Genomic DNA, 112,511 nt, shown 5'->3' on the forward strand with positions numbered 1-112,511 from the left:
GGGCCCGCGCCGATCTCCGCCGCGACTGCCCGGCTCGGCCTCAGCGGCGGGCGCCAGCTCGACGACGTGCCGGATGCCGTCACCGTCCACCGCGATCACCAGATCGGCGCCCGGCGTCCATCGCCGCTCCGCGATCCCGTCCAGCGCTCCGGTGACCGGTTGCGGGCAGCGCAGATCCGCGATCACGTCGGTGCTGCGATGACGGTGCACCCCGGCACGTCCGTGCGCGTCGACCGCGAGGCGCACCCGGGTACGCCACCCACCGCCCGCGTCGCCGGGCCCGATGGGCTCCACCAGTACGTCCCGCTCGATCCCGGCCAGCCGCCGCAACTGCTCGGCCACCACCGTGGCCTTCAGCGCGCGCTGGGCCACCGGCGTGGCGAAGGAGAAATCGCAGCAACCCGCGCCACCGGGACCGGACACCGGACAGGTGGCAGGCACCCGATCCGCGGACGCCTCGAGCACCTCGACCGCGTCGGCGCGGAAGAACGAGCCGCCGCGGTCCTCGGTGACCCGCACCCGCACCAGCTCACCCGGCAGGCCGTGCCGGACGAACACCACACGTCCCTCGTGCCGCGCGACACAGAACCCGCCGTGACCCGGCGGCCCGAGCCGCACCTCGAACGTGCCGGCACGCCGATCGCTCATCCCGAATGCTCCGCGGCCGTCATGTCCGATCCTCGTAGCCGCGACGCACCGCGCCGGGAGCGTTCACCACGCCCGGGGTGCGCGCCCGCGCGGACGAACTCAGCTGCCACGGCACGCTCGTCACCATCACGCCCGGCTCGAACAGCAGCCTGCCCTTCAACCGCAGGGCGCTCTGATTGTGCAGCACCTGTTCCCACCAGTGGCCCACCACGTACTCGGGGATGAACACGGTCACCACGTCGCGCGGGGCGTCCTTGCGCACGCGCTTCACATAGTCGAGCACCGGCTTGGTGATCTCCCGATACGGCGACTCGATCACCTTGAGCGGCACCGTGATGTCGCTGTTCTCCCACTCCCGCACCAGCGCCCTGGTGTCGGCCTCGTCGACGTTCACCGTGACCGCCTCCAGCGTGTCTGGGCGGCTGGCGCGCGCGTAGGCGAGGGCGCGGCGGGTCGGCAGATGCAGCCGGGAGACCAGCACGATGGAGTGCGAGCGGCTGGGCAGCACGCCGTCCCACTCGTGCTCGTCCAGCTCGCGGGAGACCGAATCGTAGTGCCTGCGAATCAGCTTCATCACGACGAAGATCGCCACCATGGTGAAGATGGCGATGTAGGCGCCCGCGAAGAACTTGGTGATCAGCACGATCACCAGCACCGCTCCGGTCGCGCTCAGACCGACCGCGTTGATCACCCGCGAGCGCTTCATCCGCGCGCGCTGCGCCGGGTCGGTCTCGGTGCGCAGCAAGCGGGTCCAGTGCCGCAGCATGCCGGTCTGGCTGAGCACGAACGAGACGAACACGCCGACGATGTACAGCTGGATCAGCTTGGTCACCTCGGCGCCGAACAGCACCACGAACGCGATCGCCGCGCCGGAGAGGAACAGGATGCCGTTACTGAAGGCCAGCCGGTCGCCTCTGGTGTGCAGCTGGCGCGGCAGGTAGCGGTCCTGCGCCAGGATCGAGCCGAGCACGGGGAATCCGTTGAACGCGGTGTTCGCGGCGAGCACGAGGATCAGCGCGGTCACCGTCGTGATGAAGAAGAAGCCGAGCGGGAAACCTTCGAACACGGTCTCGGCCAGCTGCGCGATCAGCGTCTTCTGGTGGTAGTCCGACGGTGCGCCGGTCAGGTCGGCGACGTCGTGCGCGTACACCACCCCGACCTTCTGGGCGAGGATGATGATGCCCATCAGCAAGACGATCGCGATGGTGCCGAGCATCAGCAAGGTGGTGGCGGCATTGCGCGACTTGGGTTTGCGGAACGCGGGAACGCCGTTGCTGATCGCCTCCACACCGGTCAGCGCGGCGCAGCCGGAAGAGAACGAGCGCGCGATGAGGAAGGCGAACGCCAGCCCGTAGAGGTGCTCGTGCTCGGCGATCAGGCCGAAGCCCGCCGATTCGGCCCGCAGGTCCTCCCCGAGCACGAAGATCCGGAACAGGCCCCAGCCCAGCATGAGGAACATGCCGATGATGAACGCGTAGGTCGGAATCGCGAACGCCGTGCCCGACTCCCGCACACCGCGCAGATTCATCGCGGTCAACAGGGCGATGGCGACGACGGCGAACAGCACCTTGTGCGTCGCGACGAACGGGATGGCAGAGCCGATGTTGGACGCGGCCGAGGAGATCGACACCGCGACGGTGAGCACGTAGTCGACCAGCAGCGCGCTGCCGACGGTCAAGCCCGCGTTGGGTCCCAGGTTGGTGGTGGCCACCTCGTAGTCGCCGCCGCCGGACGGGTAGGCGTGGACGTTCTGCCGGTAACTGGCCACCACGACAGCCATGACGAACGCGACGGCCAATCCGACCCAGGGCGCGTACAGGTAGGCCGCGACCCCGGCGGCCGAAAGCACGAGGAAGATCTCTTCGGGGGCGTAGGCGACCGATGACATGGCATCGGATGCGAACACCGGGAGCGCGATTCGCTTCGGCAGCAGCGTGTGGCCCAGCGAGTCGCTACGGAAAGGCCTGCCCAGCAGCACTCGCTTCGCTGCCGTCGTCAACTTGGACACTGGAGCGAGCATAGGCCCCCGCACGAGGGATCGCGCGCGTGGCTCGCAGGTTTGCTCGCCGGCTGGAGGGGGAACGTGGCCGGTGTAATCATTCGACGGGTAGCGTTCGACCGAACGATGAACCAGACCGAACACCACGGTTCCAGGAACGAGGTTGCACGGTGTACGTAGTGATCATGGGGTGCGGGCGCGTCGGCTCGTCGCTGGCCCACGCCCTGGTCCGCGTGGGTCACGAAGTCACCGTGATCGACCGGGACCCCAGTTCCTTTCTACGCCTCGGATCCGATTTTCCCGGCGAGCGCGTGACCGGTGTCGGATTCGATCGAGATGTGCTGATCAAGGCCGGGATCGAGCGGGCGGACGCGTTCGCGGCGGTCTCCTCCGGCGACAACTCGAACATCATCTCCGCCCGGGTCGCCAGGGAGATGTTCGGCGTCGAGCGCGTGGTGGCCCGCATCTACGACGCCAAGCGGGCCGCGGTCTACGAACGCCTCGGCATCCCGACCATCGCCACGGTCCCGTGGACCACCGACCGCTTCCTGCGCGCGCTTGTCGGCGACACCGGCACCACCACCTGGCGCGACCCCACCGGAACGGTTGCCGTGACCCAGCTCACCCTGCACGAAGAGTGGTACGGCCGCACCGTGCGGGATCTGGAGCAGACCGTCGCGGCCAGGGTCGCGTTCATCATCCGGTTCGGCCAAGCGCTGCTTCCCGACAGCAAGACCATCGTCCAGGCCGACGACATCGTGTATGTGGCCGCGGCTTCCGGCGCCGTGGGCGAGACCGTCGCCTTGGCCGGAAAGCCCCCAGCGAGCGAGGACTGAATATGAAAGTGGCCATCGCCGGTGCAGGCGCCGTCGGCCGATCCATCGCCAGGGAGCTCCTGCGCGGCGGGCATCGGGTCATGCTGCTCGAGCGTGCGCTCGAGCACATCGACGCCGACGCGATTCCCGACGCGGTCTGGGTGCACGCCGACGCGTGCGAACTCGCGCTGTTGGAGCAGGCCGGTCTGGAGACCTACGAGGTGGTCATCGCGGCCACCGGTGACGACAAGGCGAACCTGGTGCACAGCCTGCTGGCCAAGACCGAGTTCGGGGTGCGCCGGGTGGTGGCGCGCGTGAACGATCCGCGCAACGAATGGCTTTTCGACGGTTCCTGGGGTGTCGACGTCGCGGTGTCCACACCCCGGCTGCTCGCCTCCCTGGTCGAGGAGGCGGTGTCGGTCGGAGATCTGGTGCGGCTGATGACGCTGCGTCAGGGTCAGGCGAATCTGGTCGAGATGACGCTGCCCGCCGACACCGCGCTGGCCGGCAAACCGGTGCGCACGCTCACGCTGCCGCGCGACGCCGCGCTGGTGACCATCCTGCGCGGCGGCCGCGTGATCGTGCCGCAGCCGGACGACGCGCTGGAGGGCGACGACGAGCTGCTGTTCGTGACTTCGGTGGAGGCCGAGGAGGACCTCCGGCTGGAACTCGCCAACCACGGCATCAGACCGTAACTCCCCGTGACACGGCCGGACGCGCGTTCTCGGCGCAGCGCTGCCGGAAACCCTACGCGGCCACCTTCAGCTGCGCGCGCAGCTTGTTCAGCGCGCGGTGCTGCATCACCCGGACCACGCCGGGACTGGTGCCGATGGCCTCCGCGGTCTGCGCCGCCGACCAGCCCAGCATGATGCGCATCACCAGCACCTCCCGATGCGCGGGGGCCAGTACCTGCATGAGTTCTCTTGTGGCATCGCGCCGTTCGGAGGCCAGCGCCCATTCCTCCGGCCCCGCGGCGGAGGAGGCGTAGTCCGGGACGTCGGCTACCGGGTAGGCGGGGTGCTGCTGCGAGCGGCGGAACGCGTCGGCGACCTTGTTGGCCGCGATGCCGTAGACGAAGGCCAGGAACGACTTGCCCTGGTCGCGGTAGCGCGGGACGGCGTTGACGGTGGCCAGGAGGACCTCCTGCACCACGTCGTCGGCGGTGACCTGCAGATGGGCCGTGTTGCCGAGCCGGGCGCCGCAGTAGCGCCGGACCAGCGGATGGACGATCCGGATGATCTCCGCGACCGCCTGGCGATCGCCCTCGGCCGCCGGACCGATCAGCTTGTCCAGCTCGGCCGAGATCCGCCTGCTCTCCGAGAGCGCGGAGTTGTGGGCGACGGGCAGCGCCGCGGTGTTGTGCTCGGTAGTCACGTCCGAGTCCTTTCTCGCCGATCAGTGCGTGTTTTCCTACGCATAGATCGTCTGATGAACTCGGAAGGGCGACCAGTCACCCCAGGGTGGGGAAGCACCCACCTCGGCGGTGGGGATCTCACCACCCCAGTGGTTTTCGCCGGAGGGCGGCGGAGGGTTAACGCTCAGGCCGGTTCGGTCGCGCGCGCCGACTTGGTGGGCAGGTGACCGGCCCGGCGCACGGCCCAGATCGTGACGGCCAGCGCCACCGCGGTCAGCGGCCAGCCCATCGCGATGCGGGCGAAGGCGAGCCAGCCGGTGCGGTCGGTGTCGTAGAGTTCCGACTGCACCAGATAGCGTGCCCCGAACACCAGAATCCACGTGGTGGTGGCGAGGTCGTAGAGACGCACCGAGCGCGGATCGGACCGCCAATCGGAGCCATGGCCGTTGAGCACACCCCAGATCACGCCGACCAGCGGCCTGCGGACCAGGATGGACGCGAGGAACACCCCGGCGTAGACGAGGCTGGTGTAGATCCCGAAGAGGAAGAAGCCTTTCGCCTCGCCCATCCGGTAGGCGATGAAGGCGCAGATGCCGACGCCGAAGAACCCCGAGACGGCGGGCTGAATGGGATCGCGCCGCACCAGACGCCACACGAGGATGGCGGCGGCCACCCCGAGGGCCGACCAGATCGCGGTGGCCAGCCCGGCGACGCTGTTGACGGGAACGAACACGACAACGGGGAGCGTCGAGTAGATCAGGCCGCTGAAGCCGCCCAGTTGTTCGAGGAGGGTCTGCTCGGCACGTTCCTCGTCACGGTCGGGCGAGTCGAGCCCGGTGCGGTCGTCCGATCCTGCGTTGTCGTTGCTCGAAGGCATACGTCAGCTGTTCCCGCGCAATTCGTAGTAGGGGTTGAAGATCACTTTGCGGCCGTCGCGGTCACCGACCCGGCCACGGACGAGGATGCGCCTGCCCGGCTCGATGCCGGGAATGCGCCTGCGCCCGATCCAGACCAGCGTGATCGCGTCGGTGCCGTCGAAGAATTCGGCCTGGACGCTGGCGCCCGCCGACTTGGGACACGCTTCGACACTGCGGAGCCTACCGAGCATGGTGGCCTCGTCACCGCGCCGACACTCCGACGCGCGGCATGCTCCCGAGGCCTCGGATGTCTCGGCCAGCTCTTCGGCATCCAGCTGATCGATGTCTTCGGTCAGCCTGCGGCCCAGACGTCGAAAATACCCTGAGGCTGCGGATGACATTGTGCACGCTCTCCTGCATAGAGCAGATGGCGTGGGTCGCACACCATCGTGAGGGATCCGATCCGCACGGCCTGCTGCGGCCGTACAACGCCACTGTAGATGGGCAGGGCCACCCCCGCTACGCTCGGACCGATGTTCGCCTCCCCACACCCCGCTCGCGTCGTGGCGCTGCCCGGCACCGGGTCCGACGCCGATTTCGCCAGGCGTGCCTTCCGGCCCGCCAGCGTCGCGCGCGGCCTGGATTTCGTCGCGGTGGAACCCGACCCGCGCCGGGTGGTCGCGAGCTGCCGAGCAGCGCTGGAGGAGGCGGCGGACGCGGGTCCGGTGCTGGTGGCCGGCATTTCGCTCGGCGCGGCGATCGCACTGGAGTGGGCCGCCGAGCACCAGGGGCGGGTCGCCGGAGTCGTGGCGGCGCTGCCCGCCTGGACCGGGCCCGACACCGCCGCCTGCCCTGCCGCGCTGAGCGCGGCTGCCACCGCGGCGCAACTGCGCGCCGACGGTCTCGCCGCGGTGATCGACCGGATGCGGGCGAGCAGCCCGCGCTGGCTGGCGGACGCGCTGACCCAGTCCTGGCGGGCGCAGTGGCCGGATCTGCCACGGGCGCTGGAGGAGGCCGCGGACTACAAATGGCCCGATGCCGAGCTGCTGTCGGCTTTCCGGCCGCCGCTGGTGGTGGTCACCGCGGTCGACGACCCGGTGCACCCGCGTGCGGTCGCCGAGGAGTGGGCGGCGCTGGCCCCTCGCTCGCACCTGCACCGCATCACCCTGGACGAATTGGGCGCCGATCCCGCGATCCTGGGACACGCGGGTATCGGCGCCTTCGACTGAGATCGCCTGCTCAGTTCAGGCCGAGTTGCTGCATGGCCGATCCGTCCGCGCCCCGGCGCGGCCCCTGCGGCAGCCGCGGCACCACCGGTTGCGCACCGGTCTGCGCCGCCACCTGCGCGGCCATCGCCTGCTGCTGGGCTTCCACCTGCTGCTGATGGGCCGCGGCGAGTTGCTCGGCCAGCTGCTGCGGCAACACCACCGGCAGCGGATCCCGCACCGGCAGTGGGTCCTCGCCCCGCCGCACCACCGTCTCGCTGAGGATCGCCCGCGCCGCCTTCACCAGCGGGCTGCCGTCGTTGGCCGCACCCGATGGGCCCGCCGCGACCAGCCGCACCATCCAGCGATAACCGTCCACGCCGATGAAACGCAGGTCCGCGCCTTCGGTCAGGGCCAGCAACTCCCGGCCCCACGGCCCGTTCTCGACCGATACCCTGGCGCCGTCCTTGCGCAGCGAGTCGGCGAGATCCGCGGCGACCAGCCGCCACTGCCCCGACGTCTTGGGCGCGGCGTAGGCCGCGACGGTGATCCGGCCGTGCTCGGTGGCCAGGTGCACCGCCTGCGGCTGGCCCTCCGGGGTCATCTCGACCTGCAGCTGACCGCCCGGCGGGACCGGCAGCAGCACCGATCCGAGATCCAGCCGCTGCTCGGACACCGCATCCAGCAGGTCGGCGACCTCGTCGTAGTCGTACGGGCCCGGCTTGCCGTGCGGCCGGTCGACGCCCAGATCCACGCCATCGTACGAGCGCTCGTCGGTGGGAGCGTCGTCGTAGAAATCGTCGTCGTACGCGCCCGCGTAGGCGGGCTCGTAGTCGGCGTAGTCGTCCGTCTCGTCGTACCGGTCGTCCGCGGCCCGGCTCGACTTCTTTCGCTTTCCGAACATTCCCGTCATGCCTCCTCGCCGGTAGCCCGGCCCGCCCCGTTCGTCCACGCGGTCAGGCTCGCGTGACCGCCGCTGGAGCCGTAGCCGCCCGCACCCCTCGTCGTCTCGTCGAGCGAGTCGACCTCGGTGAAATCCACCAGCTCCACCCGCTGCACCAGCAGTTGCGCGATCCGGTCACCGCGCCGCAACTCGATCGGCGTGCGCGGGTCGTGGTTGATCAGGCATACCTTGATCTCGCCCCGGTACCCCGCGTCGACCGTGCCGGGGGTGTTCACCACCGACAGCCCGGTCTTCGCGGCAAGACCCGAGCGCGGATGGATCAGGCCGACGGTGCCGACCGGTAGCGCTACGGCGACGCCGGTGCCGACCAGCGCCCGCTCCCCCGGCTCCAGGACGACGTCCTGCGTGGTGCACAGATCCACGCCCGCGTCGCCCGCATGGGCGCGCGTTGGCACGGGTATGCCGGGGTCGAGCCGCAGCAAGGGTATGGGTGAAAGTGCGCTCACGTTGGACGAGCCTACGCGTAGGCTGTTCGCCCTCGTGACTTAGTGTTGACTCGTGTCGGACCAGCCCAACCCCATGCCCGCGGACGAGAAAGCGCAGCAAGCGCGGCGATACCGGGAGCGCCTGTGGGTGCCGCTGTGGTGGTGGCCGGTGGCGTTCGCCGTCACCGGATTGCTCGCGGCGGAGATCCACATGGGCGCGCCGGGATTGCGTGCGTGGCTGCCCTATGTTCTGTTGTTCCCGGTGCCGGTCTGGGTCCTGCTGTGGCTGAGCCGCCACCGCGTCGAAGTGGCGCCGGACGCGAACGGCACACCGGAGCTGCGCGCGGATCGCGCACATCTGCCGGTGAATTTCGTCGCCCGCGCGGCCGCTGTCGCCCCCACCGCGAAGAGCGCGGCGCTGGGCCGCCAGCTCGACCCCGCCGCCTATGTCCAGCATCGACCCTGGGTCGGGCCGATGGTTTTGCTCGTGCTCGACGACCCGGACGATCCGACGCCGTACTGGCTGGTCAGTACGCGGCGGCCCGAACGGGTCCTCGCCGCGCTCGGTCTACCGAGCGCGGGCTGACACTCTGTTCGATCTCGTCGAGATCAGGCGGCGCAATCCATGCAGATCATCTGGCCGCCCTTCTCACTGGCCAGCCTGCTCCGGTGATGAACCAGGAAACAGCTGGAACAGGTGAACTCGTCGGCCTGCTTCGGGATCACCCGAACCGTCAGCACTTCCTCGGACAGGTCGGCGCCGGGAAGCTCGAACGACTCCGCGGTATCGGATTCGTCGATATCCACGACGGCGGACTGTGCCTCGTTACGACGAGCCTTCAGCTCCTCCAGCGAATCCTCCGACACATCGTCGGATTCGGTGCGCCTCGGTGCGTCATAGTCGGTTGCCATGTCGTCTTCCCCTCGTCCTAACTCCGTATATCCCGGACCGGTCCGCTCACACCCGATTCCTGCCGGAACCGCCGCGACCGCTACCGCCCCGCCGGTGGTGCACGTCACACGTACACCGGTCGCCTATCAGGGCGGATCATGCCGATCCACTCCCGATAGCGCTGGGTAAACGCAGGACATGCCCTTCTTGTTCCCGCGACCGACCACTGATTTCCGCACCGGTGATTCGATCTGGGCCGCCAGACAATAGCGGACGCCGGAGCGAAAGTCGCAATCAAAACCCAGAAGAGTCGAAAAAGAGGGGCAATCGACACCATCTGGGGAACGCACCGAGACCTTGCGCCGCGGCCCCGCCACATTTTCGTAGAGTGTGCTGGTGGTTTCACTGATCACCGAAGGCACCCCGACGGATTCGCAAGGTCGGCCGTTCGTGCGCCGCCGACCCCAGCCCTGGCTCATCATGCTCGGCGTTCTCGCTCTGATCTGCGGGATCGTCTGGATCAAAGCCCTCACCACGCACGACACCGATCACACCGCGATGGCGTGCAACTCGCCGAGCCCGGCCTCGGATCCCGGTGCGCCGCAACCGACTCCGCTCGGTCAGCGGGTCGGCGCAGGCCGCCTGCAGGACGTGGAACCCGCACCGCTGGCCGCCAGCAAGGTGCGTGTGCTGAACGCGAACAACCAACGCGGGCAGGCCGCGCACGTCGCCGCCCAGCTCGGCGACCTCGGCTTCGCGAGCGCTCCTGGAACGCAATACGGCAACGATTCGGTATACGTCAACGGCGACCTGGAATGCACCGGGCAGATCCGCTTCGGCGTCAACGGCCGCCCGGCCGCCGCCTCCGTGCAGCTGGTCGCGCCGTGCGCCGAGCTGATCGAGGATCAGCGCGGCGACGACACCGTGGATCTGGTGCTCGGCTCGCTGTTCCGGGACATCCGCCCCAGCAACGACGCCGAGGAAGTGCTGCGTTCGCTCAAGAACCCGGCGCCGGGCAACTCCACATCCATCGATATCAAGCTGCTCGACGCCGCACGGAAAGCACGCTGCTGATCAGCGGTCCGGAATCGGCTCGGTAGCGCCGACCCGGGCCAGCAACTCGCACAGTTCGTCGGCGATGCCGGGCGCGGCGGCCACCACCAGGTCGCCGTCGGCGCCCGGCGCCGTCGCGGGCGGCAGCGTCAGCCGCGCGCCCGCCTCGGCGGCGATCAGCGCGCCGGCGCCCCAGTCCCAGGCGTTCAGGCCGTGCTCGTAGTAGGCGTCGACACGGCCGGCGGCGACATGACACAGATCCAGCGCCGCCGCACCGAAACGGCGGATGTCGCGCACGTGCGGCAGCACCTGCGCGACCAGTTCCGCCTGCCTGCTCCTGCGGTGCCTGCCGTAGGCGAATCCGGTGGCGACCAGAGACATCGCCACCGACTCGACGGGCGTGCAGCGCAAATGCTCCACCGCGCCGTCGGCGTCGACACGCAGCGCGCCGAGACCGAGCCCGGCACTGTAGGTGGCCGCCCGCGCGACGTCCACCACGGCGCCCGCCACCGGCCTGCCGCCGCGCAGCGCGGCCACCGACACGGCATAGCCGGGGACGCCGTAGAGGAAGTTGACGGTGCCGTCGATCGGATCCACCACCCACTGGACGGTGTCGGCGCTGGCGTCGTCGATGCTGCCGCCGCCCTCCTCGCCGAGAATCGGGTCGCCGGGGCGCTGTTCGGCGAGCAGTTTCCGGATGAGTTCTTCGGTCTCGGTGTCCACGATGGTCACCGGGTCGGTCTCGTGGCTCTTGGACTGCACCGCTCCTTCGGCGTGCACGCCCGCGGGTCCGAACACTTCGGGACGGCGGGCGCGGACATGGGCGGCGGCCGTCTCGGCGATGTCGACCGCGACGCGGCGCAGGTCGGCCTCGTCGCCACGCGCGACGATCGAGACGAACGAGTCGGGGGTGTAGTCGGACACTGGCGATGAGGTTTCCGGCACGCCCTTTATCGCATCACACATCCTCGCCGAACGCCCAGCCTCGTGGTCCGATTACTCTTGTCGTGCACGACACAGCGCCGTCGTCGGGCATCCCGTCGCAACGCCCGCCGTGGCGTCCACGGGCCCCGTGCAGCGCTGTCATCACACCGGCCAGCACAGGGAGACGAGGGGTTAGTCATGTCCGCTCGGGGGCACGCATTCGGCATCGACATCGGTGGCAGCGGCGTCAAAGGCGCCACGGTCGATCTGGACACCGGCGAGTTGGTCCACGAGCGCATCAAGATCGCGACGCCGCATCCGGCCACACCGTTCGCCGTGGCCGAGGCGGTGGCCGAACTGGTCGAGAAAGCGCAGTGGACCGGGCCGGTCGGCATCACCCTGCCCGCGGTCGTGCTCGGCGGTGTGGCCCGTACCGCGGCGAACATCGACAAGTCCTGGATCGGCACCGACGCGCGAGCGCTGTTCTCGGCCGCGCTCGGCGGCCGTCCGGTCACCGTGCTCAACGACGCGGACGCCGCGGGCATGGCCGAGGACCACTTCGGCGCGGCGCGCAATTTCGCGGGCCTGGTCATGCTGCTGACCTTCGGCACCGGCATCGGCTCCGCGTTGCTCTACCACGGCACGCTGGTGCCCAACACCGAACTGGGCCACCTGGAGGTCAAGGGCATGGAGAGCGAGCACCGCGCGGCGGCCTCGATCAAGGAACGCGACGACCTGAGTTACGAGCAATGGGCCGCGCAGGTCAGCCTGGTGCTGACGACGCTGGAGAATCTGTTCTTCCCTGTGGTCTTCGTCGCGGGCGGTGGCATCAGCAGGGACTCCGAGAAGTGGATTCCGCTGCTCACCAACCGGACGCCGGTCATACCGGCCCGCCTGCGCAACACGGCAGGCATCGTCGGCGCCGCCATGGCCATCGCGGGCGGCGTCGCACCGTGAGGCGCGCGGGTACCGCGAGGATGCCGTTCCAGGCATCGTGCCGTAGGTACCCTGGTTGGATCGTTACAATGGAACGTGCCCGGCGCAGCCGGAGAAACCCCGACCGGCCCTCCGCCGGTGAAACCCGACAGATCGCTCCGCCGGAACACCACTCTGGCGTGACGCCGCACGAGACCGTCACGAAAGGGCGTACGTGGTAGCCACGAATACCCGTCAGACCGCCGAATCGGCCGATGCCGACTCCGCAGACGTAACCGCAGCACGGCCGGTCCGTAAGGCTGCCGCGAAGAAGGCTCCGGCGAAGAAGGCCGCCGCCAAGAAGGCGCCTGCCAAGAAGGCCGCCAAGGCTGCCAAGGCTCCCGCGAAGAAGGCCGCCACCAAGAAGGTCGGCCCGGACGGCGAGCCCGGCGCCGACGAGGCGCTGGAGGACGAGTCACTCGATCTGGACGATCTCGGCGATCTGGAGGTCTCCGAGGAGGACCTCGCCGACGGCGACGAACTGGTCGACGTCGCCGAGGACGCCGAGACCGAGGAAGCCGAGGGCGAGGAGTCCGACGAGCCGACCGCGGCCGACAAGGCCTCCGGCGATTTCGTCTGGGACGAGGAGGAGTCCGAGGCGCTGCGCCAGGCCCGCAAGGACGCCGAGCTCACCGCGTCGGCCGACTCGGTCCGCGCCTACCTCAAGCAGATCGGCAAGGTCGCCCTGCTCAACGCGGAGGAGGAGGTCGAACTCGCCAAGCGGATCGAGGCGGGCCTCTACGCCGCGGAGAAGGTGCGCGAGTTCGCCGAGCAGGGCGAGAAGCTGCCGGTCGCGATGCGCCGCGACTACAACTGGATCGTCCGCGACGGCAACCGGGCCAAGAACCATCTGCTCGAGGCCAACCTGCGCCTGGTCGTCTCGCTGGCCAAGCGCTACACCGGCCGCGGCATGGCGTTCCTGGACCTGATCCAGGAGGGCAACCTGGGTCTGATCCGCGCGGTGGAGAAGTTCGACTACACCAAGGGCTACAAGTTCTCCACGTACGCCACCTGGTGGATCCGGCAGGCCATCACCCGCGCCATGGCCGACCAGGCCCGCACCATCCGCATCCCGGTGCACATGGTGGAGGTCATCAACAAGCTCGGCCGCATCCAGCGCGAGCTGCTCCAGGATCTCGGCCGCGAGCCGACGCCGGAGGAGCTGGCCAAGGAAATGGACATCACGCCGGAGAAGGTGCTGGAGATCCAGCAGTACGCGCGTGAGCCCATCTCGCTGGACCAGACCATCGGCGACGAGGGCGACAGCCAGCTCGGCGACTTCATCGAGGACTCCGAGGCCGTGGTCGCGGTGGACGCGGTGAGCTTCACGCTGCTGCAGGATCAGCTGCAGTCGGTGCTGGAGACGCTGTCGGAGCGGGAGGCGGGCGTGGTCCGGCTTCGCTTCGGTCTCACCGACGGCCAGCCGCGCACCCTCGACGAGATCGGCCAGGTCTACGGGGTCACCCGGGAACGCATCCGCCAGATCGAGTCCAAGACCATGAGCAAGCTGCGCCATCCCAGCCGCTCCCAGGTCCTGCGCGACTACCTCGACTAGGTCGCATCGCCTCGACGCCCGCATTCGTCGTCCGCTCGATTCGTCCAGCGGCCGGTGAATGCGGGCGTCGCGCTTTCGGCATGTCGCCGCCGGGCGTGATCGCAACGTGTCGATTCGCGTTGCTCCGCAGTGTGTTTCGCTCGCGCCCGGCACTTCGCGAGGATCGCCGCCGACCCGCCGGGCGCGGTAGTTCCGGCTCAGGTCTCAGTGATGACCATTGCCGTGCAGACGTTCCGGCGCGGTCCGCCGAGGCAGTTTCGCCGACGCACCCGCGCAAGGGTGACGGCGGCGGTGTGCCGCCCCGCCCGGTGTGCCACCCACCCGGTGTGGGGTTCCCTGAGATCGCGGCTGTGTGGTGCGCCGGGACCGAATGCCGTAAGGCATGAAGCGACGTCATCGTCGCGCAGACGGCCCGTGACACAGCGCACACCGGGGCCTGTCGCCGCGCCTGCGCCCCGCCCGGCAGACTTGCGGGGTGGTTGCCTCGACCTCGACTCCGAGCTGGCTGCGGTCACCGTGGACGCGGACGGTCGACCTGCGCGCCGAGTTGCGCGACGGGTCGGCCTGGCTGCGGCGTCCCGGGCTGCCGCGGCGGCTCCTGCCCGCCATCCGCGCGCATCTGGGGGCAGCGCCCGCCAGCACCGCCTACGCGTTCACCCTGTTCGTCACCTGGTGGACGCTGCGTGGGGTCGGTGGCTCGGTGGAACGCCGATTGATCTTCTCGGCGTCGACCAACCTGTACAACATGCGGCACAACCCGGTGCAGGTGCTGGTCGCTTCGGCGTTCTGGACCGACGGCGGGTTTCCCTGGACGACCATCGCAGGCTTCGTGCTCGTCATGGCGTATGCCGAACGCTGGCTGGGCACCGGACGCTGGATCCTGCTGTTCGCGACCGGGCACATCGGGGCGACGTTGCTGACGGTCACCGGCATCTCCCACGCCATCGACCGTGGCCTCATTCCGCTGCGGGTGGCGGTCGCCGCGGACGTCGGCACCAGCTACGGTTTCTCGGCCGTCCTGGCAGCGCTGGCCTTCCGGTTCCGCGGCAAGGTGCGGTGGGTGTGGGCCGGCGCGCTGCTGGCGACGCTCGGCGTGGCGCTGTGGGTCGAGCCGACGTTCACCGACTACGGCCATCTCTGTGCCGCCGTGATCGGGCTTGCGGTCGGCGCCATCGCGAGCCTGTTCTGGCACCGGTTGCAACGGACCGCCGACCGTAGAGCCGGCGCCGATCACTACTGATCAGGAGACTTGGGGCGCGCGGCGGCCGCGGTTCTGCATCATCCCGACCACCGGCTCGACCACCCGCGCCGCGATCGGACCCAGCACCGCCATCAGCAGCACGTAGGTGGAGGTGAGCGCGGTGAGCTGACCGTCCATCGCACCCGCGCTCACGGCGAGTCCCGCGATGACGATGGAGAATTCGCCCCGTGCGACCAGCGCGGCGCCCGTCCGGGCCCGGCCCATCCGCCGGATGCCCTCGCGTGCGGCGGCCCACCAGCCGGTCGCCACCTTCGTCACGACCGACACCGCCGCCAGCGCGATCGCCCAGCCGAGCACCGGCGGGATCGCACGCAGGTCGGTGTTCAACCCGAAGGCCACGAAGAAGATGGCCGCGAACAGGTCGCGCAGCGGTTCGAGCATCTTCGCCGCCGCGTGCGCGGTCGAGCCGGAGATCGCGATGCCGAGCAGGAACGCTCCGACCGCCGCCGACACGCTCAGCGCCGAGGAGACGCCCGCCACCAGCAGCGCCGCGCCGAGCAGCGTGAGCAGGAAGACCTCACGGTCGGCACTGGCCACGATCGCCGAGACGTACCGCCCGTAGCGCAGCGCGACCAGCAGCACCAGCGTGATGGTGATCAGCGCCACCGTCAGGGCGCGCAACCCGCTGATCCAGCTGAGCCCGGCCAGCACCGTGGTGAGGATCGGCAGGTAGACCGCCATCGCCAAGTCCTCGAAGACGAGGATGGACAGGATCACCGGTGTCTCCCGGTTGCCCAGGCGCCCGAGGTCGTCGAGGACTTTCGCCACGATCCCCGAGGAGGAGATGTAGGTGACGCCCGCCATCGTGATCGCGCCGTCGAGGCCCCAGCCGAGCATCAGCGCGACCACCGCCCCGGGTGACGCGTTGACCACGATGTCCACCAGACCGGCCGCCCACGAGCGGCGCAGGCCGGTCACCAGCTCCGCCGCCGTGTATTCCAAGCCGAGCAGCAACAGCAGCAGCACCACGCCGATCTCGCCGGCGATATGGCCGAAGTCGTGGGCGGCCCGCAGCTCGATGAGCCCGCCCTGGCCGAAGGCGACACCGCCGAGCAGGTACAGCGGGATCGGCGACATGCCGATCCGGCCCGCGACACGCCCCAGCATGCCGAGAACGAAGAGAACCGCTCCGAGCTCGATCAGGGCGAGCGCGGTGTCCGTCACGGCTCAGCCGTGCGTCAATATCTTCGCGGCGGCATCCAAGCCCTCCGGGGTGCCGACGACCACGAGCAGGTCACCCGCGGTGAAGGTGAAATCGGGGCCGGGCGAGGGATGCAACTGCCCGGCCCGCATGACGGCCACGATGGAGGCCTTGGTGCGCGTGCGCATCTCGGTCTCACCGAGGGTGCGTCCGTCGTAGGGCGAGTCGTCCCCGATGGGGAGCTGGCGCGTGGTGATCCCGGGCATGTCGCGGTGGTCGTCGTTGAGCTTGGCGACCAATTGCGGCGCGCCGAGGAGGTTGGCCAGCACCGCCGCCTCATCGGTGGTCAGGGGGATCTGCGCGGCACAGGCGTCGGGATCGTCGAGCTTGGAGACGATCAGGTCGATATCACCGTCGCGGTGGGCGACCACGCCGATTCGGCGACCGGAACGCACTTCGAAGTCCTTCCGGACACCGATGCCGGGTAGTGCGGTGACGTCGACGTTCACGCCCTCCAGATTAACCGGATCACCCCGTCCGCGAACGGATCGGTCATCACTTCGGCGGATGGCGCGTCGCGGGCGCTGTGCTGTGATGGAGGGCGTGCGGCGGTGGGCGGATGTGCCGGAGCGGATGCGGGACGCGCTGGGCGCGGTGATCGCGTTCGCCGGCGGGGCGGCACTGTATCTCGCCGGCCTGTCCACCATGACGGAGCGGGGCGAGCACGTGTCGCTGTGGGTGCGGTGCGGTGTGCTGGCCGCATTGTGCGTGGCGACCTTCTGCCGGCGCCGGACGCCGGTCGCGGCCATGGTGGCCGGCCTGGTCCCGCTGGCCGTCGACATCCGGCTGGGCGCCACGGTGCCGGTGTGGATCGTCTACGCCGACTTGATCTACGCCGCCGTGCTGTACGCGCGGCGCAGGGCGTCGCGGATCACGGCGCTGGCCTGGTCGGCGCTCTCCGCTGTCGTGGTGGCGCTGACCCTGGCTCTGACCGGCGACCTGCGCGCGGTCGCGGTGGCGCTGGTGGCTGTGTTCAGTTTCGTCGCGACACCGATCTGGTGGGCGAACTCGGTGCGCACCCACAAGGACGTCGCGCACGCCGAGCGCACCCGCGCCGAGGCGCTGACCCTGGTCGCCGAACTCGACCGCCGCGCGGCCGTGGCCGACGAGCGCACCACGATGGCGCGTGACCTGCACGACGTGATCGCCGGGCACCTGTCGGCCATCGCCCTGCATTCCGAGGCGGCGCTCGGCGTGCAGGCCCGCGCGGACGCCGACCCGGCGGTGGCCGGGATCATCCGCGCCATCCGCGCCAACAGCGTCAGCGCACTGGAGGAGATGCGCACCATGATCGGACTGCTGCGCAGCGACGACGACGGCGCGGAGGCGGCCGCGCCGCGCACCCTCGCGCAGTTGCCGATCCTGGTGGACGCCGCGCGTGCGGCGGGGATCTCGGTCCGGGTGCGCGAATCACTGGACGCCACCACGCTGCCCAGCGCGGTCGACCAGGCCGCGTATCGCATCGTCCAGGAGGCTTTGACCAACGCCATGAAACATGCCCCTGGACAAGAGGTTTCCATCGACGTGCGCACCGAGGAGCAGATGCTGACCATATCCGTCCGCAACCGGACCGCGCCCGCACGGCCGCCCCGATCGGTGGCCGTAGCCGGGCGCCGCGGCTTGGTGAACATGCGCGAGCGGGCCGCGGCGCTCGGCGGAAGTCTGCGCGCCGGAACCGATTCCGGCCACTGGGAAGTGCTGGCCACCCTGCCGCTCGGAAGCGCGGGCCGCGCATGACGATTCGGGTGGTGATCGCCGACGACCACGCCGCGATCCGTGCGGGCCTGCGCATGATCCTGGACGTCGAGCACGATATCGAGGTGGTCGGCGAGGCCGCCGACGGCGATGTCGCGGTGGCGCAGGCCAAAGCGCTGCGGCCGCGGGTGGTGCTGATGGACGTGCGCATGCCGGGAGTGGACGGGATCACCGCCACCGAGCGGATCACCGCGGACGGCCTGGCGCAGGTGCTCATCCTGACCACGTTCGACCTGGACGAGTACGTCTTTCGCGCACTGCGGGCGGGCGCATCGGGCTTCGTGCTGAAATCCACGTCGGGCCGGGCGCTGGTCGAGGCGGTGCGCGCGGTCGCGGCGGGCGACGGCGTGCTGGCTCCCGAGGTGACGCGCGCGGTGATCTCGGCGTTCGCCGCCTCGAATCAGGCTGCCGGCCAATCGGCTCCCGCGGGGCTCGGCGAACTCACCGAACGGGAACGCGAAGTGCTCGATTGCCTCGGCGACGGGCTGTCCAACGCGCAGATCGCGGGTCGGCTGTTCATCGGCGAAACGACCGTCAAGACGCACGTATCCCGGGTGCTGGCGAAACTCGGTGTGCGGTCGCGGGTTCAGGCCGCCATCGTGGCGCGTGAGATCCGCGACCGATAGTCACCCCGGGAGCGGGGCGAATGTCCCGTCCGCCGCGGGCAGGTACTCCGCCACTCCGGTGACCGCGCCCACCGGCAAAGGGCCGTACAGATGCGGGAAGAGCATCGACTCCGGATCGGTCGGGACGCCGGGCTCCCATTTGATCGGCGACCCGACGCGGCCGGGGTCGATGCGCAGCAACACCAGATCGCGCCGCCCCGCGAACAAGCGATTCGCGGGCAGGTGCACCTGCCGCGGCGCGGAGAGATGGATGAACCCCGCTTCGGCCAGAGAGGGCGCACGGTACTCCCCCGTTTGCCGAGCGGAAAGCGATTCGTCCAAAGTGCATAGGTGAACCAGGGTGTGAGTGTCATAGGTCACGGGTAATCTCCCGGTAGACAACTTAATCGGCCGATCGAGGTTGTGACGCAGCGCACATCGCCGACAGGACCTGAGGCGTTCGCCCGTAGCGAAATCCCTGGTCGTGTTATCGAAAACACACTGCTTCGTCCGCGGGAACAAAGTCCCCCGTCCCGAACGTCTGACAGAGTAGTCAATACCCCTGCTGGGAAGTAGCGGTAGCGAGCTCGTGGTGAGTGACCACGGGCCCCACACCAGGTGAACGGTCGTCGGGACCGGGAGCCAGGACGGAGGAGTCATGCCAGGAACCCTGACAAGCACCCCACTGACCGCGGTCGATCGTTGCGACCGCTGCGGGGCGGCGGCCCGAGTGCGCGCCGTATTGCCCGCGGGTGGAGAGTTGCTCTTCTGCCAGCACCACGCGAACGAACACATGGATCGACTGCGTGAGCTGGACGCCGTGATCGACACGGAGTCCGCTCCCGCGCTCTGATCTGCTCCTCGCGTCCTGACACAACAGCATCGGACAACAGAACACCGTTTCCACCGGCAGCGGGCGACCCACAGGTCGCCCGCTGCTCGTGTGTCCGGCGGCGGTCAGTCCGCGCCGAGGATGCCGTCCAGCAGCCTGGCCAGGCCGTATTCGAACGCGCCGTCCGGGTCGGCCGGCGCCTGGTACAGCTCACCCACCGCCGCCCCGACGCGTGCGGCGAGCGGGAACCGGCTCGGCGGCATCACCTCGGCCAGCAGCGGTCCGTGCACTTCCCACCACCGCGCGTCGCTCATGCGCGCGGTCTCCCGAGCGGCCGCCACGGCCATGCGCGCGTTGCCGGTGGCGAATTCCGACAGCACGGCGATGACCCGGTCCATCACCACGTCGGGCAGGCCGAGTCCGTCTATCGCGGCCAGCTGCCGCTCGTACCGACGCATCCGTCCCGGGCCGAGCACGAGCCGCCAGGGGGACACCTCGAGCAGCCAGGGATGCGTGAGCAGCTCCGCGCGGATCCGGCGGGCCACGGCGGCGAGGCGCTCCCGCGGCGGCAGATCGGCGGGAATGGGGGCGTCCTCCTCTGCCACCGCGTCGACCATGAGCGCCGTCAGCGCCTCCTTGCTCGGCACGTAGGTGTAGAGACTCATCGGCCGCAGCCCCAGCTCGGCGGCGACCGTGCGGATGGAGACCTTCTCGTAGCCCTGCCGGTCGGCGAGCGCGACCGCCGTCGCGACCACCGCGTCCACGCTGACCGCCTGTTTCGGTCCACGTGCCGCCGGACGCGGCGGAAGTTCGTGCCGCCACAGCAAGCTCATCAGCCGCTGGGCCTCGTCGGAGGTGACGTCGTCGCTCACTGGCTCCTCGGAACCGATCCGGTACCGTGTACGTTGTCCCATTACTCCGTACACCATACGTTGATTTGAGGGGTGCGCCCTGCTCAGCACACAGGTCACTTATCTACCGGATCGGCACATGTTCGCGCTCTGGACCTGGCTCGGACACGCCCCCGGTCCCGCCCCCGCAGGCACAGGTGACCGCGAGACCATCGCGCTGGCCGTCCCCGTCGGCGCGGACGGGGGCCTCGAGATCGTCGACGTGGACGCCGCACTGGTCGATCCCGAGACCTTCGCCGACTCGCGCCTCGAGCACCCGGGAGAGTCGGTCCTGGCCTGGCAACGGGTGGTGCGTACCGTGCTGGCCGACCCTGCCGGGGAGCCGCAGGCACCCGACGCCGAGGCCATGCCCATCGCGGCGCACGCCGTGCCCGACGCGTCCGGCACGGCCGTCGTCTCCGCACAACGGGCGCTGGGTGTGCTGCGCGACACCGAGGCGGTCGCCGCGGACCTGCGCGCCACGCTGAAGGCCCGGCTGCGGCCCTATCAGGCGCGCGGTGTCGGCTGGCTGCGCGAAACGGTGGCCGCGCACGGTGGGGCGGTGCTCGCCGACGAGATGGGGCTCGGCAAGACCGTGCAGACCATCGGGTTCCTGCTCGACCGGGCCGAGGCCGGTCCGCAGCTGGTGGTGTGCCCGACCTCACTGGTCGGCAACTGGGCCCACGAGATCGGCCGGTTCGCGCCGGGGCTGCGCGTGGTCGTGTGGCGCGGCGGCGCCGTCGACGCCGAGGCCGCGACGATCGTCATCGCCGGTTACCCGACGCTGCGTCTGCACGGGCAGCTGCTGTCCCAGCGGAGCTGGGCGACGGCCGTGTTCGACGAGGCGCAGGCGCTGAAGAACCCCCGCACCCAGGTCGCGAAGGCGGCGCGCGCGCTCGACGCGGCCGCGACAGTCGCGCTGACCGGCACGCCGGTGGAGAACCACCTCGACGAGCTGTGGGCCCTGCTGCACCTGGTGGCGCCGCGGCTGTTCGGGCACCGGACGCAGTTCCGGCGGCGCTTCGTCCGGCCGATCCACGAGGGTTCGGCCGCCGCCGCGGCACGGTTGCGCGACACCGTCGAACCGGTGGTGCTCGCCCGCACGAAGCGTCAGGTCGCCGCCGCGCTGCCCGCGAAGATCCACAGCGACCTGCTCTGCGACCTCACCGCCGAACAGGAACTGCTCTACGACCACCTGCTCGACAAGGCCATCGATGACGGATTCGGCGCGGGCATCGAGCGCCACGGCCGGGTACTGGCCGCGCTGACGGCCCTCAAGCAGGTGTGCAACCACCCCGGGCTGATCACCGGCGAACTCGACGAGCTGGCGGGCCGGTCCGGGAAACTCGACCTGTGCACCGACATCATCGCCGCCAATCTCGAAACCGCCAGCCCGACATTGATTTTCACGCAGTACCGGCAGACCGGTGAGCTGCTGGTGCGGCATCTCGCCGAGCGGTTCGGTGTGCGCGCGCCGTTCTTCCACGGCGGCCTCTCGCAGGCCGAGCGCGCCGAGATCGTCACCGGCTTCCAGGCCGAGGACGGGCCGCCGGTGCTGGTGCTCAGCCTGCGCGCGGCGGGCACCGGGCTCACGCTGACCCGGGCCGCCGACGTCGTCCATTTCGATCGCTGGTGGAACCCGGCGGTGGAGGCGCAGGCCTCCGACCGGGTGCACCGGATCGGCCAGACCCGCACGGTCACCGTCACCACGCTCACCTCGACCACCACCGTGGAGGAGCACATCGCGGGCATGCACGGCCGCAAGGCCGCGCTGCGCGACCTCGGCGACGCGGCGGGCATCGCGGCGCTGGCCGCGCTGGACGACGCCCAGCTGATCGAGATCCTGCGCCGCAAGAGGGAGAACTGATGGCGGACAACGAGTTCGGCTACACGCCATGGGGCATGGACTGGGTGCGGCTGGCCGAGCCGCTGCACCAGACCCGGCCGGACCCGCTGTTGCCCCGCGCCCGCAGCATCGCGCGCAACAACGGCGTCCAAGCCACCGTCGAGGGAGGCGAGGTGCGGGCCACCATCCACCGGGGCGGTCAGGCGTCGGTGACGCGGGTGGAGGTGGCCCCGCTGTCCCGGCAGACCATCACCGCGATCGCCGCGGTCGCGCCGGAACCGGCCATGCCCACCGACGACATGCATCGCGCGATCAGCGCGGCCGGGATCGCGCTCGCGCCTGTCCTCGCGGGGACCGACTGTTCGTGCACGGCACGCAAGACGCGGTGCGTGCACGTCCTGGCCGTCTTCTACGAGATGGCGCGGCGAGTCGACGAGGATCCCCGCCTCGGCTTGGCGATCCAGGGCTATTTCGCCGCGGCGCCGCGGGATTCGGACGAGCAGGCACCGGCGACGCGGTGGACGCCGATCAGCGCGCTCGACCCTCGGCGCTTCTTCACGACGACGCCGCGCTGAACCGCGCGACGACATCGGAGCCCGCGGGCCACCCGGCTCACTCCGGTTCCTGGCCCGGAAGCGGAAACTGCGCACGCCGGTGTCGATCTCGACGTCGGTGAAGCCGATGCGGCGCAGCCGGTCGCTCGGGTCGCGGGCCGGGTCGGGTACGCGACGCCCAGCGCGTACGTCGCGGCTTTCCGGCGGGCGATCGGCGTCCCGCCGGGGCGGTATTTCGCCGGATGATCAGGCGTTGGTGCCGCTGTCCACGGTGAGGAACGCGCCGGTCACGCTGCGGCCGGACGGCCCGGCGAGAAAGGCGACGGCGGCAGCGACATCGTCGGCGGCGCCGAAGCGGCCCAGCGCGGTGCGGTCGCGCTGCCGCTCCGCGTGCGCGCCGTCGCCCGGGTTCATGTCGGTGTCGGTGGAGCCAGGCTGCACGAGGTTGACGGTGATCGCACGCGGGCCCAGTTCGCGCGCCAGCGCCTTGGTGAAGCCGTTGAGGGCGGACTTGCTGAGGTTGTAGAGCGTCACCCCGTCGAATGGGGCGTGATCGGTCAGGTTGGTCCCGATGCTGATGATCCGCCCGCCGTCGGTCATGTGCGCGACCGCGGCCTGCGCACCGACGAACGCGGCACGAGCGTGCACGTCGAGCGCGTTGTCGATCTCCTCGACGGTGAATTCCCCGAATGGCTTCGCCGGGAAGATCCCCGCGTTGTTGACCAGGATGTCCAGCCCGCCGAGTGCGGACGCCGCGCGGTCGACCGCTGTGCGCACGGCGGTGGCGTCGGCGCTGTCGGCCCGGATTGCGACGGCTCGGCGTCCGAGCGCCTCCACCTCGCCGACCACCGTCTTCGCCTGCTCTTCGGCGTGCTGGTAGGTCAGCGCCACGTCCGCGCCCGCGGCCGCGAGGCGGCGCACGATCGCCGCCCCTATCCCCCGGCTACCCCCGGTGACCAGCGCGACCTTGCCCGTCAACTCCGGCATCGGTACTCCTTCAATTTTGTGTCGATCAGTACATAAATAGCCAAGCGCATTCGCCGCCACGGTGTCAAGGGGTATATTTAACGATCGACACAGAAAGGTCCGGCATGGCTGAACGGGGACGACCGCGCGCCTTCGATCGCGCCGAGGCGTTGCGCCGCGCCATGGAGGTGTTCTGGGAGCACGGCTACGAGGGCGCGTCGATGAGCGACCTCACCGCCGCGATGGGGATCAACTCCCCCAGCCTGTACGCCGCGTTCGGCGGCAAGGAGGCGCTGTTCCGCGCGGCCGTCGAGCTCTACGGGCACACCGACGGCGGCTACACCGCCCGCGCGCTGCGCGAGCAACCCACCGCGCGAGCGGCCGTCGAGGCGATGCTGCGGGACAACGCGGCGGCCTACACCGAAGCGAACAAGCCGCACGGGTGCATGGTGGTGCTCGCGGGTTCCACCTACACCACCCGCAACACCGGCGTTCGTGACTTTCTGATCGACAAGCGCCGCGCGACCACCGAAGACATCCGGCGACGGCTCGAGCGCGGCGTCGCCGAGGGCGATCTGCCGCCGGGCACCGACACCGCGGCGCTCGCCGGTTTCTACACCACGGTCCTCTACGGCCTGTCCATCCAGGCGCGAGACGGCGCGTCGCCGGCGGAACTCACCGCGTCGATCGACTGCGCCATGGCCGCCTGGCCCGCCCCCGCCCGCTGACGACTACTTGCGGCGCAGCGCGGCGATGCGCTCACCGAGTTGCTCCGCGGTGGCCAATGCGGTCGGCGGCCCGCCGCACTCGCGGCGCAACTCGCCGTGGATCACGCCGTGCGGCTTCCCGGTGCGATGGTGGTGCATCGCCACCAGGCTGTTGAGTTCGCGCCGCAGCTCACCCAGCCGATCGGCGGTGGCGACCCGCTCGGCGGCGCCCGCCACTTGCGGGCCGGGATCGGGGACGGGCGCGCTGCGCTCGGCGACCTGTTTGGCCTGCCGCTCACGCAACAGCGCACGCATCTGCTCGGCGTCGAGCAGTCCGGGAATGCCCAGGTAGTCGGCTTCCTCGTCGCTTCCGGCGAACGTCGCGGTGCCGAAGGAAGATCCGTCGTAGATCACCTGGTCGAGTTCGGCGTCGGCGGCCAGCGCGACGAAGGACTTCTCCTGCTCGCCCGGCTCGTCCTGCTGCTTGTTCGCATCGATCAGCAGTTCATCGTCCAGGCCGTTCTTCTCCCGGTGCGGCTTGCCGATGACGTGGTCGCGCTGCAATTCCAGTTGCGCGGCCAGGTCCAGCAGCACCGGCACCGAGGGCAGGAACACGGTCGCGGTCTCGCCGGGCTTACGGGCGCGCACGAAACGCCCGATCGCCTGTGCGAAATACAACGGCGTCGAGGCGCTGGTCGCGTACACGCCGACGGCGAGGCGCGGCACGTCGACGCCCTCGGACACCATGCGGACCGCGACCATCCAGGGCTGGGTGCTGTTGCTGAATTCGGCGATGCGGTGGGAGGAAGCCGGGTCGTCGGACAGCACCAGCGCCGGCCTCTCGCCCGAGATGTGTTCCAGCAGTTCGGCGTAGTCGCGGGCACGGTCCTGGTCGGTGGCGATCACCAGACCGCCCGCGTCGGGCATGCCGGAGGCGCGCTTCTGGCGCAGCCTGATGTCGGCCGCGCGCAGCACCGCGGAGATCCAGTCGCCGGCCGGGTCGAGCGCGGTCCGCCAGGCGCGTGCGGTCTGCTCGGCGTTCAGCGGCTCGCCGAGGCGGGCGGAATACTCCTCGCCCGCGCTGTCGCGCCAGTGCGCTTCGCCGGAGTAGGCCAGGAAGACCACCGGCCGCACCACGCCGTCGGCGAGCGCCTCGGCGTAGCCGTAGGTGTGATCGGCGCGGGACTTCGGGAAGCCGGACTCGTCGGGTTCGTAGACGACGAACGGAATCTGGCTGTCGTCGCTGCGGAACGGCGTACCGGTCAGGGCGAGGCGGCGGGTGGCGTCGCCGAACGCCTCCGCGGTCGCGTCGCCCCAGCTCTTGGCGTCACCCGCGTGATGGATCTCGTCGAGGATGACCAGCGTCCTGCGATTCTCGGTGCGCACACGGTGGCGCGACGGATGCGCGGCGACCTGCGCGTAGGTGACCACGACACCGTGATAGTCACCCGAGGTGCCACCGGTGGAGTTGGAGAACCGCGAGTCGAGCGCGAGCCCGGCACGCGCCGCCGACTGTGCCCACTGGTGCTTGAGATGTTCGGTGGGCGCCACCACGGTGATCTGGTCGACGGTGCGGTCGGCCAGCAGTTCGGCGGCCACGCGCAGCGCGAAGGTGGTCTTACCCGCCCCCGGCGTCGCCACGGCGAGGAAGTCCCGTGGTTTGGTGGCCAGATACTTCGTCAGCGCACGTCGCTGCCAGGCGCGCAGGGAGCCACCGGAGGTGGTGGTCACCGCTTCGGAATCGCCCGGCGTCTCTGTCTCTCCCGCCACAGCGGCGCCACCCGACCCAGTCACGCAGACGACCCTAGCGGCCCGCCACGGTGTGTCGCCAAACCGACGCGGCGGGCGCGACGGGCATCACACGGCCACCAGCCGGGACGCTGCGAGTTCACCGGACGCCCACCGACACATCGCGCACACCCCATGCCGATCGCCGAAGTGCGCGATGCTGTAAGCACGATGACCGAGCACCACGCCGTCCCGGGCGATCCGCCGCGGAGAGACGCACCGCCGACCCGCGCCGACCCCGCGCGCCCACATACCTGGGCCGACCGCGCGAGCGCGCGGACCGCGGCGATGAGCAGGCGGGCCGCGGCGCTGAGCATGCGGGTGGCGGAGAAGGCCTGGGCCGACTCCATCTTCGCCAAGTCGGCCGCGGCGGCGTTCTGGCAGACGCTCTCGCTGGCGCCGCTGTTGCTCGGCCTGCTCGGCAGCCTCGGTTACGTCGGCGGCTGGTTCGGCCCGGACACGGTGCAGATCGTCGAGTCCAAGATCATCGCGTTCAGCCGGGATCTGTTCAGCGCCAACGTGGTGACCGACCTCATCGAGCCCACGGTGCAGGACGTCCTCGGGCGCGGGCGCGGCGCGGTGGTGTCGGTGGGCTTCGTGCTGTCGCTGTGGGCCGGATCGTCGGCGATGGCGACCTTCGTCGACTCGATCGTGGAGGCCCACGATCAACAGGACGCGCGGCACCCGGTGTGGCAGCGCATCTTCGCCCTGTTGCTGTACGTGCTGTTCCTGGCGGCGTCGGTGTTCATCCTGCCGCTGGTGGCGCTCGGGCCGACGCTGATCGGGCGGGTGCTGCCGACCGCATGGCGGGCGACCGGCCTGCAACTGCTGGACTTCTTCTACTACCCGGGCGTCGGCCTGCTGCTGATCGTCGGGCTCACGACCCTGTACAAGCTGGCCCTGCACACCTCGTTGCCCTGGCACCGCCTCTTCGGCGGGGCACTGGTGGCCGGCGTGTTCTTCATGGCGGCCAGCGAGGTGCTGCGCCGCTACCTGTCCTGGGTCAGCCGCACCGGCGTCACCTACGGCGCGCTGGCGACCCCGATCGCCTTCCTGCTGTTCACGTTCTTCCTCGGCTTCGCGGTGATCCTTGGCGCGGAGTTCAACGCGGCGGTACAGGAGTTCTGGCCCGCCCGCGCGACGCGCATGGAGCAGGTCAAGGAATGGATCGCCAATCAGGTGCGGGGAGAGAGCGGAACCGACGAGGACACGGCGAAACAGGACGAGGCCGCTCCGGACCCCGGCGACACGGGCTCCGACGGCCGCGGCGCCGTGCTCGACTTGCGCGCGGCGCGGTCCTCGTCCGGCGAGTAGCGCTTCGCCTCAGTCGCCCTTGCGTAGACCGTCGTAGACCTTCTTGCACTCCGGGCACACCGGAGAGCCCGGCTTGGGCGAACGGGTCACCGGGAAGACCTCTCCGCACAGCGCGACCACGTGGGTGCCGAGCACGGCGCTCTCGGCGATCTTGTCCTTCTTCACGTAGTGGAAGAACTTCGGGGTGTCGTCGCCCGTCGTCTCGTCGGTCGTCGTATCCGGGCGAACCATGGTGTCGGTGCTCACGCACTCCATGATGCCGCATCCCGCGACAGCCCCGCTGACCACGGTGTCACCCGCGATTCCGGGCCGTGAGCCGACCTTGGGCGACACCGCCGAGAAGCGGGAAACGGCCGCGGTGCCGCATCGAGCGACACCATCGAGAAACGGAAACCGACCTCGGCATGTGCGCGGGCGGACCGCGAGTGGAAGACTCGGGGTATGCAGCAGAACGGCGATTCCCCATCCGCCGACGGCCGCGACCGCGAAGAGCACCCCGACGTGACGATGCCGACGCAGCCCCGCCGTTCCGCCGGATACTTCCCAGGCAGTGACGACAAGCACCCCGCGTTGATCACCGAGGCGGCGCCCTCGCTGGACGACCAGCACCGGGCCCGGGTGCGCCGGTACACGATCATCATGGCGTTCCGCATACCGTGCCTGGTCCTGGCCGCGATCGCCTACAGCGCGTTCGGCAACCCGCTGCTGTCCATCCTGATCATCGTCGCCTCGATCCCGCTGCCCTGGATCGCGGTGCTGATCGCCAACGACCGTCCCCCGCGCCGCAAGGACGAGCCGAGCCGGTGGGACCGTCCGCGCACGGCCATCGAATCGCGTCCGCACAACGCCATCGACGGCTGAACCCACCGGGGCCTGCTCGCCGCGAGCGGATCACCCCGCCGTGGCCGGCGCCCTGCGGATGACCGCCGACATCACGGCGGCCGCGCCGCACAGACCGCCCGCCAGATACCAGGCGAGGTCGTAGCTGCCCTGCGCGTCGCGGATGACGCCCGCCGTGGTGGCCGCCACCGCCGCGCCGATCTGGTGCGAGGCGAACACCCACCCGAAGGCGACCGGGCCGTCGGCGCCGAACAGTTCACGGCACAGCACGACCGTCGGCGGCACCGTGGCCACCCAGTCCAGGCCGTAGAAGACGATGAACATCCACAGGCTCGGTTGCGTGCCCGGCCCCAGCAGCGCGGGCAGGATCAGCAGCGACAGGCCGCGCAACGTGTAGTAGCCGATCAGCAGGTAACGCGGATCGATCCGGTCGGTCAGCCAACCCGAGGCGATGGTGCCCGCCACGTCGAAGATGCCGACGACGGCCAGCAGGCTCGCCGCGGTGGTCGGCGGCATGCCGTGATCGTGCGCGGCACTGACGAAATGGGTACCGACCAGCCCGTTGGTGGACGCGCCGCACACCGCGAACCCGCCGGCGAGCAACCAGAAACCGGGACGGCGCGCGATCGCGGCGAGCACCGTGAGCGCCCGCGACGCGCCAACGGCGGCGGGCACGCGCAGCCCCGCGGTGCTGTCCGGTGCGGCGCCGTACGCGCGCACGCCGAGGTCGCTGGGATAGTCCCGGATGAACAGCAGCACCAACGGCGCCACGGCCAGCGCCGCTCCCGCGACGATCAGCGAAGGCACCCGCCAGCCGTGGGCGTGCGCCAGCGCGGACACCAGCGGCAGGAAGACCAGTTGCCCGGTCGCGCCCGCGGCGGTGAGCACACCGGTGACCAGACCGCGCTGGCGCACGAACCACCGGCCGGTGATCGTGGCGACGAACGGCATCGACATCGACCCGACGCCGATGCCGACCAACAGGCCCCAGGTCAGCACGAGATGCCACGGCCGGGACATGAACACCGTCAGCCCGCTGCCCGCGGCGACCAGCAGCAGCGCGCACGTCACCACCCTGCGAATGCCGAAGCGGTCCATCAGGGCGGCGGCGAACGGCGAGATCAGGCCGTACAGCAGCAGATTCAGCGAGACGGCCGTCCCGATGGTTCCGTGCGACCAGCCGAACTCCTCGTGCAACGGGTCCATCAGCACGCTCGGCACGGACCGGAACCCGGCCGCGCCGAGCAGGGCGACGAAGCCGACGGCCGCGACCAGCCACGCGGGATGCAAGCGCCGGCGCGGCGGGGAATCGACGGAAACGGGCGGTGGCGTCTGCAGTTCGGTCACCCGATGAGACTGCCGGAAGTATGCGGCCGCAACGAGTGGCTGAAATGCCACTTAGCATCAAATTCGAGCCAAAATCTGCGGCGCGGGTATTTTCTCGACAAGCCGGGCACGTGTACCTAGGGTCGCATGCAGCCTCGCTCACCATGATCACCGGACACGCGGGCGACGAGACAGGAGTGCACATGATTCGGTGGATCTGGGTCTTCCTGGACCGCCCTGCGCAGCGTTTCGACGACTGCGCGAAGTTCTGGTCGACGGTCACCGGCACCGAGCTGTCCCCTCGGCGCGGCGCGAACGACGAGTTCCTCACCTTGTTGCCGGACCCCGCGCTGTTCGCCGCGGCGAGTGTCAAGATGCAAGCGGTGACCGGGCTCGGCGGTGTGCACCTGGACCTGGACGTCGACGACATCCCGTCCGCCGTGCGCGCCGCGCTCGACCTGGGAGCGGAGCTGGTCGCCAACCATCCCGACTACGCCGTGCTGCGCTCCCCCGGCGGCCAGACGTTCTGCCTGACGCCCAGCGGCCGCGCGACGAGCACGCCCGCGCCGGCCGTGCGGGCTCCGGACGGCACGCTGTCGCGCCTGGATCAGGTGTGCCTCGACATCGGTCCCGACGACCACGAGGTCGAGACCCGCTTCTGGAAGTTGCTGACCGGGTGGTCCTACCAACCCGGCAGGCGGCCGGAGTTCGCGCGCCTGCGCTGCGCGGAACGCCAGTTGCCCGCGCAGCTGCTGTTGCAGCGGCTCGGTGAGAACCGGCCGACCAGCGCGCATGTCGATCTGGCTGCCGAGGATGTCGAAGCCACCGCCGCGTGGCACGAGTCGCTCGGCGCGACCGTGGTGGAACGCCACGAGCACTGGATCGTCCTGAGCGACCCCGGCGACGCGCTGTACTGCGTGACCGGACGCGACCCCAGCGGCGTCTGACCAGCCTCCCCGCGTCCCCGGGAGGCACCGCGGCGCCGTGCCACAGCGGGCGTCCGGCCCGCGGCCGGTGGCCGCGGTGGCAGAGTACCGGTGTGCCTACGAACCGATCGATGACCACCGGATCGCTGCTCACCGCCCTGTGCCCGCAGCTGCGGACCGCGCTCACCAGGGTGGGCTACGACGCCGACACGCTGCTCGCGGTGCTCGGTGACGCACACGCGGCACTGGGCCGATCGGAGCCGGTGCCGGTGCGCCGGGCGGCCCGCGCGGCCGGCGAGCTCGGCACCCTCATCCGCCTGTTGCTGCTCGGCGACGCGCTGCCCGAGCGCGAGGTGGCCGTCGCGCTTGCTCCCGTGGACATCGACCGCGCGGTCGCGGCGGGCCTGCTCGACCGCGACGGCGACGAAGTGCGGGCGGCGCTGGACCTGCGGCCGCTGGACGCGGGCGCGGGCACGCGGTGGGTCCTGTCCGACCTCGACGACTCGATGCGGCGGCGCACGCTGACCGAGGATCACGTCCTCGGCGTCGGCCATGCTTCCCTCTCGCTGCTGCGCGCCACACCCACCCAGCCGGTGGGCACGGTCCTCGACCTGGGCACCGGGTGCGGCGTGCAGGCGGTGCACGCCGCCTCCTATGCGCGGCGGGTGACCGCCACCGACGTCAATCCCCGCGCGTTGTGGCTGGCCGAGGCCACCGCTGCGCTCAACGAGCTGGACATCGAGCTGGTGGAGGGCTCGTGGTTCGAACCGGTGCGGGGCAGGCGTTTCGACCAAGTGGTGGCGAATCCGCCGTTCGTGGTGGGCCCGGGACGGGTGGAGCACACCTATCGCGATTCCGGTCTCGCGCTCGACGGCGCGAGCGAACTGGTCATCTCGCAGGCCGCCGACCTGCTCGCCCCTGGCGGCACCGCCGCGATGCTCGCCGCGTGGGTCCATGCCGACGGTGAGGATTGGCGCGGGCGCGTCTCGTCCTGGTTGCCCGCGCACGGTGTCGACGCCTGGGTGGTGCAACGTGACGTGGCCGACCCGGCCCTGTACGTGGGCACCTGGCTGCGCGACGCGGGCGCCGACCCGCGCGATCCCGCCGCGCAGGCCCGCGCGGAGCGCTGGCTGGACGCCTTCGAGGCCGCCGACGTGGCGGGCATCGGATTCGGGTTCGTCTATCTGCGCGCCATCGACGGGCCGACCGAACTGCTCGCCGAGGACCTCACCCACGGATTCGACGATCCGCTCGGCACGGAGGCCGTGCGGTATTTCGAGCGCTCGGCCTGGTTGCGAGCCGTCGCCCGGGACGAGAATCTCGCCTGGTCTTCGCGTTTCGTCGTGGACAGGGCGACCGCGCTGGAGCGGGTGTACCTGCACGGCGAGGAGGGATGGGCGCAGGAGGTGGCGCGGCTGCATCGCGGCGACGGCCCCCGCTGGCAACACGAAGTGGATGAGACCACGATCTCGCTGCTGGCGGGAATGCGCGCCGACGGCCTGCCGTTGTACGAGCTGATCGAACTGCTGGCGCTCGCCCACGGATCCGACGAGGTGGGCGCCGAGTTCGCCGCCGACGCGTTGTCCGTGGTCACCGGGCTGGTACGGCACGGATTGATCAAGCCCGTGTGAGGCAACGGCAACCGCGCGCCGGCTGGTGCAGGTCCCGGCCGGGGATCGTCCCCGCGCTGCGGCGCTTCTCAGGAACTTCTCAGACGAGAGGGGCGAAAACCGCTGCTCAGAGCGGTTTATGCCAGCCGTAACGGGGAACTTTCTCCCTGTCGGGTCCGTTTATCGGAGTGAGACACCACCGACAGGAGGCAAGTCATGACAAGCCCCGCCACCACTCGTGTGCGCACCAGCGATTCGGACCTCGACGCTCAGAGCCCTGCCGCCGACCTGGTACGTGTGTACCTGAACGGGATCGGCCGCACCGCACTGCTCACCGCTGCCGACGAGGTCGAGCTGGCCAAGCGCATCGAGGCGGGCCTCTACGCGCAGTACCTGCTGGAGACCGGCAAGCGACTGTCCGCGTCCCGCAAGCGTGATCTCGCGATGATCGTGCGCGACGGTCAGGCCGCCCGGTCGCATCTGCTCGAAGCCAACCTGCGCCTTGTTGTCTCGCTCGCCAAGCGGTACACCGGCCGCGGCATGCCGCTGCTCGATCTGATCCAGGAGGGCAACCTCGGGTTGATCCGCGCCATGGAGAAGTTCGACTACGCCAAGGGCTTCAAGTTCTCCACCTACGCCACCTGGTGGATCCGGCAGGCCATCACCCGCGGCATGGCCGATCAGAGCCGCACCATCCGCCTGCCCGTCCACCTCGTCGAGCAGGTGAACAAGCTGGCCAGGATCAAGCGCGAACTGCATCAGCAGCTGGGCCGCGAGGCCACCGACGAGGAACTGGCCACCGAATCCGGCATCCCGGTCGACAAGATCTCCGATCTGCTCGACCACAGCCGCGACCCGGTGAGCCTGGACATGCCGGTCGGCAACGACGAAGAGGCCCCGCTGGGCGACTTCATCGAGGACTCCGAGGCCACCTCGGCCGAGTCCGCGGTCATCGCCGGGCTGTTGCACCACGATGTGCGCAGCGTGCTCGCCACCCTGGACGAACGCGAACAGCAGGTCATCCGGCTGCGTTTCGGCCTGGACGACGGCCAGCCGCGCACGTTGGACCAGATCGGCAAGCTCTTCGGTCTCTCCCGCGAGCGGGTGCGTCAGATCGAACGTGAAGTCATGGCGAAGCTGCGCAAGGGCGAGCGGGCCGACCGGCTCCGCGCTTACGCCAGCTGACCGTCCGGCGCCGGCCGCGCAGCGCCGGCGTTCGGCTCGGTGACCCTTCCGCCGGGGTCACCTTTCCGCGCCGACCGGTATGCGCGCGTGCCCGTCCCCTCCGGGCGTCGCGCGAGCCGGTCGGCGGTGTCGTATCCCCCGCTTACCTCCTTCTCGGCCTCAGCTCTGGTCCACCGCGATGTCGTATTTCACGGTGTCGCCCTCGACGGAGGTCACCGTCAGCAGCACACCGAGGGTGTCCCCGCCCGCGGTGAGCGTGCAACGCATGGTGGTTCCTTCCTTGCCGGTGAGATCGCCGGGGCAATCGATCGCGTCGGGTTCCTGACCGACCTTCTCGCTGAGCGAATCCTTGACCGACTTCTCCAAGTCGGCCTCCTGGACCTTCGGGGTGCCGATGCTGACGGAGCACGCGGTGAGCGCCGCCGCGAGCAGCGACAAGAGAGCAACACTGCGGATCTTCATGGCGAGCAGGCCTTTCTTTCGGACGAACGTGCCATCCTTCAGATCGCGGCAACGGCGATCGCCCGTTATCGGACGGCTCGCGTGTGACGTGTGCGAGCCGATGTCGTACCCGCGCCATGTTCAGGGCAGCTCGCCCGGTGGATCGTTCTCGGCTCAACCCAGCCGGCGCGGACCGGTGTCGAAACGGCTGGGCTCGGGTCCGATACGGGCGCGCGCGTAAAGAATCTCCGCCGAGGTCGGCGAGGCCAGCACCGGATCGAAGGCCAGTTCCCGCATCTCCGGCAGGTCGTCGAACAGGGCCGAGATGCGCTGCGCCAGTTCGGCCAGGGCGGCCTTGTCCACGCGGGGACTGGCGGGAGTACCCGACAGCAACGGCGCGGCCCGCGGCGCGTCGATCAGGGCCGTCGCCTCATCGGCGGTCAACGGCAGTGCGCGGTAGGCGCGGTCGCCGAGCAACTCGATGATCAAGCCGGAGAGACCGAATTCGATCACCGAGCCGAACGACGGGTCGTCCTGCACGCGCAGGATGCAGCCCACGCCTTTGGTGGCCATCCTCTGGATGTGCAGCACCGGATCACCGCACAGCTCGGCCAGATCCGCGTAGCCCTGGCGCACCGCTTCCGGTCGCCACAGATCGAGCCGGACGCCCGTGAGATCCGGCCTGCGCCGCCACAATTCGCCCGTCGCCTTGGCCGCCACCGGATAGCCGAGTGCTTCCGCGGCCGCGACCGCCTCCTCCGCGCTGCGCACCTCGCGGAACTCGACGACCGAGATGCCGTAGCAGGCGAGCAGTTCCACCGTTTCCAGATCGGTGAGCCTGCGACCGCCCGAACCGGCCATCCAGTCGGCCACCAATCGGCGCGCGCGGTCGGTGTCGATGCCCGGCGGACGCACCACCGGCGAGACCGGCTTGGTCCGCCATTCGGCGTATCGCCGCACCCTGGCCAGCGCCCGCGCCGCGCGTTCCGGATCCGGATACGACGGGATGGAACCGTGCGCCGCCGTGGCGCCCGGCCCGCGCACCGCGAGCAGGTTCGGAATGCCCTGCTCGGCGACGAACGTGGTGAGAATCGGCTTCGTCGCCTCGGGCACCGCGGCCGCCGCCGCACGGATCGCGTCGGCGAATCCCCCGGTCGGCAGCGGCACCGGCGGTGCGAAAACGACGATCACGGCGTCGGTCTCGTCCGAGCGCAGGGCCGCGACGAGGGCGTCCAGATACGCGCCAGGCGTCGCCTGCGGGCCGAGGTTGACCGGCTCGCCGACCTCGAGGCCCTCCCCCTGCGCCGCGTCGACGGCCAACCAGTTCAGCGCCGTGCTGTTGCCGACCACCGCCAGCCGCGAGCCGCGCGGCAACGGCTGATAGCCCAGCAGCGCGGCGCAGTCGAACAGTTCGGAGATCGAGTCGACCTGCACGATTCCGGCCTGCGCGAACAGATCTCGCACGATCGAACGATCCATGTCCCCCGCGGGCTGGGCGACCGAGCGGCCGCTGCTCACCGCGACGATCGGCTTGGTCCTGGCCACCCGGCGCGCGATCCGGGAGAACTTGCGTGGATTGCCGAAACTTTCCAGGTAGAGCAGCACCACATCGGTGTCAGGGTCGCTGTCCCAGTACTGCAGCAGGTCGTTTCCGGAGACGTCGGCACGGTTTCCGGCCGACACGAACGTCGACAAACCGAGATTGCGGGCAGCCGCCTCGCCCAGAATGGCCGCGCCCAAGGGACCGGACTGACAGAAGAATCCGATTCGTCCGCGACCCGGCAACACCGGGGCGAGCGTCGCGTTCATGGCGACCGACGGGTCGGTGTTGGCGATGCCGAGCGCGCTCGGCCCCACCACGCGCATGCCGTGACCACGAGCGGCCGCCACGAGTTCGCGTTCGGCCGCCAGCCCTTCCTCGCCGGTCTCGCCGAAACCCGCGGTGAGCACCACGAGCCCTTTGACACCCTTGGCCATACAGTCGTCGAGCACCGACCCGATCGCCGCGGGCGGCACCGCGACCACGGCGAGATCGACCTCGTCGGGGATCTCCCTGACCGTCGCGTAGGCCCGTACCCCGCGCACCGACTTGCGGTTCGGGTTCACCGGGAACACCGGCCCCTGGAACAGGCCCGACAGCAGATTCGCCAGTACCGCACCACCGACCCGCCCGGTCGCGGAGGTGGCGCCGATCACCGCGACCGACCGCGGCGTGAGCAGGTTGCCCACACTGCGCGCCTCCGACGCGCGTTCGCGCGAGTCGCGCACCGACAGCAGGGCTTCGGTGGGATCGATGGCGAATTCGAGATGCAGGACCGACCCGTCGCGGCTGCGCTCCACCTGATAGCCCGCGTCCCGGAAGACCGTCACCATCACGGTGTTCTCCGCGAGCACCTCGGCGACGAAGGTCTCGATCTTGTTCTCGGCGGCGGCGCCGGCCAGATGTTCCAGCAGGATCGAGCCGAGCCCGCGCCCTTGATGGCCGTCCGCGACCACGAACGCGACCTCCGCCGCCCGCGGCCCGTCCCGTTCCAGCAACTCGTAGCGGCCCACCGCCACGATCGCCTCGCCCAGTTCCAGTACCAGGCCCACCCGGTCGTGATAGTCGACGTGGGTGGTGCGATACAGGTCCTTCGGCGAGATGCGCGGGTACGGCCCGAAATACCGCAGATACCTCGTGCGATCCGACAGCGCGCCGTGGAACTCCTGCAGCCGCTCGGCATCGTCGGGAGTGATCGGGCGCAGCCGGACGACGCCACCGTCGGAGGCGAGCACGTCGGCGAACCAGTGTTGCGGCGGCGGGGGCGGGGTGGCGGGAGTGTCCGCGGTGTCGGGGAAGTCAGTCACGAGGATCCTCCGGGTCCAGACCCAGCAACCCGAAAGTCGCTCGGCGGGTGGCCAGCACGGCCGTGTCGACGGCACGCTGGGCGCGATCGACCCGCGCGTCACCGGTCTCACCGGTACCGCCGGGTCCGTCCCATGGACGGTAGGCGACGTCGCCGCCGTCGCCCATGGTCAGGGGCGGGTCGGCGCGGGGCACCGCCGCGCGGATCATGTCGCTCCAGTCCTGCGGGATCGCCGTCGCGGGATCGATGGTGCGGTCCAACGCGGTGGCCAGCAGGTGGGTCCAGGCCCGCGGCACCACCCGGACCAATCCGTATCCGCCACCACCGACGGCCAGCCAGCGTCCCTCGGCGTAACGGTCGGCGAGTTCGCGCATGGCGCGGAAGGCCGCGCGCTGCCCGTCGACGGTCAGTTCCAAGTCGGCCAGCGGATCTTCGCGATGGCTGTCCACCCCGCACTGGCTGACCACGATCTGCGGGCCGAACGCGGCCACCGCGCCCGGCACCACGGCGTGGAAGCCGCGCAGCCACTGCGCGTCCCGGGTGCCCGGCAACAACGGCAGGTTGATCGACGTGCCCTCCGCCGCGCCGACGCCCGTCTCCTCCGGCCAACCGGTATTGGGCCACAGGGTGGCCGGATGCTGGTGCAGCGAGATGGTAAGCACGCGCGGGTCGGCGTAGAAGGCCCGTTGCACGCCGTCGCCGTGGTGCACGTCCACGTCGATGTAGGCGATGCGGTCGAATCCGTGGTCGAGGAGCCAGGAAATGGCCACCGCCGGATCGTTGTACACGCAGAAGCCCGCCGCCGAATCGGCCGTCGCGTGATGCATGCCACCGCCGATGCTCACCGCTCGCGTGGCGCGGCCCTCGGCGATCTCCCGTGCCGCGGCCAAGGTGCCGCCGACGATCGTGGACGCGGCCCGGTGCATGTGCGGAAACACCGGATTGTCCGGGGAACCGAGGCCGTAGGGCGGCGCGGCGGGCGAACCCACCGGCGGCACGGCGCGTTCGACCGCGTCGAGGTAGTCGGGGGTGTGGATGCGCAGCAGATCCTGACGGTCGGCGGCGGCGGGTTCGAGCACTTCGACGCCTTCGAGCAGGCCGAGACTCGCCGCCAGCGCCATGGTGAACTTCAGCCGCGCCGGCTGCATCGGGTGCTCCGGAGTCCAGCGGTAGTCCAGGAAACGCTCGGTCCAGACGACGGTTCCGGTGCGGCTGGTTCCGGGCGGAATCGGCGCCCGAGGTTCGCCGCGCGGTGCAGTGGCCATGATCGCAACGCTAGCGGGAAGCAAGGAACCCCGCGAAACGTTCCTATGCAGTACAAATACAAGAAAGTACGCTCACGGCCGCCTGCCGTGCGCCGATCGGGTTCCCGCGATGCCGCCGGAGATGTCGTGCGCAGCGTGGAGCGGCACGATCCGGCACACGGAGGTGCCGTCGCGCGTGGGTAGAATTCGTGCCGACGAAGGGGTAACAGGTGAAGGATCTGGTCGACACCACGGAGATGTATCTCCGTACCATCTACGACCTCGAGGAGGAGGGCGTGGTGCCCCTGCGCGCCCGGATCGCCGAGCGCCTCGAACAGAGTGGTCCCACCGTGAGCCAGACCGTCGCGCGCATGGAACGTGACGGTTTGCTGCTGGTCGCGGGCGACCGTCATCTGGAGCTGACCGAGAAGGGACGCAGCATGGCCGTCGCGGTCATGCGCAAGCACCGGCTGGCCGAACGGCTTCTCGTCGACATCATCGGCCTGGACTGGCAGAACGTGCACGCGGAGGCCTGTCGCTGGGAGCACGTGATGAGCGAGGACGTCGAGCGCCGCTTGGTCGAGGTGCTCAACCACCCCACCACCTCCCCGTACGGCAACCCCATCCCCGGCCTGGACGAACTGGGCATCATCCCCCCTGTGGCCGCCGACGAGACGCTGCTGCGCCTGTCCGACCTGCCGCACGGCCAGCGGCACGCCGTCGTCGTGCGCAGGCTCGCCGAGCACATTCAGACCGACCCGGAGGTCATCGGCCGCCTGCGCGAGGCGGGCGTGGTGCCCGACGCCCGCGTCACGGTGGAGACGAAGCAGGGTTCGGTGATCATCACCGTGCCCGGCCACGACGGGTTCGAACTGCCCGACGAGATGGCGCACGCCGTTCAGGTGAAGCTGGCCTGATCCATGAGACTTCTCGTCACGGGCGGCGCGGGTTACGTCGGCGGCGTCTGCGCACAGGTCCTGCTGGAATCCGGCCACGACGTGGTCGTGGTCGACGATCTGTCCACCGGCAACGCCGACGGCGTGCCGTCCGGCGCCCGGTTCGTGCGGGGTGACGTGGCCATCGCCGCGCCGGAACTGCTGGCCGCCGAACCTTTCGACGGTGTCCTGCATTTCGCGGCGCAGTCGCTGGTCGGCGAGTCGGTGCAGCAGCCGGAGAAGTACTGGCACGGCAACGTCGTGAAGACGTTCGAACTGCTGGAGGCGATGCGGCGCGCGGGAACGCCGCGCCTGGTCTTCTCCTCCACCGCCGCGGTCTACGGTGAGCCGGAACAGGTACCGATCACCGAGGACGCCCCGACCCGCCCGACCAACCCGTACGGCGCGTCGAAGCTGGCCATCGACCATGCCATCACCTCCTACGCGGTCGCGCACGGGCTGGCGGCGACCAGCCTGCGGTACTTCAACGTCGCGGGCGCCTACGGCGGGCTCGGCGAGAACCGCGTCGTGGAAACGCATCTCATCCCGCTGGTCCTGCAGGTGGCGGCCGGGCATCGCAAGGCGATCTCGGTCTTCGGCACCGACTGGCCCACCCCGGACGGCACCGCGGTCCGCGATTACATCCACATCCGCGACCTCGCGCAGGCCCATCTGCTGGCTCTGGCGACCGCGGAGCCGGGCATCCATCGGATCTACAACCTCGGCAGTGGCACCGGATTCTCCGTTCGCGAGGTGATCTCGGCGTGCGAGCGGGTCACCGGCCTGCCGATCGCCGCGCAGGACGCGCCGCGCCGTCCCGGCGACCCGGCGACGCTCATCGCGTCCAGCGAACGGGCCGTCGCCGAACTCGGCTGGCGGCCCGAGCACAACGATCTCGACGAGATCGTCACCGACGCCTGGGCGTTCCTGCGATCGCTCGGCTCCCGCGCGCACAGCGCGAAATAGTCCGCGTACTGCCCGAGTCGGCCCCACACCGGCTCGGGCCGCGGTGACGCGGCTGCTCCGGAGCCGCGACGCCGCGGGCCCGAACGAAACGCTGCGCGCCGGTCGCGCCACCGGCTCGGTGTCGCCGCCCCGCGTATCCGGCTTCACGGCGTCGGCTCCTCGAGATCGATACCGAGACCAGCGGCGGTCCGGTAGCCGCTGTGCGCGAGGCGGCGCAATTGTTCCGGGCGCATACCCAAGCGCAGCGAGGTATCGAGCAGCATCGCCATCGGATGTCCCGGATCCGCCTCCAGCGCGGCTTCCAGCGCGATGCCTGCCAGCGGTCCGTCGCCACGGACGTAAGCGCTGTAGCCGAGCAAGGCGGCGGCCTCGGCCCGATCCGTACCGGTCAGCGCGCGGGTCAGCGCGACCCACACCGCCTCCGCCGCGGCGGCGTGGTCGCCGACGGCCAAGGCGAACATCGTGTCCCGCACCGCCCGATCCCGCAGCGCCGCGGCGATCTTCGCGAGTTCGGGCGCCATCAGCGCGGCGCCGGAAGCGGTGTTGGCGATCTGCCACAGCACATGGTCGAGCGCCTGCCTGCTGTATCCGATCGGATCGCCACGACGCGCCGCCCGCGCATAGCGCTCGCCCGCGCGCGCGATCGCGTCGGTCAGGTGCGCCGCCACCTCGGCACGCGCGAGCGGGTCCGGCGCGACCAGATCGGTGAGTTCGGCGCGCGAACCGCGGATCGGCCTGCCGTCCAGCACGTGCGTCAGCGTCACCAGGGATGCCGCGGGATCTCGCAGCACCCCGCGCCGCCGCGGTCCCGCCAACGTCCACCAGCGCTGGCCGGCGGCGATCGCACGCACTGCCCAGACTCCCGCGAGGGCGATGTCACACGCCGCGAGCCGCCTGCCGAGCGAGCCGACCAGCACGTCGAAGCGCCCGGTCGCGCACTCCGGCCGGTCGGCGCCCGGCTCGGCGGCGCGTTCGTCGACGATGACGGCGATGACCTCGGCCGCTCGATCGTGCGCGCAGATCCGCGCGACCGCCGCCGCCAGCGTCGCGCCCCGCACCCGCCTGCCGCCGGGCGAGTCCAGATCGAACCGCACCACCGCGTCGACCGTCGCGCCGCCGGACGCGGCGGGCCGCAGGACGAGCACGACCACCGATCGTTCCGGGGTGAACCCGAGCATCGCCGGTACCGCCGCGATCAGCTCCGCTGGGTCATCCACCCGCACAACGTGTTCCGGGGCACCATGAAATTGCGGCGGATCTTCGCGGCATCGAGCGTGCCGCGCGCGTCCCCCGAGGTTCCACGCACCTGGTCCGTGCTCCGGCGGGCGCGAAAGCGGGTGCGGCGCGCCGATAGCGCCCGGTACAGCGTCGGAAGGGTCGCGGCCGGGTGGATGGCCGAGGCCCGAGTCCGGCGGCGATTCCTCTCCCGTGCCGGTATGTCCGGCATCGACCGGCTCGGGGGCTCGAAACGGGTTCGCGGAAGTCGTCATGCTTCGACCATGCGACTCGGCGGCGGCCGGTCCTCGACGCCGACCTGGCGATTCCGCCGCCCTGGGGAATCCGCTTCGCGCTGTGCACGAATCGACCGGCATGACGGCGGACCGGTGACTCGTGTCAGAGGCGCCTGCTATCGTGCCGGCCGCTACCTCTCGCGCACTTTGCGCACCGCGGTGGCGAACAGAGCGTCCAGCGCCGCGATATCCGGTTCGCCGTCGGCGAACGACATGTAGGTCACCGTGATTCGCACGTCCCCCGTCTGCGCGACGTGCGTGCGCATCGATCGGGTCAGCCTGGCGCCACCCGCCTCCGGTAGCACGGTCCTGCGCAGGGAAAGGGCGTCGTCGGCATCGATCGGCGGCGGTGAGGCGGGCTCGGATGTCACGGTTGTGGCGGCGCCGGCCCGGTGCACCCGCACCGATGAGCATTGCTCCAACCGGGCGCGCAGGGCGGCCAACGGCTCGCCGGTGCGGGTCAATTCGACGGTCAGCGTGGCGCGCGTCGCGTCGTCCGTGCCGACCGCCATCGCCGTGCGATCGGGCCCGAAGTCCTGCTCCGGCGGCACGCACCGGCTGGGCTCGACATTCGCGCCGCGGCCCATGCCGTCCAGGTCACCCGCCGCCTGGGCCACCGCCTCCTGGGGCAGCACCACCGCCGTGTACGGCGCGGGAAACTGGCCCGGATCCGGCAACAGCGCCGGAAGTTCTGCGCTCACGTGCCGGGTCACCGCGGTCGGCGCCGACAGAGCCGGGCGCCCCGGCACCGTCGAGCCGCATCCTGCGAGCAGTATCGCGAAGACGACGGGTGCCACCCGGCCCAGCCGCATGCGCCTCGAATCCGCCACGGTCACATCCCCACTGTGCCGCACTCCCCGGGGCCCGTCCGTGATGCCACGCCGCCGGGCCGGGAATGCGCGGGCCGCCGATGCTGTTGGCTCGGAGTACGGGTCGGTGTCCGGCCGTGCGCGGTGCCGCCACGGTATGGGGGACAATGGACAGCGGTCCCCGGTTCGGACGACTGCTCGTCTCGCACCACCAGGAGTGGCGAACGATCGGGCAGGCAACCACACTGGCGCGTGAGGCACGTGTCCGGCCGCAGGAGCCGCGCAGGAAGGAGTACGCGATGGACTACGAGTCGCGAATGTACGAATTGGAGTTCCCCGCTCCGCAGCTGTCGTCCGCCGACGGCGCGGGCCCGGTCCTGGTGCACGGGCTGGAAGGTTTCACCGACGCAGGGCATGCGGTGCGGCTGGCGACCACGCACCTGCGCGAAAGTCTCGAAAGCGAGCTTGTGGCGTCGTTCGACGTGGACGAGCTGCTCGACTACCGCTCGCGGCGTCCGCTCATGACGTTCAAGACCGATCATTTCTCCGACTACGCCGAGCCTGAACTCAATCTCTGGGCACTGCGCGACACCGCGGGGACCCCGTTCCTGCTGCTCGCGGGTCTGGAGCCGGACCTACGCTGGGAGAAGTTCACCACCGCGGTGCGGCTGCTCGCCGAGCAGCTGGGAGTGCGGCGCAGCATCGGCCTCAGCGCCATCCCCATGGCGATTCCGCACACCCGCCCGCTGGGTGTGACCGCGCACTCCTCCAACCGCGACCTGATCTCCGAGCACCAGCGGTGGCCGGGCGAACTCCAGGTGCCGGGCAGCGCGTCGTCGCTGCTGGAATTCCGCATGGCGCAGCACGGTCACGAATCGGTCGGCTTCTCGGTGCACGTACCGCACTACCTCGCGCAGACCGCCTACCCGGAGGCCGCGCAGACGCTGCTGGAGAACGTCGCCGACAACGCGGGCCTCGAGATCCCACTGGCCGCGCTCGGCGAGGCCGCCGCTCGGGTGCGCGAACAGGTCAACGAGCACATCGCGGGCAACGTCGAGGTGGAGACGGTCGTGCACGCGCTGGAGCGGCAGTACGACAGCTTCGTCACCGCGCAGGAGCGGCAGTCGAGCCTGCTTGTGGGTGACGGCGAGCTGCCCAGCGGCGACGAACTCGGCGCCGAGTTCGAGCGATTCCTCGCCGAGCAGGGCCGCTACAACGGCGACGACGAGGGCGAACAGGACTGACCCACCCGGCCGCCGGATCCGGATCGCCCCTGCACGTGTGCCCGCGGGCGAGGCCGTAGGGTGGTCGGAGTGGATCTGACCGAACTGCTCGACATCCCGGGGACCGACGCCGACGCGCTCTACGAGTCGTTCGGAATGTGGGCCGCCGAGCAGGGCACCCCGCTCTACCCCGCGCAGGACGAGGCACTGCTCGAGCTGGCGTCCGGATCCAATGTCATCCTCGCCACCCCAACCGGTTCCGGTAAGTCGCTCGTCGCGGTCGGCGCCCATCTCTTCGCACTCACCCAGGGGCGGCGCACCTACTACACGGCGCCGATCAAGGCGCTGGTGAGCGAGAAATTCTTCGCTCTCTGCGATGTCTTCGGGGCCGAACGCGTCGGTATGGTCACCGGCGACGCCGCGGTGAACCCGGAAGCGCCGATCATCTGCGCGACGGCGGAGATCCTGGCCAACCTGGCCCTGCGCGAGGGGGCGGACGCCGATGTGGGACAAGTCGTGATGGACGAATTCCACTTCTACGCCGACCCGGATCGGGGATGGGCCTGGCAGGTCCCGCTGCTGGAGCTGCCCCGCGCCCAGTTCCTGCTCATGTCGGCCACCCTCGGGGAGGTCGATTTCTTCGCCCGTGACCTGGAGCGCCGGACCGGCCGCTCCACCGCGATCGTCGCGGGCACCGAGCGCCCCGTGCCGCTGACCTTCTCCTACGCCCGCACCCCGATCACCGAGACGCTCGAGGAGCTGGTCACCACCCACCAGGCCCCGGTGTACGTGGTGCACTTCACCCAGGCCGCCGCGCTCGAACGCGCGCAGGCGCTGACGAGCGTGAACTTCGCGACCCGCGCCGAGAAGGACGCGATCGCCGAGGCGCTGGGTGAATTCCGGTTCGCCGCCGGATTCGGCAAGACTTTGTCGCGGCTGATCCGGCACGGCATCGGCGTGCATCACGCGGGCATGCTGCCGAAGTACCGCCGGCTGGTCGAGCGTTTGGCCCAGGAGGGCCTGCTGAAGGTGGTCTGCGGCACCGACACCCTCGGCGTCGGCATCAACGTGCCCATCCGCACGGTGCTGCTCACCGGGCTGACCAAATTCGACGGCGTGCGCACCCGCAGGCTCAAGGCGCGCGAGTTCCACCAGATCGCGGGCCGGGCGGGCCGGGCGGGTTACGACACCATGGGCACCGTCGTCGTGCAGGCCCCTGAGCACGAGGTGGAGAACACCCGGCTGCTGGCCAAGGCGGGCGACGATCCCAAGAAGCAGCGCAAGGTGCAGCGGCGCAAGCCGCCGGAGGGCTTCGTCTCCTGGAGCGAGGAGACCTTCGATCGCTTGGTCGCCGCGCAGCCGGAGCCGATGGTGTCGCGTTTCGCGGTCACCAACGCCATGCTGCTGAACGTGATCGCCCGGCCGGGCAACTGCTTCACCGCCATGCGTCATCTGCTGGAGGACAACCACGAGCCGCGTCCCGCCCAGCGCAAGCACATTCTGCGCGCCATCCGGCTGTATCGCGCGCTGCGCGACGCCGGGGTGGTGCAGCAACTGCCGGAACCCGACGCGCAGGGCCGCCGCGCCCGTCTCACCGTCGACCTGCAGCGCGACTTCGCCCTCGACCAGCCGCTGTCGCCGTTCGCGCTGGCCGCGCTTGACCTGCTGGACAAACAGTCCCCGAGTTATACCCTCGACGTGGTGTCGCTCATCGAATCCACGTTGGAGGATCCGCGCCAGCTGCTGATGGCCCAGCAGCACAAGGCGCGCGGCGAGGCGATCGCCGAGATGAAGGCCGACGGCATCGACTACGACGAGCGGATGGAGCTGCTCGAAGAGGTGACCTGGCCCAAGCCGCTGGCCGAGCTGATCGAGCCGGCCTACGAGACCTACCGAGCCGGGCATCCCTGGGTGTCGGAGTTCGCGCCCGCGCCGAAGTCGGTGGTGCGCGACATGATCGAGCGCGCCATGACCTTCGCCGAGCTGATCTCCTTCTACGAGCTGGCCCGCTCCGAGGGCGTGGTGCTGCGCTACCTCGCCGACGCCTATCGCGCGCTGCGGCGAACCGTGCCCGAGTCGGCGCGCACCGAGGAGCTCGACGACATCACCGAGTGGCTCGGAGAGCTTGTGCGTCAGGTCGATTCGAGCCTGCTCGACGAGTGGGAGCAGCTGACCAACCCGGGCGCGGAAACCGACGCCGACCAGATCGCGTTCGGCGCCGAGACCGTCCGCCCGATCTCGGCGAACGAACGCGCCTTCCGGGTGATGGTGCGCAACGCGATGTTCCGCCGGGTCGAACTGGCCGCGCTGCGACGCTGGGACGAGCTGGCCGGACTCGGCCCCGGCCCGGACTGGGCGGAGGCGCTCGCGGACTACTACGCGGAATACGAGCGCATCGGCACGGGCCCCGATGCCAGGGGCCCGCAACTGTTCCAAGTGGAACGAAGACCCGGATTCTGGCACGTGCGGCAGGTGCTGGACGACCCGGCGGGCGACCACGGCTGGTCGATCGACGCGGTGGTCGATCTCGCCGAGTCCGACGCGGCGGGCGAGGTCGTCTTCGACGACGTCACCGTGTCCGCCGGCTGAGCCCCGCACCGCATACCGGCCCACTGTCCCCGCAGGTCAGCAGCTTCTTCGTGCCGGAAGGACGGGGCTGCGCGATCCGCTGGAGAATCCAGGTTTCGACGGATTCGTTGCTGGGTAGAGGCCGCTGATACTCTCTCCCCCGCTGCCGAAGCGAAAGATCAACTATGCCCGAATCGCCGTACCTTGTCATCCATACCGAGCGTGTCCGCCGGAATTACCGCGCGCTCGACGCCGCCCTGTCTCCCGGCACGGGCGCGCGGACGAGGATCCGTTTCGCCGTGAAGGCGAGCCCGGTGCCGGAGATCGTGCGCCTGCTCGACGAGGAAGGCGCGGAGTTCGACGTCGCCAGTATCGGCGAGATCGACCTCTGCCTCGGGCTGGGCGTGGCGCCGGAGCGGCTGTGCTACGGCAACCCGATCAAGAAGGCCGCGCACATCGCCCGCGCCTATGCCCTCGGGGTGCGCCGTTTCGCCTTCGACACCGAGGACGACCTGCTGCGCATCGCCGAGCACGCGCCGGGCTCCGAGGTGGAGTGCCGGTTCCTCGCCTCGGCGCCGGAATCGCGAACCCCGTTCGGCACGAAGTTCGGCTGCAGCCCGGGCGAGGCGTTCCGGCTGCTGGTCCGGGCCAGGGATGTGGGCCTCGTGGTCGCCGGGCCGTACTTCCACGTCGGCTCCCAGCAACTGGACCCCACCGCGTGGCGGATCGGCATCGAACAGGCGGGCCGGATCGCCGAGGCGCTGGCCGACAAGGACATCTCGGTCAGCTCGGTGAACATCGGCGGCGGTCTGCCGATCTCCTACGCCGATCCGGCGCCCGCGCTGGGTGAGATCGCCGCGGTGGTGAACCACGCGGCGGCCGAATTCCTTTCCGGGAGCACCGGATTGGTCGTCGAACCGGGCCGGGCCCTGGTCGGTTCGGCGGGCACGATTCACGCCGAGGTCGTCGGCGTCCGCACCGCGCCGGACGGCAGGCGCTGGGTCTATCTCGACATCGGCCGCTACAACGGCATGGCCGAGACCGAGAACGAGTACATCGCCTACCGGTTCGCCACGGATCGGGACGGCGACCCCGTCGACGAGGCGGTGGTGGCCGGTCCGACCTGCGACGGCGACGATGTACTGTATCAACGCACGCGAGTCCTCCTACCGACCACGTTGCGAGCCGGTGATCGCGTTCGAATCCTCGACACCGGCGCCTATACCGCGAGTTATTCGTCGGTGTCCTTCAATGGTTTTCCGCCCTTGACCGTTCATGTCTCGGGCGCTGAGCGAGAGTGAGTTTGCCCATGACGGCGGAATTCACCGGTTGGCATGTGCTGGCCGAGTTCGGTGGTGTCGACGCAGCCCTCTGCGACGATCTCGAACGACTCGAATCGGCGTTGCGTGAGTCTCTGATCGCGGCGGGCGTCACCATCTGCGATGTCGTACACAAGAAGTTCGAACCGCAGGGGGTGACCGTCCTCGCGCTGTTGTCGGAGTCCCACGCCTCGATTCACACTTATCCGGAGTCCGGCGACATCTTCGTCGACGTCTTCACCTGCGGCAGCATCGGCGCCGGCGCCTCCAAGGCGGTCGAGCTCCTGCGGGACGCGTTGGCGCCCAAGGAGGTTCGCATGCAGGTCATCCGCAGGGGACACGGCGGTCAGCGGATCGAGGAGCCGGTGGGCGCCGGCCTGACCCGTATCTGGGACCTGCACGAGGTGATCGTCGACACCGACACCCCGTTCCAGCACATGGTCATCGCGCGGACCGAGCAGGGCATCAGCCTGTTCTCCGACGACGACCGCCAGTCCACCGAGTTCTCCCAGCTCACCTACCACGAGGCGATGATGGTGCCCGCCTTCGTGCTGGCCGAGAAGCTGGACAAGGTGCTGATCATCGGCTCCGGTGAAGGCGTGGCCAGTCAGATGTCCGTCGCCGCCGGCGCCACCCTCGTCGACCACGTGGACATCGATCAGCTCGAGGTCGAGCTGTGCGCGGAGCACCTGCCCTACGGCTACACCAGCGACGAGCTGGCCGCCGCCGTCAAGGGCGAGGGACCGATCAAGGTGCACTACGCCGACGGCTGGGATTTCCTGGCCGAGGCCGAGCGCGCCGGCACCCGCTACGACGTCATCGTGATCGATCTGCCGGACGAGCGCGTCGAGGACGCCCAGCACAACCGTCTCTACGAGGCGGAGTTCCTGTCGCGATGTCGTGCACTGCTCGCGCCCGGCGGCGTGCTGTGCGCCCAGGCAGGCTGCGCGACGATGTGGCGCAACGAGACGCTGAAGCGGTCCTGGCAGCGTTTCCACGAGCAGTTCGGCACCGTGGTGCACTACGGCAGCGACGAGCACGAGTGGTCGTTCCTGTTCGGCCTGGTGGAGGAGATCGACGACCCGGTGGGCGGGATGACCGATCGCCTGGCCCTGCTGCCGTACAAGCCCGAGACCATCGACGCCAAGGCGCTGGTGCGCGGCGCCATCGAACCGCACGCCCTGCGGGTCTAGTGGCACCGGAATGCGCCGGTTCCGAACTCGGGACCGGCGCATTCGGCGTTGCTCACCCGATCACAGCCGCGCCTGGTCGGCGGACGGCCGCCCCGGTGCGGTGGCCTTCTTCGCCTCCTCACCCGCGCGCCGAACACCATGCCGCTCTCGGTCGCTCGCGAGTGGGTGCCATACGCCCGAACTGTCCGGCCGACAGGCCGTTTCGTGTTTCAGGAGCGCTGCTGTGCGCGCCACTGTTCTACATCGACTCCGCCGACGCCCCAGTTCGACAGCGCGACCTCGTCGATCACCACGTAGGTGCTCGCGGGCGACTTGCCGAGCACGTCGTGCAGCAGATCGGTGACGCCCTCGATCAAGCGCGCCTTCTGCTCGCGGGTCACGCCTTCGTCGGTGACTTTGATGTTCACGTAAGGCATTTCAGGCCGCCCTTCCAGAGATGTACCCGCCGTCGACGGGGAGGATGTGTCCGGTGGTGAAGGCCGCGTCGGCGAGATACAGCACCGCGGCCGTCGTTTCGGCGACTTCGCCGATACGGTTCAACAGCGCGAGTCTGCCCGACGCCTGCTCGTCGCCGTCGCCGAACAGCGGCGTGCGGATGATGCCGGGGGCGACGGCGTTGACCCGGATGCCGTCGGCGGCGAGTTCGGCGGCGAGGCTGGTGGTGAGCGCGTGCACGCCGCCCTTGCTGACCAAGGCCGCTGAGGCGGGCAACCCGGCGAGAGCGTGATCGATCAGCACGGTGCCGATGTTGACGATGCTGCCGCCCCTGGCTTGGGTCAGGAACCGCCGCACCACGGCCTGCGTGGTGAAGTAGGTGCCTTTGAGGTTTCCGTTCAGATAGCCGTCGAGATCTTGCTCGGTGACCTCCACGAACGGTTTGGCTCCGAAGACGCCCGCGTTGTTGACCAGCACATCCACACCGCCGAACCGTTCCACCGCGACGCGCACCAAGGTGGCCGCGGTGGTGGCGGCGCCGATATCGCCCGGCACCGTGGCCACCCGCTCCGGTGCGCCGATTTCGGCGGCCACCCGGGTCAGCTTTTCCGCGTCGCGGCCGTTGAGCACGACATTGTCGCCGCGTTCCACGAACGCCCGTGCGATATCGCGACCGATCCCGCTGGAGGAACCGGTCACGATGACGGTCTTCGTCATAGTGATCCTTTCTAATATACGACCGGTCGTCTTGGAACAGGCAGCCGAAGACGCCGGACAGTTGCGCTGCCGGAAATCAGGGCAGGAAGTAGTCACCGAGGAGGCGATCGAGACACTTGTGCAGCGGAGCGAGAGTGCGCTCCATCTTCATCCTGATCACCGCCCCCTCCCAGGATTCGAGCAGGAGATCGGCCAGTTCGACCGCGTCGATGTCGGCGCGGATCGTGCCGAGGCGCTGCGCCTGCGCGAGTTGCTCGGCGACGCGATCGCGCCACGCGCGCCAGGCCGCCGACAGCGATTCGCGCAACAGCTCACTGCCTTCCAGCTCGCCCCCGAGATTCGCGATGAGGCAGCCGCCGGTGAAATCCGCCGCGACGAAGTCGTCCATCAGCCGCCCGAAGAACGCTCGCAAACCGCTCACCGGATCCGGCGACGCGGCGAACGCCTCGATCAGATTGCGCTGCACACAGACGGAGTGGTGCTCGATGATCGCGCGACCGAAGCTCTCCTTGCTGTCGAAGTAGTTGTAGAACGAGCCCTTCGGCACACCGACCTTGTCCAGGATCTGTTTGATCCCGGTGCCGTGGTAGCCGTTGGTCAGGAATCCCGCGGCGCCCTCTTCGACGAGAAGCCGCCGGGTGTCCGCACTGCGCCGGGGTCGTGCCATGGGCTGACTATACGACCGGTCGTCTTGGAATTGCAACAGCGTGCGGCCTCACGCCACAGGACCGGACCACCCGGGCCCGGCCGAGGCCGAGAAGCTCGCCGGGTCGCGCCGCCAGCGTGCGGACCGGGCGGCGAAGGACGCGAGATGCTCGGCGGCGAAGCGGTCGCGTTCCCAGTCCGCCGGGTCCGCCGCCACCGTCCAGACGTAGGTCCACACCGGAGCATTCCGGCCGTCGAGCCGCATCTGGCGCAGGTCGTATTCCTCGTCCTCGAACGCGTCGAGAATCGTCCACTCGCTCGCGGTGAGACCACTCAGCACACAGCCGCGGGCGCACCCCTGCGCCGCGGCGACCAGTCCCGGATACAGCCGCCGCGGCAGCGCGGCGGCGCGCCATCCGGTCAGCTCGGCCCGCTCCAGCGACGGCACCCGACCGAGCAGCGCCGTCAGCACTTCGGGGAACTGCAGCGTGCCGTAGACGAACAGTGCATGATCCGATCCGATCAGGCGGCCCAGCCGCCCACCTCCCGGCACCGCCGATGCCACCTCGCCTCTCCTCTCACCTGTTCTCCGCCGCGCCCCGGGTTCGACGCGGCTACATCGGCCGTTGCGCCCGGACGATGGCGGCCAGGTATTCGTAGTCGTCGGCGCGGGCACTGGACGCGCGGAAGACCAGGCCGATGGTGCGGCCGGGGGCGGGCGCGGAGAAGTGCGCCACGTCCAGCGTGCCGCGGGCGGTCTCCGTCGGCACCGCCATCTGCGGGATCAGCGTCACGCCGAGTCCGCCCGCGACACACTGGACCACGGTGGACAGGGACGCGGCCCTGGTGTCGCCGACGGCGGCCGGATGCACATCGGCCGAGCGGCACGCCTCCAAGGTCTGATCGCGCAGGCAGTGTCCCTCGTCGAGCAGCAGCAGCGGCTGGGCGTCGAGCACCGACGCCGCGAGGTCGCCGCGCCCGGCCAGTTCGTGACCGCGCGGGGTGACCAGCACGAATTCTTCCGAGTAGAGCGGAATCTCGACCAGGCCGGGCATCTCGGTCGGCACCGCGAGCAGGGCGACGTCGAGCACGCCGGTACGCAGCCCGTCCAGCAGACGGGCGGTCTGGTCCTCGATGATCTGCGGGCGCAGTTCGGGCAGCCGCTTGCGCAGCTCCGGCAGCAACCCGGGCAGCACATACGGGGCGACCGTCGGGATGATGCCCATCCGCAGCGTGCCGCCGAGTCCGTCGCCGGTGGCCGACGCGACGAAACGGTCCGCGGCTTCCAGCGTCGCCATCGCCTTGGGCAGCAACCGCATCCCCGCCGCGGTGACCAGCACCCGCCTGGTGCTGCGTTCGATCAGCTGGAGCCCGAGCCCGTGTTCCAGGGCGGCGAGTGCCTGCGATAGCGTGGGCTGACTCACACCGAGACGCGCAGCCGCAGTGCCGAAATGGCGATATTCCGCGATCGCCACGAACGCACGCAGCTGTGACAGGGTGGGCTGATAAGTCTGATCAGTCACCCCTATCAGTGTAGTGCGACTGATCACCTTTACCTTTTACCGCCCCTTCGGCAAGATCGCCCATGAGCTTTCACCCGCGGTGTGAGTGCCGGGTCCGAGTCGGTGGCTCTTCCGGCCGCAACGGTCCCGCAATACCGCAGAACACAGTTGGCAAACAAATGACGAGGAGACGAGCATGGCCCTGCTGACCATCGGCGACCAGTTCCCGGCATACAACCTCACCGCGGTCATCGGCGGTGACCTGTCGAAGGTCGACGCTCAGCAGCCCGACGACTACTTCACCCGGATCACCAGCGACGACCACGCGGGCAAGTGGCGGATCGTCTTCTTCTGGCCGAAGGACTTCACCTTCGTGTGCCCGACCGAGATCGCCGCGTTCGGCAAGCTCAACGACGAATTCGAAGACCGCGACGCCGTCGTGCTCGGCGCGTCGGTGGACAACGAGTTCGTGCACTTCCAGTGGCGCGCGCAGCACGAGGACCTCAAGACCCTCCCCTTCCCCATGCTCTCGGACCTCAAGCGCGAACTGGCCGCGGCCACCGGCGTGCTGAACGCCGACGGCGTCGCCGACCGCGCCACCTTCATCATCGACCCGAACAACGAGATCCAGTTCGTCTCCGTCACCGCGGGTTCGGTGGGCCGCAACGTCGACGAGGTGCTGCGCGTGCTCGACGCCCTGCAGTCCGACGAACTGTGCGCCTGCAACTGGAAGAAGGGCGACCCCACCATCAACGCGGGCGAGCTCTTGGCCGCCAGCGTCTGAAATCCCCGTCGTAGCCGAACCTTCCGGTACGCCGACCCCACACCATCGAGAACCGACCTGGTCCCGCGGGGACCGCTTCGAGTAGAGGAATCGCCGAATGAGCATTGAGAACCTGAAGAACTCCCTTCCCGAGTACGCCAAGGACCTCAAGCTCAACTTGTCATCCATCGCGCGCACCACGGTGCTGAACGAACAGCAGCTGTGGGGCACCCTGCTCGCGTCGGCGGCCGCGACCCGGTCGACGACCACGCTGCGCGAGATCGCCGAGGAAGCCGCCGACGTGCTGTCGGCTGAGGCGTACAACGCCGCCCTCGGCGCCGCCTCGATCATGGGCATGAACAACGTGTTCTACCGGGGCAAGGCGTTCCTCGGCGGCCGTTACGACGACCTGCGCGCCGGGCTGCGCATGCAGATCATCGGCACGCCCGGCGTCGACAAGGCCGACTTCGAGCTGTGGTCGTTCGCGGTCTCCTCGATCAACGGCTGCGCGCACTGCCTGGAGGCGCACGAGCACACGCTCCGCGAAGCGGGTGTGTCCCGCGAGGTGATCTTCGAATCGCTGCGCGCCGCCGCCATCGTGGCCGGTGTCGGCCAGGCGGTGCAGTCGACCGAGGCCCTCAGCGCGGCCGCGATCTGATTCCGCCCGGAAAGAGGCCCCTGTCCTGCGACGGGGGCCTCTTTCGCGTTCCCGTGTGGCCAGGACGACAGCTCGCGCCCGCGACACCCGAGTAGGCTCGGCGATCATGAGCACACAGGTTGATGTGGTGCGAGTGTTCACCGACCCCGCCGGGCGGTTCGGCAACGAGCTGGGTATCGCGCGGGCCGCCGACGTGTCCGTGGCCGACCGGCAGGCGCTGGCCGCCAAAGCCGGATACAGCGAGACCGTGATCGTCGAGGAGCCGGTGGACGGCACCGCCGCGGTGCGGATCTACACCCCCGCAATGGAACTTCCCTTCGCGGGACACCCCTCGGTGGGGACCGCGTGGTGGTTCGCGTCGCAGGGCGTCCCGGTGCGCACGCTGGATGTGCCCGCGGGCCCGGTGGCCGTGGAACTCACCGAGGGATTGACCTGGATCACCGCGCGCGGTGAGTGGGCGCCCACGTTCACCTTCCATCAGCTCGAGGACGCCGACGAGCTGGCCACCCTGCGGCCGGAGGAGTTTCCCGGCGGCCCGCACTACCTGTGGGCGTGGACCGACGAGCACCGCGCCGCCCTGCGATCGCGCATGTTCGCGCCGACCATGGGCATCACCGAGGACGAGGCCACCGGAGCGGCGGCCGTGGCATTGACGGCGTTGCTGCGCAAAGGCTTGGTCATCACCCAGGGCAAGGGCTCGCAATTGTTCACCCGGTGGGATTCCGACGGGTGGGTGCATCTGGGCGGCCGGGTCGTCGCCGACCAGCCGGTGGACATCTGACGCTCAGGGCAGAGTGACGCCGACGACCGGAGCGCCGCTCGGGGCGGCCGAACCGCCGTCCGGTTCGATGCTCACCGCGAGTACGTCACCCGATCGGAAACCGGTCACGAAAGGTCGCTCGATCGACGGCACGTCGCTCAGCAGACCCGCTGACCGCGGTTGTCCGTCCGGACCGACCAGCCACACCTGATAGACCTGGCCGGCCGGCGGCGGAGCGACCCGATCGAAGACGACGACCGCGCGTCCCAGCTCGGGCGAGGCGTCCACGACGAGCAGTCCGCCCCCGGCGAACGATCCGTTCACCGTCCGCGCGTGCACCTGGTCCGCGGCGGCAGGCTCCGACGGGGTATCGAGGAACTCGGCGGTCACCACGGCGCCACCGATCACCAGGCACACCGCGGCCGCGATCGGCGCCGCCCAGCGCAACCGCCGCTGCCACGACCTCACCGTGCTCGCCTGTTCGGCGGGCTCGTCGGGCAGCGCGGCCAGGATGCGGCGTTCCAGCTCCGGCGGCGGCGCGAGTTCGTCGAGCACGGCCAGCCGGCCCATGACGTCGCGCACCTGCCAGACGGTGTCGGAGAACGCCTGCCGCACCCGCGGGTCGGCAGCCGCCAAGCGGGCATCGATGTGCCTGCGCTCGATATCGGCGACCGCGTCCAGCGCGCAGGGGTAGGCGAGGTCGATGAGATCCGCCTCAGAGCGCGGCGAGGTGTCAACCATCGGTGCCTTCCCCGGACAAACACTTCTCCAATCGTTTCAGCCCGTCGCGGATGCGGGTCTTGATCGTCGGCAGTGGCACCGAGAGATGATCGGCGACCTCTCGGTAGGTCCACCCGCCGTAATAGGCCAGCGTGATCGCTTCGCGCTGGGTGGCGGTCAGCATCTCCAGGCAGCCCGCCACCTGTTGCTCCTCGATACGCTGAGTGACCGATTCGGCGACGACGTCGTGGGCGCGCCCGAGGTGCTCGTGCGCGTAGACCAGATCCCGGCTGCTGGCCGAGCTCTCCGCGCGCACCCGGTCCACCGCCCTGCGGTGGGCGAGCATCATCAGCCAGCCGACCGGACTGGCCAGCGTGGCGTCGTAGCGATCGGCCATCGACCACACCTGGAGGTACACCTCCTGGGTCACCTCCTCGGCGGCGGCGTGGCTGCGCAGGACTCGCACCGTGAGCCCGAACACCCGAGGACTGGTCAACTGATAGAACTCGGTGAACGCGCCACGATCGCCCGCGCCGGTGGCGGCGAGCAGCGCCGCGAGTTCACGGCTCGCGCGGGTGGCCTGCGCTCGGTCGTAACCGGTCGGCAGCGGGCGGGCGAGCACCGGGTCATCGGTTCCCTCTCGCGCACGCGCCGGGCCGCCGGAGCGATGGGGTGAAGCAGAACCGTGTTCGTTGCTCATGGCCGAATCCCGTGCCTGCATGCACAGGGGTTCGGTATGCGGGGGAAACCGGATTGGTCACGGTCACCGAATGATCACGGCCACCAGCATGTAGGCCGTGCCCGCGTCCATCACCACATGCGGCACCGCCGCCCATGGTTTGGCGGGACCGGTGAGGGCGGCGACGCAGCCGCCGGAGCGCACCAGCAGCTGCACCGGCCCCGGCAGCTGCGCGCGCGTCCTGCCGGTGCAGGCGGCGAAGGTCACCACCAGCGCGTCGAGCAGGAACAGCACGGCGAGGCCGAGTGCCGGCCCGGCGGCCGGACCGCCCGCGTGGCCGGAAGCCGTGTGGCCGGACATCGCGTAGAGCATCGCCGCGGCGGCGACGATGTGGTAGCCCAGCGGCACCAGCCGGTCGATCGGCAGCGGCCGCCCCTGGGCGGTGTGCTCCGCGGCACGAACGGTCAGCAGTCCGGCGAAGACCACCGCCATCGCCGTCAGCACGCCGCGCACCGCGTGCGGGCTCGCGCCCGAGGGAAACACCAGCATGCCGAGCATGACCAGGCACATCACCAGGTGCGCCGCGTCGGACTCGGCGTGCCCGGCCGAAGTGTCCGACGGCGGACGCGTTTCCGCGACGCACCCCGCCGACGGCGTCGCGGCCGCAGCCACCCGCGACAGCACGATCCCGGCGGCGATCACGAACGCCGCCACCACCATCCATCGCAATACGGCATACTCCTGCACGAACTGCGCCACACCCCACCACCTCTCAGCACGGCGACCACGGTCGTCGCCTTTCCATGCTCGCATCCCGGAGCGGCCGGGGTGTCGTTTTCAGACCTCTGGGCGGCAACTCCGACGAGCCGCACGTCGCGAATCCGCTGCTACGACGGCGATTTCGAGCGGACCGGGCGGCGAGCCGGAGAGCTGCTTGTTCGATTCCACCGAATTCCGGTGCCGGACAGCGGCCTTCGTTCGAGCGCCGCCCGATTCGGCGATCCCGCGGCTCCTCGGCCGTATCGCCGGAAGTCGGCTCCGCTCGGCCGTTCGGTCGGTTCGAGGCCGGAGGAGCGCTCAGGCTCGGACTCGGCGAGTCCGAGCCCGGCGGGGATGCGAGCGTCGCCGAGCGGGCCGCCATGATGGAGTGATGTCCGACCACGCCGAGCACCGCGCCACCGAGATCGAGCGCGGCGATCTGCGCATCGTCGTCGATGACCTGACCGGCCCCGAGATCGCGGCACTGCTCACCGAGCATCTCGCCGAGATGGCCGCGCACTCGCCTGCGCAGAGCATGCACGCGTTGGACCTCGCAACGCTGCGCCGTCCCGGGATCACGTTCTGGACCGCGTGGGAGGGTGCGGGCCTCGCGGGATGTGCCGCGCTGAAACGTCTCGACGAAGACCACGCCGAGATCAAATCCATGCGGACCGCCGCGACGCATCAACGCCGCGGTGTCGCCTCCACCCTGCTGCGCCATGTGCTCGCAGAAGCCACCGAACGCGGCTACCGCCGCCTCAGCCTGGAAACGGGCGCCGGTGATTTCTTCCGGCCCGCACGCCGGCTCTATGCCGCCCACGGCTTCGTCCGCTGCGCGCCGTTCGGCGACTACCGCCCTGACCCGCACAGCGTCTTCCTGACCCGCGCCTTGTGACGTCGGGTCGGTGCACACCGTTCGGTCACCCGCCCGGTGACCTCAGGCCTCGTCCAACGCGCGGGTGAATCCGTCGACGAGTTCTGCGACCTGCTCGTCGGTCATGACGAAAGCCGGGGAGATCTGCATGGCGCCCTGGCCCGCGGCGCGACTGGAGATGCCGTGCGCGCGCAACGTGCCGACCAAGCGCGGCCCTTCGGCGGGATCGGCGAGCTGGACGGCAGCGACGGCGCCGAACCCGCTGCGCACCTCGGCGACCCTGGGGTGGTTGGCGAGCACCGACAGCTGGTCGTGCAGGCTGGATTCCAGGCGCAGAGCGGCCGTGAGCAGGTCTTCCCGCTCGATGATGTCGAGATTCGCCAATGCCGCGGCCGCCGCGCCCGCGTGGCCGCCGTAGGTGTAGCCGTGCCGCCACCAGACGCCGCCCGCGAAGAACGGCTCCGCGACGCGCGGGGCGGCGAAGACCGCGCCCATCGGGAGATAACCGGAGGTCAGTCCCTTCGCGGTGGTCATCAGGTCCGGTTCGAGCCCGAGGCGGGAGGAGGCGAACCACGCTCCGCCGATGCGGCCGAAACCGGTGACCACTTCGTCGGCGACGAACAGGATGTCGTGGTCGCGGCAGATCCGGCGCACCTCGGCGAGGTAGCCCTCCGGCGGCGGATACACACCGCCAGCGCCGATGACGGGTTCGCAGAAGAACGCGGCGATCCGCTCGGCGCCGACCTCCTCGATCAGGACGAGCAGTGCTTTCGCGTCGTCCCACTCGATGGTTCGCGCCGCGGGCATCAGCTCGCCGTAACCCTCCCGGTTCCCAGGGAGGCCACCGAGCGCGGTGCCGCCCACGTGCATGCCGTGATAGGCCATCCGCCGCCCGACCACGATGGTCTTGTCCGGCTGCCCGACTTCGTGCCAGTACCGGCGGGCGAGTTTGGTCGCGGTGTCGACGGAGTCGGAGCCGCCCGAGGTGAAGAAGATCTTGCTACCCGGCACCGGCGCCAGCCCGGCGAGCCGCTCGGCGAGCTCCTGGGTGGCGGGCTCGGTGATGTCGCCGAAATTGGAATAGTGCGCGATTGTGCGCAGCTGGGCGGCCACCGCGTCGGCGATCTCGCCGCGCCCGTGGCCCACGTTGGCGAACCATAGACCCGCGGTCGCGTCCAGGTAGCGATTGCCCTCCCGGTCGAAGACGTGGACGCCGTCACCGCGGGCTACGACGAACGCTCCGTCCCGCTCGACGGCGCCCATGTCGGCGAAGCCATGCCATAGCGCGCTCATCTCTCCACCTTTGCCGGTTCCCCGTCCGGGGTCCATACCTGCCACGCGCGAACCGGGCGAAGACAGGGCGCACCCGCGCGTTGACCAGCGCATTCACGGGTGTGGCACCGGGGCGGAGGCGGACCCCGGCTACCGACCGCGCCGCCTGGTGGAAAAATCCGCTGGCGGATTTCGCTACGCTGGTCGATGCAATGACCAGGACAGCCGCCACCGATCTCCGCGACCTTCGCACCCGCCTGGCGAATCTCTCCCTTCGCGACGAACACCGGTTGCGGCGCAGGCTCGACAAAGCACGCGGCGGCGATCTGAGTGCGGTCGAGGCGGAGATCACGGCGGCCGAACTACGCGTCGAAGCGCGCCGCGCCGCGGTGCCGGAGATCCGCTACCCGGAGCAGCTTCCGGTCACCGCCCGCCGCGAGGACATCGCGGCGGCCATCGCCGAGCATCAGGTGGTCATCGTCGCCGGCGAGACCGGCTCCGGCAAGACCACCCAGATCCCGAAGATCTGCCTGGAGCTCGGCCGCGGCATTCGCGGCACCATCGGGCACACCCAGCCCCGCAGGCTGGCCGCGCGCACCGTGGCCGAGCGCATCGCCGAGGAATTGGGCACCGAACTCGGCGACGTCGTCGGCTACACCGTGCGGTTCACCGACCACGCCTCCGAGCACACCCTGGTCAAGCTGATGACCGACGGCATCCTGCTCGCCGAGATCCAGCGCGACCGGCTGCTGCGCCGCTACGACACGATCATCATCGACGAGGCGCACGAACGCAGTCTCAACATCGACTTCCTGCTCGGCTACCTGAAGCAGCTGTTGCCGCGCAGGCCCGACCTCAAGGTGATCATCACCTCGGCGACCATCGATCCCGAACTGTTCGCCCGGCACTTCGCCGACGAACACGGCACGCCCGCCCCGATCGTGGAAGTGTCAGGGCGCTCGTACCCGGTGGAGATCCGCTACCGCCCGCTCGCGCTGGAGTTGCCGAATACCACCGAGGACGAAGACGACGAGGACACCCGCGTCGTCGACCGGGACCCGGTGGACGCCATCGGCGACGCGGTGACCGAGTTGTTCGCCGCGGGCGACGGCGACGTGCTGGTGTTCCTGTCCGGTGAACGGGAGATCCGCGACACCGCCGACGCGCTGCGCGATCTGAAGCTGCCCCGCACCGAGATCCTCCCGCTGTACGCCCGGCTGTCCACCGCCGAGCAGCACCGCGTGTTCGCCCCGCACACCGGACGCAGGGTGGTGCTGGCGACGAACGTCGCGGAGACCTCGCTCACCGTGCCGGGCATCCGGTACGTCGTCGATCCTGGCACCGCGCGGATCTCGCGCTATTCCATGCGGACCAAGGTGCAGCGGTTGCCGATCGAACCGGTGTCCCAGGCCTCCGCGCGGCAGCGCTCCGGGCGTTGCGGTCGCGTCGCCGACGGCATCTGCATCCGGCTGTATTCGGAAGAGGACTTCGAATCCAGGCCCACGTTCACCGATCCGGAGATCCTGCGCACCAACCTGGCCGCGGTCATCCTGCAGATGACCGCGCTCGGTCTCGGTGACATCGAGAACTTCCCGTTCGTCGAGGCGCCGGACCGCCGCGCCATCCGTGACGGCATCGCCCTGCTCGAGGAACTCGGCGCACTCGCGCGCCGGGCCGGCGGCGGCGACGCGCTGTCGCTGACGCCGATCGGCCGCGACATGGCCCAGCTGCCGGTCGATCCGCGCATGGCGCGGATGCTGGTGGAGGCGCAACGCACCGGCTGCCTGGCCGACGTGCTGGTGATCGTCGCGGCGCTGTCGATCCAGGACGTCAGGGAGCGGCCCGCCGAGCAGCAGCAGGCAGCCGACGCCAAACACGCGCGCTTCACCGTCGAAGGCTCCGATTTCCTGGCCTACCTACGCCTGTGGGACTACCTCGGTGGACAGCGCAAATCGTTGTCGTCGAACCAATTCCGGCGCCTGTGCCGTGAGGAGTTCTTGCACTATCTGCGGATCAGGGAGTGGCAGGACCTGCACGGCCAACTGCGCACCATCACCAGGGGCCTCGGTTGGTCCACGCGAGCGGAGGACGCGGAGGACGGCGCGCGGCTCCCAGCCGAAGCGGCCACAACAGCTCGTAAGTCCGCCAACAGATCCCGTCGGGGTACGCGCGACGGTCGCCCCGGCCCCGAACAAGGCCGGTCCGCCGCCGCGACGGCTGCCGGGGACAGCGACGGACTGCCCTGGGACGCCACGGCCATCCATCAGGCGTTGCTGGCGGGCATGCTGTCGCACATCGGCGTCCGCGAGGCGGAGACCAGGGAATTCCTCGGCGCCCGCAATGCCAAGTTCATGATCTTCCCCGGTTCGTCGCTGGCCAAGAAGCCACCCCGCTGGGTGATGGCCGCGGAACTGGTCGAGACCTCGCGGCTGTGGGGCCGGATGGCCGCGAAGATCGAGCCGGAATGGGCCGAGCGGCTGGCGGGCGACCTCGTCAAGCGCACCTACTCCGAACCGCACTGGTCGGCCAAGCGGGGCTCGGCGCGCGCCTACGAACGGGTGACGCTGTACGGGATCCCGCTGGTCACCGGCAGGCCGGTCGACTACGGACGCATCGACCCCGAGCTGTCGCGCGAGTTGTTCATCCGCCACGCCCTGGTGCAGGGCGAGTGGCAGACCCGCCACGAGTTCTTCCATCGCAATCGCGCGCTGCTCGACGACGTCGCCGACCTGGAGCACCGCGCCCGCCGCCGCGACATCCTCGTCGACGACGAGGTGCTGTTCGAGTTCTACGACAAGCGCCTGCCCGCCGACATCGTCTCGGTGCGGCACTTCGACAGCTGGTGGCGCAGCGCGCGCCGGGAAGATCCGGCTCAGCTGGACTTCTCCACTTCGACCGTGGTCAACGAGGGCGCGGCCGCGCTGGACCCGGCGGCCTTCCCCGACTCCTGGCGACAGGGCGAACTCAGTTTCCCGCTCTCCTACCAGTTCGAGCCGGGCAACGAGGACGACGGCGTCACCGTGCGGATTCCGGTGGAACAGCTCGCCCACGTCCGCGCCGTCGGTTTCGACTGGCTGGTGCCTGGCATGCGCGACGAGCTGGCCGCCGCGTTGATCAAGACATTGCCGAAGGCATTGCGGCGCAGTGTTGTTCCCGCTCCTGATTTCGCGGCCGCCGCCCTCGCGGCGCTCACCCCGCGCGCGGAGCCGCTGCGGGCCGGGCTGGCGCGCGAGTTGTCCCGGCTCGGCTCGGTTTCGATCGCCCCCACCGACTTCGACGTCTCCGCACTGCCCGATCACCTGCGGATGACCTTCGCCGCCATCGGCGACGACGGCACGACGCTCGCGCGCGGCAAGAGCCTCACCGCACTGAAAACGCAACTGGCCGAACAAGTTTCCGCCTCGGTCGCCAGGGCCACCGCGGGTTCGGAACGTCCGCCCGCCACGGTGTGGACCTCCGAGTCGCTCGGCACCATCGCCCCGACGGTGCGCCGCGAGGTCGCGGGGCAGACCGTCACCGGCTACCCGGCGCTCGTCGCCGAAGGGGACGGCGTGGCGGTTCGGGTGCTCAGCTCCCCCGCGGAGCAGTCCGCCGCCATGCGCCTTGGCACCAGAGCCCTGTTGCTGCACGCGCTGCCCACGTCGGTCCGCTCCGCCACCGCGGGCCTCTCGCCCGGGGACCGGCTCGCCCTGAGCCAGAATCCCTACGGCTCCCTGGAGGCGCTGCTCGAGGACTGCCGCGCCGCCGCCGCCGACGAACTGCTCGCGGCCGCGGGCGGGCCGGTGCACGACCCGGCGGAATTCGACGCGCTCGTCGCTCGGATCCGGCCCGATTTCGCCGCCGCCGTGGCGCGTTTCGTTCGTCTGGTGGTGCCGATTCTCGCCGGTGCGCACCAGGTCTCCGCGGCACTGGAACGAACGAGCGAGCGCGACATCGCCGACGACGTCCGTCATCAGCTCGACAATCTGGTGTTCCGCGGCTTCGTCTCCGAGACGGGCGCGGCCAGGCTGCGTGAGCTGCCCCGCTATCTCCAGGCCGCGGTGGCACGTTTGGAGGCGCTGCCCGGCTCCGCCGTGCGTGATCGGCAGGGCATGGCCGAAATCGATCGGGTCCTGGCCGCATACGACCGCCTGGTCGCGTCGCTACCGGAGACCCGCAGGCATGCGCCCGCGGTCACCGACATCTGGTGGATGATCGAGGAATTCCGCGTGAGCCTGTTCGCGCAGAAGCTCGGCACCCCGTTTCCGGTGTCAGCCAAGCGAATCGAGAAGGCGATCGCCGCCGTCCGGCGCTGAGTCAGTCGGCGGCCGACAACGCTTCGGCGCGGGCCCTGCGCATTTCGCGGATCTCGCGTTCGAAGTCCTCGGCGGAGGTGAACGACCGGTAGACCGAGGCGAAGCGCAGGTAGGCCACTTCGTCCAGATCACGCAGGGGGCCGAGGATGGCCAGCCCCACCTCGTGGCTGGGTACCTCGGGAGAACCCTTCGCCCGCACCGCGTCCTCCACCTGCTGGGCGAGCAGGTTCAGCGCGTCGTCGTCGACCTCACGGCCTTGGCAGGCCCTGCGCACGCCCCGGATGACCTTCTCGCGACTGAACGGCTCGGTGACGCCGCTGCGCTTGACCACCGACAGGATGGCCGTCTCCACCGTGGTGAACCGCCGCCCACATTGCGGGCAGGCGCGACGGCGGCGGATGGCCGCGCCTTCGTCGGCCTCGCGCGAGTCCACCACCCGGGAGTCGGGGTGTCGGCAGTACGGGCAATGCATCCGAGAAATCCTTCGTCGATGCGCGTGCTCGCGTCCGGACCGGACGCCGATCGCGGCGATCGGTCCGGCGAGCCCGTGTACAGAGGTCTATACCCCGGCACCAGGCATCCCTCGTGCGACACGCGGAACACCTGCATAACACTTCGAGGATACCCGTCCGGGTTTCCGGTTTGTCGCACTCACCCCGGCCGCGGGCACGGCTCGCTCACCCGGAGATCTGCCAGTGCGCGGTCAGGTCCGCCAGCAGGTCGGGCAGCCGGGCGGCCAGGCGACCGCGGGCGAGCTTGCTCCAGAACGCCTCGCCGAGGACGGCGCCCGCCGAGACGGAATCGGCCTCCATATCGATGTGGCGGGGCACCAGGTCTTCGGTGATGTAGGTCCACCGCGTGTCGCGGTCGGCCCAGTTGAAGGCAGGCAACGGGACACGCAGCGCGACGCTGCGGCCTCCTACTTCCGCGCCGACCACCGCCGGGGCGAACACGCCGGGCGCGCGAACGCCGGGAACAGCGGGTTTGCCCGCGACGGTGCTGACGTAGGTGAGTACCCGGCCGATGGGCGCACGACCCGCCGACGTCTCGTCCCACTGGTCGGCCACCACGCGGTTCTGCTCCCGATCGGTCATCCGGACCAGCGCGTCGATGTAACCGTCCCGAGTGCCGGAGGCGACCGACCGCCACGCGGCGTGGATGTCCTCGTCGAGGACACCGGCCGCGGACATCTCGTCGATACCGCGCAGGCCGAGCGCGACGTAGGCCTCGTGCATCGGCACCAGATCCGTGAAGATGTGCTTCTGCATGATCATCAGGCGGGTCTGGTACCAGGCGACGTCCGCCGCGGTCAGGCGGGAACCTTCGGTGACGAGCAACCGGACGTCCTCCGGCAGGGCACGCGCCAATTCCGGTGGGGTGGCGCGCAGGAGGTCGGCGACCGTGTCACCGAGCTGATGGATGCCGGGCACGTCCAGGACGGCGCCCGCATCGCTCATGTCGAAGAAGCCGGAGGCGAACGATCCGCCCGCGATGCCGGCGAGGCCCGCCCAGTAGAACTCCGGGTGCTGTGTGGCCAGCCGCAGGTAGTTGACGTACACCTGATTGAAGGTGCGTTCGTTGGCGCGCGGGCCACGACCGGGATCCCATGCGGCCAGGTCGATGTCGGCATTGCGGGTGGCGACCACCAGCCAGTACTGGTGCAGCAGCGTCGCGTACCGGCGCGGCGGCACTGCGTCGGCCCGCGCCTGCCGCAACGCCTCCGCGAGGACGGAGTCGTCCAGCGGCAGAACGGGATTCAGTCCGCCCGGCCCCGCGCCGTCGCCGTTGACGGACGGGAGGTCGAGATATGCCGCATAGGCGGGTTCGGCCTTGGCGACGGCTGCCGCGCCGAGCCCGAAGACCAGACAAAGGGACAATGCGGCCAAGCGGATCAAGACGCGGCCTGCGGTGCGGAGTGTCATGTGCTGAAAAGTCCCGGCTTCGTTCGGGCGTTGTCGCCCGGATCATGTTCGAAGCACGGTAGCAACACGTTCTAGTTTGCCGATCCACAAATCCGGCCGCCGACGATGGCCGGATTCCCTTGCGCTCACCGCGAATCGCCGCTGCCCGGCACGCCAGGGCGGTCCACTACCGCGGGCACCGATCGGCCCGACCCGCCCCACTCACCCGCCCGCACATGCGCCAAGGCGATCAGTCCCACCACCATCACCGCGGTGAGCAGTGCGGCGACGGCGAGCGCGGCGAAGCCGATCTGCGCCTGCTCGATCCGGCGCATCGGGTGTTCGCCACGGGGACGCCGCGGCGCGAAAGTGCCTGCGCCCCGGTCGTAATCGACCATGCCGGCACCGGGGCGCGCGCCGGGCGGACGCCGATCGACCGCGGATCGGTGCGCCGGCGTCAGCGTCCGCGGACGCGCGCCGCCGCACAGCAGCCGCCGAGCCGTCTCGTACCCGAGACCGTCCTTCGCCGGGGCGGGATCGGCGGCGCGCCGCTCGCCTTCGGCCTCCGCCGCGCCGACGGAAGGGGTGACATGGCTGATCACAGTGCTCATCGGACAAACCTCCGTAGTGGGTGCTCCGTGGCCGTTCGAGCCGTTCGAACACACGTTCAAAATTGATTCGCTCATGTGTTCGAAGAACTGGTGTTCGATTTCTACCACGCCGCGGCGACAAAGTCAGCACGAACCCCCGACATACGTCGAACAGATGTTTGATCCAGCGGCGCGACCGGACTAGATTCGAAGAACCGAAGACACGACAGGCCATGAAGACACGCGCCGGGCACGGACCGGCCTGGCACAGCAGGAAAGGGCGGTTGCGGTGAGGCAGACGGACGACACGGGCGACGAGACCGACAGCGGCGCCGACGCGGCGGGTAGCGGGGCGGATCTCACCGTGCGTCAGCGCAAAGTGCTCGAGGTGATCCGCACCTCGGTGAGCGAGCGCGGCTACCCGCCGAGCATCCGGGAGATCGGTGACGCCGTCGGCCTCACGTCCACCTCCTCGGTCGCCCATCAGCTGCGCGCCCTGGAGCGCAAGGGCTACCTGCGCCGCGACCCGAACCGGCCGCGCGCCGTCGACGTGCGCGGGCTGGACGAAGTGGTGCGGTCGGTGACCAGCCTGCCGGTCGCGGCGGTGGACGACGGTGAGATCACCGTCGACGTCGACCGACCGGTCCCCACTTTCGTCCCGGTCCTCGGGCGCATCGCCGCCGGTGGACCGATCCTGGCCGAGCAGGCCGTGGAAGACGTCTTCCCGCTGCCGCGCGAGCTGGTCGGCGACGGTTCGCTGTTCCTGCTGAAGGTCGTCGGCCAGTCCATGATCGACGCGGCGATCTGCGACGGCGACTGGGTGGTCGTGCGGCAGCAGAACGTCGCGGAGAACGGCGACATCGTCGCGGCGATGATCGAGGGCGAGGCCACGGTCAAGACCTTCAAGCGCACCGGCAAGGATGTCTGGCTGATGCCGCACAACCCGGTCTTCGAGCCCATCCCCGGCAACGACGCCCAGATCCTGGGCAAGGTCGTCACCGTCATCCGCAAGATCTGACGGCCCCGCGGAACGATCCACCGCCGGTGGCCCGCCCGTCGGCCGGTGGACGTCCTGGATTCACAGCTGATTGCCAGCCTGCGCGCAGCGGATCCACCGGGATGCTTGCGAGACTCCTGCGGTGACAGCGATCCCCGCCGAGGCCGCCGTGCCCGATGCGAATCCGATTGCCATTACTGCCCAATTGCCGCCCGCACGCCCGCGGGACCGCGTGGGGTTGGCGGCACTGCTGGCCGGGACCGCCGCCGCGTATCTGTGGCACATCACGGTCAACGGGATGGGCAACGGCTTCTACGCCGCGGCCGCCTGGTCGGGTGCGCGGGACTGGAAGGCGGTGCTGTTCGGCTCCTTGGACCCGGGCAACTTCATCACGGTGGACAAGCCGCCGGTGTCGCAATGGGTGATGGGCCTGTCGGTCCGGCTGTTCGGATTCGGCAGTGCGAGCGTGCTGGCGCCGCAGGCGCTGATGGCCGTCGCCGCGGTGGCGTTGATGTACGCGATGGTCACCAGGGCGACCGCGAGCCGGGGGGCCGGTATGCTCGCCGGGGCCGTCCTGGCGGCGACGCCCGTGGTGGCGTTGATGTTCCGGTTCAACAATCCGGACGCCGTGATGGTGCTGCTGATGGCCGCCGGCGCGTACTGCACGCTGCGGGCGGCGCGGCAGGCGAGCGTGCGCTGGCTGACGCTGGCGGGCGTCGCGCTCGGGTTCGCGTTCCTGGCGAAGATGCTCGAAGGTCTCATGGTGTTGCCCGCCCTGGCGCTCACCTATCTGATCGTCGCGCCGACCTCGATGCGAAACCGCTTGCTGCACTTGTCGGCCGCCGCGGCGGCACTGGTCGTCTCCTCGGGCTGGTATGTGCTGCTGACGGTGCTGTGGCCCGCCGCGCAGCGGCCCTACCTGGCGGGCTCGACGGACAACACCTTCATGGATCTCGTGCTCGGCTACAACGGGTTCGCCCGTTTCCTGGGCCACAACCACCACGGCGCCGACAGGTTCGCGCTACCGCCGGGATACGAGATGCCGCAGGCCGCCGGGCACGCCGGGGGCGGGTTCGCCGGGTTCAGCGGGCCGGGCCCGGCTCGCCTGTTCACCGGTGAGATCGGTTTCGAGATCTCCTGGTTGCTTCCGGCCGCCCTGCTCGCCTTCGCGCTCGTGCTGCTCTCGCGCCTGCGTGCGCCCCGAACGGACCCGGTGCGCGCGGCCGCGCTGGCCTTCGGACTGTGGCTGATCGTCGACGGCGTCGCCTTCACCGTGATGCGCGGCGGCATGCACGCCTACTACACGCTGGCGATCGGTCCCGCCGTGGCCGGGATGTTCGCGGTCGGGGTGGCCGAGATGTGGCGGCGGCGATCGGAGGCGTTCGGCCGGGTGGGCGCGGCCGCGCTGGTGCTGACCTCGGGACTGTGGGCGTTCGTCCTGCTGAACCGCGATCCCGGATGGCTGCCACCGTTGCGCTGGACGCTCGTGGTGATCACGCTGGCGGCGGCGCTCGGACTGGCCGCCGCCGCGTTCCCGGCCGGGGCGCGGCGGGTGCGAACCAGGGCCGTATCGGTGCTCGTGGCCGTGGGCGTACTCGCCGGAATCGGCGGATCGACCGCCTACGCCGCGGCAACGCTGCCACAGGCGCATACGGGAGGCAGCCCGACGGTGGGCCCGGCGCGCACGGCGGTCGATCCGGCGAACGACGTGCGCCGCGAGGTGACCGCGTTCGTCAACGGAGAGGTCGAACCACAGCTCGCCGCGCTGCTGCGCGCGACTTCCACGCCATGGTCGGCCGCCGTCGACCGATCCTCGGTCGCCGCGTCGCTGGAACTGGCCAGCCATACCCCGGTCGTCGCCATCGGCGGTTTCACCTCCGACGATCCGGTGCCCAGCCTCGACGACTTCCAGATTATGGTTCGCACCCATCAGCTGACCTACTACCTCGCGCAGGAGGTGCGGCTGCCCGATTCGTGGCGGGTACGCGATCGATCTCCCGGAGCAGGGACCGACATCCCGGACAACGGATGGTGGCGGCCCGCCGGGCACAAGGACATCGCCGATTGGGTATCGGCGCACTACAACGCGGTCCACATCGGCAACGTCGCGGTCTACGACCTCACCGCCCCGGCCTGTGCGCAATCCTCGTCTACCACGGTCTGCGCGAAATGACCGGATAGCCCGGCAGCAACGGACCACCGCCACCCCGTGGCGGTGGTCCGCGCCGAAGGGATCAGTCGCCGACGCCGAGTGCGGTCAGGAACACCAGCACGACGGTCGTCACGGCGAAAACGCCGTGACCCGCGACGACGGCGACAGGAAAGTGCCTTTCGGGAGGTTCGGCCGTTCCGGTGGCACGCCCTTGGTAGATGGGGATCCAGCGCAGCAGCATCGTGAATCCGAGCAGCGCGACGGGGATCAGCAGCACGAACGCGGTCCACGCCAGCGCCGTGCTGTCGACGACGAGGTACACGATCCAGACGATCAGCCCGGCCACGGCCAGCAAGAAGTGACCGAACAGCACCGGGACCGGCAGCTGGGTCGAATTCGGCTGGCGCGCACCGCCCTTGGCGATCCAGGTGCCGAGCAGGAAGAACCCGCCGCCCGCGGTGAGCAACCAGAAGATCAGTGCGGCGATGCCCATGGTGTGCCTCCTGACGTTGGGAAGGGATTCAGCGTGTGAAGCCGTCTGCCTGAGTGGTCTCGTCGGCGACACGGACGCCGTACCGATAGGCGAGCTTGCCCCCGAGATACCCGGAAACCGCCACTGTCACCAAAGCCACCACCGACAGCGCCAGTGGCCCGGCCGGGACCGCGCGTGCGGTGTCGGCGCCCCGCCGCCACACGAAACCGAGCGCATAGGCGACGGTCACCAGCAGATTGAGCGTCATGTGCAGCAAGCCGGTGCGGAAGGCGGGCGTACCCGTCGGGATCGCGAGCAGATCGAGGAACCCGATACTCGCGGCGGCCAAGGCGCCGAGCACGCCGATCGCGATCAGCCATGACGATCCCTTGACCAGGAACTCCGGATCATCGACCAACCGGGATGCGAGGTCGAACACCAGGCTGGCGACCCAGGCGCCGATCGGGACGGTGACCAGGATCGGATGGAAGGGATGCCCGTAGGGACCGGCCAGCGCGGCGGTCACCGGGCGCTTCGCCTGCCGCGGATCACCGGTCATGGCGCACCCACACCGAGGTCGCTCGTCGTCGCATCCGCCGACCGGCCGCGGAGCCGACACTCGGCGCGGTCCGTCGAGTCGTCTCACTCGGCCGACGGCCGACGGATATCGCTCTTCGGTACGCGGGAATTGTGCATCGATTACGGTAGGCCACGAAGTGGACGTACCACCGTGAGGAAATTACACACCCCCATTCGAGAAAGCCGCACCCAACGCCGTGAAGCCGAATTACGGGTCGATTGCCAGGCTGGGCTTTCCTGCTTGTGGAGCGCCTACGACATCATCGGAAGCATGGGCATCGGCATGTTCGGAAACATGTTGTTCCACATGTCGCGGATCATCCCCATCATCTGACCCATCACGGTAGTTCACCTCCCTTCGGATGATTCCGGAAAGCGGATCAGCCGGTCGGGCACGATGGCGGGAGGACGCGGCAAAACACCGGAGAAAACATCCGGGGAACGGTTTCTGCACTTTTGCCCGGACGACTATCGGCGTACACGTGTCGCTCCTCCGGGTCGGGCTCGACAGCTATATACAGGATACGCCGCGCGGAGGTGACCGAAACACGCATCGAAACCGACTGATTTCCCAATTATCGTGTCCGCTGCGAAGCCGGCATTCCAGGTACGCGTATCTCGGCGACGGTGGCGATGCGTCCGCCGCCGGGGCGCGACGCGACGTCACACAGCGCATCACCGAGCCGCTCGTGCGGCCAGTCGCCGGTTCGTGAGCTCCAGTTGACGCACCGTCGCCGCCTCGAGAGCACTCGTCTGGACGTCGTCCAGGCGACCGCACAGCCGCCCCCAGTGCACCGCCACCCGCTCCCCGACCGCGACGTCCGGCAGCGCCGCGTACCCGTCCACCCGGATCGGCACCGACCGCGCCGCTTCCGCCGACAGCGCGAGACGTTCCCCGTCCCAGCTCAGCCCGCGGCAGCGCAACACGACCTCACCGCCGGTGCGGTCGAGCACCGTTCCCCAGGTGATCCGGCAGTTGTCGAGCACGTGCAAGGGATGCGCGCTGCCGTGCCGCAGCAGCCGCGACCACGGGTACACGCCGAAGACGTGGAAGCAGTGGTTGGCGGCCGCCTCCTCGGCCAGCCCCGGTGTCAGATGCGTCCAGTAACCGCCGGCGACCGGGCCGAGGAGAGCCAGCAGTTCGGCGGTGAACTCCCGGGCGTCCAGGTCGGCGCCGATGCCGCCGCCCAGCCAGTAGGACTCGACGAGCCTGCGGTCCAGCGGGTCCGCTATGCCGGTCATCTCGGCCATCACGCGCAGATACGGCCATGCTCCGGTGAACCGGCGCGCCACCGCGCGCACCTGCTCGTCGGAGCCGTCGCGCAGAGCCGCGGCGTCGGGCGGCCCGCAGTAGCCGAGCCGATTGGGGGCGTAGGCGTACCGGGCGAACATCTCCGCTCCGCTGATCGCCATCAGCACGGACCTCCGCCGGTGCGGCCGGTGGACCATCGCTGCTCGATCCGGCCGAATCGCCACACCCCGACGGCGACCGCCCAGGTGAGCAGGAACAGCCCGGCGATCACGAAGCCCATGGCGCCCAGATCCAGTCCGCCGACCCAGGCGAGCGGTCCGTCGGCGATGCCGAATTCGTCGGCCAGCAAGGAGATCATCTCCTGCGCGCCGATCAGCAACGCGACGGCCACCGACAGGCCGGTGACGACGATGTTGTAGTAGACCGTGCGAAGCGGCCCGGCGAACGCCCACCCGTAGGCGTAGTTCATGAACGCGCCGTCCAGCGCGTCGAACAGCGTCATGCCCGCCGAGAACAACACGGGCAGCACGAGGATCGCGTACCACGGGAGGGCGGTCGCCGCCGCGCCGCCCGCGATCACCAGCAGGCTCACCTCGGTGACGGTGTCGAAGCCGAGGCCGAACAGCAGCCCGACGGGATACATCTGCCACGGCGCGCGCACCGCCTTGGTCAGCGGCCCGATCACCCGCTGCAAGGCGCCGCGGTCGTGCAGACGCCGCTGTAACGCGGCCTCGTCGTAGCTCCCCCGGCGCATCCCACGGAACACCCGCCAGATCCCGATCAGCGACACCAGGTTCAGCGCCCCGATGGCGAGCAGGAAAGTGCCGGAGACGCCGGTGCCGAACAGGCCGCTCCACCGTTGCAACCCGGAGTTCTCGTCGCGCAGGTCGCCCGCCAGCGCTTTGACGCCGAACGCCAGCAGCGCGACGAGGACGAAAACGATGGTGGAGTGCCCGAGGGAGAACCAGAATCCGGCCGACAGCGGCTTGCGCCCGTCCGCGACCAGCTTGCGGGTGGTGTTGTCGATGGCGGCGATGTGGTCGGCGTCGAACGCGTGCCGCATCCCCAGCGTGTAGGCGGTGACGCCGAGGCCGACGCCGAATACCGCACCGTCCACCGTGTAGCCGCCGGGAACCACGAGCAGCAGCAGCGCCGACCACCCGAGGACGTGCAGGGCGACGACGACCGCCGCCATCCCCGCGACGTCGCGCCGCTGCCGCCCGTCCAGCGGGGCGCGCGACGTCGCAGGCGCGTCGGCGATCCGAACGATGATCCACACCTCGCCTTCTGTGAGTCCCCGCGTCAGCAGATCCGCGGCAATTGCTCGCCCGCGGGCAGATCCACCACCCGCGTACCGCCGAGTGCCGTGCGGGCCACCACCATGCCGGGATGTTCGGCGACGCATCGGCCGATCACGGCGGCCTGTGCGCCCAGCGGATGTTCCCGCATCGCCGCCAGCACGCGATCGGCGTCCTCGGGCGCGACGAACGCCAGCAGTTTGCCCTCGTTGGCCACGTACATCGGGTCGAGCCCGAGCAGCCCGCACGCGTCGCGCACGCCGTCGGGCACGGGAAGCTGCCGTTCGTCCAGCGCCACGCCGATTTTCGCGGCGCGGGCGATCTCGTTGAGCGAGGCCGCGACGCCGCCGCGGGTGGGGTCGCGCAGCACGTGCACGTCGGCGCCGGTGGCGAGCATCGCCGCGACCAAGCCGTGCAGCGGCGCGGTGTCGCTGAGCACGGTGGTGCCGAACTCCAGTCCTTCGCGGCAGCTGAGCACCGCGACACCGTGCACGCCGATCTCGCCGCTGACCAGCACGACGTCGCCCGGGGTGGCGCGCTGCGGCCGGATGTCCACCTCCGGGGCGACCACGCCGATCCCGGCCGTGTTGATGTAGATCCCGTCGCCGTGCCCGGCGTCGACCACCTTGGTGTCCCCGGTGACCAGCTGGACCTCCGCGGCCAGCGCGGCGGTGCCGACCGCCTGGGCGACGCGCGCGATGTCGGCCAGCGCGGTGCCCTCCTCCAGGATGAACGCGGTGGACAACACCATCGGGCGGGCACCGGACATGGCCAGATCGTTCACCGTGCCGTTGACCGCGAGCTCGCCGATCGTCCCGCCGGGGAACACCAGGGGCTTCACCACGAACGAATCGGTGGAGAACGCCAGCCGCGTGCCGTCGAGCGTGACCACCGCGGAATCGGTCAGGTCCGCGTTCGCTGCCGAGCCGAACGCGGGCAGGAACAGGTGCTCGATCAGCTCGCCGGACATCGCGCCCCCGCCGCCGTGTCCCATCACGATGTTCGGCGAATCCCGCAGCGGCATCGGGCAGACCCAGCCCTCCATGTCGATCGTCACGGGAGCGGCGCCTTCCTCAGGCATGAGCCACCTCCGCAGGCAGATCCAGGCGCCGGTACAGGTAGTAGGCGGCGCACGCGCCTTCGGAGGACACCATGGTGGCGCCCAACGGGTTACGCGGCGTGCACTCCTTGCCGAACGCGGCGCACTCGTGCGGCTTGATCAGTCCTTGCAGCACCTCGCCGGAGCGGCAGACGGTCGACTCGGCGGTGTGCAGGTCGCCGACGGCGAAGCGGTGTTCGGCGTCGAACTCGCGATAGCGCTCCGACAGCCGCCAGCCGCTGTTCGGAATCACGCCGATGCCGCGCCAGGCCCGGTCGGTGACCTCGAAGACGTCCTGCAGCATGGCTTTCGCCGCGGGATTGCCCGCCGCCGCCACCGCGCGCGGGTAGGCGTTCTCCAGCTCGTGCCTGCCCGACTCCAGTTGCAGCACGGTGCGGCGGATGCCCTCCAGGATGTCGAGCGGCTCGAATCCGGTGACCACCATCGGCACCTTGTACTGCTCGGCCAGCGGCGGGTACTCGTCGGTGCCCATCACGGTGCAGACGTGCCCGGCGGCGAGGAATCCCTGGACCCGGCAGGTCGGCGATTCCATGATCGCGGCGATGGCGGGCGGGACCAGCACGTGCGACACCAGCAGCGAGAAGTTCCTGATGCCGAGCCGCTTCGCCTGGTAGACCGTCATGGCGTTGGCCGGAGCCGTGGTCTCGAAGCCGATGCCGAAGAACACGACCTCGCGGTCGGGATTCTCTTTGGCCAGGTTCAGCGCGTCCAGTGGCGAGTACACCACCCGGACGTCGCCGCCCTCGCTCTTCACCCGGAACAGGTCCTTGGAGCTGCCCGGCACCCGCAACATGTCGCCGAACGAGCAGAAGATCACGCCCGGTCGCGCGGCGATCTCCAGCGCCTTGTCGATCACCTCGAGCGGGGTGACGCAGACCGGGCAGCCGGGGCCGTGGATCATCTCGATCTGGTCGGGCAACAGCTGGTCGATGCCGTGGCGGATGATCGAATGCGTCTGTCCGCCGCAGACCTCCATGATCGCCCAGCGGCGACTGGTCGTGGCGCGGATCCGATCGAGCAGGCGCTGGGCCAGCTCGGGGTTGCTGAATTCGTCCAGATACTTCATGACCGGTCCTCCGGTTCCTCGCGTGACGGCTCGGCGGCGGGATTGTCCAGGCCCGCCTGCTTCGCGGCGATGGCGAAACCGTCGCCGAATTCCTCGTTCAGTACGCCGAGGTGCTCGAACTCGGCCAGGGTCCGCAGCGCGGAGTCCTCGTCCAGACGCTGGATAGCGAAACCGACGTGGACCACGACGTAGTCGCCGACCGCCGCGTCCGGGATGTATTGCAGGCACACGTCCTTGTGCACGCCGCCGAAGTCGACGACCGACATCAGCGTGCCGTCCCGCTCGTGCAGGCTGAGCACTTTGCCTGGTACCGCAAGACACATCGTTGCTCTCCTTCGCTCATCCCTCGCTGCACGCGAGGAGTTGCCCGAACGCGAGGCCGCCGTCGTTGGGCGGCAGGCGGTGGTGGGTGATCACGGTGAACCCGTTGCCGCGCAGCAGCGCACACGATCGCGCGAGCAGCAGGGCGTTCTGGAAGACGCCGCCGGACAGGGCGACGACCGTCCCCGGAGCGGCGTAACGAGCCGCCAGGTCGAGCACCAGCCGGGCGACGGCGGCGTGGAAGCGCGCTCCCACCACCCCCGGGGGCGCGCCCGCACGAACATCGGCGACCACATCCGCGATCACCGGCGCGGGATCGATACCGGCGGGATCTCCGTCCACGACCGGGAACCGGTAGGCGCTGTCGTCTTCCGGCCCGGCGCGCGAGAGTCCTTCCAGTTCGATCGCCGCCTGGGCTTCGTAGTCGACGACGTGCCGCACGCCGCACAGCGAGGACACCGCGTCGAACAACCGTCCCATGCTCGACGTGGGCGCGCAGCCGAGCCCGGTCCGGAACTGGTGGGCCAGCACGGAACGCTCCGCGGGCGGGCACGCCGCGACCGCGGGAATGTCCTCGCGCCAGTCGATCCCGGCCGCACGCAGATGAGCCAGCGCCATGCGGTAGGGCCTGCGCACGGCGAGATCCCCGCCCGCGAGCGGCACGTACTTCAGGTGCGCCAGACGACGGTAGCCCTTGTAACCCGCCAGCAGGACCTCACCGCCCCACACGGCCGCGTCCGGGCCGTATCCGGTGCCGTCGAAGGCGATGCCGACCACCTGCTCGGTGGCGCCGAGTCCGTGCTCGCCCATGACGGCGGCGATGTGCGCGTGATGGTGCTGGACGGTGTACACGGGACGCTCGCCCGCGTGCCTGCGCGCCCAGGCGGTGGAACGGTAGGCGGGGTGCGCGTCGGCGACCAGCTGCGCGGGGCGGACCCCGGTGAGTTCGCCGAGGTGGCGCTGCGCTGCGTCGAAGGAGCGCAGCGTGGCCAGGTCGTCCATGTCGCCGATGTGCTGGCTCAGCCAGGCGTAGCGGCCGTCGGCCATCGCGCAGGTGTTCTTCAGGTCGGCGCCGACGGCGAGCGTCGGTGGCAGCGGAACCGGAAGCAGCAGCGGCAGCGGCGCGTAGCCGCGCGAGCGCCGGACCGGCAGTTCGCGGCCGTCCAGGCAGCGCACCACCGAGTCGTCGCAGGGGACCAGGATGCGCCGGTTGTGTGACAGCCAGCCGTCGGCGAGACCGGCGAGGCGGGTGCGGGCGTCGTCGTCCTGGTAGCAGATCGGCTCGCCGCCGAGGTTGCCCGAGGTCATCACGAGCACCTGTGGGCCGGGTGGATCGCCGGGCAGGCCGAACAGCAGCAGGTGCAGCGGGGTGTAGGCGAGCATGACGCCCAGGTCGGGGTTGCCGGGCGCCACCGAGAGCGCGGGCACCGGGTCGTACCCGGTATCGCTCGAAGGGTGTTCCGCGCGCGGGGAGCGTCGAGCGAGCAGCACGATGGGGCGAGCCGGGCTGGTCAGCAGGTTCGCGGCGGCGGCGTCGACGGTGACGACCGCGCGCGCCGTGGCCAGATCCGGCACCATGACGGCGAAAGGCTTGTCGCCGCGGCGTTTACGGCGCCTGAGTTCCGCGACGGCCGACTCGTTCGTGGCGTCACAGGCGAGGTGGTATCCACCGATGCCTTTGACCGCGAGGATGCCGCCCTCGCGCAGCAGTCGCCGCGCGGCGGTCAGCGGCGCGCCCGCTCCCGGTCCGGTATAGGCGAGCGTGGGACCGCAGTCCGGGCAGGCGATCGGCTGCGCGTGGAAACGCCGGTCGGCGGGATCGGCGTATTCCTCGGCGCACCGGTCGCACATGGCGAAGTCGGCCATCGACGTGCGTTCCCGGTCGTAGGGCAGGCTCGCGATGATGGTGAAGCGCGGTCCACAGTTGGTGCAGTTGACGAACGGATGGCGATACCGGCGATCGCGCGGATCGCGCAGCTCGCGTTCGCAGTCGGCGCAGATCGCGACATCGGGTGAGGCGAGCGTGCGACCGCCGCCGTCGCGCGTGCTGCCCGCGATGTGGAATCCGGTGCCGCCGCGCGCCGGGATGTCGGCCTGCTCCACCGACTCGACCACCGCCAGCGGCGGCGGCCGCAGTCGCAGCCGCCGGGCGAATTCGTCCAGCTCCCTCGGCGCTCCTTCGACCTCGATGACCACGCCGTCGCTGTCGTTGCTCACGCTGCCGGACAAAGCCAGTTCGGCGGCGGTGGTGTAGACGAACGGCCGGAACCCGACGCCTTGCACCACACCGCGCACCAGCAGACGCCGTCGCAGCCGCACGGTACTCATGGCTGGTCTCCGCGTTGCAGTAGACGCAGCCCGCTCAACGCCGCCGTTGCCCCCGCCTCGTCGGTCTTCTCCACCGCGAAGCCCATGTGGATGATCACCCAGTCACCCGGCTGGGCCGGATCGTCGTCGAGCAGGCCGATGTTCACTTTCCGCTGCTCGCCGGACACGTCGACCAGCGCGATCTGGTCGTGGTAGCCGTCGGGGATCGCCAGCACTCGTCCCGGGATGCCCAGGCACATCGTCAGTCCTCCTGTCGCGCTGTGGCCCGCGGAAGCGGGGAGCCATCGGATACCGCGGTGGGCACGAACGCGGCGAGCACCTCGCCGACGGCGGCGACCGCCTCCGGCACCGCCGCGGCGACCGGGGCGGACAGGCCGATGCCCTCCGCCACGCAGGCGACCTGGCAGCCGATCACCACCGTGGGCGGTAGCACGCCACCCAGCGCGCGCACCCCGGCGAAGACGGCGTCCGGGCTCATCGCGTGGGCGTCGAGCTGGGCGCCGGTGTCCTCCGGTTCGGCGCCGAACACCTCGATCCGGCCGGGCGCGCCGCGGTCGGGCAGCGCGTCGATCAACAGCAGCGCCGCCCAGGGGTCGAGCAGGTCGTAGGCGAGATGCATGCCGCGGATGCCGTAGTCCACCGCGCGCACGCCGGGGGCGGGGTGGCGCGGCAGCCTGCGCACCACCTCGGGGCCGAATCCGTCGTCGCCGAGGAAGATGTTGCCGATCCCGGCGATCAGCACCGCGGCCGTCGGGTCACCCCTCTTCCTCGGTGGGCGTGGTCGCGCCGCCGACCCGCGCGTCGTCGACCTTTCCGGTCGCCGTCTCGCCGGGAACGTTGGCGGTGTCCTTGCGCTCGTCGTAGGGCGGCGCCGCCGCTTCGGTGCCCGGCGGGGCTTGCGAGGTGAACTCGGTGCCCTTCTTGACGTCGTCCGAATGCGCGGAGGTCATCTCCTCGTGATCGATGTGCCCCGGTTCCCGTTCCGCCGGGCCTCCGGCCGCGACATTCGCGCCCGCGTCGCGCGAACCAGGCGCGCCACGTGCCGATTGCGGCTCTTCGCGATGTTCACCCATGATGCTTCCTTTCCGATGCCCCGCTACATGTGCCGGATCTTCAGGTATCGCCGCAGATCCGGGATCGACCGCACGCCGAGATACACCCCCGCCGCCACCAGCACGGCGACGACGGTCGTCGAGACCACTCCCACGGTTTCCATTGCGGACTTCCTTTCATTCCTCGGTGCCGTCGAGCGGCTCCAGTTCGTCGGGCGCGAAATACAGGTAGCGCCCGTACCATTCGTGCAGCTCGGCCGCCGGATCGGCATCCAGCACCACCCCGACGTGCGCCTGCCCGTCCACGTCCTGGTGCACGGAGACGACCCGGGCGCACTGCCCGTCGAAGAACAGGTCCTGGGCGTCGGCCCGCCGCGCCGGATGCAGCCGGACGTGGCTGCCCTTGCGCACCAGCGCCCCCGCCACCGGCACGGCGTCGAGGTCGGGGCGAACGGCCGCGTCGGCCAGCGGGTCCCACCAATCGACGCCTTCGGGAACCTCCGGGATCAACCCCGGCCCCTCGGCGTGCGGGTCGCGCAGCACCCCGTGCAGCTGCCGCATCGCGTCGGGCGACATGGCCTCGCAGCGGTCGATGATCTCCGCCGCGCGCGGGTCGGTTGCGCGGGCCCGTGCCTTCTCCGCGTCGGTCATGGTGAGGATGCGCAGCGTGAGGATCTCGTCGATCTCGGTGGAGTCGAACAGCGCGCCTTCGCTCTGCTCCGCGATCTCCGGGTGGTCGTAGAGGATGATCGGCGAGATGAGCACCACGCTGTAATCGCCCGGCGGCCCCGCGAGCACCGGGAAGCACCGGTATCGGTCGCAGCGGGCGGCCGCGGCGGTGGCATCGGGCGGCGGTTCCAGCAGGGAGACGAACTGTCCGCCGGTGATCTCCGCGATGACGTGCGCGCCGATCAGCGAGCGGGCGATGGCGTCGCGTTTGTCGGTCGCCGGCGCGCCCACGTTGCGCAGGACGACCGTCAGCCGCAGGAAACCGTCGTCGCGGTCGGCGGCGAGTTCCAGTTCGCCCGCCAGCGGCAGCCGGGTCCGCACGAACGAGCCGGGCGCGGAGACGGCGGCCGTGGCGATCCGCTCGGCGTCGGAGCCGCCCGGGATGTCGAGCGGGCGGACCAGAGGGCCCGGCGCGACCGGGCCGACGGCGATCTCCTGCTCGACCGCCTCGTCCCAGGACAGCCACGACCGCGCGCCATCGGTCAGCTCCGCGACGGGCGTGCCGTCCTCGTCCACCACCTGGCGGCGCTGGAGCTGTAGGAACCGCACGGTCAGCGTGAGCTCGGGATGCTCGCCCGGATCGATCAGGCACTGGGCCGACATAGTCGACTCCTCACCGAGCCCGGCCGCGGCGGCCCCGCGCGGCCCGAGCACGCCGAACTGCCAGCGCGACTGGTTCTTGCGCGCGTCGGCCCGATAGGGGTAGAGCAGGTAGCCCTCGTAGAGCACCGCGTCGGCCACGGCGCGGGCGCGGGCACGAGCTTCCGCGGTCGTCACGGCGTCTCCTCGCTGCTGGTCAGCAACCGGGTCACCGCGTCGTCGAAGCCGGGCAGGCCGTGGCTGGATTTGTAACCGGCCAGCGCCCGGAGCGTGTCGTTGTGCAGCCGCACCCAGCCGGAATTCGGGTAGTACGCGTCCATCAGGCCCTGCCACACCGACACGGGCATCTCGAACTTGTCCTCGCGGTCCCACGGGATCTGCTGGATGGCGAATCCGGTCGTGCCCCGGATGAAGACCGTCCCGCTGAACAGGAACAACAGCGGAACCACACCTTCGCGCAACGCGTGCAGGTACTTCGATCCGGTCACCTCGAAGTCGTAGGTGCACGGCATCGGCAGGTCCACTTGGGCGCCGCCGGTGAAACTCGGCACCATGGTGGCGCAGTGCATCCACAGGAACGAACGCTGGGTCTCGTGCCACCGTTCGCGCGGACCGAACAGATCGACCAGCCCGGCGGCCTCCTCGTCGGAGTAGCCACGGCGGAACGGTTCGATGCGCACCTGCGCGCGCAGAGCGATGGCGTGCACGGGTTCCTCCGCGAGCGCGGCGATGCCGACGCGCGCGGACAGGATCGGCGCGACGGCGTACGGCTCGGGTTTGATCTCGAGCACGGCGAACGTCGTCGAGTACACCGGGCTCATGCCGCACCACCGGATCTCGCGCGCGCCGACGCCTCGGCGAAGAACTGCTCCAGATACCGGTGCACGTCCTGGCCGCCGTCGAATCCGCGCCACAGCAGCCGCATCCGGCCGACGAACTCGTAGCAGGCGTCGATCGGCAGCAGCAGGCAGGCCGCCCGCTCGGTGCGGCGGTCGGGCACCCGGATGAGCAGCGCTTCCACATCGGGGGCGAGCACGTCCAGCTCGGGATGCCGATCGAGAATCGAATTCCATTGCTCCAGTGGCAATTCCGACTCCGTCGCGCCCGCGGGCCCTGGATAGAACGCCACCGTGCGGTCCAGCGCGGAATTGCGGAAGAAGAACGCCAGACTCACCGGGATATCGAGCGCGTCCCATTCCGCCCGGCTGATCGTGAAATCGGGGAACGCCAGATACCGGTCCGGCACCGCCCGATAGCGCAGCTCCGCCTTCTGGTCGACGAACAGCAGGTAGCAGCCGCGGCACACGCACATCAACTGTCTGCCTTCGACATTCACCACGTGCTGGTGCTGCTCGGCGATGCGCTCCGCGCACATCTCGCACCGCTCGCCGGGCCGAGGGCCGGGCCCGCGATCGGCGGCGATCCGCTGTAGCGCGCGAAACGGTGTGCTCACCCGCCGACCTCCACCGGCACCGCCACCGACAGTTCGCCGGAGCGCACCAGCACGGGCAGCGGTTCGAGGTGCCCGTCGCCGTCGACCCTGGCGCCCGCGTGCACCACGTCGTAGTGCGCCCGGCAGGTCGGGCACCGCAGCACCGCGTCACCGGCGGGGAAACCCACGCGCCGCTCCAGCGCCGCACCCGCGAGCGAGCGGTCGCACGCCGGGCAGTGGTCCCGGTAGGCGTACAACTCCTCCCCCACCCGGCAGGCGAGCACGGTGAGCCCGCCGACGGCGAAACCGCCCACCTCGCCCGCGCCGAGTTCGGCCAGTTCCGGGACCGCGACCCAGCTGCCGGACCGCCCGCCGTCCGCGCGCACGCGGGAGAACAGCGAGTCGGCGGAGATCACCCCCGCCGACTCGGTCGCCGCGGCGACGACTTCGATGGACTCGATCTCCGGCGCGGCCGCCCGCACCGCGTCCTCCACGGCCAGTTCGAGCGTCACCGACGAGGACGGACAGCTCTTGCAGCTACCCGCCAGCTCCAACCGGACCACCCCGTCGGCGATGTCGACCAGATGGACGTCGCCGCCGTGGGACCCCAGATACGGACGCACGCTGTCCAGCGCGTTCGCCACGCGGGTGGTCACATCGTGCGGATGCAACCCGTGCACGAGCAGCAAGCTCGCGACCAGATCGTCGCGGGCCAGCCGCTCGACCGCCGCGTCGTCGAGCAGCTCGATCACGCGGGTCAGTCCCGCGCCGTAGAGTCCGACCAGTTCGCGCACCAGCTGCTCCGCGCGTTCGCGGGCGAGCGCACCGCCCGCCGAACTCGCTTCCAGCAAGGTCTCGATGCGATCACCGGCTTCACGCCACCGGGAGTCGTCGAGCGTCGCGTCGTCCCGGCCGTCCGGGCGATCCTCCACCGTCACCTCCGGGTCGTTTCGCCCGACGCGGACTCACTCGGGTGTGAGCGTCTGCGTCGGTGAGTGCAGCTTCTCCAGCGTCTTGCCCTTGCCGAGATACATGTGCACGCCGCACGGCAGGCACGGATCGAAACTGCGCACGGTGCGCATGACGTCGATGCCCTTGAAGTGCTCGCGATCGTTCTCCTCGAAGATCGGCTGGCCCTGCACCGCGTCCTCATAGGGTCCCGGCGTGCCGAAGCTGTCGCGCGGGCTGGCGTTCCACGGCGTCGGCGGGTACGGGTGGTAGTTCGCGATCTTGCCGTCCCTGATCACCATGTGATGCGACAGCACGCCGCGCACCGCCTCGGTGAAGCCGCAGCCGATCCCCTCTTCCGGCACCTCGAACTTCTCCCAGGTCTTGGTGTGGCCCGCCCGGATCTCCGCCATCGCCTTCTCCGCGAAGTGCAGCGCACAGGCGGCCGCGTACGCCTGGAAATAGGTGCGCGCGCGGTTGCGCTCGAGGGTGTTGCTGCCGTGCACCGGGATCTTCCATTCCAGCGTGACCGGACCTTTGAGAGCGGTCTTGGGCAGGTTGATCTGCACGCTGTGCCCGGTCGCCTTCACGTAGCCGATGTCGATCAGGTTCGCCAGCGCCGTCGACCACAGCCGCGCCAGCGGGCCGCCACCGGTGTCCAAGGGAAGGTAGTCGGTGCCGTCGAACCAGCGCGGCGACATGACCCAGCTGTACTTCTCGTCCAGGTCGCGTTTCTGCGGCCGGGGATTGGTGTGCTGGTTCCAGGGATGGCGCCGGTCCACCGGGTTGCCCAGCGGATCGGTCTTGACGAACATCTCCTGATCGGTCCAGTCCTCGTAGTACGAACTGCCCAGCAGGATCCGCAGACCCAGGTTGATGTCGACCAGGGAGGTGGTCAGCAGCTTGCCGTCGACGACGACGCCGGGGGTCACGTACATCTTGCGGCCCCAGTCCGCCATGTCCTTGTACTCGAAGTTGCAGACCTCCGGGTCCTGGAACGAGCCCCAGCAGCCCAGCAGCGTGCGCCGCAGACCGACCTTCTCGTACCCCGGCATCGCTTCGTAGAAGAAGTCGAACAGATCGTCGTGCATCGGCACGACCTTCTTCATGAACTCCACGTAGCGCATCAGCCGGGACATGTAGTCGGTCATCAACTGGATGGTCGCGACCGTGCCCGGCCCACCCGGATACAGCGTGGACGGGTGCACGTGCCTGCCCTCCATCAGGCAGAACATCTCCCGCGTGATCCGGCTGACCTGCAACGCCTCCCGGTAGAACTCACCGGTGAACGGGTTGAGCGCCCGCATGATGTCGGCGACGGTGCGATACCCGTGGTCGCCGGCGTGCGGAGCCTCGGTGTTCTCCGCCCTGGCCAGCACGCCCGGATTGGTCTCGGCGACCATCTTCTCGCAGTAGTCCACGCCGACCAGGTTCTCCTGGAAGATGTTGTGGTCGAACATGTACTCGGCGGCCTCGCCGAGGTTGACGACCCACTCGCCGAGGTGCGGCGGGCGCACGCCGTAGGCCATGTTCTGGCAGTAGCACGAACAGGTGGCGTGGTTGTCACCGCAGATGCCGCAGATGCGGCTGGTGATGAAGTGCGCGTCGCGCGGGTCCTTGCCCTTCATGAAGATCGAGTAGCCGCGGAAGATCGAGGACGTGCTGTGGCACTCGACCACTTCCCGATTCTCGAAGTCGATCTTGGTGTAGATGCCGAGGCTGCCGACGATGCGAGTGATCGGGTCCCACGCCATCTCGACGAGGCGGTCCGGCTCGATCGTCTTGTGCGACGGCTCCGGGATGATCTGGGTCATCAGAGAACCTCCTACCAGGTGCGGGTCGCGCCGGTCTCCAGCTTCCGGCCCCGGTGCCGCCAGTGCGGCTCCTTGTCGACCGTGCGCCCGGTGATGTGACGGAGGCTGCGGATCACCGATCCGTAGAGCCCCGATGCGGTGGACGAGAACTTCCCGCCGGGTGGTTCGTCCATGAACGGCATGAACTTGTCCGGGAAACCGGGCATCGTGCAGCCGATGCAGATGCCGCCCACGTTCGGGCAGCCGCCCAAGCCGTTGATCCAGCCACGCTTGGGCACGTTGCACTTGACCACGGGCCCCCAGCAGCCGAGTTTCACAATGCATTTCGGCGAGCCGTACTCGGTGGCGAACTCACCTTGCTCGTAGTAGCCCGCGCGGTCGCAGCCCTCGTGCACGGTGGCCCCGAACAGCCACTTGGGCCGCAGCGCGTCATCGAGGGGGATCATCGGCGCCTGACCGGTCGCCATGTAGAGCAGATAGGTGAGCGTCTCCGACATGTTGTCCGGCTGGATCGGGCACCCGGGCACGCAGACGATCGGGATACCGGCTTTGCTCTTCCAGTCCCAGCCGAGATAGTCCGGCACGCCCATCGCACCGGTCGGGTTGCCCGCCATCGCGTGGATGCCGCCGTAGGTCGCGCAGGTTCCCGCCGCGACGATGGCCGTGGCCTTGGGCGCGAGCCGGTCGAGCCATTCGCTGGTCGTCATGGGCTGGCCGGTGGCGGGATTGTTGCCGAACCCGCACCAGTAGCCTTCCTTCTTGATCTGTTCGTTCGGAATCGAGCCCTCGACCACCAGCACGAACGGTTCGAGTTCCCCGCGGTCGGCCTTGAAGAACCACTCCAGGAAGTCGTCCGCACCGCCGTTGGGGCCGCACTCGAAGTCGATCAGCGGCCAGTGCACCGCGATCTTCGGCAGACCGGGCAGCGCGCCGAGGGCGATCTCTTCGATGCTCGGCTGCGTGGCCGCCGTCAAGGCGACCGAGTCACCGTCACAACTGAGGCCCGCGTTGATCCACAGCACATGGATCAGGGTCTCTTCGGCTCGTACTGCTTCCTGAGTGGGCATATCGCCACCTCCCGCAGCGGACCACGGGGGCCGAATCTCACCTTTCTCGAAGAAGGGGTCACCCGTAGCTGTGATCCTGATCACTTCACTTTAAGCGCGCCCGGCGGCATCCTCAAGAGCCGCCGGACCGGCCGCGCGACGCTGCCCGGCAAGCCAGTCGTACCAGGTAGACAGGCCTTCACCAGTGCGAACAGACAGCGGGAAGACCTCGACGCCGGGGTGTATCGAATGGATGTATTCCCGGCATCGGTCCAGGTCGAAATCGACATACGGCAGCAGGTCGGTCTTGTTCACCAGTACCAGCTCCGCGGCCTGGAACATGTGCGGATACTTCAGCGGTTTGTCGGTCCCCTCGGTCACCGAGACGACCACCACCTTCGCCCGCTCCCCCAGATCGAACAGCGCCGGGCAGACCAGGTTGCCGACGTTCTCCACGAACAGCAACGTGCCCGGCGCGGGGTCGAGCGTCTCCAGCGCGCGATACATCATCTCGGCGTCCAGATGGCAGCCCGCCCCGGTGTTGACCTGCACGACACCGCAGCCCGTCGCCTTGATCCGTTCGGCGTCGAGCAGGGTCGCCTGATCCCCCTCGATCACTGCGATCGGAGTTTGCCCGGACTCGCGGATGGTGCGTTCCAGCAAGGTGGTCTTACCCGCGCCGGGAGAGCTGGTCATGTTGAGCGCGACGATGCCGCGCTCGGCCAGCCGGGCGCGGTTGCGCTGCGCCAGCTCGTCGTTCTTGGCGAGCACCTTCAGCTCCAGGGTGACCGTCTCGGTGGCGGGCACGTGGACGTGGTCGGCGCCGGGGCCGTGCTCATGGGGATGGTGCTCGTGGTCGGGATGGGCGTGATCGTGTCCGTCGGCGTGCTGGTGGTCGTGCGGGACGCGGATCAGCGCGGCGGCGTCGTCGCCGCACCCGCAGGTTGCGCACATGCCTCACTCACCTCCATGGATCGGATTCGCAGCTCGCGCCCGGCGCGGATCTCGACATCGGCGCTGCCACAGGGACACAGCGGGATCGGGTCGGGCAGCCGGAACTCGGCGCCGCAGGTGCGGCATGCCGCCATACCCGGGATCTCCACCAGGACCAGTTCCGCGCCCTCGGCGACGGTCGCCTCGGCCGCGACTTCGAAACAGAACCGCATGGCCTCGGGCACGACGGCACACAGCGCGCCGACCTCGACGGTGACGGAGTGGACCCGCCGGCCCGCCGCGTGCTCGCAGACAGCGTCGATGACGCACCGCGTGATGGCCATTTCGTGCATTCCGACCTCGATTCCTCGAGTGGACAAATTCGAGGCTACTCCGGGGCAAACCTTCAGCGGGCGGGAACGCCGCGGCTCCGTTTCCAGCGCTAAGCACACCGTCGACCCCGCTCCCCGGTACCGCGGCAGGGATCTCCCTCGGATCCCCGCCGCCCGACAGCAAACACCTGGTGCTTACCCGCGCACGGGTCCGTCACACCGGCGTCCGGCAACGAGGGGCGTGGCGGTCAGTCGTGGTCGACCACGGCGCGGGCCCGGCCGCTGTTCGCATCGATCGTCACGTCGTGCTCGACCCCATCGGGAGTGGTGAGCTCCACTTCCCACACCGCGACCCCGCGGTCGGTGTCGAACTCGACGGACCCGACCCGTCCGCCGGGCACGGCCGCCAACGCCTTGTCGATGGCCTGCTGTCTGCTCATCCCGGGGTCGGCCATCAGCGACCGGTCCGCCGCGACCGACCGGAACGCGACGGTGTGATCGTCCGGACCGCCGGTGGCGACCGCGGCCAGGACCGCGCTCAGACCGACGACGGCGGCCGCGACGGCCGTGCCGACGAGGAGCCAGCGCAGACCGGCGTAGGCGCGGCGGAATACGGTTGTCATGGGAAACCTCCTGCGGGAGTGTGCATCTCGACTGCGTCCACTGTGGCGATCGGAACTGAAGGCGAGCTGAAGTCACCTGAAGACGGTTTCAGGATTCGTCTGCCACGCTGTGGGGATGCGTCTGCTGATCGTCGAAGACGAGAAACGTCTGGCCCGCACATTGGCAAAAGGCTTGTCGGCGGAGGGATTCGCCGTGGATGTGGTGCACGACGGCGCCGAGGGCCTGCATCTGGCGACGACCACCGATTACGACTTGATCATCCTCGACATCATGCTGCCCGGCATGAACGGCTACCGCGTCTGCGCCGCGCTGCGGGCCGGTGGTCACGAGACACCCGTGCTCATGCTGACCGCGAAAGACGGCGAATACGACGAGGCCGAGGGACTGGACACCGGGGCGGACGACTATCTCAGCAAGCCGTTCTCCTACCTCGTGCTGCTGGCCCGCATTCGGGCGCTGTTACGCCGCCGGACCCGTGGCGGCGCGCGCGTGCTGCGCGTCGGCGACCTGATCGTGGATCCGGGCACCAGGACCTGCCGCCGCGGCGCGCAGGACGTGACACTGACCGCCAAGGAGTTCGCCGTGCTCGAGCACCTGGCCGTCCGCGCCGGGGAGGTGGTGTCGAAAGCCGATATCCTGCAACACGTCTGGGATTTCGCCTATGACGGCGATCCGAACATCGTCGAGGTCTACATCAGCACGTTGCGCCGCAAGATCGACGCGCCGTTCGGGCGGCGAACGATCACCACCGTGCGCGGCGCGGGCTACCGGCTGGCGGCCGATCGTGCCTGAGCGCGGCCGGGCCTGGTGGCGCTCGGTCCGCGCGCGCACCACGGTCGCGGCGACGGTCGTGGTCGCGGTGGCGCTCACCGCGGCCGGGTTCGCGGTGCTGGCCGTGCTGCGGCACAACCTGGTGCACAGTGCCGAAGTGCAGGCGGAGACCACCGCGCGCGACGTGGCCGCTCAGCTCGCGACGGGCACGGACCCGGCGCGTTTGCGGCTACCTGACGCGGAAAGCGGTCCGGTGCAAGTCGTTTCGCTCGACCGCCGCGTGCTCGCGGCCGACGACGACCTCACGGGCAAACCGCCGATGGCCGACTTCGGCCCGTATGCCAAGGCGTCCGAGGACGACGATGACGATGACGACGAGCGAGAAGACGACGAAGACGAGGCGGAAGACGACGAAAGCCCCTCGCAGTCAACGGATCCCACGACGGCCGACGCCGAGTTCGGTGACGTGCTTCTGACGGTGGACGACGAGGACGGACCGCATCCGTTCCGGGTCGCCGCCCTCCCGGCGACCGTCCGGGGCGGACAGCCCGTCACCGTCTACGCGGGCTCCTCGCTGGAGACCGCCGACAGCGCGGTGGCGGACGCGCGGCAGGCCATGCTGATCGGGCTGCCCCCGCTGCTCGTCGTGGTCGCCATGGTGACCTGGCTGGTCACCCGGCGCGCCCTGCGGCCGGTGGAGGCGATCCGCAGACAGCTCGCCGAGATCGTGGACGGCGATCTCTCCCGCCGCGTGCCGGAACCGGGCTCCCGCGACGAGATCGGCAGGCTGGCGAGCACCACCAACGCCACCCTCGCCGCGCTGGAGGAGTCCACCGAGCGCCAGCGCCGGTTCATCGCCGACGCCGCACACGAGTTGCGCAGCCCCATCGCGAGCCTGCGCACCCAGCTCGAGGTGGCCCAGGCCCACCCGGAACTGCTGGAACTGGACGGACTGATCGGCGACACCATCCGGCTCGAGCATCTCGCGGCCGATCTCTTGCTGCTGGCCCGGCTCGACGCGGGTGAGCAACCGCGCGCGGACCGCGTAGACCTGACCGCCTTGGTCCGCGAAGAGCTGGAGCACCGCGTCCGGGACCGGGTCGGCGTGCGGATCGAGACACCGGAACAGCCCGTCGCGGTCACCGGTAGCCGTACCCAGCTCGCCCGCGTACTGGGCAACCTGGTCGACAACGCGCAGCGGCATGCCGCGAGCATCGTCCGCGTCGCCGTCGACCGCGACGCCGACGGACGGGTGGTGCTGTCGGTGACCGACAACGGACCGGGTGTGCCGCCCGCCGACCGCGACCGGATCTTCCAGCGATTCGTCCGCCTGGACGACGCGCGCAGCCGTGACGAAGGCGGCGCTGGCCTCGGCCTGGCCATCGTCCGCGACGTGGTGCAACGCCACGGAGGCACCATTCACGTCGCCGACGGCGCGCCCGGAGCCCGTTTCGTGGTCACGCTGCCCGCAGCCGGTACATAGGAGTTCGCACGCAGACCGGGCGGCGATAGCGCGATTCGGCACCCAACCGTCGCTCAACTGGCGAGCGCGCTACGCAGACTCTCGATGACGACCCGACGCGCGGCACGCCCTTCCGGGGTCGGGGTCAGCGGATAGACATGGGGCAGGCCGGGCGCCTCGTGGTAGTCCACCACGACCCCGGCGCCGCGCGCCGCCTCGACCAGCAGGAGGGTGTCCGGCCACAGGATGTCGTCGGTGCCGCAGAAGACCGTCAGCGGGCCGAGGCCGCCCGGGTCGGCGGCCAGTGGGCTGACGCGCGGGTCGGCGAGCTCGAGATCGCCGCGCCAGTGGTCGATGAACACCCGCGATCCCGCGACGCCCAGCCACGGGTCACGCGGCTGCACGACCTCGATTTCCGGATTGGTCAGCGACAGATCGAGCGCGGGTGCGATGAGCACCGTGCCGGGCAGCCGCACGTCGTGCTCGTCCCGCAGGATCACCGCGGCCGACAGCGCGATCTGCCCACCGGCGGAATCCCCTGCTAGGCAGACATTTCCGTAGGTCTCTCGGTGGGCGAGCACCAGTTCCGCGAAGCCCGCGACGACCTGCCCTGCCGTCCCGAACGGAATCAGCGGGTAGATCGGCACCGTCACGGCCGCACCGGCTTCCGCGGCGACCGCCGCGCAGAGCGCCCAGTGCTGCGGCGCGATCTCGTGCACCCAGCCGCCGCCGTGCGCGTACACGACGCTTCCCCGCGGCGCGCGCCCGCGCGGCGTGAGGGTGTAGACCGGCCAGCCGTCCCGGCGTTCCACCGCCATGTCCACATCCGCGCGCAGCCGCCGCGGCGGACCGTAGTTGCGAGGCCGCACGCTCCGATCGAGGACCCGCCTGCGCGCCGCGTCGGCATCGATGAACACGCGATTGGCCCGGGTCGCCTTCAAGTACCCGCGCACGACCTGGTTGGCCAGACTCGGCATCGCCACTCCTCCACTCCGGGCGACCGGCGGACGACGGGTCCGTCATCACCTCGGGAGGCGATTGTGCCGCAACCCGGGCCGACGCCGGCTGTCGGCCCGAGCCGGAACTCGTGTGATCAGGCGAGCTTGAGGCTGCGCCCGATGATCTCCTTCATGATCTCGGTGGTGCCGCCGTAGATGGTCTGGATGCGGGCGTCCATGTAGGCCTTGGCGATCGGGTATTCCTTCATGTAGCCGTAGCCGCCGTGCAGTTGCAGGCAGCGGTTGATCAGGTCGAGCTGCTCCTCGGTGCTCCACCACTTGGCCATCGCCGCGTCCTCCGCGGTCAGCTTGCTCTCGTTGAGCAGTTCGATGAACTTGTCCACCATCAGGCGCACCGCGGTGGTCTTGGTGGCCAGTTCGGCGAGCACGAAGCGGGTGTTCTGCAGCGCGCCGATCGGCTTGCCGAACGCCTTGCGGTCGCGGACGTACTGCACGGTCATGTCCAGGCAGGACTCCATGGCCGCCGCCGCCATGACGGCGATCGACAGGCGTTCCTGCGGCAGGTTCTGCATGAGGTGGATGAAGCCCATCCCCTCGGTGCCGAGCAGGTTCTTGCCGGGCACGCGCACGTCGGTGAAGCTCAGCTCGGCGGTGTCCTGGGCCTTGAGGCCGAGCTTGTCCAGGTTGCGGCCGCGCTCGAAACCGGGCATGCCGCGCTCGACCACGAACAGGCTGAAGCCCATCGCCCCCTTCTCCGGGTCGGTCTGCGCGACCACGATCACGATGTCGGAGTTGATGCCGTTGGTGATGAAGGTCTTGGCGCCGTTGAGGATCCAGTCGTCCCCGTCGCGCACCGCGCGGGTCTTGATGCCCTGCAGGTCCGAACCGGTGCCCGGCTCGGTCATCGCGATCGCGGTGATGATCTCGCCCGCGCAGAAGCCGGGCAACCAGCGCTGCTTCTGCTCGTCGTTGGCCAGCTCGAGCAGATAAGGCGCGATCACATCGTTGTGCAGCGAGAAGCCGAGACCGGAGTACTGGCCGCGCACGCACTCCTCCGAGACGATGGCGTTGTAGCGGAAGTCCTTCACCCCGCCGCCGCCGTACTGCTCCGGCATGGCCATGCCGAGGAAGCCCTGCTTGCCCGCCTCGAGCCAGACCTCCCGGTCGACGATGCCCTGCTCCTCCCACTTCGCGTGATTCGGCGCGACGTGCTGATCGAGAAACTTGCGGAACGACTCCCGGAACAGTTCGTGCTCGGGTTCGAACAGTGTGCGTTCCACGCCAACCTCCTAGTGACCACACCGGCCGGTCCACACCGACCAGTCGTTGCCCCATACCGTACCCGGAGCGAGAATCCCTGTTCACTTCTGGGGCCGGAACCATGGTCTCACCAGGAGCGGCGGAACGCCTACAGATCAGCGGACGAGATTTCCGGCAAACGCGGCGGAACCTCCGAGGCAGCACGACACCGCACGCGGCAGGCGGCGCGCGGTGGGTCCGCGGCGCCGCCGGTTGGAACCGAGGTTCGCCGAACCCGGCAGCCCGTCAGCGCGCCGGACACCGCGAGTAGTTCACAAATTGCGTTGAACCCTCGTGCGGCGCTCGGGTACCAAGAGCGGATGAGTCCTTCAGCCGTCGCCGAGCCCACCGTGGATCTGCGCAGGATCACCGCGGAGACCGTGTACGAGGTGTGCAAACTCAGCGAGACGCTGTCGCCGGAGCAGCGCATGATGGTGGCCGACAACGGCATATCGATCGCCGAAGCGCACTTCTGTGATGCCGCTTGGTTTCGCGGTATCTACGTCGGCGCCGAGCCGGTCGGCTTCCTCATGCTCGACCTGGGCATGGACCCCGACGAACCGGGTGTATCCCTGTGGCGCTTCATGATCGCCGGACCGCACCAGGGCAAAGGGTATGGCCGCCGTGCGATCGATAGCCTGGTGGCACACCTGAAGCGGCGCGGTACCAACGCGCTCTACACCAGTTACGGCCGCGGGCCGGGCAGCCCGGAAGGCTTTTATCGCTCGCTGGGCTTCGAACCCACGGGAGAACTCGTCGACGGCGAAACAGAGGCCGTCCTGCGCTGGTGAGCGAGATTCCGGCGCCGCGTCGGATCGCCGACCGGCCGCTGCTCACCGAGCCGGGTGTCAGCGTTTCAGCCAGCCGCGCAACCGGCCCACCAGGGTGCGGCCTTCGTCGCGCTCCCGTTCGGCGAAGAGGAAGTTCATCTCCTCCTCCAGCGCTTTGCGCACCACGTCGCGGAATTCCAAGGTGGCGGCGTGTATGTCGCCCGCATCGCGCCAGGGCGCCGGGTCGATGGGCGCGCCCGCGGAGAAGTAGAAGCGCTCCGGGCGTGGGATGACGGTGGGGCCGACGCCCCGGATCAGCGGCGGCGTGAGGTCGCGGCTGAGACCGAGCGCTTCCACGGTCCAGCGCAGCGGGCGCAGGAGCGGATGGTCGCCGTCGACCACGATGTCGTACGCGTCGTCGACGCCGATCATCGCGACCGGGACGATGGGCGCGCCCGCCTCGATGGCCATGCGCGCGAAACCGCTGCGGCCTTCCCACTTCAGCAGGTACTTCTCGTTCTTGCGGCGGACCGCCTCCCGGCCGCCGCCGGGGAACACCATCACGGCCTCGCCGCGCCGGAGCAGGGACAGGCAGTTGGACCGCGTTCCGCGCACCGCGCCGTAGTGGTGCAGCAGGTGACGGACGCCGGGCACGTTGATCAGCACGTTCTCCGCGAGACCGCGGATGAGACGGCCGCGGCGGCGCAGCACCTCGGGCAGCAGCAGCGGGGCGTCGATGCCGCCCAGCAGATTGTGGTTACCGACCAGCAGCACCGGGCCGTCGGCCGGGATGTTCTCCAGGCCATAGAAGCGCGGGCTGGTCCAGGCGCGCAGCGGCGCCAGCACGGTGTCGATCACCCGCAGATCGGTGTCGGTCAGCGAAACCGACAGCGGCGCGCCATCGGTGAGCGCCGCATCTGCGCTGTTCGCGGCGCCGGAGCGCCGAGTGCCGGGATCGGAGCTGGCGTCCGACATGAACCCTCCTGATGTCGATCCGATGACGATAGCGCAACGAAATCGACTGCGTCGCACCGGATGTGCGCGTCGCCCCCGCGACACGCCCGATGGGGTCGATCGACCAGCTCATTCGCCGCTCCGGCAACCCCGTCGCGAAGGGCCGGGCTGCCGCGGCTCGGGCACGCGGAAGGCGATGAGCGCGGCCTTCGCTCGTGGCGACATGGTGCTGCCGACCCGGTCACCGCTCGTAGGGTGCTGCGCGTCCGGGTGGGGCGTGAACTCCGGGATGGGATACCGCCGCCCCGAAGTCGAAGGCCTGAGGACACACCGAGCCCTCGCCGCTGTGCCTCGCCTACTCCTGCGTATCGTCGGTCCCCGCGTGCGCGTACTCCGACAGGGCGGCGGCGAGAGCGTGCGGGACGCGCGCGCGAACGCGGGTTCCGCCCTCCTCATGGTCCGAGCCCAGAATGCGGCCGTCGGCGTGGATGCGGGCGAGCAGGTCACCGCGCGTGTACGGCAACAGCACGCTGATCTCCACGTCCAAGCCGCCGAGCAGCTCGGCGAGCCGCTCGCGCAGCGCGTCGATGCCGTCGCCGCTGTGCGCGGAGACGAACGACGCGTCGGGCAACAGCGCACGCAGGTTGGTGAGCTCGGTCGGCCCCATGGCGTCGGTCTTGTTCACCACCAGCAGCTCGGGCGGGGCGGGCGTGCCGGATTCCTTGATCACATCGGTGATCACCTCGCGGACCGCCTTGATCTGCTCGGCGGGCAGCGCGTCGGAGCCGTCCACCACGTGCAGCAGCAGGTCGGCGCCGGTCACCTCCTCCAAGGTGGAGCGGAACGCCTCGACCAGCTGGGTCGGCAGGTGCCGCACGAAGCCGACGGTGTCGGTGAAGACGACCTCGCGCCCGTCGTCCAGCTCGGCCCTGCGGGTGGTCGGATCGAGGGTGGCGAACAGCGCGTCCTGGACCAGCACGCCGGAGCCGGTGAGCTTGTTCATCAAGCTGGACTTCCCCGCGTTGGTGTAACCGACGATCGCGACGGAAGGAACGCCGCTGGAGGTGCGGCGCGCCCGCATGGTGTCGCGCGCGGTCTTCATCTCGCGGATATCCCGGCGCAGTTTGGCCATGCGCTCGCGGATGCGGCGGCGATCGGTCTCGATCTTGGTCTCACCGGGACCGCGCAAACCGACGCCGCCGTTGCTGCCGGCGCGGCCACCGGCCTGCCGGGACATCGACTCACCCCAGCCGCGCAGCCGGGGCAGCATGTACTCCATCTGGGCCAGCGAGACCTGCGCCTTGCCCTCCCTGGAGGTGGCGTGCTGCGCGAAGATGTCCAGGATCAACGCGGTCCGGTCGACCACCTTGACCTTCACCACCTTCTCCAAGGCGGTCAGCTGGGCGGGGGTCAGCTCACCGTCGCAGATGACGGTGTCCGCGCCGGTCTCCAGCACCACCGAGCGCAGCTCCTCGGCCTTGCCGGAGCCGATGTAGGTGGCCGGATCCGGCCGGTCGCGGCGCTGGATCAGCGCTTCGAGCACCTCGGAGCCCGCGGTCTCGGCGAGCGCGGCCAGCTCGGCCATGCTGGCCTCGGCCTGCGTGGCGGTTCCCGTGGTCCAGACCCCGACCAGCACGACGCGCTCCAGGCGCAGCTGCCGATACTCGACCTCGGTGATGTCGGTGAGCTCGGTGGACAGGCCCGCGACGCGGCGCAGCGAGCTGCGGTCCTCCAACTGGAGTTCACCCGTGGTGGGATCGGCCGACCAGCCCGAACGCCGCATCCGTGCCCGGTGCTCCGCGACGACGTCGCCGGTCACCGCGTCGTCGCCGGACTCCGCGTCGTCGACCGCATCGGCGGCGCGGTCGTTCGCGTCCGCCGGAGTGAATTCATACGTCTCTGATTTCCTCATACACCATCCATGCTGCCACGACATCACCGCAGCACGCACCCGGTTATCCGGGGCGCGACACCGCTACCGGCCCTCCCACCAGGATCCGGCGATGCGGCCCGCGGCCAGCAGCACCGAAGGCCCGCGCAGCCACGCCGAGCCGCGCTCGAGTCCGACGGTCAGTTCACCGCCCGGCACCCGGACGGTCACCCGGCCGGAATCCTCCGCGATCCGGAAGCCGTCGGCGGCCAGCGCCGCGGCGGCCGCGGCGACGGTTCCCGTTCCGCAGGAACGCGTTTCGCCCACCCCGCGCTCGTAGACCCGCATGTCGACCGACGCCTCCCCGTCCAGCGCCGTGACGATCTCCACGTTCACCCCGTGCGGGAACAGGTCCGGATCGAAGCCGGGCGGCACGGTCAGGTCGAGCTTGCCGAGCGCGTCCGCGGACATGCCCGGATCGACGCAGGCCAGATGCGGATTGCCGACGTCGATGCCGATGCCAGGCAGTGCCCAGCCCGCGATGGTCGCGGTGGACGGGCCGAGTTCGCGCACCCGGCCCATGCCGACGGTGACATCCCCGGTGACCGAGTTCCCGGCATGCACGGTGACCGGACGCGCCCCCGCGCGGCTGCCGACGACGAAGCTGTCGCGGGTCTCCAGTCCCGACGCGTGCAGGTAGTGCGCGAACACGCGCACGCCGTTGCCGCACATCTCGGCGATCGAGCCGTCGGCATTGCGGTAGTCCATGAACCAGTCGTCGGCCTCGACACCGTCGGGAAGCTCCGCGAGCACACCGGCGTCCCGCAGGGCACCGGCCCGCGCGACCCGCAGCACGCCGTCCGCGCCGAGCCCGCGCCTGCGATCACACAGCGCGCCGACCTGCTCGGCGGTCAGCGCGAGGCCGGCTTGCGGGTCCGGCAGCACCACGAAATCGTTTTCGGTGCCATGGCCCTTGGTGAACTCGATGTCCGGCACGTGCGATGTCTCCCTGTCTCGTCGTCACTTGGCAAACGTCCGGCGCTGCCGGGAAATTTCGTAGAGCGCCACCGCGGCCGCCGACGGCGCGCCCAGCGAGCTGGCCGTGCCACCCATCGGGATGTGTACCAGGTCGTCGCAGGCCGTCTGCCAGGCGGCGCTCATGCCGCTGGTCTCGTTGCCGACGACGAGCACGGTCGCGTCGGTGAAGTCGTAGTCGTAGGCGGCGTGGCTGCCGTGCTCGTCCGTGCCGACGATGCGGGTGGGGATGCCACGGCGGATCTGCCGGTTGCGGAACTCCAGCACCTGCGCCGGCCCGGCGGCGCGGATCACCGGCACGGCGAACAGCGAACCGGTCGACGCGCGCACCGCTTGGGGGTCGTACTGGTCGGCGCCGTGCCCGGTGACGATGACGCCGCTGGCGCCGAACGCGTCGGCCGAACGGATCAGCGTGCCGAGGTTGCCCGGCGAGTTGGGCCGGTCGAACACCACGACCACCGGCGCGTCCTCACCAGGCTCACCCGGTTCGAAGGTCTCCAGCTCGGGCTGACGCGACTCCGCGACCGCCACCAGTTCCGGTATCCCGCCGGCCTTCTCGCCGAGCTCGGCCATCAGCTCGGGCACGAGACCGACCTGCGGCACGCCGCTGGTGTCCAGCACTTCACGCGCCCAGCCGGACAGCTCGGGGCCGCCGAGGCGGTACAGCAGCGTCTCCAGCGGCCAGTCGTTGGCCAAGGCCTGCGTGATCGGACGGACCCCCTGCACCAGGAAACGACCGTCGCGATGACGTTTGGTGCGGTTGTTGAGGTAGGCCTGCCACACCTGGACGGAGGCGTTGCGCGTGCTCACACGTCGGGTCACTGCGAAGTCCGTTCTTTCTCGTCGAGCAGGGCCAGCGCCGTCGCGGCCGCGTCCGGGGCGGCGCCGTCCACCCACCGCACCCGGGGATCGCGCCGGAACCAGGAGCGTTGCCTGCGCACGTAGCGCCGGGTGCCGATCAGGGTGCGTTCCTGAGCGTGGTTCAGGTCGTATTCGTTGTCCAAATAGGCCAGGATTTGCGCGTAGCCGATCGCGCGGCGGGCCGTGACGCCCTCCCGCAAGCCGCGCTCGATCAGGCCCAGCACCTCCTCGACCAGCCCGCCGTCGAACATGGCCGCGGTGCGCCGCTCGATGCGCGCGTCCAGCGCCGCGGTCTCCCGGTCGACGCCGATGATGACGGTGCCCCAGCGTGGCTGCCCGATGGTCGGCGCGGAGGCGGCGAACGGCCGTCCGGTGAGTTCCACGACCTCGAGCGCACGCACCATGCGGCGCCCGTCGGTGGGCAGGATGGTGGCCGCGGCCGCCGGATCGGCCGCGCGCAGCGCCGCGTGCACGGCCGCGACGCCCTGCTCGGCGAGCACCGCCTCCCACCGCGCCCGCACGGCCGGATCGGTGGCCGGGAACTCCCATTGGTCCAGCAGCGCCTGGACGTACATCATCGAGCCGCCCACGATGACGGGCACCCGGCCGCGCCCCATGATCGCGACGACGTCCGCGCTCGCCGCCGCCTGATACGCGGCCACGGACGCGGTGTCGGTCACCGCGAGCACGTCGAGCTGGTGGTGCGGGATGCCGCGGCGCTGCGCTACGGGCAGCTTTGCGGTGCCGATGTCCATGCCGCGGTACAGCTGCATGGCGTCGATGTTCACGATCTCGCCGCCGAGTCGTTCGGCCAGGTCGAGCGCGAGGTCGGATTTGCCGGTCGCGGTGGGGCCGACGACCGCGATCGGAGTGATGGCGGGGTCCGTCACGGCGCGTCGTCTCCCGCGGGCCGCCAGAGGCTCACGTGGTAGCCGACGCCGAACGGAGCGGCGCGGTACCGCGTCTGCACCAGGGGGTCGGTGCGGAACAGTCCGGCCAGCACCTGATAGGCCGGGCGGCCCGCCACGCCCAGGTCGGCGCACAACTCGGGGTCGAGTGCCCGCAGCGCGGCGCGATCACCGGTGCTCAGCGCCTGGTCGAGCCGATCCTGCACCGGACGCGCCCGTTCGTCGAGATAGCCGGGGGCCTTGACGGACAGCGTCGCCGCCCCGTCGGCGACGACCAGCACACCGCGCGGCTCGTCGTCGCCGTCCAGCTCCGCCCGCAGCTTCGCCCCGTACTCCTGGCAATGCTGCGCGGGTGCGCCCGCGGCGACGATGCTCGCCTCGGCGACGGCGTCGGGGGCCACCTGCCCGCGCAACCACGCGCCGATCAGCACGGCCAGCGGCAACCCGGCATCGGCCGGGCTCCCCCCGGCGACCGCGGCACGGGAGAGGCCGACCCGCACGTCAACGCCGAAGCCACGGAACGTGCCTGCGGTATCGGGACCGAACGTGCGGTCGTCCGCACCGACGCCGACCACCGTCCAGCGGCCCGTCACGGCCGCGAGGGCGCGCACGGTGTCGAGCACCGCCGACCGCAGCACCGCGCGCGGGTCCGAATCCCCTGGTCCCGCCGTGTCCGTCCGGCCGCCGCACAGTTCGGGAACCAGCACGGGCGGCGAAGGGACGAGGGCGGCGACGGAGAACACGTCGTAACCGTAGTCGTTGCCCGGAGCACCGGCGCCGCCCGGCTTCGAGTGTCTCTGCCGGAAACACCGCCAGGATTGATAGTGTTCGAGGAGCTACAACCCAGGTCATCAGGGGTTGGAATCCCCGGGATTCCTCCGTGGGAAGGCGTGGATCGATGGTCACAAGGGCTCGGACCGGGTTGAATGGGATGAGCTAGGGCGTAACCAGGCAGCCGTGACGCGCGGCAGGGACGAGGAAAAATGACCGACAGCAACGGAACCGCGAAAGCCGGCCCCGGCAAGATGCCCCGTTCTTCCGGTGCCCCGAAACCGGGCCGCTCGATTCAACCGCCCAAACCGCACGCGGTCAAACCCGCCCCGGGCCCGGCCCAGCAGCATCCCCATCCCGTCGTCGTGCCCACCGTCTCCGATCCGAGCCTGTGGGGCCGGGTCGACGAGGACGGCACCGCCTGGGTGAAGACCGCCGAGGGCGAACGCCAGGTCGGCTCGTGGCAGGCCGGTGACGCCGCGGAGGGCCTGGCCCACTTCGGCCGCCGGTTCGACGATCTGGCCACCGAGGTCGCCCTGCTGGAGGCCAGGCTGGCCGCTGGCGCGGACGCGCGCAAGACCAAGGCCGCCGCCGTCGCGCTCGCCGAGTCGCTGCCGACCGCCGCCGTCATCGGCGACATCGAGGGCCTGGCCCGCCGCCTGCAAGCCATCGCCGAACACTCCGAGGAAGCCGCCGCGCACGCGAAGGAAGAGAAGGAGCGCGCCAGGCACGAGCACACCGAGCGCAAGGAGGCGCTGGCCGCCGAGGCGGAGAAGATCGCCGCCGAGTCCACCCAGTGGAAGGCCGCGGGCGATCGGTTGCGCGAGATCCTCGACGAGTGGAAGTCCATCCGCGGCGTGGACCGCAAGGTCGACGACGCGCTGTGGAAGCGCTACTCCAAGGCGCGCGAGGCGTTCAACCGGCGCCGCGGCGCGCACTTCGCCGAGCTGGATCGCGAACGCGCCGCCGCGAAGGCGCGCAAGGAAGAACTCTGCGTGCAGGCCGAGGAGCTGTCCGGCTCCACCGACTGGGTGGGCACCGCGAGCGTCTTCCGCGACCTGCTCACCGAGTGGAAGGCAGCGGGCCGCGCGCCGCGCGAGGCCGACGAGGCGCTGTGGCGACGCTTCAAGAGCGCGCAGGACGTCTTCTTCGCCGCGCGCAACGCCGCGGTCTCCGAGCGCGACGCCGAGTTCGAGCACAACGCCGCCGCCAAGGAGGAACTGCTGAACGCCTACGCCTTCATCGATCCGTCCGCCGACCTGGAAACAGCCCGCAGTGCGCTGCGCGAGCTCCAGGAGAAGTGGGACGCCATCGGCAAGGTGCCGCGCGAGCGCATGCAGGAACTGGAAGGCAAGCTGCGGGCGATCGAGAAGCGCGTGCGCGACGCCGTCGACGCGCAGTGGCGGCGCACCGACCCGGAGGCGATGGCCCGCGCCGCCCAGTTCCGTGAGCGCGTGGCGCAGTTCGAGGAGCAGGCCGCGAAGGCGCAGGCCGCGGGCAAGGCTCGGGACGCGGAGAAGGCGCTCGAACAGGCCAAGCAGTGGCGGGAGTGGGCCGAGGCCGCCGAGGGCGCCGTCAGCAACCGCTGAGATATCGGCCCTCTCGGCACGAACAGCGGCCCCGCCCGATCTCACACGGTCGTCGCAACACTCTCGAGCGAGAGGTTACGGCGACCGTGTCGTGTTCCGAGGATGTGGCCGAGGCTGACGACAGCTGGTCAGGACTGGTCAGGAATCGCCCATGAGGCGACGGCGGTCGCGTTCCTCCGCCGCCGCGGCGGCGTTGCGGCGCTGCTCCTCGGCGGCCAGGTGCAGCGCGGTGCGGCTCCACACCACGCGGATCCAGTGGAAGGTGAGCACGACGGTCACGATGGCGCCGAGGATCAGGCCGATGCCGGGGCCCGCGCCGATGTAGTTGCCCAGTCCCGGCGTCTGGCGGTGCCAGATGGACAGCACGCCGAACACGCTCGCGACGGCGCTGCCCGCGACCGCGATCCACGCCAGCACCCAGCGGCGGGTCATCAGCGCCAGCATCGAGAACCCGATGCCGAACACCACGACGAACCACACGTAGATCCGCGAGGGCAGCCCGATGTGCTCGGCCCGCGCGACATCGGTGTTCAGCAGCACGTCGAAGCCGCGTGCCGCGCCCGCGTGCGGCAGCACCAGCGAGGCCAGCAGCAGGAACACCGCGCCTGCCACCACCATCGCGCGGACGCCCGGATCGATCTCACCGGCGATCTTGCGCTCGACGGCGTCCAGATCGTCGCGGAACTGTTCGAAGTCGCTGGTGCTCTCGACCGAGCTCACTGAGTCCTCGTTTCGTTCGTCTCCAGCGGGGCGCGCCTGCTCGCGCCCCGGCGTCGCCGCGGACGCGCCGGGCTGGTCGTCACCGGACGCGGCAGACCCTTCGACGCCACGGGTGACGTCGTCATCGTCGTCCGCGTTCCTGGTCATTCGCCGCAGCCGGTCGAGCAGCCAGCGGCCGCCGGTTCGGGGGCGGGCGCGCCGATGCGGGGCAACCCGAGCCCCACGCCGATCGGCGCGGTCTTCGGCATGACGCCGCGCTCGTGCGCGTCACCGGCGCGGGTGCGGCGGTGGGTCTTGATCGCGGAATCGGCGACCAGGTGGTGCGGCGCCGCGGCGGTGATGTCCACCGTGACCAGGTCGCCGGGGCGGATCGGCTCGGCCGTGCCGCCCGGGCGGAAGTGCACCAGCCTGCCGTCGCGGGCGCGTCCGCTCATCCGCGCGGTGGCGGCGTTCTTCTTGCCCGCGCCCTCGGCTACCAGCAATTCCACCTCGGCGCCGACCAGCTCCTGGTTGGCAGCCAGGGAGATCTCCTCCTGCAACGCGATGAGCCGGTCATAGCGCTCCTGGACGACGGCCTTGGGCAGCTGGCCGGGCATCTCGGCGGCGGGCGTGCCGGGCCGCTTGGAGTACTGGAAGGTGAACGCGCTGGTGAAACGCGCCTGCCGGACCACGTCCAGGGTCTGCTGGAAGTCTTCCTCGGTCTCCCCGGGGAAGCCGACGATGATGTCGGTGGTGATCGCGGCGTGCGGCATCGCGGCGCGCACCTTGTCGATGATGCCGAGGTAGCGGGCCTTGCGGTAGGAACGGCGCATCGCCTTGAGCACCCGGTCCGAACCCGACTGCAGCGGCATGTGCAGCTGCGGGCAGATGTTCGGGGTCTCGGCCATGGCCTCGATCACGTCGTCGGTGAACTCCGCCGGATGCGGCGAGGTGAAGCGGACCCGCTCCAAGCCGTCGATGTGCCCGCACGCGCGCAGCAGCTTGGCGAACGCGCCGCGGTCGCGGGGCTCGTCCGGGTCGGCGAACGAGGCGCCGTAGGAGTTCACGTTCTGGCCGAGCAGCGTCACCTCGAGCACGCCTTGGTCCACCAGCGCCCGCACCTCGGCGAGTACGTCGCCGGGGCGGCGGTCGACCTCCTTGCCGCGCAGCGAAGGCACGATGCAGAAGGTGCAGGTGTTGTTGCAGCCGACCGAGATGGAAACCCATCCCGCGTAAGCGGATTCGCGCCTGGCGGGCAGGGTGGACGGGAACGCCTCCAGCGACTCCAGGATCTCCACCTGGGCTTCCCTGTTGTGCCGAGCCCGCTCCAGCAACACCGGCAGCGAACCGATGTTGTGGGTGCCGAAGACCACGTCCACCCACGGCGCCTTGCGCACCACGACGTCGCGGTCCTTCTGCGCCAGGCAGCCGCCGACGGCGATCTGCATGCCGGGACGGCTCGCCTTGATGGGCGCCAGGTGCCCGAGCGTGCCGTAGAGCTTGTTGTCGGCGTTCTCGCGCACCGCGCAGGTGTTGAAGACGACGAGGTCGGCCTGCGCGCCGGGCGCGGCCTTCACGTAGCCCGCGTCCTCCAGCAAACCCGACAAGCGTTCGGAATCGTGCACGTTCATCTGGCAACCGAAGGTGCGGACCTCGTAACTGCGTGCTGTGCCCTCGGCGGGCGCGGGAGCCAACACTGCCTGTCCGATCGAATCCACCCGTCCAGGGTACGGGGCGGCCTCCGGTCGCTTTCGCGGGCATCTGCCCAGGCTCGGGGGGCGGTCCGCGGCCGAAGCCGGAGGACCCGCGAAGTTACGCGCACATGTCGAATCGGCGTGGCGAGAGGGTGTGTCGCCGAAAGTCGGGCAAATTTCCGATTTTTGCCTAAGGTCATGACCATGACCGACGACGCCGCCGCTCCCGGCACGACCGGGGACGCCTCTGCCGGGGACGTCAGCGCCGCCACCAGCGCGCCGCCGATGATCTTGATGCGCAACGTGGACAAACACTTCGGCGACCTGCACGTGCTGAAGGACATCAATCTCGAGGTCCCCAAGGGCCAGGTCGTCATCGTGCTGGGGCCGTCCGGCTCCGGCAAGTCGACGCTGTGTCGCACCATCAACCGGCTGGAGCCGATCGATTCCGGCGACATCGCCATCGACGGGACCCCGCTGCCCGCCGAGGGCCGCGCGCTGGCCGCGCTGCGCGCCGACGTGGGCATGGTCTTCCAGTCCTTCAACCTCTTCGCGCACAAGACCATCCTCGAGAACGTCATGCTCGCGCCGGTCAAGGTCCGCAAGGTCAAGAAGGACGACGCTCGGACACGCGCCATGGAACTGCTCGACCGGGTCGGCATCGCCGATCAGGCCGACAAGTACCCGGCGCAGCTGTCCGGCGGCCAGCAGCAGCGCGTCGCCATCGCCAGGGCGCTGGCGATGAGCCCGAAGGTGATGCTGTTCGACGAGCCGACCTCCGCCCTGGACCCGGAGATGGTCAACGAGGTGCTCGAGGTCATGGTGTCGCTGGCCAAGGACGGGATGACGATGCTGGTCGTCACCCACGAGATGGGCTTCGCGCGCCGCGCGGGGAATCGGGTGCTGTTCATGGCCGACGGCCAGGTGGTGGAGGACGCGGCGCCGGACGCCTTCTTCACCGCCCCGAAGTCCGAGCGTGCGAAGGACTTCCTGGGCAAGATCTTGAGCCACTGACCTGCCGGACACAGCGGCCAGCACACCCACTGGATAGGGAGAAGGAACTCGATGAGGATCAATCGCGCTCTGCGCATCGGCGTCGGGGCGATCGCCCTGACACTCGCCGCCGCGACCGCCACCGCGTGTGGCGGCGGCAGCGACAAATCCGCCCTGGATCACGCCAAGGACGGCAAGCTCACCATCGGCATCAAGTTCGACCAGCCGGGCCTTGGCCTGCGGAACAAGGACGGGTCCTACAGCGGCTTCGATGTCGAGGTGGCCAAGTACGTCGCCGGGAAACTGGGGGTGCAGCCGAACGACATCACGTTCAAGGAGGCGCCGTCGCCGCAGCGCGAGACCCTGATCGAGAACGGGCAGGTCGACTACATCGTCGCCACCTACTCGATCAGCGACAAGCGCAAGGAGAAGGTCGACTTCGCCGGTCCGTACTACGTCGCGGGACAGTCGCTGCTGGTGCGCGCCGACAACACCGACATCAACGGCCCGGACAATCTGAAGGGCAAGAAGGTCTGCTCGGTGAAGGGCTCCACCCCGGCGCAGAACATCGAGAAGAACTACCCCGACACGCAGTTGCAGACCAACGACACCTACTCGCTGTGCCTCGAGGGGCTGCGCGCGGGTTCCTGGGACGCGGTGACCACCGACGACATCATCCTGGCCGGATACGCGGCGCAGAGCAGCGGCGCGTTCAAGGTCGTCGGCAAGCCGTTCACCACCGAGAACTACGGCATCGGGTTGAAGAAGGGCGACAAGGAACTGCGCGACAAGATCAACGACGCGATCGAGGCGATGATCGCCGACGGTTCCTGGAAGAAGGCGTTCGACTCGACCGTGGGCGCGTCGGGCTACCAGGCCCCGCAGCCGCCGACGGTGAACCGGTACTGAGCCTCCGAATCGTCCGCCCGGCACGGGTGGCCCGTCCCCCACAGGGGCCGGGCCACCCGCCGCACCAATCCTGACCATCGCGACCCGATCGGAGGAACGCGACCGCCGTGTTCGACCTGATCTCGAGGTACGACAGCCAAATCCTCGAAGCCTTCTGGGTGACCATTCAGCTGACCGCGCTGTCCGCGGTCGGCGCGCTGATCCTCGGCACCGTCGTCGCGGCGCTGCGCGTGTCTCCCGTGCCGGTCGCCCGCTGGGTCGGCACCGCCTACGTCACCATCTTCCGCAACACCCCGCTCACGCTGATCATCGTGTTCATGTCGCTGGGCCTCTACACGACGATGGGCTGGCGCCTCGCCGGTGAGGGGCCGGACTCGCTGGCGCAGAACAACTTCCGCTTCGCGGTCGTCGGCCTGAGCATCTACACCGCCTCCTTCGTCTGCGAGTCGCTGCGCGCGGGCATCAACACGGTGCCGATGGGCCAGTCCGAGGCGGGCCGCTCGCTCGGGTTCGGCTTCTTGCAGAACCTGCGGCTGGTCGTGTTGCCGCAGGCATTCCGTTCGGTGATCGCCCCGCTCGGCAGCGTGTTGATCGCGCTGACCAAGAACTCCACCATCGCCTCGGCGATCGGCGTCGCCGAAGCGGCCACCCTGATGGCGGAGATGACCGAGACCGAGGCCGCGGTCCTGGCGATCGGCGCGATCTTCGCGCTGGGCTTCGTGATCCTGACCCTGCCGACCGGCCTGTTCTTCGGCTGGCTGGCCAAGAGATACGAGGTGGCCCGATGAGCGCAGGCGCTTCGGTCCTGTTCGACGCGCCGGGCCCGAAGGCGCGGCTGCGCAACAACGTCTACTCGCTGCTGGTCGTGGTCGCCGTGGCCGGGGCGGGGTGGGTCCTCTATCGCGGTTTCGCCGACAAAGGGCAGTTCACCGCGGAGAAATGGAAGCCGTTCCTGGAGGCGGAGGTCTGGTCGACCTACCTGCTGCCCGGCCTGCGCGGCACGGTCGTCGCCGCGCTGCTGTCCATCGTGCTGGCGCTGATCGTCGGCATGATCTTCGGCATCCTGCGGCTGTCGGACCATCGCGTCGTGCGCTGGATCGCGGGAACCGTCGTCGAGGTGGCGCGCGCCATCCCCGTGCTGATCCTGATGATCTTCCTGTTCGCGGTGTACTCCGAGTACGACCTGTTCGAGTCGGAGGATCTCGCGCTCGCCGCGGTGGTCACCGCGCTGACCGTCTACAACGGCTCGGTCATCGCGGAGATTGTGCGCGCGGGCATCCGCTCGCTGCCGAAGGGGCAGACCGAGGCGGCCGTCGCGCTGGGCCTGCGCAAGAACCAGTTGATGCGGTTGATCCTGCTGCCGCAGGCGATCACGGCCATGCTGCCCGCGCTGGTCTCGCAGATGGTGGTCGCGCTCAAGGACTCGGCGCTCGGCTACCAGATCACCTACGTCGAAATCGTGCGCTCCGGCCAGCAGCTGGGCGCGGCCGAACAGAACACCATCCCGGCGTTGATCGTCATCGCGATCGTCATGATCGCGCTCAACAGCGCGCTGACGCTGGTGGCGACCAAGCTGGAGCGGCGGCTGCGGGCACGCAAACGCGGCAAGGGCGGCGGCGCGGTCGTCGCCGCCGACTCGGTCATCACCGACGCCGCGCCCGGCGTCGACCTCGGCCACAAACCCTGAAGCGTTGCCGCGCAAGCGAAATGGTTACCGCGCGGCAATACCGCAAGGCACGGATCGCGGGGCCGGAGTGTTGCGCTCGAGCTGAGCGCAACACTCGTGCCCGCGCAGGCGTCCGTTCAATCTCGTAGGCATACGCCGATCCCCGGTATCGACCGGTGGGACGGTCATCAGTGCTTCGAACCTGCGGGAGTTGATCGATGACCAGCCGTACCTCCGACCTTCTGTTCGACGAGTCCTTCTCCTTCCCCGGCGAACTGCGCCGCGCCGGGGACGCGGGCCCCGCCCGGGTCGCGGTGATCGGCGCAGGCGCGAGCGGTCTGGCCGCCGCCTACGAGTTGCAACGCCACGGCCTGGACGTGACCGTCTACGAGCGCACGGCGCGCCCCGGCGGACGGGTCCGCACCTGGCGGTTCTGGGACGGCGCCCACGGAGAACTCGGTGCGATGCGGATTCCGGGAAACCATCACTGCACCTTGCACTACGTCGACGAGTTCGGTTTGGCGACAAGACCTTTCGTCAACACCAACCCGGACGCCTACTACTTGTTGCGGGGCCGCCGGGTGCGCCGTCGCGGTGGAGGGCAGCGCCGCCATCGCGCGCCGGTGGTGGCCGCGCCTGGCACTGTCGGCCGCGATCGGCATCGTGGCGTATCAGCTGGCGTTCAGCGCGGCCGTGGCGCTCACCACGGTCACCGAGTCGGCCATCCTCATCGCGCTGTCGCCGTTCTGGACCGCGCTGCTGGCGCGGCTGACCGGTGAGCACGTCCGCGCCGCCGTGCTGGTCGGCGCCTGCGTCGCGATGGCCGGTGCGGTCCTGGTGATCCTCGGCCGCGGGCCGGGCCACGCGGCGCCGAACCGCGCGCTCGGCGACCTGGCCGCCGTGGCCGCGTCGGCGCTGTGGGGCGCGTATCCGGTCGTCACCCGTCCCTTGCTGGTCGATCACAGCCCCCTCCGGGTCACGGCGTGGGCTTCGGCGATCGGCGCGGCGGTATTGCTGCCCGCGGCAACCGCACCGGCGCCACACGATCTGTCGGGGCTTTCCGGGACGACCGTGGTCTCGCTGGCCTTTTCCGTGCTGGCCGTGACCATTTACGGCCTGGTGGCGTGGTATTGGGGCGTGCGGAGGGTGGGGTCGGCGCAAACGATGGTCTTCATGTTCGCGGTGCCGGTGGCGGCGGCGGTGTTCGCCGTGGCGGCCGGCGCCGAACACCTCACCTGGCCGCAGATCGCCGGTGCCGGGCTCGTGCTCGCGGCACTGACCTACAGCCAACGCAATCCGAAATTCCCCGACACAGGAGTAGGAAATGACGGTTACCACGACCTCGATCACGCTGGAACGCGCGACGCTCATCGTTAGCGAGGCGCTGGCCTACGGCACCGCGCACGGGTTCGACCCGCTCACGGTGGCGGTTCTGGATCCGGGCGGCCATCTCGTGGCGTTACAACGCCAGGACGGCTCCGGCATATTACGACCACAGATCGCGATCGCCAAGGCATGGGGAGTACTCGGCCTCGGCGTCTCCAATCGCGAGATCGCCCGCCGCGCGGCGGCCGCGCCTGCCTTCTTCACGTCGGTGGCGGCACTCGCCGAAGGGCGCATCCTCGACGTGCCCGGCGGCGTCTTCATCCGGGACGCGGCGGGCGGCATTCTCGGCGCGGTCGGCTCGACGGGGGCCGCGACCTCCCTGGAGGACGAACGCGCCGCCGTGGCGGGCATCGAGGCCGCCGGTCTATCCGCCGACACAGGAGAGGTGTAGACCGACTATGCCGCACCCGAAACCCGCGCAGCGTTGCACCTCCGCCGCGGCGGTACGAAGGGTACAGACCTCGACCGCCGCGGGCCGGGCCCCGATCGGCTGTCCGAGCAGCGACAATCAGCAAAACGATCGAAAACGTCGAAGCCGTCCGAGGTTCCGCTAGACCGGGGATCTCGCCATCGTGGCAGTCGCCGCCCGGAGCAGGGGAAGCCGCACACCGACCATCCGTATCCCGCACAGCCGACCGGCGTTGAGCGCAGTTGTGAGCGGGATACGGCTCTGTCCGACCGGAGCCGGATCCATTCAGAGGTTCGTGACGACCACGTAGGACTTCAGCAGCCGTAACGAGGGTCGATTCCAGTGCGGCCGGGGTGCCGCCGACGAACGGCATGAGTTGGCGCGGTCGGACGACCGCCCGTGGATGACATCGCCGGGACCGACGGAGCAAGGCTCCCCATCACCGGAATCCAGGGCTCGAGTTCAATCGATGGACTCGCCGAGGTCGCCCTCGAGCCCCTGAGCGGCCAATTCGGCTTTGACCACCCGGTAGGCCGTGGACTGGCCGTAGCCCCGCCGGGCGAGCATGCCGACGAGGCGGCGAATCGTTTTGTCCTGGTCCAGGTCTCGCGGTAGTGAACGCAATTTGCGGCGGACCAGCTCGGCGGCGCGGACCTCCTCGTCGTCGCTGGTGATCGCGTCGAGAGCGGCCGCGGCATCCGACTGCGCGACGCCCTTGCGCCGGAGTTCCTGCGCGAGCGCCTGTTTGCCTTTACCGGAGAAGGTGTGGCGGGAATGCACCCATTGCTCGGCGAAGGCGGCGTCGTCGACGAGCCCCACTTCGCCGAGGCGATCGAGCGCCCGTTCGCTCACGTCGGCCGAGTACCCCTTGGCGGCCAGCCGCTGAGCAAGCTCGGCACGGCTGCGAGCGCGAACGGCCAGCAGGCGCAGACACGCCTCCTTCGCCTGCTCGACCGTTCCGCCTTCGGCTCCGGCCGCTGGCGGAGCCGCCGATCCTGCTTCGGAGTCGGCCGGTGCCGAGTCGCTCCGCGCTCCCCGGTGACGACGACGGGACCCAGCCGAGCGCACCCGCTGCGGATCGGATGTGCCCGGCCGGGTTCCCATGGTGTCCGGCGCGGCCGAATCACCTTCGGCCCTCCGGACGAGCTCGTGATCCTGCCCGCGGGACCGGGCGCCGTCCGGCGAACCGGAGGCGGACAGGAGTTCTTCCAGCCGGCGCCGCATCTCCTGCACCGCGTCGGCTCGTGGCCGCCCGGAGCCGGACGAAGCCGTTCCGGGCGAGCGACGGCTGTGCGTCGGCTCAGAAATCGGCGGGCACCTCCGCGGCCGCATCGGCCGTCACGTCGGCGCCGATGCCGAGCTTCTCCTTGATCTTCTTCTCGATCTCGTCGCGGACGTCGACGTTCTCCAGCAGGAACTTGCGGGCGTTCTCCTTGCCCTGACCGAGCTGATCGCCCTCGTAGGTGTACCAGGAGCCGGACTTGCGGATGAAGCCCTGCTCGACGCCCATGTCGATGAGCGAACCCTCCTTGGAGATGCCGTGACCGTAGAGGATGTCGAACTCGGCCTGCTTGAACGGCGGGGAGACCTTGTTCTTCACGACCTTCACGCGGGTGCGGTTGCCCACCGCGTCGCTGCCGTCCTTGAGCGTCTCGATGCGGCGCACGTCCAGGCGCACCGACGCGTAGAACTTCAGTGCCTTGCCGCCGGTGGTGGTCTCCGGCGAGCCGAACATCACGCCGATCTTCTCGCGGAGCTGGTTGATGAAGATGGCGGTGGTGCCGGAATTGTTCAGCGCGCTGGTCATCTTGCGCAGCGCCTGGCTCATCAGGCGGGCCTGCAGACCGACGTGGCTGTCACCCATCTCGCCCTCGATCTCGGCGCGCGGCACCAGCGCGGCCACCGAGTCGATGACGATGATGTCGATGGCGCCGGAGCGCACCAGCATGTCGGCGATCTCCAGCGCCTGCTCACCCGTATCGGGCTGGGAGACGAGCAGCGCGTCGGTGTCGACGCCCAGCTTGCGGGCGTAGTCGGGATCGAGCGCGTGCTCGGCGTCGATGAACGCCGCCACCCCGCCCGCGGCCTGCGCGTTGGCCACCGCGTGCAGCGCCACGGTGGTCTTACCCGAGGATTCCGGGCCGTAGATCTCGACGACGCGGCCGCGCGGCAGGCCGCCGATGCCGAGCGCGACGTCGAGCGCGATCGAGCCGGTGGGGATCACCGAGATGGGCTGGCGCGCCTCCTCGCCGAGGCGCATGACGGCGCCCTTGCCGAAGCTCTTCTCCACCTGGGCCAGCGCGAGCTCGAGCGCCTTGTCCCGGTCGTACGCCTGTGGTGCCATGTCCTGGTCCCCTTTTCGACGGGTAAGTCTTTCTGTGGTTGGCGCCTACAGTAGAGCGCGGCACCGACAAGTTCCGGCGACCAGCCTAGACGAACAGGTGTTCGAGTCAAGCGACGCGCCCCGCGCGCCGCCGCGCTCCCGGCGAACTCCGGGCGATCAGCGCACGAGCGCGATCCGGTCGGTGTCCAGCAGCGTCTGCGCCTGTTTGAGCACACGCAGGGAAGGCGTCACCTCCACGTCGGTGATCCCCGCCAGCGCGCCGAGCCGCTCGGTCACATACCGGTAGAGGTCCGCGGTGTCACGGCAGATGATCGAAGCGAACAGGTTGGACGACCCGGTGGTGGCGGCGGCGAAGACGATCTCCGGATGCGTGGCCATCGCGCGGCCCACCGCGTCCAGGTCGGCGGGCCGCACGCGCAGCCACAGCGCGCCGCGCACGCCGTAGCCCATTCGCTCGATCGCGAAATCGACGTCGAAATACAGCACGCCCGCCGCGGTCAGCTCGGCCATGCGCCGCGCGACCCGTGGCGCCGTCCATCCGGTCGCCGCCGCGAGCTGGGCGTACGGAGCGCGCCCGTCCCGGCCGAGCAGCGCGAGCATCGCCTCGTCGGCCGCCGAGAGGTCCACCGGCGCGTTCGGTCCAACACCCGCGCACCTCTGCCGGGCAGGACCGAGCTCGTCCAGCTGAGCGGCGGTGAGCAGGCGCCGATAGCGCGGCCACTCCTCGTCCAGCGGGAAGCGGTGGATGACCTCGTGCGCGGACAGTTCCAGCACTTGCGGGGCGCGCGGCAGGATCTGCAACAGCAGCGCGTCACGCCGCTCGATCGAGCGCGGCCTGCCCACGCAGGTCACCTCGGAACCGGTGGACAGCAAGGTCACCCAGCTCAGATCCGGGAACCGGGCCAGGGATTCGGCCAGCCGCAACGCTTTGTCCGGTGTCGATTTCAGGCGCAGCACCCAGCGCGCGTGGCCCAGCGGCACCGCGTTCACCTGTCCGGCCACGTGCAGGATGCCGCGCTGCCGCAGGGCGCGGTACCGCCGCGCCACCGTCTGCTCGGAGACCCCGAGGACGCCGCCGAGCCGGGCGAACGGAATCCGGGCGTCGTGCACCAGCGCGTGCACGATCTGCTTGTCCAGCAGATCGAGTTCGGAGGATTCGCTCGAGTCATCATCACCCACTAGAGGAATCTAACGCCGATGCGGCCGTGGCTAGGGGGTTCCGGTCGATTGCCGCACGCTTGGCGTCGAAATCGTTCGAATCCGCCGTGGAGGCTCCCGTGAGGAAATGGCTCCCCTTGTTCGCCGCGTGCCTGGGCACGCTGATGCTGCTCATCGACGTCACCATCGTGAACGTCGCCCTGCCGGACATCGCCGCCGATCTGGACACCGGACTGTCCGGCTTGCAGTGGGTGGTGGACGGCTACGCCCTCGCGCTGGCCGCATTGCTGCTGGTGCTCGGTTCGCTCGCCGACCGGGTCGGCGCGAAGCGCGCGTACCTGGCCGGACTGGTCGTCTTCGCGGTCGCGTCGCTCGGCTGCGGCGTCGCCCAGAGCGCGACGGGCCTGGTCGCGGCGCGCGCGCTGCAAGGCGTCGGCGGCGCGGCCATGTTCGCCACCACGCTGTCGCTGCTGCACGCCACCTACACCGGCCGCGACCGCGGCGTGGCCTTCGGCGTCTGGGGCGCGGTGTCCGGCGCGGCGGCGGGCATCGGCGTGGTCCTCGGCGGCGTGCTCACCGAGGCGCTGTCGTGGCGCTGGATCTTCTTCGTCAACCTGCCCATCGCCGTGCTGGCGATCGTGCTGACCGTCGTCGTGTTCCCGCCCGCTCGGCGGCGGGTGGGCCCGGCGGTGGACGTGCCGGGCATGCTGGCCTTCGCGACCGCGGCGACGGCGGTCACCTACGGCGTCATCCGCGGCGGCGAGCACGGCTGGACCGACGCGGCCGCGGTCATCGCGTTCGTGCTCGGCGCCGCCGCGGCGGTGATCTTCGGTTGGGTCGAAGCGCGAAGCGTCGCACCGATGTTCCCCTTGACGCTGCTGCGCAACCGCGATTTCGGCGCGACCCTGTTCGGCGCGTCCGGGCAGACGTTCGCCGCGTTCGCGAGCAGTCCTTTGATCTCGCTGTGGCTGCAGCAGCAACTGCACATGTCGCCGCTGCACGCGGGTCTGGCGATGCTGCCGATGGCCGCGACCGCGTTCGTGGTGGCGGGCGCGTTCGGACGCCTGCTGCACGACGTCGCGCCGAAGTGGACCATCGGCGCGGGGTTGGTGGTGGTCGGCCTCGGCAGCTGGCTGCTGACGATCGTCGGGGCCGGGTCCTCCTGGGTCGCGCTGATCCCGGGGTTCGTGGTGATCGGCATCGGGATCGGCGTCAACGCGCCCGCCTTGGTCTCGGTCGGCATGGCCGCGGTCGCCCCGGAGCAGGCAGGCACCGCCGCGGGTGCGGTGAACACCGCGCGGCAACTCGGCCTCGCGCTCGGCGTCGCGGTGCTCGGCACCGTCTTCCGCGGGGTGGCCGGCGCCGAGCAACCGCTGACGTTGCCGCACTTCGTCACCGGGCTCGACGCGGCGCTCGGCGTCGCTGGGGCGGTGGGCATCGTCTTCGGACTGATCGCGTTCGGGTTGTTCCACCGGCAGCGTGCGAACGCCAGGTCCGGAGCCGAACGCCAGACCGTCGCCGCCTGACCCACTCCTCCCGCGAAACGGCGGCGCCCCGGCCGGGCGTCGCCGTTTCGCGCCGACCCGGCGGCCCTAGCGCTGCGGCAGCACGGACTCGTCACCCGGATCGCGCGGCCCGAGAATGCGCCGCTCGGACTCCTCGATCCGGACATCGTTGATGCTCGCCTCCCGCCGGGACATCAACCCGTCCGGCGCGAACTCCCACTGCTCGTTGCCGTAACTGCGGAACCACTGGCCGGTTTCGTCGTGCCATTCGTACTGGAACCGCACGGCGATGCGGTTGCCGTCGAAGGCCCACAGATCCTTGCGCAGCGCGTAGCCGTTCTCCATCGCCCACTTCCTGGTGAGGAATTCGACGATGGCGTCACGGCCGGTGAAGAACTCGTCGCGGTTGCGCCACACCGAATCCTCGGTGTAGGCGGCGGCGACCCGCTCCGGATCGCGGGTGTTCCAGGCGTTCTCCGCAGCCCGCACTTTGGCCTCGGCGGATTC

The 112,511-nt window shown here is 70.0% G+C and carries 113 protein-coding genes (1 of these 113 running past the window's edge); 44 read left to right on the top strand and 69 right to left on the bottom strand.

The window, feature by feature from the left end; all coding sequences use genetic code 11:
• Window positions 1-648: TRAM domain-containing protein (locus NB3_RS26610; RefSeq protein ID WP_157112023.1), on the bottom strand; the 648-nt coding region annotated here is incomplete at its 3' end.
• Window positions 649-667: 19 nt separating this feature from the next.
• The gene (locus NB3_RS26615; RefSeq protein ID WP_067808855.1) at window positions 668-2,656 is read right to left on the bottom strand and encodes an APC family permease; all 1,989 of its coding nucleotides are present in this window, start codon (window positions 2,654-2,656) and stop codon (window positions 668-670) included.
• A 161-nt stretch (window positions 2,657-2,817) separates the two neighbouring features.
• On the opposite strand from NB3_RS26615, the gene NB3_RS26620 reads away from it, so the two are divergent.
• Entirely contained in the window at window positions 2,818-3,483 is a 666-nt protein-coding gene (locus NB3_RS26620; protein WP_067808857.1) for a potassium channel family protein, read from the top strand.
• A 2-nt stretch (window positions 3,484-3,485) separates the two neighbouring features.
• Window positions 3,486-4,157, top strand: a complete 672-nt coding sequence (locus NB3_RS26625; protein WP_067808859.1) for a potassium channel family protein — start codon at window positions 3,486-3,488, stop codon at window positions 4,155-4,157.
• A 52-nt stretch (window positions 4,158-4,209) separates the two neighbouring features.
• On the opposite strand, the gene NB3_RS26630 is transcribed toward NB3_RS26625, so the two are convergent.
• The 3 genes from NB3_RS26630 to NB3_RS26640 all read right to left on the bottom strand — a co-directional run bounded on the left by NB3_RS26630 (window position 4,210) and on the right by NB3_RS26640 (window position 6,074).
• Entirely contained in the window at window positions 4,210-4,836 is a 627-nt protein-coding gene (locus NB3_RS26630) for a sigma-70 family RNA polymerase sigma factor (RefSeq protein WP_084823699.1), read from the bottom strand.
• A gap of 164 nt (window positions 4,837-5,000) precedes the next feature.
• Window positions 5,001-5,693: a DUF3159 domain-containing protein gene (locus NB3_RS26635; RefSeq protein ID WP_084823700.1), complete on the bottom strand. Its 693-nt coding sequence runs from the start codon at window positions 5,691-5,693 to the stop codon at window positions 5,001-5,003.
• 3 nt (window positions 5,694-5,696) lie between these two features.
• A complete protein-coding gene (locus tag NB3_RS26640) occupies window positions 5,697-6,074 on the bottom strand; it encodes an OB-fold nucleic acid binding domain-containing protein (RefSeq protein ID WP_067808861.1) in 378 nt (125 codons plus the stop codon).
• A gap of 132 nt (window positions 6,075-6,206) precedes the next feature.
• On the opposite strand from NB3_RS26640, the gene NB3_RS26645 reads away from it, so the two are divergent.
• Entirely contained in the window at window positions 6,207-6,902 is a 696-nt protein-coding gene (locus NB3_RS26645; RefSeq protein WP_067808863.1) for an alpha/beta fold hydrolase, read from the top strand.
• Window positions 6,903-6,912: 10 nt separating this feature from the next.
• Here the strand turns inward: NB3_RS26645 and NB3_RS26650 are convergent, their stop codons facing one another.
• Together NB3_RS26650 and dut are read right to left on the bottom strand one after the other, a co-directional pair.
• Window positions 6,913-7,782 carry a DUF3710 domain-containing protein gene (locus tag NB3_RS26650; protein WP_067808864.1) on the bottom strand — a complete coding sequence of 290 codons (870 nt, stop codon included), beginning with the start codon at window positions 7,780-7,782 and terminating at the stop codon, window positions 6,913-6,915.
• 5 nt (window positions 7,783-7,787) lie between these two features.
• On the bottom strand, window positions 7,788-8,288 hold the full coding sequence (gene dut / locus NB3_RS26655) for a dUTP diphosphatase (protein ID WP_067808866.1): 501 nt from the start codon (window positions 8,286-8,288) through the stop codon (window positions 7,788-7,790).
• Between the two features lie 73 nt (window positions 8,289-8,361).
• Here dut and NB3_RS26660 point away from each other — a divergent pair, with 73 nt between their 5' ends.
• A complete protein-coding gene (locus NB3_RS26660) occupies window positions 8,362-8,853 on the top strand; it encodes a DUF3093 domain-containing protein (protein WP_067808868.1) in 492 nt (163 codons plus the stop codon).
• Window positions 8,854-8,876: 23 nt separating this feature from the next.
• Here the strand turns inward: NB3_RS26660 and NB3_RS26665 are convergent, their stop codons facing one another.
• A complete protein-coding gene (locus NB3_RS26665) occupies window positions 8,877-9,179 on the bottom strand; it encodes a DUF4193 domain-containing protein (protein ID WP_039799153.1) in 303 nt (100 codons plus the stop codon).
• Between the two features lie 376 nt (window positions 9,180-9,555).
• On the opposite strand from NB3_RS26665, the gene cei reads away from it, so the two are divergent.
• Window positions 9,556-10,233: an envelope integrity protein Cei gene (gene cei / locus NB3_RS26670; RefSeq protein ID WP_067809028.1), complete on the top strand. Its 678-nt coding sequence runs from the start codon at window positions 9,556-9,558 to the stop codon at window positions 10,231-10,233.
• On the opposite strand, the gene NB3_RS26675 is transcribed toward cei, so the two are convergent.
• Window positions 10,234-11,178, bottom strand: coding sequence for an inositol monophosphatase family protein (locus NB3_RS26675; RefSeq protein ID WP_084823701.1), 945 nt, complete (start codon window positions 11,176-11,178; stop codon window positions 10,234-10,236). It lies immediately after the preceding gene.
• Between the two features lie 156 nt (window positions 11,179-11,334).
• On the opposite strand from NB3_RS26675, the gene ppgK reads away from it, so the two are divergent.
• The 3 genes from ppgK (at window position 11,335) to NB3_RS26690 (ending at window position 14,906) form a co-directional block, all read left to right on the top strand.
• The gene (gene ppgK, locus NB3_RS26680; protein ID WP_067808872.1) at window positions 11,335-12,093 is read left to right on the top strand and encodes a polyphosphate--glucose phosphotransferase; all 759 of its coding nucleotides are present in this window, start codon (window positions 11,335-11,337) and stop codon (window positions 12,091-12,093) included.
• A 193-nt stretch (window positions 12,094-12,286) separates the two neighbouring features.
• Entirely contained in the window at window positions 12,287-13,666 is a 1,380-nt protein-coding gene (locus NB3_RS26685) for an RNA polymerase sigma factor (RefSeq protein WP_067808874.1), read from the top strand.
• A gap of 475 nt (window positions 13,667-14,141) precedes the next feature.
• Window positions 14,142-14,906, top strand: coding sequence for a rhomboid-like protein (locus tag NB3_RS26690; protein ID WP_157112024.1), 765 nt, complete (start codon window positions 14,142-14,144; stop codon window positions 14,904-14,906).
• Here NB3_RS26690 and NB3_RS26695 read toward each other — a convergent pair whose 3' ends face one another.
• Window positions 14,907-16,091, bottom strand: a complete 1,185-nt coding sequence (locus NB3_RS26695; RefSeq protein ID WP_084823702.1) for a cation:proton antiporter — start codon at window positions 16,089-16,091, stop codon at window positions 14,907-14,909.
• 3 nt (window positions 16,092-16,094) lie between these two features.
• Window positions 16,095-16,577, bottom strand: coding sequence for a cation:proton antiporter regulatory subunit (locus NB3_RS26700; RefSeq protein ID WP_067808878.1), 483 nt, complete (start codon window positions 16,575-16,577; stop codon window positions 16,095-16,097).
• A gap of 85 nt (window positions 16,578-16,662) precedes the next feature.
• Here NB3_RS26700 and NB3_RS26705 point away from each other — a divergent pair, with 85 nt between their 5' ends.
• Both NB3_RS26705 and NB3_RS26710 read left to right on the top strand, forming a co-directional pair.
• Entirely contained in the window at window positions 16,663-17,865 is a 1,203-nt protein-coding gene (locus NB3_RS26705) for a sensor histidine kinase (protein WP_244892105.1), read from the top strand.
• The gene (locus tag NB3_RS26710) at window positions 17,862-18,509 is read left to right on the top strand and encodes a response regulator (protein ID WP_067808882.1); all 648 of its coding nucleotides are present in this window, start codon (window positions 17,862-17,864) and stop codon (window positions 18,507-18,509) included. Before NB3_RS26705 ends, NB3_RS26710 begins: the two co-directional genes overlap by 4 nt.
• Here NB3_RS26710 and NB3_RS36385 read toward each other — a convergent pair whose 3' ends face one another.
• Entirely contained in the window at window positions 18,510-18,869 is a 360-nt protein-coding gene (locus NB3_RS36385; protein WP_067808884.1) for a DUF952 domain-containing protein, read from the bottom strand.
• Window positions 18,870-19,146: 277 nt separating this feature from the next.
• Between NB3_RS36385 and NB3_RS26720 the strand changes: the two genes are divergently transcribed.
• The gene (locus NB3_RS26720) at window positions 19,147-19,341 is read left to right on the top strand and encodes a DUF7455 domain-containing protein (protein WP_036538000.1); all 195 of its coding nucleotides are present in this window, start codon (window positions 19,147-19,149) and stop codon (window positions 19,339-19,341) included.
• Window positions 19,342-19,445: 104 nt separating this feature from the next.
• Here NB3_RS26720 and NB3_RS26725 read toward each other — a convergent pair whose 3' ends face one another.
• Complete coding sequence (locus NB3_RS26725; protein WP_067809031.1) at window positions 19,446-20,153, bottom strand: TetR/AcrR family transcriptional regulator; 708 nt, start codon at window positions 20,151-20,153, stop codon at window positions 19,446-19,448.
• A 157-nt stretch (window positions 20,154-20,310) separates the two neighbouring features.
• Here NB3_RS26725 and NB3_RS26730 point away from each other — a divergent pair, with 157 nt between their 5' ends.
• A complete protein-coding gene (locus tag NB3_RS26730; RefSeq protein ID WP_067808886.1) occupies window positions 20,311-22,077 on the top strand; it encodes a DEAD/DEAH box helicase in 1,767 nt (588 codons plus the stop codon).
• Window positions 22,077-22,631, top strand: coding sequence for an SWIM zinc finger family protein (locus NB3_RS26735; RefSeq protein WP_067808888.1), 555 nt, complete (start codon window positions 22,077-22,079; stop codon window positions 22,629-22,631). The genes NB3_RS26730 and NB3_RS26735 overlap by 1 nt, the downstream gene beginning before the upstream one ends.
• A 225-nt stretch (window positions 22,632-22,856) precedes the next feature.
• Here NB3_RS26735 and NB3_RS26740 read toward each other — a convergent pair whose 3' ends face one another.
• Window positions 22,857-23,597: an SDR family NAD(P)-dependent oxidoreductase gene (locus tag NB3_RS26740; protein WP_067808889.1), complete on the bottom strand. Its 741-nt coding sequence runs from the start codon at window positions 23,595-23,597 to the stop codon at window positions 22,857-22,859.
• 104 nt (window positions 23,598-23,701) lie between these two features.
• On the opposite strand from NB3_RS26740, the gene NB3_RS26745 reads away from it, so the two are divergent.
• Window positions 23,702-24,304, top strand: a complete 603-nt coding sequence (locus NB3_RS26745; RefSeq protein WP_067808891.1) for a TetR/AcrR family transcriptional regulator — start codon at window positions 23,702-23,704, stop codon at window positions 24,302-24,304.
• A 3-nt stretch (window positions 24,305-24,307) separates the two neighbouring features.
• On the opposite strand, the gene NB3_RS26750 is transcribed toward NB3_RS26745, so the two are convergent.
• Window positions 24,308-26,053 (bottom strand): DEAD/DEAH box helicase, encoded by a 1,746-nt coding sequence (locus NB3_RS26750; protein WP_371855944.1) that lies wholly within the window; start codon window positions 26,051-26,053, stop codon window positions 24,308-24,310.
• Between the two features lie 189 nt (window positions 26,054-26,242).
• Here NB3_RS26750 and NB3_RS26755 point away from each other — a divergent pair, with 189 nt between their 5' ends.
• The gene (locus tag NB3_RS26755) at window positions 26,243-27,385 is read left to right on the top strand and encodes a YihY/virulence factor BrkB family protein (protein ID WP_067809033.1); all 1,143 of its coding nucleotides are present in this window, start codon (window positions 26,243-26,245) and stop codon (window positions 27,383-27,385) included.
• Window positions 27,386-27,394: 9 nt separating this feature from the next.
• Here the strand turns inward: NB3_RS26755 and NB3_RS26760 are convergent, their stop codons facing one another.
• The gene (locus NB3_RS26760) at window positions 27,395-27,631 is read right to left on the bottom strand and encodes a DUF3039 domain-containing protein (protein WP_039799212.1); all 237 of its coding nucleotides are present in this window, start codon (window positions 27,629-27,631) and stop codon (window positions 27,395-27,397) included.
• A 261-nt stretch (window positions 27,632-27,892) separates the two neighbouring features.
• Between NB3_RS26760 and NB3_RS26765 the strand changes: the two genes are divergently transcribed.
• Entirely contained in the window at window positions 27,893-28,246 is a 354-nt protein-coding gene (locus NB3_RS26765) for a DUF3099 domain-containing protein (protein ID WP_067809037.1), read from the top strand.
• Window positions 28,247-28,276: 30 nt separating this feature from the next.
• On the opposite strand, the gene NB3_RS26770 is transcribed toward NB3_RS26765, so the two are convergent.
• Complete coding sequence (locus tag NB3_RS26770; RefSeq protein WP_067808895.1) at window positions 28,277-29,572, bottom strand: MFS transporter; 1,296 nt, start codon at window positions 29,570-29,572, stop codon at window positions 28,277-28,279.
• Between the two features lie 143 nt (window positions 29,573-29,715).
• Here NB3_RS26770 and NB3_RS26775 point away from each other — a divergent pair, with 143 nt between their 5' ends.
• From NB3_RS26775 to NB3_RS26785, 3 genes are all read left to right on the top strand, one after another.
• Window positions 29,716-30,498, top strand: coding sequence for a VOC family protein (locus NB3_RS26775; protein ID WP_244892096.1), 783 nt, complete (start codon window positions 29,716-29,718; stop codon window positions 30,496-30,498).
• Between the two features lie 110 nt (window positions 30,499-30,608).
• Window positions 30,609-32,108, top strand: coding sequence for a DUF7782 domain-containing protein (locus tag NB3_RS26780; RefSeq protein ID WP_067808897.1), 1,500 nt, complete (start codon window positions 30,609-30,611; stop codon window positions 32,106-32,108).
• A gap of 195 nt (window positions 32,109-32,303) precedes the next feature.
• The gene (locus NB3_RS26785) at window positions 32,304-33,272 is read left to right on the top strand and encodes a sigma-70 family RNA polymerase sigma factor (RefSeq protein WP_039799182.1); all 969 of its coding nucleotides are present in this window, start codon (window positions 32,304-32,306) and stop codon (window positions 33,270-33,272) included.
• Between the two features lie 159 nt (window positions 33,273-33,431).
• Here the strand turns inward: NB3_RS26785 and NB3_RS26790 are convergent, their stop codons facing one another.
• From NB3_RS26790 to NB3_RS26800, 3 genes are all read right to left on the bottom strand, one after another.
• Window positions 33,432-33,734: a DUF4333 domain-containing protein gene (locus NB3_RS26790; RefSeq protein ID WP_067808899.1), complete on the bottom strand. Its 303-nt coding sequence runs from the start codon at window positions 33,732-33,734 to the stop codon at window positions 33,432-33,434.
• Between the two features lie 153 nt (window positions 33,735-33,887).
• On the bottom strand, window positions 33,888-36,560 hold the full coding sequence (locus NB3_RS26795) for a bifunctional acetate--CoA ligase family protein/GNAT family N-acetyltransferase (protein ID WP_067808901.1): 2,673 nt from the start codon (window positions 36,558-36,560) through the stop codon (window positions 33,888-33,890).
• On the bottom strand, window positions 36,553-37,824 hold the full coding sequence (locus tag NB3_RS26800; RefSeq protein WP_084823704.1) for an acetoin utilization protein AcuC: 1,272 nt from the start codon (window positions 37,822-37,824) through the stop codon (window positions 36,553-36,555). The genes NB3_RS26795 and NB3_RS26800 overlap by 8 nt, the downstream gene beginning before the upstream one ends.
• A gap of 209 nt (window positions 37,825-38,033) precedes the next feature.
• Here NB3_RS26800 and NB3_RS26805 point away from each other — a divergent pair, with 209 nt between their 5' ends.
• Window positions 38,034-38,720, top strand: a complete 687-nt coding sequence (locus NB3_RS26805; RefSeq protein ID WP_067808903.1) for an iron-dependent transcriptional repressor DtxR — start codon at window positions 38,034-38,036, stop codon at window positions 38,718-38,720.
• A 3-nt stretch (window positions 38,721-38,723) separates the two neighbouring features.
• On the top strand, window positions 38,724-39,704 hold the full coding sequence (gene galE, locus NB3_RS26810; protein WP_067808905.1) for a UDP-glucose 4-epimerase GalE: 981 nt from the start codon (window positions 38,724-38,726) through the stop codon (window positions 39,702-39,704).
• Window positions 39,705-39,847: 143 nt separating this feature from the next.
• On the opposite strand, the gene NB3_RS26815 is transcribed toward galE, so the two are convergent.
• Window positions 39,848-40,921, bottom strand: coding sequence for a DUF4192 domain-containing protein (locus tag NB3_RS26815; RefSeq protein ID WP_244892097.1), 1,074 nt, complete (start codon window positions 40,919-40,921; stop codon window positions 39,848-39,850).
• Between the two features lie 425 nt (window positions 40,922-41,346).
• Entirely contained in the window at window positions 41,347-42,045 is a 699-nt protein-coding gene (locus tag NB3_RS26825; RefSeq protein ID WP_244892098.1) for a sensor domain-containing protein, read from the bottom strand.
• 278 nt (window positions 42,046-42,323) lie between these two features.
• Between NB3_RS26825 and NB3_RS26830 the strand changes: the two genes are divergently transcribed.
• The 4 genes from NB3_RS26830 (at window position 42,324) to speD (ending at window position 48,327) form a co-directional block, all read left to right on the top strand.
• Window positions 42,324-43,268 (top strand): PAC2 family protein, encoded by a 945-nt coding sequence (locus tag NB3_RS26830; protein ID WP_067809042.1) that lies wholly within the window; start codon window positions 42,324-42,326, stop codon window positions 43,266-43,268.
• Window positions 43,269-43,337: 69 nt separating this feature from the next.
• A complete protein-coding gene (locus NB3_RS26835; RefSeq protein WP_067809043.1) occupies window positions 43,338-45,836 on the top strand; it encodes a DEAD/DEAH box helicase in 2,499 nt (832 codons plus the stop codon).
• Window positions 45,837-46,000: 164 nt separating this feature from the next.
• Entirely contained in the window at window positions 46,001-47,116 is a 1,116-nt protein-coding gene (locus tag NB3_RS26840) for a type III PLP-dependent enzyme (RefSeq protein WP_067808912.1), read from the top strand.
• 8 nt (window positions 47,117-47,124) lie between these two features.
• Complete coding sequence (gene speD, locus NB3_RS26845; RefSeq protein WP_067808914.1) at window positions 47,125-48,327, top strand: adenosylmethionine decarboxylase; 1,203 nt, start codon at window positions 47,125-47,127, stop codon at window positions 48,325-48,327.
• Window positions 48,328-48,536: 209 nt separating this feature from the next.
• On the opposite strand, the gene NB3_RS26850 is transcribed toward speD, so the two are convergent.
• From NB3_RS26850 to NB3_RS26870, 5 genes are all read right to left on the bottom strand, one after another.
• On the bottom strand, window positions 48,537-48,743 hold the full coding sequence (locus NB3_RS26850) for a tautomerase family protein (protein WP_067808916.1): 207 nt from the start codon (window positions 48,741-48,743) through the stop codon (window positions 48,537-48,539).
• 1 nt (window position 48,744) lies between these two features.
• Window positions 48,745-49,479: an SDR family NAD(P)-dependent oxidoreductase gene (locus NB3_RS26855; RefSeq protein WP_067808918.1), complete on the bottom strand. Its 735-nt coding sequence runs from the start codon at window positions 49,477-49,479 to the stop codon at window positions 48,745-48,747.
• Window positions 49,480-49,555: 76 nt separating this feature from the next.
• Window positions 49,556-50,146, bottom strand: coding sequence for a TetR/AcrR family transcriptional regulator (locus NB3_RS26860; protein ID WP_067808920.1), 591 nt, complete (start codon window positions 50,144-50,146; stop codon window positions 49,556-49,558).
• A gap of 48 nt (window positions 50,147-50,194) precedes the next feature.
• Window positions 50,195-50,689, bottom strand: a complete 495-nt coding sequence (locus NB3_RS26865; RefSeq protein ID WP_067808922.1) for a gamma-glutamylcyclotransferase family protein — start codon at window positions 50,687-50,689, stop codon at window positions 50,195-50,197.
• A 49-nt stretch (window positions 50,690-50,738) separates the two neighbouring features.
• Window positions 50,739-51,647, bottom strand: coding sequence for a hydrogen peroxide-inducible genes activator (locus NB3_RS26870; RefSeq protein WP_067808924.1), 909 nt, complete (start codon window positions 51,645-51,647; stop codon window positions 50,739-50,741).
• A gap of 175 nt (window positions 51,648-51,822) precedes the next feature.
• Here NB3_RS26870 and NB3_RS26875 point away from each other — a divergent pair, with 175 nt between their 5' ends.
• The 3 genes from NB3_RS26875 to NB3_RS26885 all read left to right on the top strand — a co-directional run bounded on the left by NB3_RS26875 (window position 51,823) and on the right by NB3_RS26885 (window position 53,828).
• Window positions 51,823-52,410 carry a peroxiredoxin gene (locus tag NB3_RS26875; RefSeq protein ID WP_067808926.1) on the top strand — a complete coding sequence of 196 codons (588 nt, stop codon included), beginning with the start codon at window positions 51,823-51,825 and terminating at the stop codon, window positions 52,408-52,410.
• Window positions 52,411-52,507: 97 nt separating this feature from the next.
• The gene (ahpD, locus tag NB3_RS26880; protein ID WP_067808928.1) at window positions 52,508-53,047 is read left to right on the top strand and encodes an alkylhydroperoxidase, AhpD family; all 540 of its coding nucleotides are present in this window, start codon (window positions 52,508-52,510) and stop codon (window positions 53,045-53,047) included.
• Between the two features lie 106 nt (window positions 53,048-53,153).
• A complete protein-coding gene (locus tag NB3_RS26885) occupies window positions 53,154-53,828 on the top strand; it encodes a PhzF family phenazine biosynthesis protein (RefSeq protein ID WP_067808930.1) in 675 nt (224 codons plus the stop codon).
• 3 nt (window positions 53,829-53,831) lie between these two features.
• Here NB3_RS26885 and NB3_RS26890 read toward each other — a convergent pair whose 3' ends face one another.
• The 3 genes from NB3_RS26890 to NB3_RS26900 all read right to left on the bottom strand — a co-directional run bounded on the left by NB3_RS26890 (window position 53,832) and on the right by NB3_RS26900 (window position 55,965).
• The gene (locus NB3_RS26890) at window positions 53,832-54,548 is read right to left on the bottom strand and encodes an anti-sigma factor (RefSeq protein WP_067808932.1); all 717 of its coding nucleotides are present in this window, start codon (window positions 54,546-54,548) and stop codon (window positions 53,832-53,834) included.
• A complete protein-coding gene (gene sigK, locus NB3_RS26895) occupies window positions 54,541-55,227 on the bottom strand; it encodes an ECF RNA polymerase sigma factor SigK (RefSeq protein WP_244892099.1) in 687 nt (228 codons plus the stop codon). The genes NB3_RS26890 and sigK overlap by 8 nt, the downstream gene beginning before the upstream one ends.
• A gap of 63 nt (window positions 55,228-55,290) precedes the next feature.
• Window positions 55,291-55,965: a DUF5134 domain-containing protein gene (locus NB3_RS26900; RefSeq protein WP_067808935.1), complete on the bottom strand. Its 675-nt coding sequence runs from the start codon at window positions 55,963-55,965 to the stop codon at window positions 55,291-55,293.
• Between the two features lie 391 nt (window positions 55,966-56,356).
• On the opposite strand from NB3_RS26900, the gene NB3_RS26905 reads away from it, so the two are divergent.
• A complete protein-coding gene (locus NB3_RS26905) occupies window positions 56,357-56,860 on the top strand; it encodes a GNAT family N-acetyltransferase (RefSeq protein WP_244892100.1) in 504 nt (167 codons plus the stop codon).
• Window positions 56,861-56,902: 42 nt separating this feature from the next.
• Here the strand turns inward: NB3_RS26905 and NB3_RS26910 are convergent, their stop codons facing one another.
• On the bottom strand, window positions 56,903-58,132 hold the full coding sequence (locus tag NB3_RS26910; protein ID WP_067808937.1) for an aminotransferase family protein: 1,230 nt from the start codon (window positions 58,130-58,132) through the stop codon (window positions 56,903-56,905).
• A gap of 191 nt (window positions 58,133-58,323) precedes the next feature.
• Here NB3_RS26910 and hrpA point away from each other — a divergent pair, with 191 nt between their 5' ends.
• A complete protein-coding gene (gene hrpA, locus NB3_RS26915; RefSeq protein ID WP_067808938.1) occupies window positions 58,324-62,406 on the top strand; it encodes an ATP-dependent RNA helicase HrpA in 4,083 nt (1,360 codons plus the stop codon).
• A 1-nt stretch (window position 62,407) separates the two neighbouring features.
• Here hrpA and nrdR read toward each other — a convergent pair whose 3' ends face one another.
• From nrdR to NB3_RS26930, 3 genes are all read right to left on the bottom strand, one after another.
• Window positions 62,408-62,878, bottom strand: coding sequence for a transcriptional regulator NrdR (nrdR, locus tag NB3_RS26920; RefSeq protein WP_067808939.1), 471 nt, complete (start codon window positions 62,876-62,878; stop codon window positions 62,408-62,410).
• Between the two features lie 205 nt (window positions 62,879-63,083).
• Complete coding sequence (locus tag NB3_RS26925) at window positions 63,084-64,328, bottom strand: hypothetical protein (RefSeq protein ID WP_067808940.1); 1,245 nt, start codon at window positions 64,326-64,328, stop codon at window positions 63,084-63,086.
• 125 nt (window positions 64,329-64,453) lie between these two features.
• Window positions 64,454-64,918 (bottom strand): hypothetical protein, encoded by a 465-nt coding sequence (locus tag NB3_RS26930; protein ID WP_067808942.1) that lies wholly within the window; start codon window positions 64,916-64,918, stop codon window positions 64,454-64,456.
• Between the two features lie 268 nt (window positions 64,919-65,186).
• On the opposite strand from NB3_RS26930, the gene lexA reads away from it, so the two are divergent.
• Together lexA and NB3_RS26940 are read left to right on the top strand one after the other, a co-directional pair.
• Window positions 65,187-65,915 carry a transcriptional repressor LexA gene (gene lexA / locus NB3_RS26935; RefSeq protein WP_084823708.1) on the top strand — a complete coding sequence of 243 codons (729 nt, stop codon included), beginning with the start codon at window positions 65,187-65,189 and terminating at the stop codon, window positions 65,913-65,915.
• Window positions 65,916-66,036: 121 nt separating this feature from the next.
• Window positions 66,037-68,067, top strand: coding sequence for an ArnT family glycosyltransferase (locus NB3_RS26940; RefSeq protein ID WP_067808943.1), 2,031 nt, complete (start codon window positions 66,037-66,039; stop codon window positions 68,065-68,067).
• Between the two features lie 61 nt (window positions 68,068-68,128).
• On the opposite strand, the gene NB3_RS26945 is transcribed toward NB3_RS26940, so the two are convergent.
• The 21 genes from NB3_RS26945 to NB3_RS27040 all read right to left on the bottom strand — a co-directional run bounded on the left by NB3_RS26945 (window position 68,129) and on the right by NB3_RS27040 (window position 85,991).
• Window positions 68,129-68,539, bottom strand: coding sequence for a hypothetical protein (locus tag NB3_RS26945; protein WP_067808945.1), 411 nt, complete (start codon window positions 68,537-68,539; stop codon window positions 68,129-68,131).
• Between the two features lie 28 nt (window positions 68,540-68,567).
• Window positions 68,568-69,077, bottom strand: a complete 510-nt coding sequence (locus NB3_RS26950) for a DUF2231 domain-containing protein (protein WP_067808947.1) — start codon at window positions 69,075-69,077, stop codon at window positions 68,568-68,570.
• 695 nt (window positions 69,078-69,772) lie between these two features.
• Entirely contained in the window at window positions 69,773-70,510 is a 738-nt protein-coding gene (locus NB3_RS26955) for a DUF6390 family protein (RefSeq protein WP_067809048.1), read from the bottom strand.
• Window positions 70,510-71,577, bottom strand: coding sequence for a Nickel transporter NicT (gene nicT / locus NB3_RS26960; RefSeq protein ID WP_218020645.1), 1,068 nt, complete (start codon window positions 71,575-71,577; stop codon window positions 70,510-70,512). Before nicT ends, NB3_RS26955 begins: the two co-directional genes overlap by 1 nt.
• A gap of 74 nt (window positions 71,578-71,651) precedes the next feature.
• Window positions 71,652-72,728, bottom strand: coding sequence for a hydrogenase expression/formation protein HypE (hypE, locus tag NB3_RS26965; protein WP_067808949.1), 1,077 nt, complete (start codon window positions 72,726-72,728; stop codon window positions 71,652-71,654).
• Window positions 72,721-73,833: a hydrogenase formation protein HypD gene (gene hypD, locus NB3_RS26970; RefSeq protein ID WP_067808951.1), complete on the bottom strand. Its 1,113-nt coding sequence runs from the start codon at window positions 73,831-73,833 to the stop codon at window positions 72,721-72,723. The genes hypE and hypD overlap by 8 nt, the downstream gene beginning before the upstream one ends.
• Window positions 73,830-74,156, bottom strand: a complete 327-nt coding sequence (locus tag NB3_RS26975) for a HypC/HybG/HupF family hydrogenase formation chaperone (protein ID WP_067808953.1) — start codon at window positions 74,154-74,156, stop codon at window positions 73,830-73,832. The genes hypD and NB3_RS26975 overlap by 4 nt, the downstream gene beginning before the upstream one ends.
• 16 nt (window positions 74,157-74,172) lie before the next feature.
• Entirely contained in the window at window positions 74,173-76,482 is a 2,310-nt protein-coding gene (hypF, locus tag NB3_RS26980; RefSeq protein WP_067808955.1) for a carbamoyltransferase HypF, read from the bottom strand.
• A complete protein-coding gene (locus tag NB3_RS26985) occupies window positions 76,479-76,721 on the bottom strand; it encodes a HypC/HybG/HupF family hydrogenase formation chaperone (protein WP_067808956.1) in 243 nt (80 codons plus the stop codon). Before NB3_RS26985 ends, hypF begins: the two co-directional genes overlap by 4 nt.
• A gap of 2 nt (window positions 76,722-76,723) precedes the next feature.
• Window positions 76,724-77,224, bottom strand: a complete 501-nt coding sequence (locus NB3_RS26990; RefSeq protein WP_067808958.1) for a hydrogenase maturation protease — start codon at window positions 77,222-77,224, stop codon at window positions 76,724-76,726.
• Window positions 77,225-77,237: 13 nt separating this feature from the next.
• Window positions 77,238-77,555 carry a hypothetical protein gene (locus NB3_RS26995; protein ID WP_067808960.1) on the bottom strand — a complete coding sequence of 106 codons (318 nt, stop codon included), beginning with the start codon at window positions 77,553-77,555 and terminating at the stop codon, window positions 77,238-77,240.
• Window positions 77,556-77,578: 23 nt separating this feature from the next.
• Entirely contained in the window at window positions 77,579-77,698 is a 120-nt protein-coding gene (locus NB3_RS36865) for a DUF6893 family small protein (RefSeq protein WP_085994907.1), read from the bottom strand.
• Window positions 77,699-77,711: 13 nt separating this feature from the next.
• A complete protein-coding gene (locus tag NB3_RS27000; protein WP_067808962.1) occupies window positions 77,712-79,040 on the bottom strand; it encodes a hypothetical protein in 1,329 nt (442 codons plus the stop codon).
• Window positions 79,037-79,684: a DUF6084 family protein gene (locus tag NB3_RS27005; protein ID WP_067808964.1), complete on the bottom strand. Its 648-nt coding sequence runs from the start codon at window positions 79,682-79,684 to the stop codon at window positions 79,037-79,039. Before NB3_RS27005 ends, NB3_RS27000 begins: the two co-directional genes overlap by 4 nt.
• Complete coding sequence (locus NB3_RS27010; protein WP_067808966.1) at window positions 79,681-80,316, bottom strand: DUF5947 family protein; 636 nt, start codon at window positions 80,314-80,316, stop codon at window positions 79,681-79,683. Before NB3_RS27010 ends, NB3_RS27005 begins: the two co-directional genes overlap by 4 nt.
• Window positions 80,313-81,227, bottom strand: a complete 915-nt coding sequence (locus NB3_RS27015; protein ID WP_067809052.1) for a NifU family protein — start codon at window positions 81,225-81,227, stop codon at window positions 80,313-80,315. The genes NB3_RS27010 and NB3_RS27015 overlap by 4 nt, the downstream gene beginning before the upstream one ends.
• Before the next feature lie 33 nt (window positions 81,228-81,260).
• Window positions 81,261-83,057 (bottom strand): nickel-dependent hydrogenase large subunit, encoded by a 1,797-nt coding sequence (locus tag NB3_RS27020; RefSeq protein WP_067808967.1) that lies wholly within the window; start codon window positions 83,055-83,057, stop codon window positions 81,261-81,263.
• A gap of 11 nt (window positions 83,058-83,068) precedes the next feature.
• Entirely contained in the window at window positions 83,069-84,124 is a 1,056-nt protein-coding gene (locus NB3_RS27025) for an NADH-quinone oxidoreductase subunit B family protein (protein WP_067808970.1), read from the bottom strand.
• 90 nt (window positions 84,125-84,214) lie between these two features.
• The gene (hypB, locus tag NB3_RS27030) at window positions 84,215-85,057 is read right to left on the bottom strand and encodes a hydrogenase nickel incorporation protein HypB (protein ID WP_067808971.1); all 843 of its coding nucleotides are present in this window, start codon (window positions 85,055-85,057) and stop codon (window positions 84,215-84,217) included.
• Window positions 85,015-85,389 (bottom strand): hydrogenase maturation nickel metallochaperone HypA/HybF, encoded by a 375-nt coding sequence (locus NB3_RS27035; protein WP_067808973.1) that lies wholly within the window; start codon window positions 85,387-85,389, stop codon window positions 85,015-85,017. Before NB3_RS27035 ends, hypB begins: the two co-directional genes overlap by 43 nt.
• A gap of 227 nt (window positions 85,390-85,616) precedes the next feature.
• The gene (locus NB3_RS27040) at window positions 85,617-85,991 is read right to left on the bottom strand and encodes a PepSY domain-containing protein (protein WP_067808975.1); all 375 of its coding nucleotides are present in this window, start codon (window positions 85,989-85,991) and stop codon (window positions 85,617-85,619) included.
• Between the two features lie 115 nt (window positions 85,992-86,106).
• Between NB3_RS27040 and NB3_RS27045 the strand changes: the two genes are divergently transcribed.
• Both NB3_RS27045 and NB3_RS27050 read left to right on the top strand, forming a co-directional pair.
• Window positions 86,107-86,784 (top strand): response regulator, encoded by a 678-nt coding sequence (locus NB3_RS27045; protein ID WP_067808977.1) that lies wholly within the window; start codon window positions 86,107-86,109, stop codon window positions 86,782-86,784.
• The gene (locus NB3_RS27050; protein ID WP_067808979.1) at window positions 86,777-88,246 is read left to right on the top strand and encodes a sensor histidine kinase; all 1,470 of its coding nucleotides are present in this window, start codon (window positions 86,777-86,779) and stop codon (window positions 88,244-88,246) included. The genes NB3_RS27045 and NB3_RS27050 overlap by 8 nt, the downstream gene beginning before the upstream one ends.
• A 53-nt stretch (window positions 88,247-88,299) precedes the next feature.
• Here the strand turns inward: NB3_RS27050 and NB3_RS27055 are convergent, their stop codons facing one another.
• On the bottom strand, window positions 88,300-89,202 hold the full coding sequence (locus NB3_RS27055) for an alpha/beta hydrolase fold domain-containing protein (protein WP_067809054.1): 903 nt from the start codon (window positions 89,200-89,202) through the stop codon (window positions 88,300-88,302).
• A 116-nt stretch (window positions 89,203-89,318) separates the two neighbouring features.
• Window positions 89,319-90,464, bottom strand: coding sequence for an acyl-CoA dehydrogenase family protein (locus NB3_RS27060; protein WP_067808981.1), 1,146 nt, complete (start codon window positions 90,462-90,464; stop codon window positions 89,319-89,321).
• A gap of 369 nt (window positions 90,465-90,833) precedes the next feature.
• On the opposite strand from NB3_RS27060, the gene NB3_RS27065 reads away from it, so the two are divergent.
• The gene (locus NB3_RS27065; protein ID WP_218020644.1) at window positions 90,834-91,274 is read left to right on the top strand and encodes a GNAT family N-acetyltransferase; all 441 of its coding nucleotides are present in this window, start codon (window positions 90,834-90,836) and stop codon (window positions 91,272-91,274) included.
• 57 nt (window positions 91,275-91,331) lie between these two features.
• On the opposite strand, the gene NB3_RS27070 is transcribed toward NB3_RS27065, so the two are convergent.
• The 6 genes from NB3_RS27070 to NB3_RS27095 form a co-directional block, all read right to left on the bottom strand.
• Window positions 91,332-92,228 (bottom strand): lysophospholipid acyltransferase family protein, encoded by an 897-nt coding sequence (locus NB3_RS27070; RefSeq protein ID WP_084823709.1) that lies wholly within the window; start codon window positions 92,226-92,228, stop codon window positions 91,332-91,334.
• A gap of 334 nt (window positions 92,229-92,562) precedes the next feature.
• Complete coding sequence (hflX, locus tag NB3_RS27075) at window positions 92,563-93,990, bottom strand: GTPase HflX (protein WP_067809058.1); 1,428 nt, start codon at window positions 93,988-93,990, stop codon at window positions 92,563-92,565.
• Window positions 93,991-94,182: 192 nt separating this feature from the next.
• A complete protein-coding gene (gene dapF, locus NB3_RS27080; RefSeq protein WP_067809059.1) occupies window positions 94,183-95,064 on the bottom strand; it encodes a diaminopimelate epimerase in 882 nt (293 codons plus the stop codon).
• Window positions 95,065-95,097: 33 nt separating this feature from the next.
• Window positions 95,098-95,934, bottom strand: a complete 837-nt coding sequence (locus NB3_RS27085) for a TrmH family RNA methyltransferase (RefSeq protein ID WP_067808985.1) — start codon at window positions 95,932-95,934, stop codon at window positions 95,098-95,100.
• Window positions 95,931-96,863 carry a tRNA (adenosine(37)-N6)-dimethylallyltransferase MiaA gene (gene miaA / locus NB3_RS27090; protein WP_067808987.1) on the bottom strand — a complete coding sequence of 311 codons (933 nt, stop codon included), beginning with the start codon at window positions 96,861-96,863 and terminating at the stop codon, window positions 95,931-95,933. Before miaA ends, NB3_RS27085 begins: the two co-directional genes overlap by 4 nt.
• Window positions 96,860-97,624 (bottom strand): class III extradiol ring-cleavage dioxygenase family protein, encoded by a 765-nt coding sequence (locus NB3_RS27095; RefSeq protein ID WP_067808988.1) that lies wholly within the window; start codon window positions 97,622-97,624, stop codon window positions 96,860-96,862. The genes miaA and NB3_RS27095 overlap by 4 nt, the downstream gene beginning before the upstream one ends.
• A 240-nt stretch (window positions 97,625-97,864) precedes the next feature.
• Here NB3_RS27095 and NB3_RS27100 point away from each other — a divergent pair, with 240 nt between their 5' ends.
• Window positions 97,865-99,241, top strand: a complete 1,377-nt coding sequence (locus NB3_RS27100) for a DUF349 domain-containing protein (RefSeq protein ID WP_067808990.1) — start codon at window positions 97,865-97,867, stop codon at window positions 99,239-99,241.
• Between the two features lie 138 nt (window positions 99,242-99,379).
• On the opposite strand, the gene NB3_RS27105 is transcribed toward NB3_RS27100, so the two are convergent.
• Together NB3_RS27105 and miaB are read right to left on the bottom strand one after the other, a co-directional pair.
• On the bottom strand, window positions 99,380-100,108 hold the full coding sequence (locus NB3_RS27105) for an Rv2732c family membrane protein (RefSeq protein ID WP_228826977.1): 729 nt from the start codon (window positions 100,106-100,108) through the stop codon (window positions 99,380-99,382).
• The gene (miaB, locus tag NB3_RS27110) at window positions 100,105-101,658 is read right to left on the bottom strand and encodes a tRNA (N6-isopentenyl adenosine(37)-C2)-methylthiotransferase MiaB (RefSeq protein ID WP_174553242.1); all 1,554 of its coding nucleotides are present in this window, start codon (window positions 101,656-101,658) and stop codon (window positions 100,105-100,107) included. Before miaB ends, NB3_RS27105 begins: the two co-directional genes overlap by 4 nt.
• Before the next feature lie 261 nt (window positions 101,659-101,919).
• Between miaB and NB3_RS27115 the strand changes: the two genes are divergently transcribed.
• The 7 genes from NB3_RS27115 to NB3_RS27140 all read left to right on the top strand — a co-directional run bounded on the left by NB3_RS27115 (window position 101,920) and on the right by NB3_RS27140 (window position 106,979).
• The gene (locus NB3_RS27115; protein ID WP_067809065.1) at window positions 101,920-102,648 is read left to right on the top strand and encodes an amino acid ABC transporter ATP-binding protein; all 729 of its coding nucleotides are present in this window, start codon (window positions 101,920-101,922) and stop codon (window positions 102,646-102,648) included.
• Between the two features lie 51 nt (window positions 102,649-102,699).
• Window positions 102,700-103,536 carry a glutamate ABC transporter substrate-binding protein gene (locus NB3_RS27120; protein ID WP_067808992.1) on the top strand — a complete coding sequence of 279 codons (837 nt, stop codon included), beginning with the start codon at window positions 102,700-102,702 and terminating at the stop codon, window positions 103,534-103,536.
• Window positions 103,537-103,643: 107 nt separating this feature from the next.
• Window positions 103,644-104,324, top strand: a complete 681-nt coding sequence (locus tag NB3_RS27125; RefSeq protein ID WP_067808994.1) for an amino acid ABC transporter permease — start codon at window positions 103,644-103,646, stop codon at window positions 104,322-104,324.
• The gene (locus NB3_RS27130; RefSeq protein ID WP_067808996.1) at window positions 104,321-105,223 is read left to right on the top strand and encodes an amino acid ABC transporter permease; all 903 of its coding nucleotides are present in this window, start codon (window positions 104,321-104,323) and stop codon (window positions 105,221-105,223) included. The genes NB3_RS27125 and NB3_RS27130 overlap by 4 nt, the downstream gene beginning before the upstream one ends.
• Window positions 105,224-105,420: 197 nt before the next feature.
• Entirely contained in the window at window positions 105,421-105,981 is a 561-nt protein-coding gene (locus NB3_RS34530; RefSeq protein ID WP_244892101.1) for an FAD-dependent oxidoreductase, read from the top strand.
• Entirely contained in the window at window positions 105,866-106,579 is a 714-nt protein-coding gene (locus NB3_RS27135; protein WP_244892102.1) for a DMT family transporter, read from the top strand. Before NB3_RS34530 ends, NB3_RS27135 begins: the two co-directional genes overlap by 116 nt.
• Window positions 106,527-106,979, top strand: a complete 453-nt coding sequence (locus NB3_RS27140; protein ID WP_067809000.1) for a GlcG/HbpS family heme-binding protein — start codon at window positions 106,527-106,529, stop codon at window positions 106,977-106,979. The genes NB3_RS27135 and NB3_RS27140 overlap by 53 nt, the downstream gene beginning before the upstream one ends.
• 480 nt (window positions 106,980-107,459) lie before the next feature.
• Here the strand turns inward: NB3_RS27140 and recX are convergent, their stop codons facing one another.
• From recX to NB3_RS27155, 3 genes are all read right to left on the bottom strand, one after another.
• A complete protein-coding gene (recX, locus tag NB3_RS27145; protein WP_084823720.1) occupies window positions 107,460-108,101 on the bottom strand; it encodes a recombination regulator RecX in 642 nt (213 codons plus the stop codon).
• Between the two features lie 196 nt (window positions 108,102-108,297).
• Window positions 108,298-109,341 carry a recombinase RecA gene (recA, locus tag NB3_RS27150; RefSeq protein ID WP_043728224.1) on the bottom strand — a complete coding sequence of 348 codons (1,044 nt, stop codon included), beginning with the start codon at window positions 109,339-109,341 and terminating at the stop codon, window positions 108,298-108,300.
• 156 nt (window positions 109,342-109,497) lie between these two features.
• On the bottom strand, window positions 109,498-110,520 hold the full coding sequence (locus NB3_RS27155) for an Lrp/AsnC family transcriptional regulator (RefSeq protein ID WP_067809002.1): 1,023 nt from the start codon (window positions 110,518-110,520) through the stop codon (window positions 109,498-109,500).
• Window positions 110,521-110,618: 98 nt separating this feature from the next.
• Between NB3_RS27155 and NB3_RS27160 the strand changes: the two genes are divergently transcribed.
• A complete protein-coding gene (locus NB3_RS27160) occupies window positions 110,619-112,025 on the top strand; it encodes an MFS transporter (RefSeq protein WP_244892103.1) in 1,407 nt (468 codons plus the stop codon).
• A 66-nt stretch (window positions 112,026-112,091) separates the two neighbouring features.
• Here the strand turns inward: NB3_RS27160 and NB3_RS27165 are convergent, their stop codons facing one another.
• A protein-coding gene (locus NB3_RS27165; protein ID WP_067809006.1) for a nuclear transport factor 2 family protein crosses the window boundary here: on the bottom strand, window positions 112,092-112,511 show its 3' portion. It continues 30 nt past the right edge of the window; 420 of the gene's 450 nt are visible here — the last part of the coding sequence; its start codon lies beyond the right edge, outside the window; it ends in the stop codon at window positions 112,092-112,094.

This window comes from Nocardia beijingensis NBRC 16342, assembly GCF_001612785.1.
Taxonomy (GTDB): domain Bacteria; phylum Actinomycetota; class Actinomycetes; order Mycobacteriales; family Mycobacteriaceae; genus Nocardia; species Nocardia beijingensis.

What these genes read in the sequence shown, in the direction of transcription:
- NB3_RS26930 (WP_067808942.1), bottom strand. Translation starts at nt 64,918, where the DNA reads ATGAGCACTGTGATCAGCCATGTCACCCCTTCCGTCGGCGCGGCGGAG.
- recA (WP_043728224.1), bottom strand. Translation starts at nt 109,341, where the DNA reads ATGGCACCACAGGCGTACGACCGGGACAAGGCGCTCGAGCTCGCGCTG.
- NB3_RS26660 (WP_067808868.1), top strand. Translation starts at nt 8,362, where the DNA reads ATGCCCGCGGACGAGAAAGCGCAGCAAGCGCGGCGATACCGGGAGCGC.
- sigK (WP_244892099.1), bottom strand. Translation starts at nt 55,227, where the DNA reads ATGAGCAACGAACACGGTTCTGCTTCACCCCATCGCTCCGGCGGCCCG.
- nrdR (WP_067808939.1), bottom strand. Translation starts at nt 62,878, where the DNA reads ATGCATTGCCCGTACTGCCGACACCCCGACTCCCGGGTGGTGGACTCG.
- NB3_RS26730 (WP_067808886.1), top strand. Translation starts at nt 20,311, where the DNA reads ATGTTCGCGCTCTGGACCTGGCTCGGACACGCCCCCGGTCCCGCCCCC.
- NB3_RS26745 (WP_067808891.1), top strand. Translation starts at nt 23,702, where the DNA reads ATGGCTGAACGGGGACGACCGCGCGCCTTCGATCGCGCCGAGGCGTTG.
- NB3_RS26645 (WP_067808863.1), top strand. Translation starts at nt 6,207, where the DNA reads ATGTTCGCCTCCCCACACCCCGCTCGCGTCGTGGCGCTGCCCGGCACC.
- NB3_RS27045 (WP_067808977.1), top strand. Translation starts at nt 86,107, where the DNA reads ATGCGTCTGCTGATCGTCGAAGACGAGAAACGTCTGGCCCGCACATTG.
- NB3_RS26775 (WP_244892096.1), top strand. Translation starts at nt 29,716, where the DNA reads ATGATCACCGGACACGCGGGCGACGAGACAGGAGTGCACATGATTCGG.
- NB3_RS26790 (WP_067808899.1), bottom strand. Translation starts at nt 33,734, where the DNA reads ATGAAGATCCGCAGTGTTGCTCTCTTGTCGCTGCTCGCGGCGGCGCTC.
- NB3_RS27055 (WP_067809054.1), bottom strand. Translation starts at nt 89,202, where the DNA reads ATGCCGAGTCTGGCCAACCAGGTCGTGCGCGGGTACTTGAAGGCGACC.
- NB3_RS26860 (WP_067808920.1), bottom strand. Translation starts at nt 50,146, where the DNA reads ATGGCACGACCCCGGCGCAGTGCGGACACCCGGCGGCTTCTCGTCGAA.
- NB3_RS27035 (WP_067808973.1), bottom strand. Translation starts at nt 85,389, where the DNA reads ATGCACGAAATGGCCATCACGCGGTGCGTCATCGACGCTGTCTGCGAG.
- NB3_RS27020 (WP_067808967.1), bottom strand. Translation starts at nt 83,057, where the DNA reads ATGACCCAGATCATCCCGGAGCCGTCGCACAAGACGATCGAGCCGGAC.
- NB3_RS27100 (WP_067808990.1), top strand. Translation starts at nt 97,865, where the DNA reads ATGACCGACAGCAACGGAACCGCGAAAGCCGGCCCCGGCAAGATGCCC.
- ppgK (WP_067808872.1), top strand. Translation starts at nt 11,335, where the DNA reads ATGTCCGCTCGGGGGCACGCATTCGGCATCGACATCGGTGGCAGCGGC.
- NB3_RS27025 (WP_067808970.1), bottom strand. Translation starts at nt 84,124, where the DNA reads ATGCCCACTCAGGAAGCAGTACGAGCCGAAGAGACCCTGATCCATGTG.
- hypF (WP_067808955.1), bottom strand. Translation starts at nt 76,482, where the DNA reads ATGAGTACCGTGCGGCTGCGACGGCGTCTGCTGGTGCGCGGTGTGGTG.
- NB3_RS26955 (WP_067809048.1), bottom strand. Translation starts at nt 70,510, where the DNA reads ATGGCGATCAGCGGAGCGGAGATGTTCGCCCGGTACGCCTACGCCCCC.
- NB3_RS27120 (WP_067808992.1), top strand. Translation starts at nt 102,700, where the DNA reads ATGAGGATCAATCGCGCTCTGCGCATCGGCGTCGGGGCGATCGCCCTG.
- hflX (WP_067809058.1), bottom strand. Translation starts at nt 93,990, where the DNA reads ATGCGGCGTTCGGGCTGGTCGGCCGATCCCACCACGGGTGAACTCCAG.
- hypE (WP_067808949.1), bottom strand. Translation starts at nt 72,728, where the DNA reads ATGCCTGAGGAAGGCGCCGCTCCCGTGACGATCGACATGGAGGGCTGG.
- NB3_RS26850 (WP_067808916.1), bottom strand. Translation starts at nt 48,743, where the DNA reads ATGCCTTACGTGAACATCAAAGTCACCGACGAAGGCGTGACCCGCGAG.
- NB3_RS27040 (WP_067808975.1), bottom strand. Translation starts at nt 85,991, where the DNA reads ATGACAACCGTATTCCGCCGCGCCTACGCCGGTCTGCGCTGGCTCCTC.
- NB3_RS26665 (WP_039799153.1), bottom strand. Translation starts at nt 9,179, where the DNA reads ATGGCAACCGACTATGACGCACCGAGGCGCACCGAATCCGACGATGTG.
- NB3_RS26625 (WP_067808859.1), top strand. Translation starts at nt 3,486, where the DNA reads ATGAAAGTGGCCATCGCCGGTGCAGGCGCCGTCGGCCGATCCATCGCC.
- NB3_RS27070 (WP_084823709.1), bottom strand. Translation starts at nt 92,228, where the DNA reads ATGTCGGACGCCAGCTCCGATCCCGGCACTCGGCGCTCCGGCGCCGCG.
- NB3_RS36865 (WP_085994907.1), bottom strand. Translation starts at nt 77,698, where the DNA reads ATGGAAACCGTGGGAGTGGTCTCGACGACCGTCGTCGCCGTGCTGGTG.
- galE (WP_067808905.1), top strand. Translation starts at nt 38,724, where the DNA reads ATGAGACTTCTCGTCACGGGCGGCGCGGGTTACGTCGGCGGCGTCTGC.
- NB3_RS27005 (WP_067808964.1), bottom strand. Translation starts at nt 79,684, where the DNA reads ATGAGCCCGGTGTACTCGACGACGTTCGCCGTGCTCGAGATCAAACCC.
- NB3_RS27140 (WP_067809000.1), top strand. Translation starts at nt 106,527, where the DNA reads ATGACGGTTACCACGACCTCGATCACGCTGGAACGCGCGACGCTCATC.
- NB3_RS34530 (WP_244892101.1), top strand. Translation starts at nt 105,421, where the DNA reads ATGACCAGCCGTACCTCCGACCTTCTGTTCGACGAGTCCTTCTCCTTC.
- NB3_RS26735 (WP_067808888.1), top strand. Translation starts at nt 22,077, where the DNA reads ATGGCGGACAACGAGTTCGGCTACACGCCATGGGGCATGGACTGGGTG.
- NB3_RS26675 (WP_084823701.1), bottom strand. Translation starts at nt 11,178, where the DNA reads ATGTGTGATGCGATAAAGGGCGTGCCGGAAACCTCATCGCCAGTGTCC.
- NB3_RS26635 (WP_084823700.1), bottom strand. Translation starts at nt 5,693, where the DNA reads ATGCCTTCGAGCAACGACAACGCAGGATCGGACGACCGCACCGGGCTC.
- NB3_RS27130 (WP_067808996.1), top strand. Translation starts at nt 104,321, where the DNA reads ATGAGCGCAGGCGCTTCGGTCCTGTTCGACGCGCCGGGCCCGAAGGCG.
- NB3_RS26985 (WP_067808956.1), bottom strand. Translation starts at nt 76,721, where the DNA reads ATGTGCCTGGGCATCCCGGGACGAGTGCTGGCGATCCCCGACGGCTAC.
- NB3_RS26710 (WP_067808882.1), top strand. Translation starts at nt 17,862, where the DNA reads ATGACGATTCGGGTGGTGATCGCCGACGACCACGCCGCGATCCGTGCG.
- NB3_RS26855 (WP_067808918.1), bottom strand. Translation starts at nt 49,479, where the DNA reads ATGACGAAGACCGTCATCGTGACCGGTTCCTCCAGCGGGATCGGTCGC.
- NB3_RS26640 (WP_067808861.1), bottom strand. Translation starts at nt 6,074, where the DNA reads ATGTCATCCGCAGCCTCAGGGTATTTTCGACGTCTGGGCCGCAGGCTG.
- speD (WP_067808914.1), top strand. Translation starts at nt 47,125, where the DNA reads ATGACGGCGGAATTCACCGGTTGGCATGTGCTGGCCGAGTTCGGTGGT.
- recX (WP_084823720.1), bottom strand. Translation starts at nt 108,101, where the DNA reads ATGGGAACCCGGCCGGGCACATCCGATCCGCAGCGGGTGCGCTCGGCT.
- NB3_RS26830 (WP_067809042.1), top strand. Translation starts at nt 42,324, where the DNA reads ATGGACTACGAGTCGCGAATGTACGAATTGGAGTTCCCCGCTCCGCAG.
- NB3_RS26840 (WP_067808912.1), top strand. Translation starts at nt 46,001, where the DNA reads ATGCCCGAATCGCCGTACCTTGTCATCCATACCGAGCGTGTCCGCCGG.
- NB3_RS26890 (WP_067808932.1), bottom strand. Translation starts at nt 54,548, where the DNA reads ATGGTTGACACCTCGCCGCGCTCTGAGGCGGATCTCATCGACCTCGCC.
- NB3_RS26785 (WP_039799182.1), top strand. Translation starts at nt 32,304, where the DNA reads ATGACAAGCCCCGCCACCACTCGTGTGCGCACCAGCGATTCGGACCTC.
- NB3_RS26705 (WP_244892105.1), top strand. Translation starts at nt 16,663, where the DNA reads ATGGAGGGCGTGCGGCGGTGGGCGGATGTGCCGGAGCGGATGCGGGAC.
- NB3_RS26950 (WP_067808947.1), bottom strand. Translation starts at nt 69,077, where the DNA reads ATGACCGGTGATCCGCGGCAGGCGAAGCGCCCGGTGACCGCCGCGCTG.
- NB3_RS26875 (WP_067808926.1), top strand. Translation starts at nt 51,823, where the DNA reads ATGGCCCTGCTGACCATCGGCGACCAGTTCCCGGCATACAACCTCACC.
- NB3_RS26945 (WP_067808945.1), bottom strand. Translation starts at nt 68,539, where the DNA reads ATGGGCATCGCCGCACTGATCTTCTGGTTGCTCACCGCGGGCGGCGGG.
- NB3_RS26905 (WP_244892100.1), top strand. Translation starts at nt 56,357, where the DNA reads ATGTCCGACCACGCCGAGCACCGCGCCACCGAGATCGAGCGCGGCGAT.
- NB3_RS26910 (WP_067808937.1), bottom strand. Translation starts at nt 58,132, where the DNA reads ATGAGCGCGCTATGGCATGGCTTCGCCGACATGGGCGCCGTCGAGCGG.
- hypD (WP_067808951.1), bottom strand. Translation starts at nt 73,833, where the DNA reads ATGAAGTATCTGGACGAATTCAGCAACCCCGAGCTGGCCCAGCGCCTG.
- NB3_RS26780 (WP_067808897.1), top strand. Translation starts at nt 30,609, where the DNA reads ATGACCACCGGATCGCTGCTCACCGCCCTGTGCCCGCAGCTGCGGACC.
- hypB (WP_067808971.1), bottom strand. Translation starts at nt 85,057, where the DNA reads ATGTGCGCAACCTGCGGGTGCGGCGACGACGCCGCCGCGCTGATCCGC.
- NB3_RS26725 (WP_067809031.1), bottom strand. Translation starts at nt 20,153, where the DNA reads ATGAGCTTGCTGTGGCGGCACGAACTTCCGCCGCGTCCGGCGGCACGT.
- NB3_RS26765 (WP_067809037.1), top strand. Translation starts at nt 27,893, where the DNA reads ATGCCGACGCAGCCCCGCCGTTCCGCCGGATACTTCCCAGGCAGTGAC.
- NB3_RS26740 (WP_067808889.1), bottom strand. Translation starts at nt 23,597, where the DNA reads ATGCCGGAGTTGACGGGCAAGGTCGCGCTGGTCACCGGGGGTAGCCGG.
- NB3_RS26800 (WP_084823704.1), bottom strand. Translation starts at nt 37,824, where the DNA reads ATGGCCACTGCACCGCGCGGCGAACCTCGGGCGCCGATTCCGCCCGGA.
- NB3_RS26925 (WP_067808940.1), bottom strand. Translation starts at nt 64,328, where the DNA reads ATGACACTCCGCACCGCAGGCCGCGTCTTGATCCGCTTGGCCGCATTG.
- NB3_RS26650 (WP_067808864.1), bottom strand. Translation starts at nt 7,782, where the DNA reads ATGTTCGGAAAGCGAAAGAAGTCGAGCCGGGCCGCGGACGACCGGTAC.
- hrpA (WP_067808938.1), top strand. Translation starts at nt 58,324, where the DNA reads ATGACCAGGACAGCCGCCACCGATCTCCGCGACCTTCGCACCCGCCTG.
- NB3_RS27115 (WP_067809065.1), top strand. Translation starts at nt 101,920, where the DNA reads ATGATCTTGATGCGCAACGTGGACAAACACTTCGGCGACCTGCACGTG.
- ahpD (WP_067808928.1), top strand. Translation starts at nt 52,508, where the DNA reads ATGAGCATTGAGAACCTGAAGAACTCCCTTCCCGAGTACGCCAAGGAC.
- NB3_RS26720 (WP_036538000.1), top strand. Translation starts at nt 19,147, where the DNA reads ATGCCAGGAACCCTGACAAGCACCCCACTGACCGCGGTCGATCGTTGC.
- NB3_RS26975 (WP_067808953.1), bottom strand. Translation starts at nt 74,156, where the DNA reads ATGTGTCTTGCGGTACCAGGCAAAGTGCTCAGCCTGCACGAGCGGGAC.
- NB3_RS26755 (WP_067809033.1), top strand. Translation starts at nt 26,243, where the DNA reads ATGACCGAGCACCACGCCGTCCCGGGCGATCCGCCGCGGAGAGACGCA.
- NB3_RS27105 (WP_228826977.1), bottom strand. Translation starts at nt 100,108, where the DNA reads ATGACCAGGAACGCGGACGACGATGACGACGTCACCCGTGGCGTCGAA.
- NB3_RS26885 (WP_067808930.1), top strand. Translation starts at nt 53,154, where the DNA reads ATGAGCACACAGGTTGATGTGGTGCGAGTGTTCACCGACCCCGCCGGG.
- NB3_RS26995 (WP_067808960.1), bottom strand. Translation starts at nt 77,555, where the DNA reads ATGGGTGAACATCGCGAAGAGCCGCAATCGGCACGTGGCGCGCCTGGT.